The organism is Butyrivibrio sp. NC2002 (assembly GCF_000702265.1).
Classification (GTDB): domain Bacteria; phylum Bacillota; class Clostridia; order Lachnospirales; family Lachnospiraceae; genus Butyrivibrio.
In genome coordinates this window covers 57672-173014 of record NZ_JNKZ01000007.1, presented here as the reverse complement: position 1 = coordinate 173014, position 115343 = coordinate 57672, and the positions used below count along the sequence as shown (strand labels likewise).

Below are 115343 nucleotides of genomic sequence, written 5' to 3'. Positions count from 1 at the left end.
CCATCCTTCAGGAGCCTTGATCTCGCCCATCTGGATACCTGTAAGAGTATCATAGAGCTTCTTGATAACAGGTCCCATCTCTTCCATTCCGGACTCGAAGCAGATTTCGTTGCCGTGGTCATTGATCTTGCCAACAGGAGAAATAACAGCAGCTGTTCCGCAAAGTCCCATTTCCTTAAAGTTTTTAACTTCATCAAGACGTACAGGTCTTTCGTCAACCTTAAGTCCAAGATAGTCTTTTGCAACCTGAACGATAGATCTTCTTGTGATAGAAGGAAGGATTGAATCAGTATATGACTTGGGAACAACAAGGTTGCCGTCAGCATCTACAAAGATTATGTTAGCTCCGCCTGTCTCCTCGATATATGTTCTTGAAGCTGCATCAAGATATACATTCTCTGCAAAACCTTCATCATGAGCTGTAACAATAGCATGAAGGCTCATTGCATAGTTAAGTCCGGCCTTGATGTTACCTGTTCCGTGCGGTGCTGCTCTGTCAAAATCACTTATTTTTACAACGATAGGCTTTGCGCCACCCTTGAAGTAAGGTCCTACAGGTGTAACGAAAATTCTGAACTGATATTCATCAGCAGGCTTAACTCCGATTACATTGCCTGTAGCGAACATAAGAGGTCTGATATATAAAGTTGCACCACTTCCGAAAGGCGGAACCCAGTCCTCGTTTGCCTTAACTACTTCTTCTACAGCCTTGATAAATCTCTCTTCAGGGAATGGAGGCATCTCCAGTCTCTTTGCAGAGTCAACCATACGGCTTGCATTTAGGTCAGGACGGAAGCATACGATATGTCCGTCTTCTGTCTCATAAGCCTTAAGGCCTTCAAATACTTCCTGTGCATAATGAAGGACACCGGCATCTTCACTAAGAACTACTTTTGAATCCGTAGTAAGCTCACCATCATCCCATTTTCCATCCTTATAGTTGGAAACATAGCGAAGATCCGCTACGTGATAGTTAAATCCAATGCTTGACCAGTCCAAATTCTTTTTACTCATTTTAAAATACTCCTTTCTACTCTTCCTTTTTCTCCTCCGGTTCTATTTCATCAGACTCTTTTCCATCAAGTGGTAATTGAGTCTGCATAGCCGCATTTTTAAGATACTTTTTGCTCTTTTTATAGAACTTGAATATTCTTCTCCAGCTGGATGCTTCATTATGAACATAATATTTGGAATTATCAGCATCTTCTATGTTAACGATACCCTCCTCATCATCGATATAAGCTGCATCAATGTAGGTCGAAGTATCTCTGGGAAGCTTTTTCTCACGCAGTTTTTTCTTTGTGATATATCCAAAAAATGTATAAATACATGCAAATACAGGAACACCGATAATCCATCCGATAGGTCCCCATATTCCGCCAAATAGCATGATCGCAAATATAACCCAGAAGCTCGAAAGCCCTGTAGAGTTGCCCAAAATAAGAGGTCCTATTATATTGCCGTCAACATTCTGCAGTATGACAATGAAAACCAAAAATACCAAAGCTTTTATCGGATTGATCATTATAAGCAGGATAATGCCGAATGCAGCACCGATATAAGGTCCAAAAAACGGTATCAGATTGGTAATCCCGACCGCAAAAGATAAAAGCACAGGGTACGGTATTTTAAGAAATGACGTAACAACAAAACATATAAGTCCTATTATCAGTGAATCTACAATTTTGCCGTTAACAAATCCTGTAAAGGTATAATGTGCATATCTGAATGCACCGATAAGCTCATTGGCAACTTCTTTCCTAAAATAGGCATAGCATATCTTTTTGCCCTGCCCCATGAAGGTTTCCTTGGAGTTAAGGACATAGACAGCAACAACAACACCCACAACAAAGTAAAAGAACACCTTGATCGCACTGACCATACTCTTCGAAATGATAGTAATGGCTGACGAAACATTTGGCAAAAACTTTTGTTTTACAAATTCCATTAATGTTGCGGAATAGCTCTGTATCAGATTATCAATTGCTCTTCTTACTGAAGGATTATCATTTAGATATGTATCTGTCCACTTCTGGAGATTAGCTACATATAAAGGAAAATGAAACACAATCTCTCTGATACTCTTAACAAGTTGAGGGACAAGGATCATGATCATTCCATAAAGCAAAAGAAAAAACAAAGCCATTGTAATAAGCACGCCAAGTTTCCTTGCTTTCTTTTTTTCTTTCCAATATCCCTGCTTGCTTAGGTCGATTCCCCTTAATCTGTAAATCGGATATAGAATCCTCTTCTCAATATTATTAAGTATAGGGGACAAAATATATCCAATAACGCACCCATAAATTATCGGCGTCAATATATGAAGAAAGCTCTTGATGCCGTTTGTGATCTTATAGCCTCTGAACAAAACATAGTAGATAAGCATGACCACAAGGCTGCAGATTATAACAGACAGCATAATGCTGAGCTGCTTTTTACCAGGTTTCCATTTCATAAAACGCCCCCAAAAAAGTTTTTTCTTACCCCAAAAAATAATTAAAGCTGTTCAAGCTTGTATACAAGAGAATCCATAAAATCAGGAATATATTCCTCAATCTTACCTTCATCACATTTCTTTGAAAATTCCGGATCAAGCGGGATCTTTGCAAGTACATCTATTCCTCTTGATGCCGCATAGGAGTCAATCTTGCCTTCTCCGAATACATATATGGGCTTCCCACAGTGAGGACATGTCATATAGCTCATATTCTCAACAATTCCGATAACAGGAATATCCATCATCTTAGCCATATTTATTGCTTTTTCAACGATCATTGAAACAAGCTCCTGAGGAGTGGCAACAACTATTATTCCGTCCACGGGAAGTGACTGGAATACTGTAAGCGGAACATCACCTGTTCCCGGAGGCATATCAACAAACATATAATCAACATCGCCCCAGCTTGTCTCTCCCCAAAACTGTTTAACGACACCTGCGATAACAGGACCTCTCCAGATTACCGGGTCTGTATCATTTTCCATAAGAAGGTTGATAGAAACTGCTTTTATACCGTTATCTGTTTCTGCAGGGATCATGTTTCCGTTTTCATCTGCATATCTGATCGGCTTTACACCGAACATCTTGGGAATTGAAGGTCCTGTAATATCGGCATCAAGAACGCCTACCTTGTATCCCTTTCTGTTCATAGCGCAGGCAGAAAGGCCTGTTACAAGACTTTTACCAACACCGCCTTTACCACTTACAACGCCAATAACTTTCTTAACGCTGCTTCCTTCTGCAAGCTTAACCCTGAAGCTCTCCATACTTTCTTTTTTGAAATCTTCGGGGGTCTTTTTCTTCTTCTCTTCTGACATACTAAATTAAATTCTCCTGTTACTTTAAAAATTTTACATCTCTTAGCATCTGCTCATCTTCTTTATCACCAAGATATGTACTGATTATATACCTTGGCCTGTTTTTGGTCTCCAAATATATTTTGCCAATATACTCTCCTATGACTCCAAGGGATATCATAGTAAGACCGCCAATAGCCCATACCGACAAAACAGTAGTTGTCCAGCCGGGAATAGTTGCACCTGTAAAATGCCTGATAAGTGAATATATAAGTACAATAAAACTTGTAAAGAATATAAACACTCCAAGGCCTGAAATAATCTTTATGGGTTTGGTACTAAGCGAAGTAATACCTTCAAATGCAAACTGAAGCATCTTAAATAAGGGATACTTACTTTCACCTGCAAATCTCTCTGCTCTCTCATAATATTCCACATCAGTCTTAAGGCCGATCATTGGAACTATTCCTCTAAGGAACAGATTGACTTCCGAAAAATCAGACAAAAAATCCAGAGCCCTGCTGCTCATCAGTCTGAAATCAGCATGGTTATATACAATGTCTGCACCCATCTTATTCATGAGCTTATAATAGCTCTCAGCTGTATACCTCTTGAAAAAGGTATCTGTTTTTCTCTGGCTTCTTACTCCGTATACGATCTCTGCGCCGTTTTCGTATTTTTCAACCATGCCGTCTATTGCATTAATATCATCCTGAAGATCGGCATCCATCGAAATACTTATGTCACAGATATCCTTTACTGTCATAAGACCTGCAAGAAGCGCATTCTGATGGCCTCTGTTTCTGGATAATTTTACCCCCTGAAAAATCGGATCTTCTTTGTGAAGCTCCTCTATCATATTCCAGGTATTATCGCGCGAGCCGTCATCAACAAACACGATCCTGCTGTCCGGAGAAATCTTTTCGCTCTTTATAAGAGTGTTTAATTTCTCCTTAAGTCTTTTTGAAGTTTCAGGTAAAACCTCCTGTTCGTTGTAACAGGGAATTACCATAAAAAGCTTATCATTCTTTGCCATTTATATAATTAACCAGTCCTTCACTATCGATTATTTTCTGCATAAAGGGCGGGAATGCCTGTCCCTGAAAGGTTTTGCCTGTAGTCTCATCGGTGATAACACCGGTATCAAAATTAATATTTACAACATCACCCTGCTTTATTTCTTTTGCAGCGTCAGGACATTCTACTATCGGAAGACCGATATTTATAGCATTTCTGTAAAAAATCCTTGCAAAAGTTTCGGCAATAACACAGGAAACTCCTGCAGCCTTTATTGCGATCGGAGCGTGCTCTCTTGAAGAGCCGCATCCAAAGTTCTTATTAGCAACAATGATATCACCTTTTTTAACATTTTTGATAAAGTCTTTATCGATATCTTCCATGCAATGTGCTGCAAGCTCCATCGGATCAGCAGTATTTAAATATCTTGCGGGAATAATAACGTCCGTATCAACATTGTCACCAAAGCAAAATACACTTCCTCTAGCTTCTTTCATATCGTAAACCTCTTTTCCTAAAGCCTTTTACTGTAATTCCGAAGGCTGACTTAAATATCCGGTAACAGCACTTGCTGCAGCAACTGCGGGTGACGCAAGATAGATTTCAGAATCAACAGCACCCATTCGTCCCACAAAGTTACGGTTAGTTGTAGAAACACATCTCTCACCTGATGCAAGGATTCCCATATAACCTCCAAGGCAGGGACCGCAGGTAGGCGTTGAAACAACAGCGCCGGCTTCTATGAATATCCTAAGAAGTCCCTCTTCCATAGCCTGCATATATATGCTCTGAGTTGCAGGAATGATGATGCATCTAATACCATCCGCAACCTTTCTGCCCTTAAGTATCCCGGCAGCACATCTTATGTCATCAATTCTGCCGTTTGTGCATGATCCGATAACTACCTGATCGATCTTTATCTTATTTATCTTATCAGTCTCATCAAAAGTATGTGTATTCTCAGGAAGGTGAGGGAATGCAACAGTTGGCTTAAGCTCGCTTAAGTTTATTGTGTACTCCTCATCATATACAGCATCTTCATCAGCTTCATAAACAGTAAATTTCTTTCCGGGTGCGTGCTCTTCCATATAAGCTATTGCCTTGTCATCAACAGGGAATATGCCGTTTTTTGCACCGCCTTCAATTGCCATATTAGCAATAGTGAATCTGTCATCCATTGAAAGAGAAGAAACGCCCTCTCCTGCAAATTCCATTGATTTATACAAAGCGCCGTCAACGCCTATCATACCGATGATATGAAGAATAACATCTTTTCCGCTTACATACTCACTAAGCTTACCTGTGAGATTGAATCTGATTGCTGAAGGAACCTTAAACCATGCTTTTCCTGTTGCCATTCCGCATGCCATATCTGTAGATCCCACGCCGGTACTGAATGCGCCAAGAGCGCCGTATGTACAGGTATGAGAGTCAGCACCTATTATTAGATCTCCTGCAACCGTTAAACCTTTTTCGGGAAGAAGCGCGTGCTCAATTCCCATCTGACCAACTTCAAAATAGTTGGTGATCTCATTCCTTTTAGCAAATTCTCTGACACACTTGCAGTTTTCAGCTGATTTAATATCCTTGTTGGGGACAAAATGATCGGGTACCAGCGCAATTTTGTCCTTGTTGAAAACGCCGTTTGTCTTAAACTTTTCCATTTCCTTAATTGCAACCGGACTGGTAATATCATTGCCAAGAACAAGATCCAGATCTGCTTCAATAAGCTGTCCTGCACTAACACTTGAAAGTCCTGCATGGGCTGCCAGAATCTTCTGGCTCATTGTCATACCGCTCATAATAATCTCCTTTTATAAATTCTATACCAAATTATATATGATATAAGTAAAATAATACCAACAAAACTTAAGAATATGCCCGGATAATAGCCATCCGGAATATATGTAACCTCGATATTATGGACACCGTCTCCGGTTTTTATAGCCATAAGACCATAATCGGCTTTTATTATCTCTGTTTCTTTGCCATCAACATACGCTTTAAAGCCCTTTGAACATGGAACTGAGAAAAACAGCAAACTATCCTTCATAAGATTTGAAGTTTCTGCAGTAAAACCTCTGGTTGATGTTTCAAAGCTGTTGCAGGAGGTTTCCTTTCTATCTGCGCAGTTTCTTTCAAATACTTCATCCGGAAGAACTTCGTTCATATATCCATCAGGAAGCTTTTTTAAAACATCAAGAACTTTCTCTTCATCTTCATCCGGAATGATCAGGCAAACTGATAATAGTCTGTCCTTTAATATGTCATCTTCAAGGTCTTCATAGTCACTTTCTGTCAGATAATAATCATATGAAAAGCCCATCGGAATATAATTAGTATTTTCGTAAATATCAATTCCGTTTTGGGACTCCTTATAATAATATCCCGTTATGCCTTCCTTGGAATTGAAAATGCCATCTTTGTTTATCCGGCCATTTTCCATGTAATACCTTGCTGAAACTATCGCCCTTAGTCCTATTCTGTCCTCGGGAATCCTTGTCTCAACAGTTCTTTCAATACCTTCTGTGCCATTTAAAAAGTCGAATATCTCTCCCGGAATAGTGCTTATAAAGCTGTGAAGTGAACCGATACCCCAGACCATATCATAATTGGTCGCAGTATTGTCAGTCTCTCCCCTGAAGAAATCTTCTGAAAGGCCTTCCGGTTTTGTATTTAGCATCTGCTCCTGCCACTGCTCTTTTCCAAAATCTGAAATAAGTGATGAGCCGTTGGTAAGAACTGTATTAAGCGAAAGGATACCTCCTGTCATTACAGCAAACAAAAAGGCACTTAGCCTCATAAAAGGCTTTTTTAAAACAATTTCTTTATTAAATATTTTTACTTTCCTTATGCATTTGGGGAAAGCAAAAACAAGAATTATCAAAATCACTGAAAGTATGGCAGTTACAACCGTGTCTCTCCAAAATATCTTTTCATTTTCAACAAGAGACATATAGATAACTTCGCCATCTTCGTTATAGGAAGGTAATAATCCTATGTTTATTACAAGTAAAAAGATAAATGATGTAACAAGGCACCCTATTTTCAAGGCTCTTGATGAGCCTCTCTCTATTACCTTTGCAGTAGCAAGAGCCATAAATAAAATTGGCATGTAATACCATCTTGCATAGTAGTATTCATTAAAAAATGAAAATGCTGCGTTAAGAACCGGAATAAATGCCATCACAAGACATACAAGTAAAATCCTCTTTACGGGATCCTTTTTAAGCTTGTGTGTCATGAAATATGCAACTACGCCGCATATCCCAAAAAGAGGCAGATACACTGCAAGTGAAGCGTTCTTAACAGTAGTCGTATAAAAAACAGTTCCTTTTCCTATTATGTCAGGAACCATGACCATGCTCTTTATAATATCCCAGAGCATATTCATGCTCGGATATGAAACCATATCGTATCCAAGCAGATAGTTGTTAATTCTGGAATTACCGCTTACTGCCAAAAGAGCCTGTAAAATAAAGAAGCTACTTATAAGGCACCCTAAAGCTCCACCAAGGAGTGCTCTTAAAAACATCCTTAAAACAACTCTCCATCTGTTTCCCTGAGCATAACAAACTACAAAATAGATTATTAAAAAGACAACCTGCCCAAAGAAAAAGTAATAATTTATAACAGACATCAGGGATGTCATAAGGACAAATGAGATAAATCTTTTACCGCCAGGAACAAAGTAATAATGGTCCTTGTGGTGGTCAACCTCCATAAGCTTCTCAAATGTGTAGAGGTATAGCGGAAAGAATGCAACCGAATCCGTAAAGTGATTAAATACTATATTGCACGCATTAAAACCTGAAAATGCAAATAACAAAGCGCCTATCATTGCTGAGTCATCACGAATGACATGCCTTCTTATAAAGACATATGCTGACATTGCGCAAACCGCATACTTAAGCGCCATCAAAAATGGCATTAAATAAGGAATTGCACTCTCAGAAAAAGGGAGCGTCAAATAAAAGAAAGGGCTTCCCAACAAATAAAATGAAAAGCACCCGATAAGAGAACCTCCCAAATCAACATCCCAGTTCCAGAAAAGATCACCGTTTTTAATTGCCCTGTGAGCAAGTATATAAAAGGGATTTTGCTGAACGTTGTAATCGCCATAATAAAAAAAAGGCAGTCCCCTCTTAATGAATAAAGGTAATACTGCCACAATATACATAAAAAAGGACAGCACTGCTATCTGGAGAAGTCTGTATTTAAGCGGCCTTTTTTTATAGTATTCCATAATCTCTAAAATGAGCTGCCGCTAATGCGGCAGCCCTTCCTTTACTTTAGTTATTGATAAGCTTGTCGCTCTCGTTATTCCAGCTGTAAAGCTTTCTGATTTCCTTACCGATCTGCTCAGCGGGATGCTCAGCTGCAAGCTTTCTCATAGCATTGAAGTGAACCTGTCCGCCTGCTTCAGACATATCAAGAAGGAATTCCTTAGCAAATGTACCATCCTGGATATCCGAAAGGACCTTCTTCATAGCCTTCTTTGTATCCTCTGTAATGATCTTGGGACCTGTTACATAATCGCCGTATTCTGCTGTATTTGAGATTGAATATCTCATTCCTGCAAAACCTGACTGATAGATAAGGTCTACAATAAGCTTCATCTCGTGAACACACTCGAAATATGCATTTCTCGGATCATAGCCAGCCTCAACAAGTGTCTCAAAACCAGCCTGCATAAGTGCGCAAACACCGCCGCAAAGAACTGCCTGCTCACCAAAGAGGTCTGTCTCTGTCTCTGTTCTGAATGTTGTCTCAAGGATACCTGCTCTTGCACCACCTATGCCTGCACCATAAGCAAGTGCCCTATCAAGTGCCTTACCTGTTGCATCCTGATATACAGCAACAAGACAAGGTGTTCCTTTACCAGCCTGGTACTCAGATCTTACTGTGTGACCGGGAGCCTTGGGAGCGATCATTGTTACATCGACATCCTTCGGGGGCTGGATAAGACCAAAGTGAATATTGAAACCATGAGCAAACATAAGCATGTTGCCTGCCTCAAGGTTGGGCTCGATGTCTTCCTTATACATCTTAGCCTGCTTCTCATCGTTGATAAGAATCATAATCACATCAGCCATCTTTGCTGCTTCAGCTGTGGGATAAACCTTAAGTCCCTGTGCCTCAGCTTTTGCTTTACTCTTAGAGCCTTCGTACAGACCAATAATGACGTTGCAACCTGACTCCTTAAGGTTCAATGCGTGTGCATGACCCTGTGAACCATATCCGATAATTGCAATTGTCTTACCCTCTAAAAGTGATAAATTGCAATCCTCCTGATAGAAAATACGTGCTTCCTGTGACATACTTCTTACCTCCGTTAAAATTATAAAAGTTTATATTCAGCGAAAATGCAGATCAAAAGCATTTCGTAACTGACTTATTTAAGATCCTCTAAATGGACTACATTTTCAACGCCTCTTCCAAGACCTGCTATACCTGTTCTTGCAAGCTCAAGGATTTCCTGGCCTTCAAGCATCTTAAGAAGAGCATCTACTTTGGACTGATTACCCGTGATCTCGATGATAAGTGATTCGGGAGTTACATCAATGATGTTTGCCCTGAAGATATTGGCAATTGTCATGATGTTTTCTCTTTGGGCCTCTCCGGCTCTTACTTTTATAAGAGCAAGCTCTCTGTATACACTATCCTCCGGATCAAGCTCTGTGATATCCCTGACATCAATAAGCTTGGAAAGCTGCTTCTCAATCTGATCGAGAATGACATCATCTCCGGATGCTACAATTGTAATTCTGGTAAAATTAGGATCGGTTGTTGTTCCGGCTGTTATACTTTCGATGTTATAACAACGTCTCGCAAACAAACCTGATATTTTGCTTAGAACACCTGCTGTATTATCTACAAGCAACTGAAAAACTTTCTTTTTCATACTCCTCCGACTTACCTTTGCTATACTTGCAAAACAATTTAAAAATTATTGTATGCGCATTTTTATTCAATGTCAATGAAATACTTTTGCAATGTAAAACTTTAACACTTTAAATTATTGATTTATTTTAATATACTTATAATCAAACAAACTTGATCAAAATTAATGTATATACCCAAAAGCCTTTATTTTTCGCTTTCTCTGCACTTTGTAAGAGCAACTGTTCCGGTTCTTGCAATCTCGACAATAGAAATTGTTCTGAGCATTTCAATAAAAACTTCTACCCTTTCCGGAGTGTCGCAGATCTGTATCATCATAAGGTTTTTACTCATATCTACTATCTGAGCCTTCATGATGTCACAGTTTTCCATTATGTCTCTTCTGTTTTCCTTGTTGTAACGAACCTTTATAAGCGTAAGCTCTCTGCATATGCTCATGCTTTCCTTGAAGGTCTTGACCTTTATGACATCAAGCTTTTTATTAAGCTGTTTCTCAATCTGCTCTATTGTTCTCTCGTCACCGCTTGAAACTATAGTCATGCAGGAAACATCTCTTGAATTGGTCTCTCCAACAACAAGTGAATCAATATTAAAATTTCTTCTGGCAAAAAGTCCGGCAACCTTGCTAAGTACACCGGCATGGTTTTCAACGAGAACCGAATATATTCTTTTCATGATCTTTTCCTCAAATACGCTTTTTCAAACAAATCACTTAGACAGATCCATCGGATCTACAACAACTTCGCAAAGCACCGATTCATCGGCTGACATGAGGTCGTTTATCAGTTTCTCTGCTTCATTCTGAGTTGAAGCCCTAAGATATTTCATGTCATAAGCTTCGGCAATCTTGTCAAGATGAGGTGTTTCGTGAAGTTTTACCATATTGTATCTGTCCTGGAGGCTGTAATGCTGATATTCTCTGACCATTCCAAGGTAGTTATTTGAAAATACTATAAGTCCTACCTTTATCCGGTACTGTTTCAATGTTGAAAGTTCCATCATTGACATCTGAAAAGCACCATCACCCATTACAGCGATAACCTTCTTGTCGGGAGCAGCATATTTTGCGCCAAGGGCAGCAGGTATTGAATAACCCATAGTTCCCATGCCGCCTGAGGTGAGGAATCGTCCTTGCTTTACAAGATGCCATCTGCATGACCAGATCTGGTTCTGGCCGACGTCTGCGATATAGATTGCATCCTCCGGAAGCTTTATTGAGAGCTTATTGATAAATTTCATGGGATCTACATACTTGTCGGTATCTATCTTGGGTCTATCTTCCTGCATACTAAGTCTGTAGCTGTTTAAGGTATCTATCCAGTCTTTTCTCTTATGAATAAGGTCTTCCTTATCCTCAAACTCATTTATCTTTTTGAAAATGTGTGAGATATCGCCAACAAGAGGAATTGTAGGACCTACATTTTTTCCGATTTCTGCGGGATCAACATCAATATGGATAAGTATCTTGTTCTCTGTAATAAGGTCAGGCCTGTTTACAGCTCTGTCTGCAACTCTTGCGCCGACCATAAGAAGAAGGTCCGACTCATTAAGAGCTCTGTTTGCGTATGGTCTTCCGTTGTTACCCACCATGCCAAAATATAGAGGATCAAAGGAATTCATAACACCAATTCCCATCATGGTAGAAACAACGGGAATCTGATTATCTTTGGAAAATTTTCTTATCTCTTCTACTGCGCCTGACAGATGTACTCCGCCGCCCACACAGATAATAGGTCTTTTGGCTCTTGCAACTTCTTTAACGACCTTCTTTATCTGGACAGCATTTCCTTCGACAGTAGGTTTATAAGTGCGCATATTGACCTTTTCAGGGTAAACAAACTTACCTATTTCCTGCTGCTGTATATCGATAGGAATGTCTATAAGTACAGGGCCCTTTCGACCTGTATTTGCTATATGAAAAGCTTCTTTAAAAATGCGTGGAATATCTGCAGCATCTCTGATCAGATAGCTGTATTTGACAAATGACTCGGCTGCACCCGTGATGTCCGCCTCCTGGAAAACATCACTGCCTATAAGTTCAGAATTCACCTGGCCTGTAATGCATACAAGCGGAATACTGTCTGCATAAGCAGTTGCTATTCCGGTTATAAGATTAGTTGCACCCGGACCGCTTGTTACAGCACAAACACCGACTTTGCCACTGATCCTGGCATAGCCGCTGGCACAGTGAGCAGCGTTCTGCTCAGTTCTAACAAGTATCTGCTGTATATCAGTTTCTCCCAGGCTATCATAAAAAGGTGCAATGGCAACTCCTGAGTAGCCATATACAACCTCTACCTTCTCTTCCTGCAAGCATTTAACTATTGCCTGTGAACCTTTCATAATATATTTTCCCTCCAACAAACCTAAATTCCAAAAATAGACAAAACAATTTAAATAATTATAAATAAAAATTATTTGTCAGGCAATCTTTGTATAAACAATTGCTTTAACCCTTTGACGCAGTAGAAAAATAAATCATTCTATTGCAAGGATGTTCTTAACTATTCTTACACAGTTTGCAGCATCGGATGAGTAGCCGTCAGCGCCGATCTCCCATGCATAATCTTCAGTAACTACAGCTCCTCCAATGACGATCTTTGCTTTGCAGTTCTTTTCCTTTGCAAGCTTAACTACAGTTTTCATCTCCTGCATCGTGGTTGTCATAAGAGCAGACAGTGCAATAATAGCGGCATTTTCGGAGATTGCGGTATCAACGATCTTTTCACTTGGAACATCTTTTCCCAGATCTATTACGTTAAAGCCGTGATTTTTAAGCATTAATGCTACGAGGTTTTTGCCTATATCATGTATATCTCCGTGAACAGTAGCAATTACTATAGTCTCTTTATTGTCATTTCCGTTTTCGCCTTCATTAAGAAGAGGTTCAAGCTTTGCTATGGACATCTTCATGGTTTCAGCGCTTGCAATAAGCTGGGGGAGGAAATATTTTCCCTTGTCAAATAAATCTCCCACTTCATTTATTGCAAGCATTAAAACATCATTTAAAAGGCTCTTTGGATCACAGCCTTTTTCAATTGCGTCAAGAGTATCCTTTTCTATAGTTCTTTTGGAGCCCTTCATGACATCTGTTTTTATCTTGCTCATCATAAATTCGACAGAAGACTCATCTGCTGCGTTTCCATTACCGGAAGAAGAGCTCTCCTTGCAGCGCTCTGAAGAATTTGATTTTTTATCATTTTCAGCTTCTTTAGTAGTACCTAAAGTACTGCCGCTATAGGCCGCTACAAGTTTTTGTCCTTTGGGAACACAGCTTACCTGAACGTTCATCCCGTCATATCTGCTCATTCTCTCAATGTAGCGAAGATCCGCCTCTTCCTTGTTTCTTAAGAGATCGGATGCAAAAGCACTATTTACAAGCAGTTCCTGAGAAGGATTACATATTGCCATGGTAAGTCCATTTGCTATAGCCATAGTCAAAAAAGCAGTATTTACAAATGCTCTCTGAGGAAGACCAAAGGAAATATTTGATAATCCGCAGATAGTAGCAAAGCCGTTGTCCTTGCAGTACTTTATGGTTTCAAGGGTTTCGAGTGCAGCATTTTTGTTTGCACCGATAGTGGCAACGAGTCCGTCAACAATTATGTCTGTCCTCTTAAGCCCCATCTCATAAGCCTTGTCAGACAACTGCCTAATAAATAAATGTTTCTCTTCCAAGCTGTCCGGAAGTCCTTTGGGTCCGACAGGCAATAGAATAAACATTGCGCCGTATTTTTTTGCTATAGGCAAAAACCTTTCGGCTTTATCCTTTTCAAGAGAAATTGAATTAATAAGCGCTCTTCCGGGATATTTTCTAAGCGCCATCTCCATCGTCTTTTCATCGGAAGTGTCTATGCAAAGAGGAAGTGAAGTAAGAGGCAGAATTTCATCCAGGATATCAGACATCATGCTGCATTCATCGATACCACTCATTCCGACATTAACGTCAAGGATTGAAGCGCCGTCTTCCTCCTGTTTTGATACGAAGTCGCAGACCATATCAAGCTTTCCTTCTCTAAGCTCTGCCTGAAGCTTCTTTTTACCTGTAGGATTGATCCTCTCACCAACGATCATAAAAGGGTCATCAAGTAAAAATGCTACTGTCATCCTCTCACTTGTAAGGAAACGCATATCCTCATTTTTTCTGGTCAGAACCTCTCCGTTTGGATAAACAAGTCCCTTTGACACATCATATTCAAGGTACTTATCATGAAGAGCCTTAATATAATCAGCATCTGTACCACAGCACCCACCAATAATAGTTGCGCCGGATCTAATGAGCTTTTCCATCTCACCAGCAAAGATTTCGCATGGCATATCGTATGATGTTGTACCGTCTTCGTTTACAACGGGCAGTCCTGCATTAGGCTTTGCAATGATCGGTATATTGGTTACAGAAGCCATATCTGCTATGATATCTGCCATTTTATCAGGGCCTGTTGAACAGTTTGCACCAACTGCGCATGCACCAAGTGATTCCATCACAATTGCTGCTGTTTTGGCATCTGTCCCAAACAGCGTCCTTCCATCCTGTTCAAAAGTAAGAGTGACCATAACTGCTATATCAGAAACTTCTTTAGCAGCAATAAGGGCAGCCCTGCACTCCTGAAGACTCATCATGGTCTCTACAACTATAAGGTCACACCCTGCTTCTTCAAGAATCTGAATCTGCTCCTTATAAACAGTTATAAGCTCCTCAAAATCAAGGTCTCCCATAGGCTTAAGCTGTCTGCCCGTCATCGTGACATCACCTGCAACGTAGGCATTTGAACCGGCACTTTCTTTTGCAAGTTTTACAAGCTCAGTATTTATTTCACGTTTCCTGTCTGAAAGGCCAAAATTATCAAGCTTTATCCTGTTTCCTGTGAATGTGGGTGCATATATGATATCAGAACCCGCGTCTACATAACTTTTTTGAAGCTTCTTAATGACATCTGTGTGCTCAAGTATCCACTCTTCGGTACAGGCACCTGCAGGAAGCCCCTCCTTCATTAGGTTTGTGCCTGTTGCTCCATCAAGGAAAAATATTTTATTATTGTCAAATACCTTTAAAAATTCTTCTCTATTCATATGCGTATCCTAACTTAGCTCTAAAAATATTGTATAAGCCTTACTTTACCAAGTCACCTCATTTACTTTTTTCTAATAAGTTTCCTTAGTTTATCAAAAATGCAAGAAAAAGCAAAGGTAAACACAAGGACAAAAACAGGTCTAAGCATCCAAAATACATCCGGTCTTTGAGACGTAACAAAAATATGATCATCACAAATCCTGTCAAATACAGAAATTATAAACACATGGAAATAATAGATAAGTGCAGACAAATCCCGTCCCATAGTTGAAATAAAGCTATCTTTTGCATATTTAAAATAGAGCGAGAGGTTCATAGCTCCAATGACAAGAAATACCGAACCCAAATATATCTCTTTAACTCCCCAAATATAATATTCAACTATTGTGAATAAAGAACCTGCGATCAAAAATAGTATTCCGGCCTTCTTTGAGGATATTAACTTTATTTTTTCTTCGTATTCTCTGAAGACAAATCCGAGCATTGTGAAAGGAACACCTTCAAAGAGCCAGTTGCGAGTTACATACCAGGTCGATATTCCTATTCCAAACGGTCTTATCGGATAATAAATCCTTAGCATTTCTCCAAGAAATAAAAATGAAAGAAGTATCACAATAAGATATCCTGCCCATTTCCTTAAAAACGGAGCAAAAATAAAGACTAAAACATACACGTATAAAAGTGCAAACAAAAACCATAATTGATCGAATGTATAGGAAAAATCATAGATAAATCTTCCTGAGTTAAACAGAATTAGTCTTGAAAATTCAAAAAGGTTGAATTTTTCACTTACCCAATCTGCAAGAGAATCTCCGTCAGATAAATAAACGGATAAAGAATATAACGTATAAAAAAGCCAGATACAGAATATAACAGGTAAAAGCTTTTTTATTTTATTAAGCATCTGCTTTCTGATGTCAGATGCCGTATAAGTATTGTCCTTTAAGAGAAAATACCCTGAAATCACAAAAAACACAGGCACTCCGAATCTTGCAAGTGCCTGTATTATATCGCCGGTCGTACCCGGAAACTTACTATGGATAAAGACAACTAAAATGCATGCTATTAGTCTTATTACATCTATTGAATAATAGTGTTTATTTTCCATACTCTCCCAAAAAACAAAACTAACTTTTAATCAATACCATAATCCGAAGAATTCTTAAGTCTGGACAGAGCTCTAGCCATAGCAGCCTGAGCTGTATAATACTCTCTGATAGACTTATTCTGTCGCATTTCTTCCTCTGCTCTCTCAAGAGCGCGCTGTGCTCTGTGCCTGTCGATATCCTCAGGCTTTTCGCAAGTGTCAACCAGTACTATTACACGGTTATTCGCAACCTGGCAGGAACCTCTTCCGACAATCGCAATAATCTTATCCCCAATAGCATCGCGGATTGTCATCTTGCCATCGTATATAGCAAGCACAAGTTCCTCGTGCTCTGCAAGTATTGCATACTCACCATCAATGCATGGAAGAATTATTTCGCTGGCTCTGTCATTATAAAAAATGCCGTTTGTCGACATTACTTGTAAACCAAATGTCTTTTTTTCCAAGATATATACCTCAGATTAAGCTTTTTCCTCAGCTATTTCGCCGCTAAGCTTCTTAGCTTTTTCAATAACATCATCTATTGTTCCAACATTGAAAAATGCAGCTTCCGGATATTCATCCATCTCGCCTTCAATTATCATCTTAAAGCCTCTTATGGTCTCAGCAATCGGAACATAGACACCCTTAACGCCTGTAAATGTCTCAGCTACATGGAACGGCTGTGACAGGAATCTCTGGATCTTACGAGCTCTATATACTGTAAGTTTATCCTCTTCGCCAAGCTCATCCATACCAAGAATGGCGATAATATCCTGTAATTCCTTATATTTCTGAAGCATTTCCTGTACTCTGGTAGCTACGTAATAATGCTCCTCTCCTACAACGTCCGCCTCAAGGATTCTACTTGTTGATTCAAGCGGATCAACAGCAGGATAGATACCCTGCTCAACTATCTTACGTGACAATACAGTAGTTGCATCAAGATGCGCAAACGTTGTTGCAGGTGCGGGGTCTGTAAGGTCATCTGCAGGCACATATACAGCCTGAACTGAAGTTACTGAACCATTTTTTGTTGATGCGATTCTCTCCTGAAGCTGACCTAAATCTGTAGCAAGTGTCGGCTGATAACCAACGGCTGAAGGCATTCTTCCAAGAAGTGAAGAAACCTCGGAACCTGCCTGAATAAATCTGAATATGTTATCGATGAACAAAAGTACATCCTGTCTTTCCCTGTCTCGGAAGTACTCTGCCATGGTCAGGCCTGTCTCGGCAACTCTCATACGAGCTCCCGGTGGCTCATTCATCTGACCAAACACAAGCGCAGTCTTATCTATAACACCGGACTCTTTCATCTCAGTCCACAGATCATTACCTTCACGGGATCTCTCACCAACACCGGTAAATATGGAATAACCGCCGTGCTCAGTTGCTATATTCTGAATCAGCTCCTGAATAAGGACAGTTTTACCTACACCTGCACCTCCGAAAAGGCCAATCTTACCGCCCTTTGCATAGGGAGCCAAAAGGTCTATTACCTTGATTCCTGTTTCCAGAATCTCTACAACAGGGCTCTGATCCGTAAGCTTTGGTGCATCTCTGTGGATTGACCAGTGCTTTTCTCCCTTAAGGGAAGGCCCGTCGTCAATTGTATCTCCAAGAACGTTAAAAAGACGTCCCAGATTATTTTTTCCGACAGGAACACTGATAGGACCGCCTGTCTGATACACCTTCATATCTTTTGCAAGGCCTTCACTTGCAGTAAGCATGATACATCTGACAATGTTATCGCCTACGTGCTGAGCTACTTCCATCACGCCTTTTTTCTCATTTACCATAACTTCAAGAGCATCGCTTATATATGGTAAATGTCCGTTTTCAAAAATTACATCTACTACAGGTCCCATGACCTGCAGGATTTTTCCTTCATTATTCACTTTCTAAGACCTCGTATTCTCATTAAGTGCTGCTTTTTTCTTCATCTTCGCCGCTTTAGCTCTTCTCATAGCCTTAGCACCCGAAGCAACCTCTGTAATCTCCTGCGTAATTGCCGCCTGCCTCTGACGATTGTACTCCTTAGTAAGCTGTCCTATCATTTCATTGGCATTTTTATTAGCATTATCCATCGCCATCATTCTGCTGTTCTGTTCACTACAGAAGGTTTCAACCAAAGCTCCGTATATAAATCCATTTATAAAGTTCGGAACTATATTATCAATTATTGCCTCTGCGCTTGGTTCAAACAAAAACTCCTCGTTATAGGTATCTATCGGCATAAATCTGTCTCTTGCTTCCTGTATGATATCCAAAGGAAGTATCTTCTTACACTGAACCTCACAGCTGATAGAATTCTTCATTGTTGTGTAAACAACATAAGCTTCATCTATAACATGATTTCTAAAGTCATCAATGATGATAGATGTGATATCTCTTGATCTGTCAAGATTGGGATTCTGAGCTGTATATCTAAAACTCTCATCTATGTCAAATCCCTGTCTTTGCAGATAATGCCTTCCATGCTCACCAACTACGTAGAGTTTGTAGTTCTTAAGTGTGTTGTTTTTTTGTATATGTTCTTCAGCCGCTTTTAATACATTGTGATTGAACGATCCTGCAAGTCCCTTGTCGGAAGTAAGTATAAGATATCCTTTTGCCCTTGATGCATAAGGAATATCATCCCTTGTCTCAAGGAAAACATCCTCAGTACCCTCAGGAAGATGTCTCGTTACTCTCGCTATCATTGCCTGAAGTGCATAGAAATACGGCTCCGTTTCAGCAAGCTGTTTTTTTGCTTTTCTCAGCTTGTTTGAAGAAATCATATACATGGCATTTGTAATTTTCATTGTGTCGCGTACACTGCCTATGCGGTCGCGAATCTCTTTTATATTTGCCACTGAAAATCACCTTTTATCTAAGTTCAAGTTTCTTTCTCTTTTTCTTAAGCTCTTCTTTGAGTTTTTCATTATTTATCTTGTCAAACTCATCAGCTGCTTCAAGAATCTGTTTACGTGTCGACTCGGTAAGGTCGCCTGATTTTACGATATCTGTGATGATATCCTGTTTATTCTCTTCAAAATACTTAAGCAGCTTTTTCTTGTATTCGCTTATATCCTTAACAGGTACAAAATCAAGCTTGTTTCCGTTAGCACATACAAGAAGGATTACCTGCTGATACATGGAATAAGGATTTCCAAGAGGCTGCTTTAAGAGTTCCATCAGAACACTTCCGTGACGAAGCTGCTGCTTGGTCGTTTCATCAAGATCTGATGCAAACTGTGTAAACACAGCCATTTCCCTGTACTGAGCAAGGTCAATTCTTATACTTCCCGCAGCTTTCTTCATAGCCTTGGTCTGAGCCGCACTACCGACACGGGAAACGGATAGTCCTACGTTTACGGCAGGTCTCATACCTTCGAAGAAAAGATCTGATTCAAGGAAAATCTGTCCATCTGTGATTGAAATAACATTGGTCGGAATATAAGCAGATACATCACCTGCCTGAGTTTCAATAATAGGAAGCGCTGTGATCGAGCCTCCACCAAGATCACTTGTAAGCTTACTTGACCTCTCAAGAAGTCTTGAATGAAGATAGAATACATCTCCGGGATAAGCTTCTCTTCCGGGTGATCTCTCAAGTAGAAGTGACAACGCTCTGTAAGCAACGGCATGCTTTGAAAGATCATCATATACAATAAGTACATCCTTACCCATGAGCATGAAATACTCTGCCATAGCTGTACCTGCATAAGGCGCAATATACTGCAGGGGTGCACTGTCTGATGCAGTAGAAGCAACAACAATTGTATACTCCATCGCACCTGTTTCTTTAAGTGTATTTATGAGTTTGGCGATAGTACTGGATTTTTGACCGATAGCTACGTATACACAGATTACATCCTTACCCTTCTGGTTGATAATAGCATCCATGGCAATAGAAGTCTTACCGGTCTGTCTGTCTCCGATAATAAGCTCTCTTTGACCGCGTCCTATAGGGAACATGGTATCGATTGACAAAATACCTGTTTCCATGGGCTCATTTACTGATTTTCTCTGTGTGATTCCGGGAGCCGGCTCTTCTACCGGTCTGTAGACATCGGTCTTAATGTTTTCGCCGCCATCTATAGGATTACCAAGAGCATCGATAACTCTTCCTATAAAAGCTTCACCAACAGGAATACCTGCCTGCTTATAAGTTCTTACGCAACGTGATCCCTGTCTGATTCCCGTATCATTACCAAACAAGATGATACCTATATGGTCATCTCTTATATCCTGGACCATACCCTTGGTTCCATCATCAAACTGAACGATCTCACCGTAAAAGGCATGCTCGATACCAATAACATTAGCAATTCCATCGCCCACAAAAATAACGTGACCGACTTCTTTTCCCTCAACTTTAAGATCAAAGTTTGATACTCTGTCTCTTATTATGGAAACAAGATGCTCAGCGCTTGTGTTGTTTCTGCTTTTGGTAAGAGCGATGAGTTCTTTAAGCTGTCTCGTTCTTCCCTCATCACTCCAGTCATATTCAAAATTGCCGTAATTAACAATGAATCCGCCTTCAACCTTCGAATCATGTATTAATTCAAGTTCAAGATCAGGATTGTTAAATTTAGCTGCAAGAGCTTCCTTTATCTGATTTGCCTGACCTTCTGTAGGTGCAACACTTGAATATCTAAGTGTCGCAATATTTTTATTTATCATAAGTTTTTAACCTCTGATATTTATTTACTCTTTTCGATAGCTTCAAAAATGAACTTGTTATAGAGCTCTTTATCGCTCTCTTCGTCATGCTTTGATACCGCAATCTTATTGGCAGCACGAACTACCAGATCTGTAAGCTCGGATACATAAGCATCCTTTTCCTTTTGAGCTTCAATCTGAGCATTGTGCCTTGCTTCAACAATGATCTGTTCAGCCTTGTCTTTTGCTTCTGTTACGATGCGGTCATATTCATCATAACCTTCCTGCTTGGACTTATTGATGAGTTCTTCACATTCCTTATCTGCATCGCGAAGCTTAGCCGAGTAATCTTCCTTAAGCTTCTCGGCCTCTCTTTCCTTTTCAAGAACACTGTCCTTGGCATGTTCTATTTCATCACGTCTTGCCTGTAATACGGCATCAACTCTTTTGAATAAAAACAGTCTGAAAACCAGATAAAGTACAAGAAGGTTGATAACTGTCCAGACAATATTCATTACACTAACGTTTAGCACTTCTAATCCCCTTTACAAATAGATTCTCCCAAAATCGATTATGATTACGTGAACAGTATCATGATTGATACAACGAAGCCGTAAATAGCTGTTGCTTCTGCAAGCGCACAACCAAGAAGAAGCAGCTTCATGATCTTACCGTCTGCCTCAGGCTGACGTGCTACCGCATCAACGGCCTTTGAAGTTGCAATACCGATACCTACACCTGCACCGATTCCTGTAAATGCAGCAATAGCTGCTCCGATTGCTGTTAAATCCATAGTTAAAACCTCCGTTTTTTCTTTATTATTCAACCGCTTCTTTTATGTAAAGCGAAGTTAAGAATACAAATACATAAGCCTGTATAAGGCCATCAAATATATCAAAATACAAACTAAATGCTGCCGGTACTATAATCGGAACTACCATTTTTAATAGTTCCATGATGACCGTTGCTCCTATGATGTTACCAAAAAGTCGCATGCACAGTGAAAGCGGTCTGATAGCAAGCTCCAGAATGTTCATGGGAGTTATTATTGCCATAGGCTCTGCAAATGATTTGAGCCATTTTCTGGTACCCTTTTTTTTGATGCCGGCAGCCTCAACCAGTACAATACTCATAAGTGAAAGTGCTGCAGTAACATTAAGATCCATCGTGGGCGGTGTCTGTCCAAAAAGCCCCACAAGATTCGATGCGCCGATAAATACAAGAACCACAACCATGTAATCGCGGTATCTTAGCCCTTCATCTCCCAGCATTCCGTAGGTAATGCCCCTTAATTTTTCAACAATAAGTTCAGCGACGGCCTGTTTTGTAGAAATATCATGCACCTTCATATTGCTTGTAAGGAACAGAATAAGCAATGTCAGAACCGCAATGACTCCCCATGACAAAACTATTGACCTATTAATGTCAAAAAAGCCGTTCATAAAATCAAAGTGTATAAGCACCTTGTCTTCCAGTAACAGCTCTTTTAACAGTCCTCCAATATCCATATAAAACCTTCCCCATCTAATTTCTATTAAAAACACCAAATAAAGCATATTATCAAAGCATTTGGCATTTTCACAACTATTTTTTATTATACTTCTTTTATATTGTTAACACAATTACTAATGTCCGACGACCTAGCTATTTTATAAGATAATTTTCGATGATGTAAGTTTTTTTTGAAAAAAATTTTGAACTTGTTTTAGTGTCGTTTAAACCTTAAATGATCACTTATCAATGACTTTGGCAATATCGCGCACATCATCAAATGTATAATCCGGTTTTGGGTTCATATCAAGTACCATATCATAGCTGCTCTCTCCCGAAAGCACACAGACAGAAACAGCGCCTGCATTTTGGGCAACAGCGATATCCGTATACAATCTGTCACCTACGCAGCAAATGCGCTCGTTTGGAACGCCTCTTACTTTTGAAATAATATCTACCATGTTTCTGTTTGGCTTTCCGATATAGAAAGGCTCCTCGCCGGATGAAGCAGTAAGGAGTGCGCAGATACTTCCGCAGTCGGGAAGAACTTCTCCCTTTGGCATAGGGCATACCCAGTCAGGATTAGCGGCAATAAACGCAGATCCTTTTCTTAAAAAATGTACCGCAAGATCAAGGTCTCTATATACAAGCTGCGTATCAAAACCGACGCATACCACGGGAAGTTCTTTTTCATCATCAAGATGATCTCGTACTTCTTCAGCGCTGTTAAATAAAAGTCCTGAAAAAATATCTTTCTTTGCAAAATCATCTTTGTCGTATTCAGATGACGTAAATACTTTTAAGCCTGCACTCTTAAGCTCATTTACAAAGGTATCCGTTCCAAGTACAAGAATCTGTTTATCTTTGTACTTATCCAGAAGGTACTTTGCTGTTGCCATTCCGGATGTATAAACATTTCTTTCTTCGCAGACAAATCCCATATTCTTAAGCCTCGTAACATAGTCGGTGCCTGCTCTTGAAGAATTATTTGTAAGATATATATAATCCTTCTCGTTTTCGGAAAGAGTATTTATAAAATCGATTGCACCGTCAAACACATCATCTCCAAGATAAAGTGTTCCGTCCATATCAAGTAAAAACAGTTCACAGTTTTTTATCTTCTCATAACTTGTTTCATTTGATAATTCTTTATACATTATTTACTCCAAAAAAATGCCCTGAGCTACAAGCCCAGGGCCTCATGATTTCAGTAATTCGATTTTGAAATTACAGATCGATGTCGCCTGTCATTTCGTGATTAACAACATAATAAGCTTTTCCGTCCTCAGGCTTTACATAAAGTTCCAGACTCTTAACGCCCTTGACATTGTACTTTTCCTCAAAAGCTGCCTTAGCTCTTGCTACAAGGTCATCTTGTGATACAGACTTATCGCCATACTGAAGCTCAATCTTTGTCTTAATTGCTGCCATCTGATTTCCTCCTCCATAGAAATAATAACTAAACTTTTTTTAGTATAATACCCTAATGAATATTCGTCAAACACTAAATATCAGCATATATAAGTTATTATCTATGTAAAAAGCAGCTTTATCAGTCTTCAGTCTTCTCAACAATATGGTCCTTGTCCTTAAAGATATGTCTTGCAGGGATGCAGCCTCTTACAGATGACAGTGGATAAATATTTGTCTCTTTGCCGATAACAGTGCCGGGATTAAGAACGCTACCGCAGCCAACTTCTACATTGTCTCCGAGCATTGCACCGAATTTTTTAAGGCCGGTTTCAACAGTATCATCTTTTCCGTTTTTGACTACAACGAGTTTTTTATCTGATTTTACGTTTGAAGTAATAGAGCCTGCACCCATGTGTGACTTAAAGCCAAGGATGGAGTCTCCAACGTAGTTGTAGTGAGGAACCTGAACCTTGTTAAATAAAATAACGTTCTTAAGCTCTGTTGAATTTCCGACAACAGCGCCTTTTCCGACGATCGCATTGCCTCTTATGAATGCGCACTGTCTGATCTCAGCGTCCTCATCTATAATGCAGGGACCAGCTATATAAGCTGAGTCAAATACCTTTGCGCTTTTAGCAATCCAGATATCGTCTCCTCTTTTTTCAAACTTGTCTGCAGGAAGTGTATTTCCAAGCTTTAATATAAAATCCTTAATCTTGGGAAGAACTTCCCAAGGATATGTAACATTCTCAAAAATCTCCGCAGCGATCGTCTCAGATAATGTATATAAGTTTTCAACAGAATATTCTTTCATAAATATGATCCTTTCACTTATAAGATATTTCTTACAAACAGTAACAGATTAGCACTAATTAAAGTCAAATACCACATTAAAGTTTTCGTCAAACTTAAGCCTTGCTTCAAAAGCTGTTCCCTTCTTACTCGTAAATCCGCCTATTTTCTCAGTCTGCTTCTCATTTACAAGTTTTATGAAATCCTCCTCTGAAAGCATAAGTCCGGCTATCTTTCCAATATAGAATTTGCAGCCATCGCCTTCTCTTACAAAGTTCTTACAGTGGTATCCAAAATGCCCTTTTATAATATCTCCTCCGCACTTAGGGCATTTTATGCCCTCCATGAGTTTGTCCTCATTTTCAAATACGAACTTAACTCCGGTAATTACTCCCTGCTCATCCTTGGAAAGCGCAAGCTTTGCATCAAACTTATTTCCGGTTTTTGATCTAAAACCTGAAATAGTGGAGGTTATACCATTGGTAATGAGCTCTTTTATCTGTGCTTCCTTAAGATTCACTTTTGCGATCTGGCCAATACTGAACCTGCAACCTTCTTCGGGATTTTCTCTGTTGTAATTATTGCAGCCGTAGCCAAAGCTTGTTTTTACAATATCTCCGCCGCAAACAGGACACGAAATTCCTTTGATGGTCTTTACTTCAACGTTTTCAAAATCAAATCCTATCTCAGCTTTTCCTTCTTCATTTTTCTTAAGGACAAGACAAGCATCAAACTTCTTGTTACTTTTGCCCTTAAAGCCTCTTATTGTAGAAGTTTTACCGTCCTTTAAAAGCTCAAGGACATTGCCCTCTGTGAGCTGCTTATTGCATATTTTTCCAAGAAAGAATTTACAAGAAGCCGGATCATTTATCTTATTATTTTCGCAGATATAGTTCTTGCCCATTATCATGATCCTGCCACCGCAGTCAGGGCAGGTTACTCCTTCAAGGAATTTGGGACCTACACCTTCAAAGTTGAAATTTATCTGCGGCTTTCCGCTCTCGTCCTTATCTAGAATGAGCCTTGCACTAAATGGCTTCTTGTTTTTACCTGTAAATCCATCAAGAATATCTGTCTTTCCCTCAGTCATAAGCTTGGTGAATTCTTCTGGTGAAAGGTCACGTCCTGCGACTTTTCCTATACTGAAGGGACATTTTATTTTCTCATTAAAATAGTTGCTGCAGCCGTAGCCAAAACTTGTTGTTGAAAGCTCGCCTCCGCACATAGGACACTTTATGCCAAGCTTTTTCCTTACAGCAATTCCTTTTGACTCTTTTCCTGTAAATTCATGGATCCTGTCAACTATCTGAGTTGTCAGGTCATTATGTATCATATTATCTGTTTCTTTACGGATATAGTTTTCAAGCTTTTGCCTGTATTCATCGGCATCAACGCTGCCGTTTACAATGCCTTCAAGCCCCTTTTCCCAGCTGGCTGTCATCTCGGGATTTAGAAGTGTAGGAACTGATAGATTCACAACCTCATAGATCATCTCACCGATATTTTCAGGTGTTATGATCTGAGTCTTATTGTTCTGATTAAGATACTTTATCCTTACCAGTTTCTCTATTATCTCGCCTCTTGTAGCAGAAGTACCGATACCCGATTTCTTTATCTGCTCGCGAAGTTCTTCGTTTTCTATGAGATTTCCGGCATTTTCCATGGCAAGTACCAGGTTTCCTGAAGTATATCTTTTTGGCGGTGATGTCTTGCCCTCTTTAAGCTCATAACCTGATACCGTAAGTACATCGCCTTTTTTTGCGCTGTCTGCAAATTTGATGAAATCTTCTTTTGAAAAATTATCATCAATTTCATCTCCCTCATCATTTTCTTTTTTTTGAGGGATTCCTGCCACCTTAAGGTAACCCGGAGAAACAAGCACTTTTGCTGATGCAAAGAACTTTTCTCCATCTACATCAATCTGCAGCTTTACAGTCTTGTACTCTGCAGGAGGATAAAAAATAGATAAAAATCTCTTACAGATAAGATCATAAACAGCTTTTGAAAGTGATGACAAAGATGATATCGCACCTGTCTGTCCTGTTGGAATTATCGCATAGTGGTCGGTTACTTTGGAATCATCTACATAAGAAGTCTTCTCAAGCCCTACAAACGCATTGTTTGCAAGTACTTCCTTTGCAAATTTCTCCATATCGGCATATCCCGAAAGTCCGCTTATGTTTTTCCTTATTTCCTTAGCCACAGCAGTTGTCAAAACTCTGGCATCTGTTCTTGGATATGTTGTAAGCTTCTTTTCATATAAGTCCTGTATCACGTCAAGAGTCTGCGCAGGACTTATCTTAAATATCTTGGAGCATTCTCCCTGAAGCTCTGCAAGGTTAAAAAGAAGCGGCGCTCTCTTTTTAGACTTACCGGATTCTATGCTATCGATCACAGCCTGTTTTCCTGAAAGGTCCGATATCAGCTTCTCTGCGCTCTCTCTTTCCTTAAAGCCGTTCTCTTTATATAAAAGTGGTGAATTATAGTACTTTGTGCCCTCTACCGCTTTCCATTCTCCATTAAAGGAAACATCAGAAAAAGTGCCGACAATCCTGTAAAAAGGTGTCTCTACAAAGTTTCTTATTTCTCTTTCCCTGTTTACGACCATTCCGAGAACGCAGGTCATAACACGTCCAATTGCAATGGCTGTGTAGCTCTTTGTGGCAGCAGCATCATTGATCATTTTTCCGTATTTAACGGAAAGAGCTCTCGAAAAGTTAATTCCGAGACTGTAATCCTCGATAGTACGCATGATACCGCTCTTACCTAGAAGGGCATAGTCGCTCATAGGCTTTGCTTCATTTATTCCGCGCCTTATCTCATCATCAGTCTGTGAGTCGATCCAGACTCTGAGCTCCTTCATCCCCTCTCGTACACCGCCGAAATTTCTTATGTTTTCTTCGATAGTCTGTCCTTCTTTTCCCGAGTCTCCTGCCCAGTAAACGGTATCTATGTCCTCTCTGAAAAGAAGCGAATGCACAACATTGTATTGCTCTTTTGCACTCTCAACTACACCATATTTATATTCTTTTGGAAGAAAAGGAAGATCGCTTAGATTCCAAGACTTATATTTTATATCGTAAGCTTCCGGGTATTGCATCTCCACAAGATGACCATAGCACCATGATATTACGTATTCATCGTTTTCAATAAAACCGTTTCTGTTCCCGTTTACGCGAAGCACTCTCGCAAAATCTCTGGCAACCGAAGGTTTCTCAGTTATGATTAGTTTTTTTGACACTTATAAAACCCCTAAAAATTAATCACTTGGCAAAATTGCCAAGTGATCTTTTAATTTTTTTCTTATTATAATTTATCAATCAATTCTTAATTCATCAAGTCCTATAAGTTTTACTTCGGGCATTTCCTCGGAAAGTTTCCTCAGACTATCGTCAAATCCTACTGCTGAGAAGAAATAATAATAATCCGGTGTAAGCCTTGCCCTCTTGCAGCAATTTCTTAATTGTTCCATTGCTGTGACGTCAAATTCGTGTTCAAAATCACATATTCCTACAAGAGTATCGCCTGTATCACTCTGAGCAACAATATCTATAGTGCCCATCTTTCCAACCCATTCGCCTTCTTCATCGATAACGAAAGGAAGCTTATTAAATGAGGAACACTTATCTATATATTCCCTGCAGACAAGCTTATATGCATAGGAAACAAATTTATCTATATCTTTTTCGATAAACTTTTCATAGAATTCTTCAGGCTTGTATCTGATGAGATTGCTTGCATGCTGATACAAAAATCTAAAGTAAAAACCTGTAAGACCGTCGCAAATACGGTACACACCTTTTTGAACATTTTCGTGACCTGTAGTAGCAAATGAAAATACCTTCTCAACTACGCCAAGTTCAATAAGGCTCTTTAGATAAACCATGATCTTTGCTCTGGAAAAACCTGTCGCATGATGGATATCATTAAGTTTATTTTGTCCGTTAGCAAGTCCGTAAAGAATGGTATTATAAACAGCTGTTTCTCTTAAGTTTTCTTCAAGCATAAGATCAGTAAGTTTAAGGAGCACGCTGTTTTGATAATCAAGGAACTTGTCACAGACATTTTCCTTGAATGATTTTTTGGAATCAAAGTAATCCCATAAAAGTGCCTTGCCACCAAATATGGAATATGTCCTTATTACGTCATCATAGGGCATATCCATGAATCTCTTATGCATCTCCTGGAAAGTATAGGGCTTTATCTTCAAAAAGCCACTGATATACTGAGCCTGGCTTCCAAGTTTCTCGACCATGCTGTTTTCAATCCAGGCGGAGTTACTGCCAACCAGAACTACCATCATCTGAGGGTGAGAATCTCTGTAAACGACCTTTGATATCTCAGAAAGGAAATCCGGAGAATTTTTCATTATATTCTCAAAATCATTTATAAGAACTATAACGGGATTATCCAGCTCCTTTGCCCTTTTCTCAAATTGCTCAAATATCTGAGTATAGGTGGGATATTCAGGAAGCTCAAATCCCTTTTTTGCAAGTTCTTTACTCCAGATATATTGCTGTAATCTCTCAGCTGCGGAGCAGGTACTATAGAAAAGGCAGGGCTTTCCTTTTACAAATTCTCTTATTACATCTTCACTGCCTGTTCTGATCACTTCATAAACAATAAGGATCTGATTGCTGCCGTTTGAATAATAGCTGTTTAATAAGTCAACTTCCTGTTGTTTTGTTTTTTCCATATAATCCCTCTGTTTCCTGATTTCCCCTCAAAATTATGGTGTATTATTTTTTGGTAATAAAGCCAAGTGCCTTAAGAAGCTCAGCACATTCTACAGCTCCACCTGCGGCGCCTCTTAAAGTATTGTGTGAAAGGCCTACAAATTTCCAGTCAAAGATTGTATCCTCGCGGAGTCTTCCTATACTTACGCCCATACCGCCTTCGTAGTTGACATCAAGAGCAACCTGCGGACGATTATCTTCTTCCATGTACTGGATGAACTGCTTGGGAGCGCTGGGAAGTCCGAGCTCCTGAGGCTTACCGGAGAATTTAACGAGCTTTTCGATAAGCTCTTCTTTTGTAGCCTTCTTATTAAATTTTACAAAAGCTGCAGCAGTATGTCCATATAAAACAGGAACTCTTATGCACTGACATGTAATTATAGGACTGCTTGCCGGAACAATTACTCCGTTCTCAACTTTCCCCCATATTCTAAGAGGCTCTTTCTCACTCTTTTCCTCTTCACCGGAGATGAAAGGAATGATGTTGCCTTCCATTTCGGGCCATTCTTTAAAGTTTTTACCGGCACCTGAAATAGCCTGATATGTAGTTGCAACTACCTGAGTAGGTTCGAACTCTTTCCATGCTGAAAGCGCAGGAGCATAGCTCTGGATAGAACAATTCGGCTTAACTGCAATAAATCCCTTTGTAGTACCAAGTCTCTTTTTCTGGAACTCAATAACGTCAACGTGTTCCGGATTAACCTCGGGAATGATCATAGGAACATCGGGTGTCCAACGATGAGCGCTGTTATTGGAAACAACGGGAGTTTCGGTTTTAGCATACTCCTCTTCTATAGCCTTGATTTCATCCTTAGACATATTTACAGCTGAAAGAACAAAATCAACGCCCTCAGCAACTTCCTTAACATTGGTTACGTCCTTGATCACAAGCTTCTTAACAGATTCAGGCATGGGTACTTCCATCTTCCATCTGTCGCCAACTGATTCTTCATAAGTCTGTCCTGCACTTCTCGGACTTGCAGCAACTGTTGTTACCTCAAACCACGGATGATTGTCGAGAATTGTAATAAATCTCTGACCAACCATACCTGTTGCACCAAGAACCGCCACCTTTAACTTCTCGCTCATTTTTTCATTCTCCTCTTAAAAATATAAATATTTCCGCCGCAGTTATTCTGCTTCGGTTACTGCACATATTAATTTCCGGATAAAAATTAATTAATCATCGCTTTCAAGATCCGGATAGATAGGACTTTGACATCTTGTCCAGAACAGATCAAGGAATTCCTTATTCTTTTCAAGTGCCTTTTTCATTGAAGCCTTACTTGGAGCTCCAATCGTAAGTCTCTTTTCGATAATGTTCTTAAGACTTATTGCCTCGTAGATATCATTTTCAAACTTATCGGAAAAACTCTTTAGTTCATCAAGACTAAGATCTGATATTCCGCAATTTTTTTCTATACAGTTTAATACAATTCTTCCAATAATTCCATGGGCATCTCTAAAAGGTACGCCTTTTTTTACAAGATAGTCGGCTGCGTCTGTAGCATCTGTAAATCCGCGTATTGCACTTTTTTCCATCACGTCCTTGTTGAATTTCATGCTGCGGAGCATATCCGTGAAAAGGATTATGCAATTTTTGGTATTATCTATCGCATCAAAACTGACCTCTTTGTCCTCCTGCATATCCTTATCATAGGCAAGAGGAATCCCCTTCATGGTAACAAGCAGTGAATTAAGACTGCCATAGACTCTTCCGGTCTTACCTCTTACAAGCTCAGCAATATCGGGATTTTTCTTCTGTGGCATAATGCTTGATCCCGTGGAATATGCATCATCTATCGTAACAAAATTGTATTCGTTAGAATTCCAGATGATCACCTCTTCGCTAAATCTGGACAAATGCATCATTATAAGTGAAAGAGCAGATAAAAACTCGATCAGATAATCTCTGTCAGAAACCGAATCCATACTGTTAACAGTAGGTCCATAAAATCCAAGCTGCAAGGCTACAAATTCTCTGTCAAGCGGATATGTTGTTCCTGCAAGCGCTCCCGCACCCAAAGGGCAATAGTTCATTCTCTTATATATATCACAAAGCCTTGTCGCATCTCTCTTAAACATTTCAAAATAAGCTCCGAGATGATGAGCAAGTGTTACAGGCTGTGCCTTTTGAAGATGAGTAAAGCCGGGCATATATGTATCAATATGTTCCCTCATAAGATTATCAAGTACCTTCAAAAGGTTAAACAAAGTTTCTCCGGTATGTCTTACTTCCTCTCTGGTATAAAGTCTCATATCAAGAGCAACCTGATCGTTTCTTGATCTTCCGGTATGCATTTTTTTGCCGGCATCGCCTATTCTCTCGATCAGATTAGCCTCGATGAAACTGTGAATATCTTCGTACTTATCAGTAATTTCAAGCTTTCCGTCTTCTACATCTTTGATTATTGAGTCAAGACCCTTATGAATGCTTAAACATTCTTCATCGCTGATGATCCCCTGCTTTGCAAGCATCTTAACATGTGCCTTACTTCCCAGGACATCCTGATTTATAAGTCTCTTGTCAAAATAAATCGAAGCATTGAATTTCCAGGCAAGTTCGCTTATCTCTCCCTGAAATCTTCCTCCCCAAAGTTGTGCCATTTCATCTCCTCTTTTAAATTAAAATATACATTAATAATTTAACCAAGAACATTATACTTTACAATAGCATAGTGTTAAAGTGTTTACAAGAAAAAAAAGAAGAACTTCAAAAATTAGAAGTTCTTCTTAAAGTTAAGCTGGAAAAGGGACTTGAACCCTCGACCTACTGATTACGAATCAGTTGCGCTACCGACTGCGCTATTCCAGCATATATTTGCGCCAAAGCACAAATATGATTATACCCATAAGGACAAAAATATACAAGTGAAAATACGTGATTTTATGGTTTTTATATTAGATCACATAACATTCTTCATATGAACATCCACCTGAGGAAAAGGTATCTCAACACCTTCCCTGTCGAAAGCTTTCTTTATTTCTTCGTTCATGGACCATTTTGCCTTTACGTAATCTGAGGGCTTGACCCATCCTCTTATTCTAAGGATCACACTGCTGTCTGCAAGCTCATCTACATAAACGCTCTTCTCGTATTTATCGGAAATGAATTCATTACCGTCAAGGACTTTTAGTGAAACTGCTCTTGCCTTGTCAATATCTGCACTATAGGAAATCCCAACCATGGTATCCAATATTCTCATGGTATTTCCGAAGTTATTGGTGATCGTAGCAGATGCAAGTCCTCCGTTCGGTACTATGACTTTCCTGCTGTCAGCAGTAAGAAGTCTTGTATTTATAAGAGAAATCTCGGTAACGGTGCCTTCTATCCCCTGACCGTTAACAACGATGTAATCTCCTGCCCTGAACGGTTTTGCAATAAGGATAAGTATTCCTCCGGCAAAATCGGAAAGGGCTCCCTGTACAGCAAGACCGATTGCAACACCTGCAGAACCAAGAAGTGCAACTATGCTTGCCGTATCCATTCCAAAAGCTGCCGCTATTGTAAATAGCAGCATTATATCAAGTACTACTTTTACAAGTTTTGACAAAAACTGTGCAGTTGCTTTTTCTATTTTGGTCTTTTCAAGGGATTTCTGGATGAGAGCTGCAATAAATCTTATAACCTGCCACATTACAACAAGGAAGATTATAGCGATAACAACCTTTATAAGCAGCGTCATAAGTTTATCAGGCAGTTCCCTAAAGAACTTTTCAAGAACAGAAGGATCAATGTCCTCAGCCCCGGAAGCCTTAGCAATCGTTTCGATAGTCTTATCTGCGACAAGCTGTACATCAGCTTCAAGGCACATAATAGAATTGTTTAAAAACATATTTTTCTCCCAACAATTACACAGGCCGCATATAAGATAAACCTTCTATATGCGGCCATGTATCTTTTTTCAAATATATTTATGCATAGTTCAAAAACTTGTATTATTTATCTGTCTTTTTTCCGGTGTTTTTCTTTGCAGCTGTCTTTTTTGTTGTAGTAGTCTTCTTTGCAGCCGGTTTCTTTGCTACAGATTTTTTTGTCTGAGTCTTTACATTTTGAGTTCTTTTAGCGCTCTTTGACAGATCATCTATTACGCTTTCGGAAACAATACTTGAAATACGTTCCTCTTCTATCTGGTTGTATTTCTGTTCGATTGCTTCTTCCTGAGCAGCAAGTTCCTTCTCATATCTTTCATGAAGCTCTCGCAGCAGCTTAGCTTCTTCTTTTTCCTGACGCTCCTTGAGTTCGCGAAGTGTCTTTTCCTTCTCATTCTGCTTGTTGCTGGCTTCTTCTTCCCTTATTTTTCTTATCTTCTTCTCCTGAGTTGTATAAGGTGTGTAAGAGAATATTGCAAGTGAAGATGCAGCTACCTTAACAGGGATTGAATACGGTCTTCCGTCTGATTCATAGAACTCAGCCTCGATCCTTCCGGGGTTAACAAGTCCCTGTCCGCCATAGCATGTATCATCAGAGTTAAATATCTCATAGTATTTACCATCGCAGGGAACGCCTACCTCAAAGGTTCTGTCTACACCTGCCATATTTACAACAACTACGAGCATCTCCTCATCTTTTTCGCTTCTTCTTATAAAGCTCATCATGCATTCTTCCGCAGCCATGCTGTTTATCCACTCAAAGCCTGAGTCAGAAGTATCAAGCTCATGAAGAGCAGGCTTTGTATAATACAGTTCATTTAATGAATGGATCATGTTTTCAAGGAAAACAGCATTGTCAATTGAAAGTGCATTGGGATCCATGCTGATCATCTTCTTGCCGGGATGTGTCATAAGATATGCAACCGCAAGTCTTACTCCTGCCATCTTCTGCGCAGAATCTCCGGGCATAAGATCGTATAGTCCCTCAAGACCTTTTCCAATATCTTCATGAGTATATGCAAGGACAAATCTCTCTGTGTAGCAGTATACAAGTGAGAATGTCAGCTCATTGTGATATCCGGATCTAAAGAGCGGATCGTTCTGAATATAGTCAAGGAAATCCTTGGTCCATCCGTTATTCCACTTATAGTCGAATCCAAGTCCTCCGTCATCAACGTCTCCGGTAATCCTTGGCCAGCATGAAGTCTCTTTTGTAAGAGTAAGGATTCCGGGGAACATGCTCTTAATGATCGTATTAAAGTTTACAAGGAAATCCTTAGCCTCAAGGTTCTCATTTCCGCCATACATATTGGGAATCCACTGACCGGGCTTTCTGTCATAGTCAAGATAAAGGATCTTGGCTACATCTGCAGCTCTAAGGCCATCAAGGTGGAATTTACCAACCCAGAAAAGTGCTGATGCAAGAAGGAAATTAGTTACCTGTTTTCTTCCAAAATCAAATACCAGGTCTCCTGTTCTTGGATGTATGCCCATTCTGGGATCCGGATACTCATAAAGAGGCTGTCCGTCAAAGCAGTTAAGTCCGCAGGTAAGCTTAGGGAAAAATGTAGGAACAAAGTCCATGATAACCCTGATATTTGCTTCATGCATGATATTTACAAATTCCATGAAGCCCTCAGGAGAACCGTACCTGCCCTGAACTGCATAGAAACCTGTTATATGGTAAGGATGTCCCTGAATATGCTCCATTATCGGCTTAAGCTCTATGGTGTTAAAGCCGTGGTCCTGAACATAAGATAAAATATCAAGCGCAAGCTCCTTAAAATCAGGAATATGATTATTATGTTTAGCCGCGAAGCTATCAAGAGAAATCTCACAGATTGAGATTGCATCCTTGTCTCTGTCAAAAGAAGTTCTGTTTTTGATCCACTCGGAATCAGTCCACTTAAATGAACCTATATCTATGATCTTGGATACTTCGCATTCTTTGTCCTTAAATCCGTATCCATAAGGATCGGGTCTCTTGAATATGACACCGCCCTTAGTCTTTATCTCGTACTGATAGCCATCGCCACACTTTGCTCCGGGAATAAAGATTTCAAATACACCGTCATGATCAACGCGCTTCATCTGGTTGATCCTTCCATCCCACTCATTAAAATCACCGATAACGCTGACTCTTGCAGCATCAGGTGCCCATACTGCAAATGCAGTACCTTCTACTTTATCGATTGTCATGGGATGTGCACCGAATTTATCGTAGATTGAATAATGGATACCGCTGTTAAGCTGGATGAAATCCTCTCTATCCATTCTGGATTCGAAATTGTAAGGATCAATAATTTCTTTTATATCGCCTGTATCAAGCTTGATCCTGTATTTATATCTGAATTTATCCTTGTAAGGAACAAGGACAGCAAAAAATCCTGCCTCGTCAGCAAGCTCCATCTTGTATGTCTTTGTTCCTGTCTCGGGAATAACTGTTATTTCATCTGCTGTTGGGTAAAATGTCTGAATAAGTAGACTTGAACCTACCTTATGTGCTCCTAAAATACGATGAGGATCATCTCCATCCGAATAAATAATCTCCTCGATCTCCGGCCAGTTCATCAGTTTGTATAGCTTGTTATTCATATCTATCCTCCGCATAAAAAATATTTTAGAACACAAATTTCAAGACAATTATACCACTATATAAACAGATTTTGGAAAATTAAAGTTAATTATCGGTTGTATCTTCAGAAGTTTCTGAATTGTCAGTAGTTTCAGTATCTTCTGTTTCTGAAGCTTCTGATTCTGAAGCTTCTGTTTCCGAAGCTTCTTCTGCGGCTTCTTCTGTCTCTTCTGCTTTTTGGATATCATCTGCAGAGAAGATAAATGCAGACTTCAATGTACTGCTTACTGTATAGATTGTGGAGATATCATCAACCTTAAGGTAATAGGTTGATGCAGACTGATTAAAGTCTCCAAAATAAAGTGTATGGCTTTCTCCATTCTTAAGGCTAATGACAACAGTAACATCAGGATCATCAAGACCATAGTCTGCAAGGTTTTCCGCTCCGTCAACAACCTGTTCGGAGGTTATTGTTTTTATCTCCTTAATCTTGGAATCGATCTTATCTCTGTCAACGGTTATTGAATCATTGTCTTTAAGGTAGTAATCTCCGTTTTCATCCTTTTCTATATCAAAAGTTCCGTTTAAGTTTGTAACTTCAATTGATTCAATTTCGTCCTGGTCAGTAAGAGCAAGCGCTGTATATTTGGGCTCGCTCTCTTTTGCCTGTACATTCTCATTATATTTTTTTAGTCCGAAATATCCGCCTACAAAGACGATAAGAAGGACAAGTATTACTATTAGCTGTATCTTTTGTTTTTTCATAATATCTCCTCACATATTACTTCTTGCGTCTTGATATCCATACAGACAGACCTGCCGCAAGAATAAATACAACAATGCCTGCCATAACCGATATCATTGCTATAGCTGTTTTTGCAGGAATTACAAGAGGTGAATCAGCCTGCTTAACAGGTATAGTGACAAGGTCAGTTTCAAAATCAACAAGTGCATTTAAGGTATTGCCAAATAGCTTTAAATTAAGACCTGAAACTATTTCATCTGCACCTTCAGAGAACATATCTCCTGAAGAATAGATAACAGCGCAGCTTGAACCTGAATCCAATTCCTTTTCAGCTTTTAATCCTACGTAATATGTGCTCTTTTGAGCTTCATCGGAGTTTTCAATAAGCTGACCTGATTCTACGTTGATCTTCTGTATGTAAGCATCATCGGATGTGTACAAAATAGGTGTGATCGTAACATCATCACTTGCTTCATAAGTAAGAGGGCTTGCAAGAGGTGCAAATACAAGACCTGATGCCTCATCTGCTATACCCTCTGTTATAGTGTCACTTCCAAGATACGGGAAGAGATAGAAGTTCTGCTGGAAATATCTGTCGGAATCATTTTCCACGACAATTCCGTCTCCCTTGGAAACACCATAAAATGCAAGGATCTTATCAAAATTATCCATCTGAACCTGTGACTGATAATAAGTAATTATAAGTGCATTTCCTCCGCCCTGAAGATAATCTATGACCATCTGTGCTTCACTTTCTGAATAGTCAGTCATGGGCGAGTTAATGATAAGAAGGCTGCAATCATCCGGCACTTTGTCCTGCTGCAAAAGGGAAAGGTCATTTACTGTCACATTATTCTTGCTAAGAACATCACTGAATTTATCAGGGATATCTATCTCGTTGTGGCCCTTTATCTGATATGCATTCATAAGATCATCATCTGTAAGGCATACATACTGAAGTGCGTATGTGATCTCACCCTCAGTATCATAGCCTGTTACGTTTGACTGATATGTGTTGTAATCAACAGTTGTTTCATACATATCATCATAATTTACAACGTAACTTCTGCCTGTAGTCTCATTTACAACTATTACGCTTGAATAGCTTATATTCTTATCTGTATATTTTTTTGCAAACTGAGGATTTATAACGGGGTCAATATAGCTAAGAGTTATATGGTCACTTGCTGAAGCATAGCGCTTTAATACCTTCTCTATACCCTTGTCCTTTGATTTTGAAGATTCATCATCTTCATTTGCAAAGAAGTAAAGTGTTATATCATCGTCTATTCCTGCAATTATATTTTTAGAATCATTTGAAATTGAGTAGATATTCTGAGCTGTTACATCTACTTCTCTAATATTATCCGGAATCTGGAGAGCTGCCATATTAGCTGCAACAACAACGCAGATCATAACGATGACACTTACAATGCTGTAAGCACTTATACTAAAGTTCTTGTTAGAGATACTGTATCTTCTTTTCTGGATTACCTGAACTGACAAGAACAGGAAAAGTGCGGTAACAGATATAAAGTACACAATTGAAGTCATGTCACATGCACCTGTCAGCATGTTTGCAAGTCTTGTTGAAAAATCAATTGTTGATGCAAAAATATCTTTTACAACAGTGTTATTTATATTTCCGTAAAAGTTAGAGCTAAGGTTACCAACAAGGATTATCACAATAGATACAACTGCACACACTATCGGATTATCAGTAAGATTTGATACAAATATGCAGATTGATATCAGCATTACACCGTACAGGAAAAATCCAAGTATATTAATATAGTTCCACAAAACAGGGACAGTGCCAAACATAGCCATAACAGGCACAACAAGGCAAAATACAAGTGTGGGGATTGCAAGGATCGCACATAATGCAAGGAATTTGCCAAGCACTATACCTCCAACAGATACCGGCGCTGTCAAAATCAGCTGATCTGTTCTGTTTCTTCTCTCTTCTGAGAAAGTCCTCATGGAAAGTATCGGGATCATGAACATAAGTCCCCAATATCCAAGGTTATATAAGGTTCCGTTGATATTATTATTTAAACTTACAACATTAAATAAAATAAAAAACAGTGAAAACAGTCCTATAACGACTGCAATAAATAAAGGTCCTATAAATGACTGAAGATAGGACTTGAATTCTCTTTTAAAAATAGCAAACATTATTCCTCATCCTCCTTATCATCCTCTGTCTTTTCAGCTACCGGATCTGCTTCTGATTCTGAACTACCATCAGATTCTGCAGCCTTTTCAGATTCTTCATCACTTTCAGATCCGTCTTTTTCATCGCCTTCAGCCGGAGTTTCTGTAGCTTCTTCCGTATTCTGGGTAACCTCCAAAAATACATCTTCAAGATTTTTCTTTTCAACTTCCATCTGAAGTACAGGGAGTCCGAGGGTCGCAAGTGCACGTGCTATCTCAGCTCTTACATCATCGTTACCATTATTGGTAACCTCAACCATAACGCCGCCCTGAGCATCCTTATCACCACTTATTTCAATATCAGAGAGCGACTCAATTCCAAGGAGTGCTCCTCTTATCTGAGCTTCCTCTCCAAGAATAGACATCTTAATATGTTCTTTTCCCTTGAATTTATCCTCAAGGTCTAAAGGAGCACCCTCTGCCACAAGTTTTCCGTGGGAAATGATCATTACATAATCACATACTTCATTTACCTCAGACAGAATATGTGAACTTAATATAACAACATGATCATCGCGAAGAGATTTGATAAGGTTTCTTATTTCGATGATCTGCTGAGGGTCAAGACCAACAGTAGGTTCATCGAGAATAATAACTTCCGGGAATCCTACAAGAGCCTGTGCAATACCCACTCTCTGCTTATAACCTTTTGATAGATTTCTTATCATCCTGTCTTCATATTCACCAAGCATTGCCATTTTTAATATCTTTGCAAGCTGGTCACGTCTCTCCTTTTTGGGAACTTTCTTAAGTTCCATAACAAAAGAAAGATATTCCTTAACCGTCATATCTGTATAAAGAGGCGGAATCTCAGGAAGATATCCAATACATTTTTTTGCTTCTTCAGCATCTTTTAAAATGTCATGACCGTTTATTGTGACTGTGCCTTTTGTAGCTGCTATATAGCCGGTCATGATGTTCATCGTTGTGGATTTACCTGCACCGTTTGGTCCCAGAAAGCCATAGACTTTGCCTTTTTCAAGAGAAAACGAAAGATCATCTACGGCCTTATGATTTCCGTAGACTTTTACAATATTTTTTACTTCTATCAAAACTTTTTCCTCCGTAAATAATAATTATTCACTCCTCAACATATTGTGTGAAAGACACAAAAAGCTGTACGCATTATTTTCCCCATGCGCACAGCTACTAGTTTACTCCTGTTTATATTAAAGAATGTGAAACATTAATCAAATAAATGTGAAAATTTTGTGTCCTGTCAGCCCTTGCCTGTTGATCCAAATCCTCCTGCTCCTCTTTCGCTTTCTGCAAGAGAATCAGCTTCTTCAAAAGTTACAGACAGATATGGCTGGATTATTATCTGGGCAATCCTCTCACCAGCTGTAACAACTCTCTCAACCTCTGAATCATTGTGGAGAGCTACTATGATCTCTCCTCTGTAATCAGAATCAACAACCCCAACACAGTTAGCAGGTCTTAAGCCTTCTTTGGTTGCAATTCCGCTTCTTGCATAGATTCCTCCAAAATAATCATCGGGAATCTCCATCGCAAGTCCTGTTCCAATTTTCACTGTTGAAAACGGAGCGATCTTTATATCCTCCTTAAGATCAGCATACAGGTCATATCCTGCAGCTGCAAGACTTCCCCTTGTGGGCATGATTGCTGTATCTGTCAGCTTTTTAATCTTAACTTTCATCATATACTCCTCTTTTTTCATACTTATAAAAATTTAAAACGGCCTTAGCATATAGCAGGTGCAAGGAGGAATATCAAGTCCTCCCCCAAAGTCTATGGTTTCACCGCTAATTAGGTCTTTTGCCCTGCCTGCTCTTGCATCAAAATGCGCAGTTACGGGATTATCATCTGCATTTACAGCTACCATTATCCTGTCATCTTCAAATTCTCTCTCGATAACGCAGAATTTATTCTGAAGAACAAGCTGCTTGAAATCGCCGTACCAGAGTGCTTTGCTGGTGTTTTTTGCTTCATACAGACTTGCAATAATATCTGTTAATTCATTCCAGATGGGCTCATCAAAACAAGGTCTGAGCGCAGGGTCACCATCTGATTTATTACCCTCAGCTCCCCACTCGGAGCCGTAATAAACAGTAGGTATTCCGGGCATCCCAAACATCATAGCATAGATAAGCGGCAGATGTCTTTTATTATTTAAATTACTCGCAATCCTTGATACATCATGATTATCGACAAATGAAAGCAAATGCTCTCCTCTGTAGAGGCACCAGTTCTCAGGTCCAAACTGCCTAAGAAGAGAATGCACTATTTCAAACATATTAAGGGAATTAAAGCTTGAGAAAAGTCCCTTATAGCATTCATAATTAGTTGCGCTATGACATAGATCGGGTCCCATAACCTTTCTGTAGTCTCCGCCGATCATCTCTCCGACAAGGAAAAAGTCTTCCTTTTTTGAGAGCACAGCGCCCCTGAGCCTTCTAATGAAGTTCTGCTCAAGGCAATATGCAACGTCCAGTCTTAGCCCGTCAATATCATAGTCATCAATCCAGCTAAGAGCTGAATCTATAAGGTAATTTACAACTTCCTCATTCCAGAGATTAAGCTTTACAAGGTCGTAGTTACCTTCCCAGCCTTCATACCAAAGTCCGTCGTTATAGCCGTCATTTCCGTCAAAGTTAATGTGGAACCAGTCCTTATATCTGCTGTCCCATCTCTTTTCAAGAACATCTGTAAATCCGAAAAATCCTCGTCCCACATGGTTGAACACACCGTCAAGAACGATCTTTATCCCTTCCTTGTGAAGTGCCTTACAAACCTTCTTAAAATCTGCATTTGTACCAAGTCTTACGTCAACTTTCCTAAAATCTCTTGTATTGTAGCCATGTGTATCCGATTCAAAAAGCGGATTAAACAAAACAGCTCCCACACCAAGCTTTTTAAGGTGAGGAATCCAATCTATCACTTTAAGTATCCGGTGCTCGAGTTTTCCGTCATTCTCAAAAGGTGCACCGCAAAATCCTAGCGGATAAATCTGATAGAAACCTGTCTCATAAGCCCACATAATATTCTCCCCCCATTTCATTATGTCATCTTCCGGAATGTATCCAAGAGGCTATTTCTTTGCGTCCTCTATCATAGCAAGCGCTCCGTAGATGTTGGAATCATCTCCAAGCGCAGCTTTCTTAAGTTTAACTGTATTTCTTATTGAAGGCATGCAATATCTGTCAACTTCAGCAAGGATTTTCTCCATGAACTCATCTCCGACAGCCTCCATTACGCCGCCTCCGTAAACGATAATATCAGGGCTTATGGTATTTATCATATTTCCCGATGCTATCGCAAGATAATGGCATGCTCTGTCAACGGCTTCCATGGTAACAGGGTCGCCTGCAGCCATAGCCTTTTTAAGATTTTTACTCTTAAATACGCCATTTTCAATTGTATCTGAGAGCATATTTTTGCGACCTCTTTGTGTCTGCTGCAGTATATATGCGCTCATTCCTTTTTTACTTGAAAAGGCTTCAAGGCAGCCTCTTTGTCCGCATCCGCACAAAGGTCCTTCAGGATCAAGTACCATGTGCCCGTATTCAGCAGCCTTGTGCTTATTTCCGGTAAAGAGCTTGCCATCCAGAATAAGACCTCCGCCCATTCCCGTTCCTACAAAGAAGCCAACTACGTTTTTATAGCCCTTTGCAACTCCGTATTTATATTCACCAAGAACACCCACATTTACATCGTTTCCGATGTAAAAAGGAATGTCGAACTTTTTCTCGATTGAGGATCTGATATCATAATTTTCCCAGGGAAGATTGGGTGAAAACAAGATCACACCGGCATCCTGATCGATGACTCCGGGCGCTCCCGCACCTATAGCCTTTATGTCCTTCTTTTTAATGCCGGACTCATTTATCATATCTTCAACAACGCTGATTATCACTTTTTCAACGTTACTTGTATCATCCCCAAGCTCCTTTGTCTTTTTCTTGAGACGATATACTATTTCCTTCTTTTCATTAAAGATAGCACCAAGGATTTTGGTTCCGCCAATATCAAGACAGACATTATACTTTTCAGACATTATCTAAACCCTCCTTATGTTAATCCTCTTTCTTTCTTATTTTATCACTCTTTAAACTCTCATTGTAAACGCCGAAGCCATTTCGTCCGTTCATCTTTACCTTATAAAGAGCGAGGTCCGCATTCTGATATAGTTCGTTGTAATTACTTCCGTGCTGCGGATACATTGCAAATCCTACCGACATTGTATAGGATACCTCACTGCCTTTGTAATCTATTTTCTTTTTGTACTTCGTAAACTTAGAGAGAATATCGCTTACTTCTTCCTGCGTCTTATTTCTTATGACAACTAAAAACTCGTCGCCGCCTATTCTTGCAGGGATACTGTCTTCTCCCATCATCCCTCGCATATTGTCCGCAGCATTTCTAAGAACCTTATCACCGCAGTCATGCCCATACGTATCATTTACCTGCTTGAAATAGTCAAGGTCAAGTATCACAACAGCAAGTGACCTTGTTTCTAAATCGCCTATTTCATCAAGGAATATGTTTCCGATAGTTGTTCTGTTATAAAGACCTGTAAGAGTATCCCTCTCAGCAAGATTCTTTATCTTTTCATTCGTTCTCTTAAACTCATCTACATCATAGGTCAGAATGTAGATCCTGAGGCTGTCATCTTCCCTTGATCTTCTAATCTGGTAGCAGGCATTTTGATACCTTCCCGTATCATTGGCACCGACTCTTTCAAGGAATACGATATTTCCTGATATTTTACCCTTTTTATAGCCCTCTATCAGCCTGTCTCTATCATAGAACTCGTACATTTTATCCCGGTCTTCTTCGACAACCTGCGAAAATACCATGCTCTTTGTCACTTCATTAAAAGGAAGCTCTATATAACCTGTTTCACCAAAGTCGCTTATAAGTCCGCTCTGTCCAAGATGCATATAGACTGTCTTATTCTCAGACAAATTGGCCTCAAGATAAAATGAATTACGGATAAACTGTTCAAAGCTTCCATAACCAAGCGTGTCAGTGAAGGCATCACTTGCAAGTAGCAGAAATGTCGGATCACTTGGCATATCATAATAAACAGATCCGCTCTGGCTTATTTCCGGAAGCTTTCTCATGCGCTCTGAGTCTATACCTCTGGAACACATGATAAACATATTATGGCCTTCTGAAATAACGGGAATGATAAGGTACATCAGCCAGTCATATTCACCGTTTACATCTTTTGTTCTAAAGTAGTCTGTCAGATGGTCAGCATTAAACTCAGATAACCTCTCATCGAGCGTTGTAACATCATAAAAGTTAAGGAACTTTTCCCTGTCCTCATTATAAATTGCTTCTTCAGAGAACTTTAAAATTGCTTCAGTATAAGTATTTCCTTTTAGCTTTACAGCATAATTCGAGAGGTTCTCAAATACCGTTTCAAAGGTATTTTTTTCAGTCATTACAATGTCCACACGGTTATACATCATGTAAAGGAATCTGAGCGTTGAATTTAGCTTAACAGCCTTCTTTCCGGGATCATTTTCCTTATAGGATTCAATGAGCGAAATTATCGCTGTTTTATTCTTGTAGCTCGAAACCTTTTTAAGCATGATCCTGTGGAATCCGGCACTTGTTACGAATTCCATTGTGTGGATCTCACTGCTTTGGGCGCACTGCTCAGAAAGTTTTCTAAGGTGCCTTGAAAAAACAGCCTTATTATCGTTAAATACTGCTTCCACACTGGTTTTGCCATCCACATACATAGGAGAAATGATCTCATCAAAGCTTTTTGTTGTCATAAACACTCTGATCCTGCCATCTTCTAATTCAAAAATGCTGATTGGCAGAGTGTGGATCACACTAACCCTATCTGTCTCAAAAGCTTCTTCTATTTCGAGTGGTGTCTGAGACAAAATATTGATCCTGCTGATATCGTCAAAGTATTGTCTTTCTTCTTTGTTTTCAGGATAATAATCAACTTTATGCAGCTCTTCACATGGCAAAGCCTCACTATAGAGATGTCCCTGGGTCTTTTCACATCCTATCTGGATGAGATAGTCAAGTATTTCCTCATTTTCAACAGATCCCATCATGGTTCCAAGATGCAATTCCTTAGCCATATTTATGACGTTTTTCATCATGACTCTGGATTTATCGCCATTTGTAAGTCCTGATAAGAAGCTGCTGTTTATCTTGATCGCATCAAAAGGCAGTTCATTTAAAATATGAAGTGATGAATATTCGCTTCCAAAATCATCAAAAGCAATCTTAAAGCCTTCCTCGTGGAATCTTAAGAGCTGACGCTTAATTACATCTTTATCAATTTTTATCTCGGATTCGCTTATTTCTATTTGGATAAGTTCCCTGTCAATGCCGTATTTATCAGTATTCCTAATTACAACATCAAGCATATCAGCAAGAACAAAATCCATTCTCCTGAAATTAATGGATATCGGAACAGGATCCATTCCCTTTGGAAGACCGCATAAATCTTTACATACAAGCTCTATAATGTGTGAATCGAGAATATGGATTTTGCCGGCTCTTTCTAGCGAACTGATAATATTAGATGGCATTATCTTTCCGTACTTTGGATCATTCCATCTCGCAAGAGCCTCAAATCCGCATGTTTTCTGTGAAAGAGAATGAACGATCGGCTGATAATAGACATCTATATAATCGTTCTTAATAGCGTTCTCCAAATTATCTATTACATAATTTGAAATGATCGCATCTTTAACAAGCCTGCCGGACCCTAGCTCAAAATAACCGTCCTCATCATCTTCGCCCATGAAGCTCGCAATTCTGGCATTCTCAATAAGGCTGGTGATAGTATCTTCCCCGGAGTCGCCTTTAAAGCTTACGCCTGCGATGATCTTCATGCCGGAATACTTCCATTTATCATCAAAGCTTTTTCTTACTTTCTTTATCTGTTCTTCCGCATTCCTGCCTGCATAGATCACTGCATATCTGTTATCCCCAAGGTGACCCGTATCTTCCTTATCAAAAACTTTTCTAATTATTTCAGCAGTACTTACAAGCACTTTCAAGCCGTTTTCAAAACCATGAACCATATAAAATGATCTGAAGTTTTTGATATAAAAATAAATGCAGCAAAAAGAATCAGAAAGCTTGCCGCTCTCCAACTTCTTCTGCTGCATTTCAATAAACTCTTCTTTTGATAAAAAACCTTCGAATTGTAAGCCCTTATCATTAATATTCATATGTATTCATGACCCGCTCATAGGATTAATAGTAAATTGCAATAGATTCACTAATTAAATCTTATCAAAAGCATGTTCTGAAAACCATACATAGTTAGAAAAGTAATATATTTTTTAGACAATTTTTATTTAATGGAATTACTCACCAAATACTGCCTTGTAGTCCTTCTGGAACTTCTCGATACCTGCAGTTGTAAGAGGGTGATTAACCATCTGTTCAATTACTTTATAAGGAACAGTAGCGATGTGTGCACCTGCAAGTGCGCAATCTGTAACATGCATAGGATGACGAACTGAAGCAGCAATGATCTCTGTATCAATGCCGTGTATGTCGAAGATCTGTGCAACTTCTGAGATAAGGTCTGTTCCTCTTGTGCTGATATCATCAAGTCTTCCAAGGAAAGGACTAACAAATGCTGCACCTGCTCTAGCTGCAAGAAGTGCCTGGTTAGCTGTGAAAATAAGAGTCATGTTGATCTTGATGCCTTCTTTTGCAAGTGTGTGGCAAGCCTTAAGTCCCTCTTCTGTCATAGGGATCTTAACAACCATGTTAGGATGGATCTTGGCAATCTCACGTCCCTCAGCGATCATACCCTCAGCGTCAACTGTAGTAGCCTTAACCTCACCACTTATAGGACCATCAACGATAGATGCGATCTCAGCAACAACCTGCTTGAAATCTCTTCCTTCCTTTGCGATGAGTGAAGGGTTTGTTGTAACACCACAGATAACACCCATATCATTTGCTTTCTTAATGTCTTCTACATTTGCAGTATCCAAAAAGAATTTCATAATTGTCTCCTCTCCAAATTAAAAATTAGTTTAGTGGAATCTATATTATTTTTAATGCAATTAAAATAATATCACACTTCCGGTACATAATACACCCAAAAGTTTGCCAATTTCTATAAAAATGTTGCTGATTTTTTCGCAAAAATCATTTTAAGTCTCCGCCATCATCATGAAGAAGTGTATCCGGCAAACCATCAGCCGCTGTTGTAGCAAGCTCATCACATCTCTCGTTCTCGGGGTGACCATCATGTCCCTTAACCCATGTCCAGATAATATCGTGTTTTTTGGCTGCTTCGATAAGTCTTTTCCAAAGCTCAACATTTTTAACAGCCTTACCATCAGATTTTTTCCAGCCCTTCTTTATCCAGTTACTTACCCAGTTTTCATTGAAGGCGCTGATAACATATTTTGAATCCGATACCACATTCACCCTGCATGGTCTGTTCAATGCTTCAAGACCTGATATAACCCCCATCAGTTCCATTCTGTTATTGGTTGTTTTATCATAGCCGCAGCTTATCTCTTTTTCGTGTGTCACTCCTTTTGGGTCAACATACCTTATTATTGTTCCGAAACCTCCGGGTCCGTCCGGGTTGCCCCTTGCAGATCCGTCTGAAAAAATTGTTACTTCCATAATTACCTCAACAAAGAATAATTTAGCATGTACTATGCCTGTTTATAAAGACCAAATTCCTGATTCTTCAAATCTTTTTGCCATATTTTCAGCATCGGTTACTATTTTTTCATCATATCCTATAACCTTAAGCAGATTTATGGCATTTCTTGTAGTCGCAGGGCCTTCCTTTAAGAGATAATCAAATTCCACATCATCACCCTTCATAATGCCCTCGAAATGATAGATATCAAAGCATTCCTTTAATAATTGTGAGAGTTCAACATCATGAGTTGCTGCAATGCAGTAAACATCAGATTCTGCAAAATACTCAAGTATCTTGGCAGATGCTGATATTCTCTCAACGGTATTGGTTCCTCTTAAGACTTCATCGATAAAGCAAAGTACAGGAGCCTTGCCGTCTTTTGCATCGAGTATTCTCTTAAGAGATTTAATCTCGACCATATAATAGCTGTCTCCGCCCCTTAGGTCATCTCGAAGAGCCATAGATGAGTAAACCCTATAAAAAGGAGCCGCATATTTTGAAGCAAGTGCCGTATTTATACTCTGAGACAGGATTGCATTTATAGCGCAGGTTTTTAAAAATGTCGACTTGCCGGAAGCATTAGAACCTGTAATAAGAATGCCCCTATCTGATAAAATCGTATTTTTTACGGGCACATCAATAAGCGGATGATAACCATCCTCCATCGCAAATTTCCTGCTTCCGTTTTCGGTAAGATCAGGAATGCTGTATCCGTTTTGTAGTGATGCTCTAAAATATGAAACTGAAAGCTCTGCATCAATTCGTCCCATAATGCTTATCATCTTGTCGACACTTGCAATTTCTTTTTTCAGGCTGTCAAACATTTTATTGAATTTGATTATGTCTACATGTGTAAGCATGCGAACATAATCCATAAGGACATCTATAGGATTACCACTGCCATTCATCTTGGAGGGTGACATCAGAACCCATGAGCCCTTTATAAAGCCCTCCATATTTTTACAGCTGATAAGAAGCTCATCATTTTCTTTTTTAAATCTTTCATCCCCTTCGTCTGATACTTTTTTCGCCATTCTTAAAAGTCTGCAAACGTAGGCAAAAGTAGAAATATAAGGGTCTATCTGTGCTTTTATCCTAAAATACGAAACAATATTATAAGCAAATGTGCAAAGAAGCAGCAAAAATCCAAAAGTAAAATTCCATGCGCACATTATGATAAGGGATACTGCCATAAGTGCAAGTAAAAGAAAGTGCACAAAATTAGACTCTCTGTCATATTTATCAAGAAAGTCCAGATACTCGTATATTGAATATTTGAAGTTTTTGCCGATCGAATGAAAAATCTGCTTATACTTAAGTCTAAGATCTTCATCTGTAATAAAATCAGAAACATGCTCTTCAAATTCGCCTGTTTCGTCAGATAAACCTATCTTTGGATTTCTTATAAGATAATAAAGATATTCCTCTCCGGCATCAGATTCGCAATAGTTGATCCTGTCAAAGACATCACTAAGCGAGAGGTCGCTAAAGGTGATGTCATCGACAAAATAATCATTTCTATGCTTTAGATGGTATCCCCAAAGCCCCTTCCCCGAAGTTTTAAGCCTCTTGGAAGGAGCTTTTCCGAATTCATTTTTTACCTGCTTTATAAATCTTTCTCTCTCGGTCTTCTCATTACTTTTTCCGATGAGAAAGACAAGCAGAAGAACTGTTGCAATTATAGCTATAAAAATAATACCGTTCATTAAGTCCCCAGATTACAGCTCTTTATCAATGCGAGCTTTGATTTCCTCCACCTTTTTATACAGCTCATCCGTTCCAATGCCTATGTTGTAGTTGCCGTCTTCATAACGGATAATACCGCCAATCATAGTCATCTTGACATTCGATGGATCACCGCTGTAAACAATGTTTTTGCAGATATTATTAATAGGTCGCATATTAGGCTTATTGAGGTCGATCATTATGATGTCGGCCGTCTTGCCTTCAGAGAGCATATCGCAGTTATTAAGTCCCATTGCATGAGCGCCGTTAACTGTGGCCATCTTAAGAACTTCCATCGCATCAACGCATGAAGCATCATTTTCACGAAGCTTAGCAAGTCCTGTTGCAAGGAACATTTCTCTGAACATGCTAAGGCAGTTGTTACTTGCAGGTCCGTCTGTTCCAAGTGCAACGGGAATGCCTCTCTTTAAGTATTCGTTAATAGGAGCAATTCCGCTTGCAAGCTTTGTATTGGAGCCGGGATTTGTAACAACATACATACCACGCTTTTTAAGGATTTCCATATCCTTTTCATCAGTATGTACCAGATGGTAACCGCCTCCGCCGTAATCAAACATATGAAGAGAGTCAAGGAACTGAGTAGGTGTTAGTCCGTATCTTTCCTTACATTCAGCTGTTTCCTTGGCTGTCTCGGAAATATGAGTAAATACAGGTGCTTTATATTTATGAGCAAGCTCTGCAATTTTTTCAAGCAGCTCTTTAGAGCATGTATATTCAGCATGGAATCCCAAAATATATGAGTTGTAGCTGTCTCTGCCGTTCAATGTGTTGTAGCACTCTTCAACAAGCTCCACAGACTGAGAAAAATTATTTACAGCTCCAACCTGAACGCATCTCATTCCCGCATCTCTACACGCATCAGCTATAGACATGGGAGTAAGGTACATATCAAAAATAGATGTGATACCGCCCTCTATATATTCAAGTATTGCAAGCTGTGTGAGGTAGTAGATATCTTCTGCTGTAAGCTTTGCTTCAACAGGAAAAATCTGCTCGTTTAACCAGTCCTGAAGCGGCAGATCATCAGCTCTTGAACGAAGAAGAGTCATTGCTGAATGAGTATGCGCATTTTTAAAGCCCGGCATAAGAAGATTTTTCTTACAGTCAATCTCTCTGTCAAATGAAAGCTTACTCTGAGGATTTTCCTTGTAATACTCATCTACCTGTGATTTTTTGCCACAGAAAATGATCTTGTCATCCTGTGTCCAAACCTCGCCTTCAAAGATGTCCTCGCCATCTCTCATTGTAAGTACTCTTGCGTTATAAAATCTGATTCTCATATGCCCTCCGGTTTATTCAAGACTCGCTCGCGAGTCTTGCGCGCCGGATTCGGGTCTGCTTCAGCAGACAAATTCCTGTCCGAATCCGTGCGCATCCTCGCGGAGCGTTTAACTCAGTCGGAGCTTGTACCCCGACTGAGTATAGTTTGTCATAACCCCCACCTACGCTAACGCTTAGAGGTAGGGGATTTCTCCGACTGAGTTAAAACTTTTTGACGCACTCAGTTACCAGTTTTTCAAACAAAGGTCCTGTCTTATCAGCAGCCTTCTGAACATCCTCATGTGAAAGCGGATCTCCCATACCTGCTGCAAGATTGCTTATGCATGATACTGCACAGATTTTCATTCCCATGTGGTTAGCAGCAATAGCCTCAACAACTGTACTCATTCCTACAGCATCTACGCCCATTGTTCTAAGAGCCTTGATCTCAGCAGGAGACTCAAAAGAAGGTCCTGTTAGCTGAGCATAAACGCCCATTTTAAGCGGGATCTTATTCTCAATTGCTGTATCAATGATGATCTGTCTAAGATCCTTGTCATAGACTTCACTCATATCAGGGAATCTTGTTCCAAGCTCGTCTATATTGGCTCCGATAAGCGGATTAGGAGCAAATATGGAAATATGGTCAGTCATAAGCATAAGGTCGCCTGCTTCAAAGTTATAATTGATTCCGCCTGATGCATTTGTAAGGAATAGAATCTTTGCGCCAAGCATCTTCATAACTCTTGTAGGAAGTACAACATCTGTGATGTCATATCCTTCGTAGTAATGTACTCTTCCCTTCATGCAAACAACAGGAACTTCTCCAACATAACCAAATATAAATTTGCCGTCATGTCCCGGAACAGTTGAAACAGGAAATCCCGGAATCTTAGAATAAGGGATTTCACACTTTACATCTATCTGATTTGCATAGTTTCCAAGTCCTGATCCTAAAGTTATGGCAACTCTGGGAACAAAATCAGTCACCTCTCTTATTGCCTTTACACAGTTTTCTACTTTTTCATAAATCTTATTTTCAGCCATTTAATCTTCCTCCGTAATAGCTTCGTTATCTACATTATCATAACCCAAATCAGGATTAATTCCCACTCCAATATCACTTATGTTTTCATCAAAATGTATCGTTCCGTGAAGTCTTGGTCTCATAGTATGCCTTATAGCGACATAGATTGCATCCATTGCGCCGTAGTTATTTAGCTGATTATATACAAATCCGTTTAATCCCTTAACATCAAGGGAGTCGCCATACATATCAACAACGCCGTATATTATGCCATTTCCGGGTATCTCATCAAATCTGACCCCGATATTTGTAGGCGCAAGCATAGATTCAAAGCCAAAAGAATTGCCGTGATCTAAGGGTTCTCTTTTTCCAAAATATATATTCATCACTCTTGTCGATGAATCTTCAAGGAAATACAACTCATTTCTAAGTACAACTCTTCCGTATTCATCAGTTGAAAACTCAGATACTGTTGCGATCTTGTAGGATTCACCATGCTCATCTATATCGGTGATACGCCTTATTTTATCAAAGCCGCACAAAAGCTCTATTTCAGCTTCCCCCTCTTTTATCACAAGGTAAAAGAGATTTTTCTTTTCATCATATCTAAAGCCGATACTCTTAATACCATCAGTATAATTGTTGTGGAGTATCTGGATAAGAATAGGCATTATGCCAACTCCCTGATCATCTAAGTCATAAGTGACATTATCAAGGCACTTCATTATCTTTGTGCGAATATAAGGACTTATTTGCATACTGCATGCGGCATTGCCCGATTTATTAAGCGGGATCCTCATATGAGAGTTTTTGGATCTGCCGTTTGTAACCTTAACCCTTCTGTTATTCCAGCCTCCAAATAGAATCTTATTTTCATATACATTTGTATTTTCTACGTTATTTAAAAAGCGTGTAAGCATCTGCCTGTCTTTTTTAACTTTGTCCGTGACAGGAAGCGCATTTTCACTAACCTTGATGTTTTTCATATGTGAGTAGATGGTGTTTGACAGATTGCCCTTTTGAAAGAGATCCTCGTTTCCGGCATTGGTCACAACAACCATATCTATATCAGGAAAAACATAGGCATTCTGCCCCAGCATACCGTTGAAAGTATATGCGCCTTCTCTGCATACATTAGTCCAAAGCTGATAGCCGTATCCGGGAGCATTCATCTTCCCCGTCTCCACATGAGCCTTGGTTGCATCTTCCACCCATTCAGGAGGAAGGAGCTGCTCGCCGTTATACATTCCCTTATTTATATAGAGTATTGCAAGCTTTGCCATATCTTCCATGCGAAGGAGCATTCCCCATCCACCCTTAGTTATCTTCTCCGGGCTCTCCTCCCAAAATACTCTCTTAATTCCAAGTTTATCAAACAGTCTTGGCTTTAGATATTCAAACATGCTCATACCTGTGATCTTAGTCACAACACTTGATAGCATGTAGGAATTCATGGAATTATAATCAAATGTACTGCCGGGGGAAACTTTTAATTTCGCATCAAGGAAAAGCTTACTCCATTCATCGCCAACAACCATTCCGGTCTCATTAAAAGAAGACCCGCTTGTCATCGTTAGCAGATTCCTTATCGTCATTCCATTTGAAATTAAACTCTTTATTGGAGATGTTACACTTGAAAAAATGTCGGAAATTTTGTCATCAAGTGAAAGCTTTCCTTCATAGATAAGAAAGCCAATGGCCATTCCCGTTACACTTTTGCACATAGAATGAGTAATGTGCCATGTATCCATATCAAAAGGAGCATAGGCACACTCTCCGATAATATGACCTTTTCTCACCACCATGATCTTGTGCATGTGGCAATTGTTCTGGTCATATAGATTAGAAAAAAGTTCATATATAAATGAGGTATCAACGCCCATTTCTTCAGGCGTAGCATGCGGAAGGTGTGTCTCACCCTCCGCATGCTCTGGAAATTTCACCTTCTGAGGTGAATAAGTTGTCTTACATATATCACCGGTCTTATGGCCTATCAGCTTTAAAACAAGCTGAACTACTTCCATTTCGGTTTTTGCCATTTACTGCCTCTTCCCCTCGCTAAGGGTTCTCATGGAGTTAAGAATTGCAAGTACGGCTACGCCTACATCTCCGAAAACAGCAAGCCACATCGTGGCAAGCCCCAGAGCACCCAAAACAAGTATTAGTATTTTTACTGTAAGGGCAAAGGCAATGTTCTCTTTGACTATTCGGACTGTTTTTCTGGCAATGGCAATAACGCTAGAAATGCCTCTTATATCATCATCCATAAGGACTATGTCAGCAGCTTCTATTGCCGCATCGCTGCCAAGACTTCCCATGGCAATTCCGACATCTGCTCTCATAAGGACAGGTGCATCGTTTATTCCATCACCTACAAACACGAGCTTACCTCTGTTTGTATCAGATAAAAGTTCCTCAACTTTTGTTACCTTATCTGCAGGCAAAAGATCCGAATATACTGTGTCAATAGACAGTTCACCTGAGACTTCCTGTGCGGCCTTTTTAGAGTCTCCGGTGAGCATTACAACATTTCTCACACCGGCTTGTTTAATATCTCTTATAGCCTGTGCTGCCCCTTCCTTTATTGTATCAGATATCGTAATCGTTCCAAGTAAAACTTTTTTATCTGCTATATATACTACAGTACCGGATTTTCCTTCGGGAATATCTGTAATTCCGTTTTCCTTAAGGAGTTTTTCATTTCCGGCAAGATATTCTTTTCCTTCAAAAGCAGCAATTATACCGTGACCTGCAACTTCCCTTACATTACTTACCAGTGCTTCGTCAGGCGCATTGCCGGTTTTTTCTTTGTAGGCTTCTATGATAGATCCTGCAATTGGATGATTTGAAAAGCTTTCTATATGTGCGGCAATCTTTAACAGCTCATCACTAGTTAATTTACCTTCAGTATCGATATCCTTAACCTTGAATTCACCCTTTGTAAGAGTGCCTGTCTTGTCCATAACAAGTATGTCCGCATCGGCGATTGCTTCAAGGAAGTTACTTCCCTTAACGAGGATGCCTTTTTTAGAGCTTGCACCGATTCCGCCGAAAAATCCAAGCGGGACTGATATAACAAGCGCGCAGGGACATGAAACAATAAGGAAAATACATGCTCTTTTTATCGAACTTGAAAGAGGAAGAAGTCCAACTATCGGAGGTACAACAGCAAGAAGTACAGCGCCTATCGTTACTATTGGTGTGTAGTATCTTGCAAACCTTGTTATGAAGTTCTCCATTCTTGATTTTCTGTTGCTTGCATTTTCTACAAGTTCGAGAATTTTGGCAACAGTTGAATCTTCGTATTTCTTAGTGGTTTTAAGCTTAAGAACAGAGTCCTTATTGATGCAGCCACTGTATATTTCCGAGCCTGTAGAAGCTCTTCTGGGGACAGATTCACCGGTTATTGCTGACGTATCAAGGAAAGATTCACCTTCAATCACTATTCCGTCCAGTGGAACTTTTTCGCCCGGTTTTATGACTATTACAGAACCTATTTCCACATCTGAAGGATCAACTTCTTCTATATTGCCATCTTCTCCCTGGAGGTTTGCATATTCGGGAGCAATACTCATCATATCAGCAATAGATTGTCTGGACTTGCCAACCGCATAGCTCTGGAAAAGTTCTCCGATCTGGTAAAACAGCATTACAGCAAGCGCCTCTGAGTACTCCTGTATTCCAAAAGCACCGAAAGTAGCGATCATCATAAGAAAATTCTCATCAAAAACCTGTCCGTGAGAAATATTTATGAATGCCTTTTTAAGTACGTCATATCCTATTACGAGATACGGAACCAGATAGATTATAAAAATAAGCAATTTAGGCAGCTTATCAAAAAGTCCTATATGCTCAAGGATCATCAAAACTATAAAAGCTATAAGGACTCCAATTATTCTGTTTCTGGTCTTTTTCATCTTCTTAGTCATATCAGTTTCCTTATGTCATCAGATTTCAATTTCACAATCAGGTTCAACCTTTTTGCAGGCTTTTACAGCAAGCTGAAGGATGTTGTCATAGTTGTCTTCATCAGCTTCAAGTGTAAGTTTCTGAGTCATGAAATTAACTCTTGCATCCTTAACTCCATCAAGCTTCTTGATGGCATCCTCCATCTTTGCAGCACAGTTAGCACAATCAACTTCACATTTGTAGGTCTTTTTCATTGTTATAATCCTCACTTTTCTTTTTTATTATCATTATTTTTCTTCTATGTGTTCTCTTCCCATAGAAATAATGGTTCTTACATGATCATCTGCAAGATAATAATATATCTGCTTACCATCTCGTCTGCTGTTTACCAGCTTATTTACTTTTAAGATCTTAAGCTGATGTGACACTGCAGACTGCGTCATTTGTAGGTTCTCCGCAAGATCGTTCACACAAAATTCCGAAACAAACAGTGCAAACAGGATTCTTATTCTGGTCGAGTCCCCAAAGACTTTAAAAAGTTCTGCAAGATCATACATCTCTTCCTCATCCGGAAGTTCTTCAAGCTTGCATGTCAATTTGTTGTCCATTGGCTAAGCTCCTTATTTTGGTTGCAGGAAAAATTCATAACTCCTGCATTTGTGATATTAGTTACGTTTTTATATTTTAAGTTCCAAACATATGAACATTTATTCATATGTTTGAATATAATATACCTCCAAAAAATGCTTATGTCAATACAATTTAATATAATAAAAAGAGCCATTGAATAAAAAGAACTATCGCTTAGGATCCGATAACACATCCCGCCGATAGCCCTTGCTTTATTTCATTTATTTTATTTTTGTGCTCTTTACATTAGACCAGTCTGAGTAATACCTTGTATTGTTGTGCTCTACATATGTTCGCCAAATTTAGTTAGAAATTTTTGCTTTTTCATACCGTTCCCTCTTTCTATGGTCCTAAGGGGGTACCGCTTGCGGTGGATTCCTTAGGACGGTCTAATGTTTTCATAACTTGCTTTACACTACACCCCAAATGTAATAAATGAATTTCTTTAATATAGTCAGGCTTCTATATCCTTCTTAGGAACAATTTTTCCGTCCTTTACTACAAACTCGCCAATCTCTTTTATTTTGCTGGCATAAGCAAGCTCTTCAGCATCCTGACATCCGATAAAATATACTCTCTCAATCATATCTCTGTTAAAGAATACCATCTTCCCGGGATCTACAATTCCCTCGGGAAAAGTGCATGCTGAGTAGTCATATACTTTATCATCACCGTTCTTCATCTGAATACGGCCGCAGATTACTACTCTCTTTTCTCCGCCTTTTAATAAGACAACCGAACCAACAGGTAAAAGTAATTCATTAAACATTTTTTCATCCTCTTTCTTACATTACTTTTGATAAAACAAATTCGTCTCTGGTAGTTATGTTTGATACACTAACACTCTTAATCATTTGATTAAATGTGTGGTAATGTCCAAGATACCATTGCAGGACCATAAGTGTTGCTTCCATGAGATATCCTTCATCAACATCCATATCAAAATCATAAACATCATTTATTATTTTGGACGGTTGATGGACAGTAGCAATTTTTGTATCATCCTTATAAACAGCACAGGTCATGCCTTCTTTTCCAAAGCCTGCCTTGTACATAACATAACTTCCGGTATCCAGAAACATTCTCTGCAAAACAAATCTATTGTTTGTAACAAGCTTAGTGTCTTTTTCAAACATCCATCCTTCAGAATAATATCCGGTTATCCTAAAAGGCTTAATTGGTCTTAATACTACTTCCCTATATGGATTATTCATTATAGAATCAAGTAAACGAATTGGTTTTATTATCGCCTTTTTCCCATTTATCTGCACCATGGCAGATATAGAATAGTATGTCCTTTTAGCGGTAATAGCAATATTACCCAGGCTTTCACCATTCATATTTATAAGAGAAAAATCTACATTTCCAAACCATTTACTATTTTGCTTAAGTTTTAACTTCATCACATACTCCGTTATTACCAGGGCCAATCTATTTTAGGCATTTCAAAACCTGACCAGTCGATGGAGAATTCATCATCAACACCGACGAGAAGTATTTATTGTTTATTTCTTGCAACTCTGTTGATGATAACAGATAATACAAACGCAAAAACAGAAACTAATAAAAGCGTAGTCATTGATGACTGCATGGTTTTACCCTCTACTTTAAAAACAATTACCGAACTATATATAACTCCTATAAGCATTACTACAGAACTTACAAGTGAAGTATAATATATTGAACTCCACTCATCTCTGCTTATGTTGTGCCTTTTTTTATCCATCTTGTAAAAGAAAAGCCATATAATAAAAAGCAGAATGGAAACTGCAAGTGAGCCAAATGCACTTATTCTTATGTCTTTTGAATTCCCCATTGTCATATCTGTATTTTCAGCATTTATTCTTACAGTAGAAAGATCAAGATCAGGCTTCTCTATTGCGGTTATTCTTTTTGTATATTCTTCGCCATCATATAACCAATGCACCGTGTATTTATATTCTGTAACCTGTCTTAATCTTCTGTATGTCGTAAACGACTCAACATCTGTAAGATATCCGGGGACAGAAATATAATCATTTACTACTTCAGCCGTATGAAAATCATTTATTGCAGAAACTAAAGCAAGTGCTGCAAAAATAAGACACATCCGTCTGAAAAAATGTCTGTGATTATAAAATGCATTGCTAAATAATCTTTTCAAAATATACCTCCGAAATACTTAATACTTATCAATTAGATAATCCTTAGCTTTTCCTCTCGGTACTCCTTTTGCAGCATTTCCCGCTGTATCTTTGGCAGCTTTTTTCGCAGCTTTCTTAGCGGTTTCTTTTGTAACCTGCTTTGCTGCTTCTTTTGCAGCTTTAGCCTTATCTGCAGCCTTTTCTGCTCTCTTTAGTGCCTTTGTTGCTTTTTTTGCAGCTTTTGTTGCAGGAACTGAGCCGCCTGATTTTGCTGCTTTTTTAGCTGCAGTTTTTGCGGCTGCTTCTGCGACATCGTCTGCATGTTTAGCTGCTGTATTTGCTGCTTTAACTGACTTAACTGCCTTAGTAGCTCCCTTAATGATTTCGCCTGCAGAAGCTATATCAAGTCCAAGATTTACAATATCCCAAGCTATTACTCCACCTTCCACCCACGATATTTTGCCATCATCACCAAGTGCCTCAGATACATGATTTATAATATCGATTATATCTGTAAGGCAATTTATAACAGGAATAAAACTAAGGATCAATGCTATCGTTTCGATAACATCCTTTGGCAAACCTGATTCTTCTGCCAGCCAATCATAAACATTAAATGGTTCATCAGGATCTTCTTCATCACCTGAATTATCTCCCTGCTCAGGCTTTGAAGGTTTGCTTCCATCACCGCTGTTATCTGATGGCGTTGTCCCATTACCGTTACCACTTGGAGGAGTCGTAGCCTGACCGCCATTTATATGATTAGTGATATCTGTTTCAGCCTTTACATAAAGAGCAATTATTTTTTCAAGTGCTGTCGCTAAAATCTCGACCTGATTTGCTTCTAATTCAAGATTTGAATTAAGCCTTTCAAGCACTTCCCTTATAGCTTCTGTTTCAACGCCAATCCACAAGTCGCTGTGAACTTCCATAAGTCTGGATTTACGAGCTGTTAAACCTGATTTGTGATTTCTAAGACGAGTGACCTGGGCAGTTGCCTGATCCACATCTAAATAAAACTTCCCCAAAATGATTCCCTCCGACTAAACTTTAGTGTTATTCTTTCTCAGTCCTCTCAGCTTCAACTTCTTTTGCAATTTCTGCTATGATGAACTTCTGATTAACTTCATCAAGATCCTGATATCCAATATGGTAAACCATTACAATCTGCTCAGCATCGAAGAGATAAACATCATCTCCATCCATTCCCTGCGGATAAGGATATCCTGAGTAATCATATACTCTACCGTTTTCTTCATTATTGATCTGCTGTCTTCCGGCAATCATGATCTTTTCTTTCATGCCACCAAGCTGAACAACAGTCCCAATTGGAAATGTTTTAATCATACATACTCTCCTCTATTAACACCGGTCAAAATCCTATTTACTTCATTCAATCACGTATATTGCATACGCAAAAAGACAAAATTATCCGGCTCTTATTTTTCCTCACCAACGAATAATACTACATAAAGTGTGTAAATGATCATTTCCGCGACGAAATGCACAAAATCGAGGACGAATGACCATTTTTAGTCCCCTCTTAACGATTCTCTGATAATAGGCTCTCGCGAGATTATTTAAAACAACTCGCGAATTGCTCTTATCAAATGAAAATCCAAGCGGACACGATATCATGTCCGCTTGAACATATTTTTGCTTAAAGCTCTACTTTCTTATATGACTTCTTACCCTTACGAACCATTACACCTTCAGCGAATGTTTCCTTTGTGTATGTAGTCTTTACATCTGTAACCTTCTCATCCTTAAAGGTTACGCCGCCCTGCTCTACTGCACGTCTTGCTTCACTTCTTGTATTGCAAAGTCCTGCGCTTACAAGTACCTGAAGAATATCGATCACACCATCTCTAAAGTCTTCTTCCTTAAGAGAAACAGCAGGTACATTTGACATATCTCCGCCACCTGCAAAAAGTGCTCTTGCGCCATCCTGAGCTTTTGTAGCCTCTTCTTTTCCATGAACAAGGCTTGTAAGTTCAAATGCAAGGATTTCTTTCTTTTCATTGATCCTTGAATCATCCCATTTTTCCATCTCTTCGATTTCTTCGATAGGAAGGAAAGTAAGCATTTTAAGGCACTTATCAACGTCAGCATCACCGACATTTCTCCAATACTGATAGAAATCAAAAGGACTTGTTTTATTAGGATCAAGCCATACTGCATTTCCGGCTGTTTTACCCATCTTATTTCCGTTTGAATCAGTAAGAAGTGTGATTGTCATTGCATGAGCATCCTTGCCGAGCTTTCTTCTGATAAGTTCTGTACCGCCCAGCATGTTGCTCCACTGATCGTCACCACCAAACTCAAGATTGCAGTTGTACTTCTGGAACATGTAATAGAAGTCGTAGGACTGCATGATCATGTAGTTAAACTCAAGGAAGCTAAGTCCCTTCTCCATACGCTGCTTATAACACTCTGCTCTAAGCATATTGTTAACAGAAAAACATGCACCAACTTCTCTTAAAAGCTCGATGTAATTAAGGTTCATAAGCCAGTCAGCATTATTGACCATCATAGCCTTGCCTTCGCCGAAGTCGATGAATTTCTCCATCTGTCTCTTAAAGCATTCTGCATTGTGGTCGATGTCATCTCTTGTAAGCATCTTTCTCATGTCGGTTCTTCCTGAAGGATCGCCGATCATTGTTGTACCGCCGCCAATAAGAGCGATCGGCTTGTTTCCGGCTTGTTGAAGTCTCTTCATAAGTGTAAGAGCCATGAAGTGACCGGCTGTAAGTGAATCTGCAGTACAGTCAAATCCAATATAGAATGTTGCCTTTCCTGCATTCACCAGTTCTCTTATCTGCTCTTCATCTGTAACCTGAGCGATAAGGCCTCTTCTTTTAAGTTCTTCGTAAATCTGCATAACGCACCTCCTGAAATTTTGCGGAGTATAAAAAAGTCCTCCGCAATCAATTGACTGCGAAGGACGAATTAACTCGTGATACCACCTTCATTCATATGCAAATCACTCTGCATACCTCAGTAAGTACTTTGCCCACTATCCATGATCGCGATATATCGCATATCCTTAACCGGATTCAGACATCATACTCTTTCGACTAACGCTCGAATTCTCGTCACGGCTTACTAAATTTTTTTCAAAAACAAAATCATTCTTCCGTGCAGCTCCCGGATGTATTCATTTAAAGTCCAGTCTCCGCGCCTCTCACCAACCGGCAACTCTCTGTGGCAGGTACAGTAAACTACTTGTTCCGTTCAAAGCCTTTAAATAAAAATTATCAATATTTTAGACAATATGTCAAGGCTGTTTTTTGATCAGCTTAAAGAAAAAGAGCTGTAGGATGATTTCTCATTCTACAGCTCATCATGATCAATAAAAATTACTGAATGCAGCCTGCGATTGCAAAGCCCTTCTTGTTCTTACCAAAGCCAGCCTGATAGTAGTTGATTTCGCCATCTGTATAAGCGTCAGCCTTTGACTTCTTAATCTGACCATTTCTAAGACCGGCAAAGCCAATATAAACACCAGCCTTTTCGTAAGGCACATATACTGTATATGTATATGTTGTTGTTTTTCTCCAGCCCCAAATATAATATGTTGTATAGCCGGATCTAGCCTTCAGTGTTCTAGATGAAGAAGAGTTAGCATAGTCCATGTAACCATCAATAGCAACATCGTTAAGAGCATTACCCTGAGCATCAGTTACTATAAGTACATAATCGGAGATGTTTCCACCCTTTTTTCTTGATTCCTGAACAGTTCTGACAATATCGTTCTTAGAAAGATTAGATCTCTTAAGCTTTACTGAAACTGTGTACTTGTTGTAAATTGCGCCTGTACGATAATCCTTAATTACGCCATTATTAACAGCTGTCATTGAGTATGAAGCCTTCTTAGCCTTTGCTCCCTTGTAGTATACGCAGCTAACTTTACCTGAGTTCTTCTTAGTAAGCTTAACACCGGCAGCCTGTGCTTCAACAGGTGCGAATGTGAATGCGATTGCCAGGGCAAGAGCCATAGCAAGAATCTGTTTTACGATCTTTTTCATTTTTTCTTCTCCCATTTCCTTTATTACTTAGTGATTTACAACACTGTTTTCGAAAAGATTTACTTTTCAACAACGTTCCTCTATAATACCACATTTTGTGAAAATTGTGTTAAAACTTTTTAAAAAAATAATAAATTATAAATCCCACATACTGAGAAAAAAATACTCTGTGTGTGGGATTTATATTGTTTTACTTGATTTTTACTGACTTAAGGCCAACTTTTTTAAATACTCTCTTTATTGACTTCTTAGCTGATTTATTTACCTTTACAACAAATCCATCAGCATTTTTTCCAACAGCTTTTTTGCCAACCTTTGTAAGAACGTTTGAATTAATCTTAAGCTTCTTTAATTTTGTTGCTTTGAAAAATGCCTGTTTGCCAATCTTTGTTACGTTAGCGCCAAGAGTTACTGTCTTAACCTTCTTGTCCTTCATAAGAGCCTTGTCACCGATTTCAGTAACCTTCAGATCATAGCCCATATAATTAACTGTGTCAGGGATCACTACGCTTTTAGCAGATGCTACAACACCTGTAAAACGGAGGTTACCCTCTGCATCAGCGATAACATACTTATTGTTACCGTATGTTATTTCCTGTCCGGGTGTGAAAGAAACCTTGTTGCTTGCAGCATCTACTTTTATTGCAGCATCGGAATATTTAACAACAACTGTATATACAGATGTGCCGTCACCCGCTTTGCCCTCGATCATTTCTTCCATCATCATCATGAATTGCTTTGTAACTTCTTCAATTTCGGAAGGATCATCAGACAATTCTTTTATTTCACTTTTAGCAATTTTTTGCATGGCATTCTTATCCAAAACATATATACCGGTTCCGACACAATCAGAATCTGCATAAAAAGTTGTAGTATCTTTTCCTTTTACACCATAAATGTACTGTTTTGGTGATTCACTTAGTTTAAAAAGCACCTCATTCTTATTTAAATCAGGCTCATTTATTGAATATGCCATGGCACTTACTAGCGTAGCAACACATTTTTTAGATTCTTCAGATAATCCGGACTGTGGAGTATCATAGTCATCGTTAACAACATATTTCTGACCGTTACTTAAGTCAATTTCGAACGTTCTGTTAGCTGCCTTTGCAGTAAACCCAAATGCACAGGTGATAAGTACACCCATAAAAATTGCGCATACAAAATTGATCATACTTTTGCATGCGCTTTGTTTAAAACTGTTTCCCATTAAATTGTTCCTCCTAAAAACTTTTTTCAACAAGAACAATCTAATCATATATACTATATCTCGTCAATAAAGAAATCACATAGTTTATCTGTAATTTGTTTATATTTCCTTTCCTGCAAAAAATTAAAAATTATCTATTCAATTATCTGCAGTACTTTTTTTATGTCCTCTTCTGTCAATTCCATTTTCCTGATAATAACGGGATTTTACTTCGTACATCATCATATCAGCTATCTTTTCAAGCTCGCAGGTATCAGCATCAGGATGATCCTTATGGGTTGCATAACCAATAGACATGCAGAGTTCATCAATAATCTGACCGCTCCACCCCTTTGACATCTGTGTGATCTTGTCAGACAGTTTATCCACATCTTTAGTGTGAACCAATGCCGTAAATTCATCTCCACCGGTTCTATATACTTTTCCGGAGCTTCCGATAGCATTTCTAATAATATCTGCTGCGCCTTTTATAAGTTCATCACCTGCAGCATGACCTTTGGTATCATTTGCATGTTTTAATCTGTTTAGATCGATACTTAAAACCGCAAAATCTTCTTCGATCGCTTTTCCATCTTTTGCCTTGATGTCTTCATCCAGACTTCTTCTGTTAAACAGTCCGGTGAGTTCATCGGTATAAGATATACGAACAAGAGTCTCCTCTCTTCTCTTTGCCTCATCTATATTCTGTATCGTATATATAACAAGGAAAGGAATATCATTTTCGTCACTCTCAACGTTAATATATTGAGCACGAAACCATCCATTGTCTTTATCTATAAACTCGGCTGAGATAATCTTCTTTTTATACAGTCTGTTTTGGATGGTACGCATATTTGTAAAGTCAAGAAATGCATCAAGATGCTCCTCAACAACTTTTCTCTTTATCATATGATTCATTCTGCTGTGAGCATGGATTTCAAGATTGATATCATGCGCACGGTATCCCTTATCAAGAAGGGACATCTCCGTCATTTTATGAAAATCAAGTAGATTAGCATATTCGTAAATGCCTGCCATTGAATCCAGAATATCCATCTGTGCGTTAAGCATATCCGCATGGTTTTTGATTTCATTATGCCTTTTTAACAGATCCCCAAAATATATGTTGGAAATCTTGGTGATCGTATAACCAACAACAAACATAAGAATGTATTCAATGACGTAATCGGAAATGGTATTCATAAAATACTTCGGAACTGTATTATAATCTAAGTTTATACTTGAGTTATATGGCGATATAAGCCATACAGAGATGACCATAAAAATGAAATTAGATACTGAGGCATACAAAAACACACCTATTTCGGTATAAAGTATGCTCAGCATAGGAACAAAAAACCATGTTAAATTTATATGAATATGCTCATACTCCATGATCATAATGAGCACATCCATAAAGAAAAACGCAAACATTCCTGCAGGGATCGAGTCTTTATACTTCTTAAGCAAAAAGTAGTGCACAATTGCCACTATAAGCATTCCGGCAGAAATCAAAGCACAAATAGAATACTTCGCAGCGGAAAAAACCTGCAGCTTTATACCAAGCGCAATTGCAGGTCCTACCAGAATGCAAAGCCATAATATAGTATTCAGGCGTCTGTTGACCTTAAGCCTGTTCGCGGATAAGAATTTGTCATATTCCAGATAATTCATCTTATTTTCGCGATGATAAAAAATATCAGTCATAGAAATCCCTTTTACCAATCAATGACATCATTTTCAGCCTTTGAATCCCTCAGCATGAGGTCTTTTGCAACTTCCCTTGCAGATTTATTCTCATAGATTATAAGATTTATCTGCTCAACTATGGGCATTTCCACATTATATTTTTGAGCAAGAAGGTATGCTGATCTGGCACTGTTTACACCTTCAACCACCATTTTGACCTGTTTGCAGGCTTCTTCACAGCTAAGCCCTTGTCCCATGAGGATACCGGCTTTTCTGTTTCTTGAATGCATTGATGCACATGTTACTACAAGGTCTCCAATACCTGAAAGACCGGCAAATGTCTCAAATCTTCCGCCCATAGCATTACCAAGTCTGGACATTTCTGCGATTCCTCTTGTTATAAGAGCTGCCTTTGCATTATCTCCATAGCCCATACCATCAGCTATTCCGGCGGCAAGCGCTATCACATTTTTAAGCGCCGCTCCTATCTCTATTCCAAGCATATCAGGACTTATATATACTCTGAAGGTATCAGACATAAATACGTCCTGTACCTTTTTAGCGACTTCCTTGGAAAAAGCACCGACTACAATCGTGGTCGGAAGGTTTTTTCCAACCTCCTCTGCATGGGAAGGACCGGAAAGGACGGTTACCTCTGAACCCGGAAGTTCATCAAGTATTACGTCCGACATCAGCATAAGTGAATCCTTCTCTATGCCCTTGGAACAATTGACAATTATCTGTTTCTTCTCAGGCCCTGCAAGATATGGTCTCATCTTTTTACATACATTTCTGATCTCCACAGACGGAACTGTGAGGACTATTATGTCCATATCTTTCAGAGCTTCTTCCATATCTGAAGTAATATTTATCTTTTCATCAAGGTAAACTCCGGGGAGCTTATCCTTATCCTCTCTGTCAGCTTTTAATCTGTCAGCACTTTCTAATCTTCTAGCGTATAATGTCACATTATGTCCGTTACTACTAAGTCTGTATGCAAGAGCTATTCCCCAACTTCCCGCACCTATGACAGCTACGTTTTTACAGTCCAAAATGATCTCCTTTTTTAATCAACTTTATTCTTTTTGAAAATATAAGTTTTTCTCTCGTTACCTTTAAGCAGTCTCTCTATATTTGCTCTGTGCTGATAAAATGCAAGCGCCGTAAGAGCAAATGCAATAATATACATCTCAATAAGGTGTATCTGGCTCATTCCGAATATTCCCATCTGCCCTTCTATCACTACCTGAATAAAAAATGCAGCATAAAGGCAAAGTGATCCAAGTGATACAAAGTGAGTGATATTAAAAGGAATAAGAAATGCAAGTACGCCTACAAGCGGAAACTCCGGTCTTAAGAAGCCGCAGATATAACCTGCTGTACAGGCTATTCCCTTTCCTCCCTTAAACTTGAGGAAAACAGGGAAATCATGTCCCAATATACATCCTGCTGCAGCATAAATCTTCAAAAGATAAACCATGTCAGGATGACTTTTTCCAAACAAAACACCTACGAGTGTTACAGCGATAAAGCACTTTAGCATATCGCCAAAGAGCACGGTAAATCCGGCTTTTGCACCGAGTACTCTAAGAGTATTTGTGGTTCCCGCATTACCACTCCCTACGTTTCTTATATCGACACCTTTTAACTTGCAATAAAGTACTGCAGTCTGAAACATGCCAAAAACATAGCCAATAAGTAAACAATAAACCCTTACCAAAACTTTTTTCCCCCTGAATTACTTTTCGTTCTTTCTTTCTCTTATTATAAATTTAAGTGGCGTTCCTTTAAAGCCAAATGATGCTCTTATCTGATTTTCTATATATCTGGTATATGAAAAATGCATAAGCTTCTTATCATTAACAAAGATTACAAAGGTCGGAGGTTTGACCGCTGCCTGGGTAATATAGAATAGTTTGAGCATCTTACCCTTATCTGACGGGGGCTGCTGCATTACAACTGCCTGCATCATTATCTCATTAAGCACACCTGTTGCAACTCTCATTGCATGGTTCTCACTTACCGCATCAATCATGTCATAGAGTTTAACAAGTCTCTGTCCGGTCTCAGCGGAAATAAAAATTATCTCAGCATAAGGCATAAATGAAAGTGTTGTGCGAACATCCTTGGTAAACTCATTTACGGTCTTATTATCTTTTTCGATAAGATCCCATTTATTAACAGCAATGATTATGCCTTTTCCTCTGTCGTGCGCAATTCCTGCAATCTTGGCATCCTGCTCGGTAACGCCTTCATCGGCATTTATTACGATAACCGCTACGTCTGCTCTTTCAACCGCAGTAACGGTTCTTAGTATCATGTACTCCTCGAGCTTTTCTTTAACCTTGTTCTTTCTTCGAAGTCCGGCTGTATCAATGAAGGTATATTTTTTGCCATTATATTTTACTTCCGTGTCGATTGCATCACGCGTTGTACCTGCAACGTCAGAAACAATAAGTCTGTTCTCGCCGCAGAGCCTGTTGATAATAGAGCTCTTACCTACATTCGGCTTACCGATAACAGCAACTCTTATTGTGTCATCTTCTTCCTCTTCAGCATCTGAAGGATTAAAGTATTTAACAACTTCCTCAAGAAGATCACCTATTCCCTGTTTGTTTGCAGCACTTATAGATATAGGATCACCTATACCGAGGTTGTAAAACTCATACACATCAAGGCTGTCACGCTTAAAGCTGTCAACCTTGTTTACGCACAGAACAATCGGCTTTCTGGATTTTCTGAGCATGTCGGCAACCTGAGAGTCCGCATCGGTAAGTCCCTGCTTGACATCAACCATGAATATTATGACATCAGCAGTTTCAATAGCTATCTCCGCCTGGTCTCTCATCTGTGTCAGGATCGTGTCGTTGGAATCAGGCTCGATACCACCTGTATCAACAAGTGTAAAGTTGTAATTAAGCCACTCCACATCCTGATATATTCTGTCTCTTGTTACGCCGGGAGTATCCTCGACGATTGATATGTTTTTTCCAGCGACTGCGTTAAAGAAAGTACTCTTTCCTACATTTGGTCTGCCCACAACAGCCACTATATTTTTTCTTTTCATAAATTACCATCCTGTCTATGGTCCTAAGGGGTACCGCTTGCGGTGGATTCCTTAGGACGGTCTAATGTTTTCATAACTTGCTTTACACTACCCTGCTTAATATTCCGAATATAAAATCCCTGCCGGAAGGACCTAGGATCTTAACTTCAGTGCCAAGCTTTTCTGCGATCTCATCTATGGTCACATCATCAAGCAGGTAGTTCTCTCCTGCCCTTAGGACATTTCTTGGAAGAAATACCTTACTTCCTATCGGTGTACCTGTAAGCTGTTCTATTATATCGCACCCTGTCAAAAGCCCTGTCACGGTGATCCTCTCACCGAAAAAGTTATTTGTTATCTCATGTACATGAATCTTCAGATTCGGCACAAGTTCCATAAGCTTTTCCGACATCTTGCAGATATATGGATAAATAAGCTTACCGCAAACTGTGGATACTTCATCTGAAAAGGTATTAAAATCTATACCCTCTATGCCATTTTCCTTAATTTCGCTTAAGGCTTCTTCAAATTCATCTATCAAAAGCCTTACCATTCCGACGCCGTTTTCAAGCTGGCCGTACCCGTCATATATATCAGCCTCCGGAATCGGAAGATCTGCGATCATATACCATTCGTCCGATGCATGGACAAAATGATCCTTATATTCATTATAAGACTTTTCCTGCCAAAAGCTAATCTCCTTTATAACTTCCAGAGCATCTTCTTTTTCAAAAGGCTCAAGTGGATAAAGCCCATCTCTGAATTTTGAGAGTCCAACAGGAACAACTGATACGCTTTTGAGGTTAGGTCTGTAATTATACAGGTCCGAAAGGCTTCTGTGAAGCTCTTCTTTATCATTGACACCTTTGCACAAAACGATCTGTCCGTTTATCTCAATGCCTGTTCCTTCGGCGCACAGTCTGTCCACCTTCTTAAGAGCCTCTCCCGCAAATCTGTTGTTTAGCATCTTACAGCGAAGCTCCGGATTAGTCGTCTGAAAAGACACATTAATAGGTGACAAATGATATTTCAGTATTCTGTCAATATCCTTGTCACTCATGTTTGTAAGTGTTACATAATTGCCCTGTAAAAACGAAAGTCTCGCATCATCATCTTTAAAATAAAGCGTCTCCCTCATTCCGGGAGGCATCTGATCTATGAAACAGAAAATACATTTGTTGGAACATGATCTGTAGTCATCCATCAGTCCGTTCTCGAATTCGATGCCCAGATCCTCATCATAATCTTTTTCGATATCAAGCTCCCACTCCTCACCGTTCGGCTTCCTTATAAGGAGCGTAACTTCTTCATCCTGGATCATATACTGATAATCGAAAATATCTTCTACTACTTCACCATTTATTTCAAGGAGCCTGTCCATGGGAGCAATTTCCATCTCCATGGCGATGCTGCCTTCCAAAACTCTGCTTATTAAATGTCCTTTATTCATTAAAACCACCATAAAAAAATAGAGCTTTTGTTTTCCTATATAAGAACAACAAAAAATCTGTACTGTTTAAACATTATACATGAAATTTCTTGACGTGTCAGTATTCATACCCTAAGATAATAGCTGAATAAAATTCATTGTTTTATGTATTTTATAAATAATATTTTTTCAAATATGTTAGGAGATAAAATGCCTGATTTTCAAAAACTTGATTCATCAATTCCCGTAGCTCCTTTGGCCGTAATTGTTATGGATTCAGCAAAGGAACTTGGAACCCTTGTAAACGATCATCTAGTTAATTTCCGTCACAATTTTCACAACCTTGAGACAAATGACCCGGCTTTTCAGGGCTATTCAAGAGACAACTACATGGTGAGATACTCAAATCCCAGATTTGGCAGTGGAGAAAGTAAAGCCCAGATGCTCGAATCTCTTAGAGGTAAAGATGTTTTTATCCTTACTGATGTAATGAACCACAGTATGACTTACAAAATGTACGGATATGACAACTATTACTCTCCCGATGACCACTATCAGGATCTTAAGAGAGTTATCGCCGCTATCAACGGAAAAGCCAGACGAATCAATGTGATCATGCCTTTCTTATATGAAGGAAGACAGCATAATAAAAATAACAGAGAATCCCTTGATGCTGCAGTAATGTTCGCTGAGCTCTACAAAATGGGTATTGATAACTTCATCACTTTCGATGCTCATGACCCCAGGATCTCAAATGCAGCACCTATTTCAGGCTTTGATAATTTCATGGCTTCGCCTCAGTTTATGAAAGCTCTTATTTCAAATATTCCGGACCTTACCGTAGATAAGGAACATCTTACAGTAATAAGCCCGGACGAGGGTGCGTTGGACCGCGCTGTTACATTTGCCAACGTTTTGGGAGTTGATACCGGTATGTTCTACAAACGCCGTGATTTCTCCAAGGTGGTTAACGGTTCCAATCCTATCGTTGCACACGAATACCTCGGCTCTTCCATCGAAGGAAAAGACGTTATCATAATCGATGACATGATCTCATCCGGCGGAAGTATGATCGATACTGCAAGACAGCTCAAGTTAAAGAAGGCAAAGCGCGTATTTATCTGCACAACCTTCGGACTTTTCACAAATGGTATGGAATCATTTGATGAAGCATATAAGAACGGTATATTCGATGCGGTTATCACAACCAACCTGATCTACCAGAATCCGGAATTTATGGAAAGACCTTATTATATAGTAAGTGACATGAGTAAGTTCCTTGCAACCATCATCGATTTCATGAATCATGACAGTACTCTTAGTTCTGTTATCACACCTATAGAAAAGCTTCATAAAATCCTTGAAAAATACAACTCAAGAAGTGCAAAAACAGAGGACCTCTTCGATTAAGAAGAAGTCCTTTTTATATCATATTATAATTATCTCATCGCATTAACATCAGAGGTTTCCGCAGACGGATTGCCTTTACTGAAATGAGAAGTAAAGAATGTGACATTTACCTTAAAGAGGTCACCGTCAAGGATTATCTCGAATTTTCCGCCCATTGCTAATGTAAGGCTCTTTGCTATCGAAAGGCCAAGTCCGCTTCCTTCAGTACTTCTGGAAATATCTCCTCTGATGAATCTCTCTGTAAGCTCGTCTGCCTTTATATTGAGTTCATTTTTAGAGATGTTCTTTACAGAAAATGTTGCGGCGTGTTCTCCATCATCATCCTCCTGAACCTCCAAATCAAGATATACTCTGGTTCCGGGAAGTGCATATTTACATACATTATTGAGCAGGTTTTCTATGACTCTATAGAGCTGTCTCGGATCCGCCATGATCAGAACATCATATTTTTCGCACTTAAGAATAGGTGTAAGCTCATAGTCGGCAAATTTCTCATAGAACTCACCAAGAATCTGATTAATGATCTCCGCATAGTTTATCTGCTCCGGATGAAGTGTTATATTTCCTGATGAAATCTTAGATGCCTCAACCAGGTCATCAGTCAGCTGCCTAAGTCTCTGAGCCTTGTTTTCAAGAATCGCGATGTACTCTCTTGCTCTTGTATCCTGTATATTTTCTCTCTTTAACAGATCAACATAGTTTATTATCGATGTAAGAGGTGTCTTGATATCGTGGGATACGTTCGTTATAAGATCCGCCTTAAGCTTTTCATCTCTCATACTTCGGTTAACAGCTTCTTCAACCGCATCAGCAATTGAATTAAGCTCATTAGCAAGATAGATATTTGATCCATGGACCTTACTGGTATCTATTTTTACGTCTAGCTCACCTTTTCTTATTTTCTCAAGGGCTCTTATCATTATTACTCTGTCATTGCTCAGATTGTATATATAGATACCGATTCCTATATCCAAAACCGCAGCAATTGCAATTCCCACATAGTCCAATTTATAAACAACTATAAAATTGATAAACACAGAGATAATATAGGGTACAAAGGTTCTAAGGAACAGATTCTGCTTGATCGTAAGCTTATCCGAAATCTTTCTGACCACTCCTCCAAATCTGTACAAAAGAGTGTTTTTAATAAACACCTTGTACTTGATTCTTCTTATTGTACTGTAAAAAACAAAAGAAATTGCATTATCATCAAAAAATGCAGCACCTGCAATGATCAGGCAGGTAAAATGTATATTTTTGAAATAATGCGGGTACAGGTCATATAAATAATTAAGCACTACGGCAAGTGATCCAATAAGAATAACGCAAATAGCAAGCGCAAGTCCAAAAGGAATAGAGTCTATCCTTTCAAGACCACCTATTGAGCCATCGCTGTATTCAGTCTTTCCCTCGTAAATAGAAAGGTGAATGATAACGATTACATAGATCACGCTAAACAGTAATATAAGTGCATAAAACTGTTTGAAATAAGGCATATATCTGTCAAAAATTTCCTGACCCAGCGTAAAATCATCAGCTCTTGAGAGGTTTCCCGTATCAACAGCAAAGTAGAACTTCATCTGATCCGGAAAAGCGTAGTCATAACTGCTTAAGATATTTCTGACCTCTTCCTCAGTAATTGATGTATTGGTAGAATAATCAATTTCATAAGGGCAATAATATATATATGTTCCGTAAGTTTTAAATGTATCTCCGATGTTAATACCTGTTGTATTCCTTTTTAAGGATTCCACATTGGTAAAAACTTCTGTCCTTGCATTTATAGTTCTTGTAATATAGAATCTGAGATTTGACTTATAAAAACCATATTTTTTCTTATAATCTGAATAGTTTTCGTAATTTGTAGCCATCGTGGAGGCAGCTTCCGTAATATTTGCGCACAGATCGTTGTAGTCTTCCCAATTGGAAACTATATCCTCGATATCTTCACCGTAAATGGTCTTATATCTGGGAACAAGAATTGTGTGGACGCCGGAACCGTCATATAAACTGTTCTGAGTTGCATTGGTCCTTACAGTATTATTATCAAGCTGGGAACTAAGGAAACTGTTCATTCCGCTCTCAACATTATTTTTCATGAGATGCGTATAAACAGTTGTATTTCCGAAAAAGTTGGAACTCTCACTGGCAGTATATTTTTTCTCATCATACTCAAAACCGTTCTGAGCCCACTTTATAAGATCCGAAACCCGATAAACTGCAGTTATATAATCTCCCTGCAGCATGGAGTTTCGGTTAACAAACGCAGTAACATCAATAGTTTTATCCGCATTATATTCACCATCTGTTTCAAGAAGCGTACTCACAGCGGCATATGCGGCTATATTTGAAAGATTGCTCTTAAGAATATCAGAAAACAGTTTCGACTCCTCATAAGAATGGCCATAATCATTCTGGCTGATCCTGTATTCTTTTCCATCTTCACCTGTAAAAGCTGATCCGGTTACAACATAAAAAACTATTCCTGCCACAATGGCAATACTTATATGTTGAAATATTCTAAGTATATTTCTGCTCGTCCAGGATATGGTTTTCTTTCTGAGAATCTTTTCAATCATTATTAACCCTCGGTGTCAATCTTATATCCCACGCCCCATACAACCTTCAGATATTTGGGATCTTTGGGATCAATTTCTATTTTTTCTCTTATATGTCTTATATGAACTGCTACGGTATTATCAACCGCAACTGCATTCTCATTCCAGATATTCTCATAGATTTCATTAATGGAGAAAACCTTGCCTTTGTTTTTTACAAGGAAGAGAAGAATATTATATTCGATTTTCGTAAGCTTGACTTCCTCGCCGTCAACTGTAACTGTTTTGGCATTGTCGTCAAGAACCAGCTCTCCTGCTCTGAAAACATTGTCGCCGTCCTGAGCCTTATCCACATTTCCAAGCTGAGTATATCTTCTTAAGTTTGACTTTACTCTTGCAACAAGTTCCAATGGATTAAAGGGCTTTGTAACATAATCATCGGCGCCTATATTAAGTCCAAGTATCTTATCTGCATCCTCTGATTTGGCAGAAAGGATGATTATCGGAATGGTACTGTGCTCTCTTATCTTCATAGTACATTGAATTCCATCCATAACCGGCATCATAAGGTCTATAACAGCAACCTGAATATCCTCTTTTTCCAGGATATCAAGAGCCTCCTGCCCATTATATGCTTTGAAAACCTTAAGACCTTCCTGCTGTAAATATATGTCTATAGCGTCTACAATTTCTTTATCATCATCACATACTAAAACATTCTGCATCTACTGTTCCTCCAAACACCCTCCGAGATATACTCGAATGCGTTCTCAATATAGTTGATCGTCGCTGCACCCGATTCACTTATGTTTATGGCTGCAACATCATATCTCCTTGAATGGTTCTCACCAATTGAATATCTCTTACAATAAAAATCAGAAACCCTGCATATAGTCCGCATCTTACGGTGATCAACAGCGTATTCCGCAGAACCATAGCCAGTTCCTGTTCTGAATTTCACTTCTATAAATATCAGATACCTGCCGTCCTTTGCGATGATATCCACTTCTCCGCTTTTACATCTGAAATTCCGCTCTACAATAGAATATCCTTTTTCTTTGATGAACTCACAAACAAGAGACTCATAGTAATTTCCAATTTCTCTTTTGTTCATCCGAATATTATACCACATTTTTCTAAATACTATTTATTAAATTATATGTTAAACCTTTGGTCTTTTGCCTTGATCTTGTCCATGGCATCAACAAAAACAAGAATTTCAGCCACAACTTCATAAAGCTCAGGAGGGATCATCTCACCGATCTCAAGCTTTGAAAGCGTATCAGCAAGCTTACTGTCCTCATGAACCGGTATGTCGTTTTCTTCAGCGGATTCAATAATTCGTTCCGCGATCTGGCCTTTTCCGCTCGCTACAACTCTGGGCGCGCCGTCTTCATTGGGGTCATACGCAAGCGCTATCGCCTGTTTTGGTTTTCCATCTTTGTTTTTTCCACTCTCAGCCATGATCATGCCCTCGCATCAAAAGAAGTAACAGATAGCATGGTTACCTTCTTCACACTAAACATCTCATCAACAGGCATATCCTCACTGTCAGAGTCAATGTCTGTATGAAGCATTGTCCTGACCTGCATGGAATAGCCTCTTTTTTCAAGCCTTTCGTTGAGCATGTCTATATGTTCTTCAATAAGATCAAGCACGCTCTCGTCAGCTACGTAAAAATTGGTCTTTACATTGTTTTCCTTCATCTTTACATAAACATCCAGAGGTCCCAGATTATCCATATCAAGATGAAGAATGGCACTTACTGTTTCGCCCGGTTCAAATTTTCTCTTGCCGTTTGAATATACATACAGATCTCCATGTGCATCCTGATCCTGCATTTTAAGCGGTAATTGAATATAATGGAACATCTGATTTATCTGGTTCATAAAATCAATGTTGTTCTGAAGCGAAGCTGCGCTCTGAGCTACTCTGTTTTCAGCCCCCAGAGCATTTGTAAGTGACTCTGTAAGCTGACGCGCCTGAGTATTAAGGCGCTGGTAGAGATTTTCAACGTTTTCCTTATTGCCAACATCTTCAGGCTTTATAAGCCATTCATCCTTCATTGCGCCTTTTATCAGCTTGTTGTATCCATCATTTTGGAAAAGCCTTGAAAATGCCTCATCATTTTTATAGGCATTCTCGGCATTTTTCTGATAGGCTTCAGAGAGTTCCTTAAGTATCTTTGCAGCATCTATCTGCTCTAGCTCAGGTAAAGTGTTTGCTGCAATAAGTTTTTGAAGTTCATTTCCAAGTGGACCGGCCTCTTTATTTAAGCCTTTTAATACTTCAAGCAGCTCTTTATCTGTAAGCGCTGATAGCATCTGATTATTACTGAAATTGGCATTTTCGTTTTTGACTGCATTTTCTAAAGACTGCGGATTCTGTAATCCATTTACGTTCTGCTCACCCTTAGCTGTATTTTCTATCACTTCTTCATGGATACCTGAGTCTACTTCTTCAAGAGATGCCATAACAGAGTTACTTTGAATCTTGGATGGTTCTACATGCTCTTCTTCAAAAGCAAAATCCGGTATTACTCCATCTGTCTGGGCAGCTTTGATATTAGCCTCTACTCCTTCTGCAATATTGCCACCGCCAACGGTAACAGCAGAAGCTTCCGGATTAGCGCCTGCAGACATTCCCTCTGCACCCTCTGAAAGCATATTTAAAATTTTTCCATACAGATCGTTCGCAGCACGGACATTACCCGATTCTGAGAGCTCATTGTAAGCTCCCGGAAGTTCATCCATTATATAGTCCATTGTTTCAACGACTTTATGCTCGTAGTTCTTATAGCTTTCAAACTGGGTTATTGTATTTTCATTTATAGGAATATTTAGTGATTTCATCTGAACCAGAGTATTTACACTGGTGTCCGGATGAGAACTTACAAGGCTGTGCATGGAAGTAAGCGAATCCTTGTCAATGGAAGCGCCGTTCTCCATCATAGTCTTTATCATATTTAGATTATCCTGATTAGCCTCAAGTCCTGCAGCTGTAAGTGCTTTAAGCATTGTCTGGCTTGCGGTCATATTTTCAAATAAAGGAGTCAGGGTTATCTGTCCGCCGGTTCCTCTTACTTCAAAAGATACAGTCTGTCCTTCTCTAAGTGACATTCCGTCCGATAATCTGGCGGATATCACTTCATCCTGGCCAAGACTTATCGTAGCTGTTCTGCCGGAGGCATCCTCACTCATTGAGAGAATCTTGCCCTGTAATCTGTCTCCGGTGTCAAGTGAGCGCAAATTCCCCTGAGGAGTATTAGAGCTTTTACTGCCAACCTGGCTTTCTATTTGGCTGTTGATCTGGATTACAGGCCGTCCCTGTGATATACGTATATCACTCATATTGCCCCTCTCATTTGCGTGTTTTTATCATAAAAGCTTAAATAAAATTCCCTATAAAACTCTTGCGATGAATTTCAGTAGGTCCAAGCTTCTTTAAAGCCTCAATATGCTCTGCGCTACCGTATCCTTTGTTTGATGCAAATCCGTAACCGGGGTATTTTTCATCAAGCTCCTTCATAAGCCTGTCCCTTGTTACCTTGGCAATTATACTGGCTGCAGCAATCGACATACTCTTTGCATCACCCTTGATAATTGATTCCTGCTCATACATTTCAAGCTGGGGAATATGTACAGCATCCACCAAAAGAAGCTGTGGCTTTACCGAAAGACTGTTAACAGCTTTATACATTGCCTCGTATGTAGCCTGAAGAATATTGATCTCATCTATTCTTTCATGCGTTGAATAGCCGATTCCAACAGCTATTGCCTCTTTCATTATGACATCATATAGTTCTTCTCTTCTTTTTTCGGATAATTTTTTAGAATCATTTATATATAGAATATTAGAATTTTTCGGTAAAATTACCGCTGCGGCATAAACAGGGCCGGCAAGAGGGCCTCTTCCAACTTCATCAATACCGCAAATGTACTCAAGATCGGGATGTGAAAGCTCATACTTTTTCATCCCCTCAAGTCTTATGAGTTCTTTTTGGTAAGCATCGTATTTCTTACCGGCCATCTTAACAAGAGATGCAACCCCTGCCCTTTCATCATTTTCATATTTTAAAGAAAAAGATCTGTAGCCTTCAGGCTCATTGATCGCAGCAAGTTCCTTTTTTATATCCCCAATTTTTTCAAGCATAAAAACTCCCGAATTACTTGTTCTTGTCTATAAATCCAAAGGATGAAAACGGAAATACTCTGAAAACAGTTTTTCCGATGAAGTCGCTCTTCTTTATATTGCCAACAGCCTCTTCTCTTGAATCAAAACTGTAGTTTCTGTTATCTCCCATTACAAAGTATTCATCCTCACCCAAAGTCACAGGTTCGGCTGCTCTTCCGGGATCCTGTATGACTTCTGCGCCGTAGTGCTCCTCAAGGATCTCTCCGTTGATATAGATGTTTCCGTCATAATCGATTTGGACCGTTTCACCGGGAAGACCGATGATTCTCTTGATAAAATAGCTATCAGGGTCCTGAGCATAAGGGAAGATAACGATATCAAATCTCTTAGGATCACTGAATCTGTAGGTCAGCTTATCCGCAATAAGTGCATCGCCGTCGTGAAGAGTGTACATCATTGACTCTCCCTCTACGTCGGTTCTCTGCGCAACAAATTTCATAAACAAAAGAGCAAGCAAAACTACTACAACAACTGTAAGTATAGTACTACCCGATTCCATTAAAAAATTTTTCTTATTATTATCCATTACGGTCTCTCCAATGATATTTTTCCAAGTCGTCCGTTTCTGAAGTCGTCCAGAAGTTGTGCACAAGCTCTGTCGATATCAGGCTTTCCGCCTTGTTTTATTAGTTTTCTGTTTACAGCTATCGCTGTAAGTATAGATGATTCCGGTGTTTCGTACTGGTCTGTCTCAAACAGATTTTTCTGCTCATCGGTTATATCATATTTATCACAAATAACTCCGGGATACCACTTTTCAAGAAGTCTTATAAGACTGACACAAAGTTCTCCCTTATCGAGGTTTTCATCATTCATAGAACCTATCAGCGCAAGATTAAGCCCAACATTTTCATCCTCGAATTTTGGCCAAAGCACACCTGGTGTATCAAGAAGCTGAAGGTTTTTGCCAAGCATTATCCATTGTTTTCCCTTGGTTACACCGGGCTTGTTTCCGGTTTTAGCAGCTGCTTTTCCGGATATTCTGTTTATAAATGTAGATTTGCCGACGTTGGGAATGCCTGCAACCATCGCTCTGATCGGTCTGTTTACAATTCCTTTTTGTCTGTCTTTTTCAATTTTATCTTTACAGCAGATATTAACCTCATCAAGAACCTTCCTGACCTGTCCGCTCTGCTTTGAATTCATCTCCAATACACGGGCACCCTGATCCTGAAAATACTTTATCCATGCTTTATTGACTTCCGGATCAGCAAGATCTGATTTATTTAAAAGCACTAATCTTGCCTTATTTTGCCCAAGCTTATCAATATCAGGATTTCTTCCGGACATGGGTATTCTGGCATCAGTAAGCTCTATTATCATATCAACAAGACGAATATTCTCCTGCATCATACGCATCGCCTTGGTCATATGCCCCGGATACCACTGGTAATTGTTCATATATATTCCTCTATGGTCCTAAGGGGGTACCGCTTGCGGTGGATTCCTTAGGACGGTCTAATGTTTTCATAACTTGCTTTACACTACCTTAGTTTACAAATCCGCTTCCGCCTTCACCTTTTCCGAAAAAAAACCATGCTTTGCCCTCAATTGTAGAGCTTTTAACTACTCCAATATTGGCACTGCGGCTGTCCTCACTGCTGTTTCTGTTATCTCCGAGAACAAAGAATTCTCCGCTCCCCAAAGATATTTCATTTTCAGCTATTCCTGCTTCTTCCATTTTATCATATTCGCCATCATTAGGGGCGGGTTCTCCATCAATATACAGGACTCCGTCCTTAATCTGAACCGTCTCTCCGGGAACTGCCACCACTCGTTTTACATAAAAATGTGACTTCTCATTACCGTTTGGCAAAAATACGATAACATCTCCTCTTGAAGGTGCCATAAACTTATAGATGATCCTGTCAACCAGTACTGTCTTGCCGTTATAGAGCGCCTCTTCCATGGAATCACCTATAACCTTTACCTGCTTACCAAAAGCAATCACAAGTACAAAGGCTACAAAGGCCGCAAGGACGGTATAAAAAAGCCACGAAAAGACTTCACGAAGAAGCTCCGGAGTCACTATTTGCTTTTTTTCATGAAACATTGAATGATATCGTTTCCTTCTGAACATATTTATGGCTCCTCAAAAAATATAGCTAATACATTTAATATATCAAACAAAAATTTCTTTAAGAAAAGATAAAGGGCAATTACCATAAGTAACTGCCCTCAAAAAGTTCTTAGCGAACCTTTTCCTTAACCTTAGCCTTCTTACCTGTGAGACCCTTAAGGTAGTTAAGCTTAGCTCTTCTAACCTTACCCATTCTCACAACTTCAACCTTCTCTACAAGAGGAGAATGAAGAGGCCATGTCTTCTCAACACCTACGCCGTTAGAAATCTTACGAACTGTAAATGTTGTGCGGTTGCTACCACCCTGAATCTTCTTAACAGTTCCTTCGAAAATCTGAACTCTTTCGCGGTTTCCTTCTTTGATCTTGTTGTGAACACGAACTGTGTCACCTGTGTTGAACTCAGGTGCATTCTGGTTCAGCTGTTCCTTCTCGATCTCTGCAATAATTGTGTTCATAGTTTGTCTCCTATATCTAAATGGACGTTCTTAAATACTTCTGTCGTACCAGAGGACCGTCATTTTCGCAACATACAAAATGATAACATGGAGAACCTGCTCAGTCAAGCATTTTATGTAATATTTATGCACGTTTTATGGCATTAATCCATTATTTTCTGGGCTTGATCTTCATATCTTCGGGACCAAAGCTAAGTGGCAGTATCTCACTTAATTTGTAAACATCATAAGTGTTTTTGCCATCTGTCTGGCCGTTAAGAAGGATGATCTTAAAATCATCACTGCAAAACTCTCTTATTACCTGTCTGCAAACGCCGCAAGGAGCACACAGTCCAAGTTCCTTCTGATCTTCGAAGCCGCCTACGATAGCCATAGCCTCAAAGTTATAATCGCCTTCGCTGACAGCCTTGAATATAGCTGTTCTCTCAGCACAGTTAGTAGGTGTATATGAGGAATTCTCTATATTGCATCCTCTATAGACTTTTCCGTCCTTTGTAAGAAGGGCTGCACCTACTTTAAATTTGCTGTAAGGCGTATAAGCCATTTTTCTTGCTTCCAAAGCTTCTTCAATAAGCTCGTCGTATGAAATCATTATTTTTCTCCTCGATTAGAGTATTATTATTTTGCCTTATCTTCGGCTATCAGTTTTCTGATCGCAGATATAGCTACTTTTATAGCAGAATCAGTATCGTGAGCCTGAGGATTATCAAGACCTTCCTTAGCTCTTTCCTGATTGGCTACAGTAAGCATGATAGCTCCTGTTCTTGCTCTAAGCCACTGTCCAACAATAAAAAGTGTTGAGGATTCCATCTCTGATCCGAGGCATCCGCATCTTTTCCATGCTTCCCACTTATTCTGAAGCTCATAGAAAACAGGCTTTGTCTCAGGCTCATGCTGTCCGTAAAATGCATCCTTACACTGAACAACACCTACGTGATGTCTAAATCCAAGTTCCTCTGCGGACTTCTTAAGAGCATCCGTAACTTCGAAAGTTGAAACGGCCGGATATTCAATAGGCGCATATTCCTTGGATGTACCCTCTGCTCTTATTGCACCGTTTACGATAATGAGGTCACCGCCTACAACATCAAGCTGCATTCCACCGCAAGTGCCGACTCTTATAAATGTATCTGCTCCTATCTTGTGAAGCTCTTCTATTGCTATTGAAGCAGAAGCTCCACCTATACCTGTAGATACAACACTTACCTTCTCACCATCAAGGTAGCCTGTATAAGTATTATATTCGCGGTTATAAGCAACCTGCTTTGCATCATCAAAATAAGCTGCTATTTTCTCGCATCTGCCGGGATCGCCGGGAAGAATAACATACCTTCCCACATCCCCTTCCTTAAGGTGAATATGATATTGATAGCCTGCTCCTTCTGTATAATCAACCATAATTAAAACCTCCTGAATATAAAAATATTACACATTTATTATAGTTTTAATTTAACAATCCATCCATAATATGTATAGTCATTATTTTATTATTTATATCGATGTTCTTAACGCATTCCTTAATTCCGGGGATCATAACTGTATCATCTCCGTCAGCTGCATTATTTCTCTTCATCTCATATACATCGTTGGCGCCTGTCTGAATAACCTGCTTTATAACTCCCAGCTCGTTTCCATCCTCGTCAACTACGCTCATTCCTTCAAGATCGGCAAGATAATACTCGCCCTCTTCGAGCTCAATTGCATCTTCGCGTCTAACTATAAGCTCTTTTTGTCTTAATCTCTCAACTTCGTTTATATCATTAAATTCCTTGAACTTGATGATCAAAAACTTCTTGTTAAAGCGGACTTTTTCAATTGTAAGTTCCTTTTTTACACCTCTTCCCTCATCCAAAATCACTGTCCTTAGATCAAGAAATCTCTCCGGATCCTGAGTTGTAGGAAATACGCTTACTTCGCCTTTAAGTCCGTGCGCCTTTACAATTACTCCAACCTGAAAATAATCTGTCATTTTAAGTCCTCATTTATCTTATCCAATACTTTGCTTCGTTTTTTGAGTGCTTTTCCTGTAAACTGTTCAGGGTGCTCCTCGACATATTTGTCGTATAATTCGGGTCTTCTTTCCTTTGTTCTCTCAAGTGATTTCTGGAATCGCCACACATCGACATTTGCATGATTTCCTGACAGGAGTACCGGTGGAACCTTTTTATCCATCCATACTTCCGGTCTGGAATACTGAGGATATTCAAGAAGTCCGTCATCAAAAGATTCCGTTTGCGCAGATTCCTCATTATTAAGGACTCCGGGAACAAGTCTTGATACTGCATCGATCATGACCATTGCCGGAAGTTCGCCGCCTGTAAGGACATAGTCACCAATCGAAATATAGTCTGTTACAATCTCTTCGAGCACTCTCTCATCTATTCCTTCGTAGTGGCCGCACAAAAAGATCAGATCTTCTGCATTTGATAATTCTCTTGCCACCTTCTGCGAAAAAACGCTGCCCTGAGGTGTAACATATATAACCCTAGGTTTTGCCTCGGGATTTCTCTCTTTTATTTCCTCAAGAATTGCTTTGTAACAATCGTATATCGGCTGTGCCTGCATAAGCATACCTGCACCGCCGCCATATGTATAATCATCAACCTTATTATGCTTATTTCCTGCATAATCCCGGATGTTAACAGCCTTTGCAAAGATTACTCCCTTATCAATTGCTCTCTTTAAAATACTTGTATTAAGTGTTTCCATGACCATTTCAGGGAATAACGTCATTATATAAAAATTCATCTATGCTCTTTCCTGCTAAAAAACCCGGAGCTGAATAATCAGTTCCGGGCATAGTCATATCAGTCAACTATTTCAACGTCAACCTTAAGATTTTCTCTGGTAGATGCAGCCTTCACTACAGAACGGATTGCCTTAGCAATTCTTCCCTGTCTGCCTATTACCTTACCCATGTCAGATGGAGCAACATGAAGCTCTAGGATGGTGCCGTGACCTTCATTTTTCTCATTGACTACAACCTCATCCGGGTTGTCTACCAGAGCTTTTGCAATTACTTCAACCAATTCTTTCATGAATTTTCCCCAATCTCATTTGGAATTATTATTTGATTCCTGCCTGCTTGAAGATCTTGTTTACAACGTTAGTAGGCTGAGCACCGTTTGCAAGCCACTTCTTAGCGAGTTCTTCGTTTACTCTGCATGTGCTGGGATCTGTGTTAGGATCGTATGTACCGATCTCCTCGATGAATCTACCAGCTACAGGGAATTTAGAATCTGAAACTACAATACGATAGAAAGGAAGCTTCTTCTTACCAATTCTCTTAAGTCTAATTTTTACTGCCATTTTAATAATCCTCCATTAAAATAAAAAAATAAATTATCACTTATATATGAAATTCGGCGAGGCCGAAGACACATATCAAAATAGTTTCGGGAAGCCGCCCTTGCCGAATCCGCCAAGTCCTCTCATCCCTTTGCCCTTCATCATTCCGGGCATCTGTTTCATCATCTTCTGCATCTGTTCAAACTGCTTGATAAAGCGGTTTACATCGGCAATATCATTACCGGAGCCCTTAGCAATCCTGTATTTTCTCTGAGGATTCATAAGCTTAGGATTTCTTCTTTCCTCAGGTGTCATGGACAATACGATTGCTTCAATCTTGGCAAGTTTTTTCTCATCGGGAAGCTGATCATCACTGATCTTACCCATTCCGGGAAGCATGCCCATGATAACGGACAGACCACCCATATTCCTCATCTGCTTCATTGACTCAAGGTACATCTCAAAATCGATCTTACCTTTTTTCATCTTTGAAGCCATTTCGCGTTCTTTTTGTTCATCACGCTCACGATTAGCTTCAACCGCTTTGTCGATGAGGCTTAAGACATCACCCATTCCAAGGATTCTGCTTGCCATTCTGTCGGGATAAAACTGCTCAAGATCTGAGAGCTTTTCACCCATACCTACGTATAAAATAGGCTTGCCTGTAACCTGTCTGACTGACAGTGCAGCACCGCCTCGGGTGTCGCCATCCATCTTACTAAGTACGATTCCGTCAATTCCAATGCGGTCATTAAACTGTACTGCCACATCAACTGCGGCCTGACCGGTCATCGCGTCAACTACAAGAAGTGACTGATGTACTGTTACAGCTTCTTTTATAGCAACAAGTTCCTGCATCATGTCTTCATCAATCTGAAGACGTCCTGCAGTATCAAGGATAACTACATTATCATTATTTTTCTCAGCATACTCCATAGCAGCTTTTGCTATGTCAACGGGATTAACATCCGTTCCCATTGAGAAGAAATCAACTTCCTGTTTTTTGGCATTGATTTCGAGCTGATCTATAGCAGCAGGTCTGTAAACGTCACAGGCAACAAGAAGAGGTTTCTTTCCTTTAAGTTTAACCTTGCCTGCGATCTTGGCTGCTGTGGTTGTCTTACCTGTACCCTGAAGACCACACATCATGATAACTGTGGTGCTTTTACCGGGTTGAAACTGAATCTCAGTAGTTTCATGCCCCATAAGCTCGGTAAGCTCTTCGTTAACAATCTTGATAACCATCTGTGCAGGATTAAGACCGTTTAAAACATCTTCACCAACAGCTCTCTCCTGTACCTTGTTTACGAAATATTTTACGACCCGGAAGTTAACATCCGCTTCAAGGAGAGCCATCTTGACTTCCTTCATAGCCGCCTTTACATCTTCTTCTGAAAGACGACCCTTTCCTCGAAGATTCTTAAAAACATTCTGTAATTTATCGGATAAGTTTTCAAATGCCATATATTATGACAATTCCTCCGTAATCTCTGAAACTGCTTCTTTTACCATCTTGCGAAGCTTATCATTATCAAAACCCGGATCATCTGCTGCGCTTGATAAACTTCCAAGCACCTTCCTGATCCTGTCTGTTCTCTCAATCATATGAAGCCTTGCTTCATAGCCTTCAAGTGACTTGGTACATCTCCTGAGAAGATCGTGTACACCCTGTTTACTGATGTCATATTCCTCAGCTATCTCTACAAGAGAAAGATCATTATAAACAGCATCTTCATATATTTTTCTCTGATGGTCTGTCAGAAGCTCTCCATAAAAGTCATAAAGCAGACCCTGTTCAACTATCTTCTCCATCATCACTCCGTAAAGTAAACTAAAAAGAAATGCGATATTCCAAGCACGAAGCCTATCATACCGCATTGTCATATAAGTGTCAAGTATTTCTACTTTACTTTTGTATTTTTTTAAATTCCTTTGAATTCAAAGCTAAAATGGAGCTTTCTTTCTCCGCTTATCCTGAATTCCGGATGTGCCAATGCTCCCCAGGTATCATCTCCTCCAACACCTGTCTGTTTAAGACTGAGCCTTACAACTGTCTGGAAAACTCTGGGAAGCTCGTAGAAGTGTTTTGCTTCATCGAGCTGATCCGGTGTATAAGGAAGTGCAGAAAATTCCATCGTTCCGGGAATACTCTCATAATTATCGGATGATTTATTTCCATCATCATGGCCTCTGAATATGAGTCCTCTTCCTTTTCTATCTGTAACCTTTGCCCATCTTACGCCAACCTTGTTTCCCGTTTCCTGTGGAACAAGATAGGGCTGAACATTTTCTTCGACCAGATTTTCATAGACAGAGAGCTTACCGCCATGCATTCTGTCGCAATATGTCTCATCAGGTCCAAGACCATACCACTTTACGTGGTCATAGTCGGCATCAAGAGTAAACATAAAGCCGAATTCAGGCATATCCGGTGTTCCCTGTTTCTTATCATAGTCAAGGCTTATCCTTACCGTTCCGTCAACAAGGACTCTATATGTGATCATGCAGAAGGTTATCGGATAAGTAGCTATATAGCGCTTAAAGGTAACTTCTACATAATCTTTGCCCTCTGAAATGATCGGGTATATTGAGTCTTCTTTTATTCCGCTGTAGCTGCTTACGCCGTTCGGACATATCTTATGCTGGAAACAGCTTGCAGTCTTCCACATTGCCATTCTCATGGGATCTCTTGAGCCGTGATCATTATCAACAGCCGCTCTGTAGAAGTTAGGTCTGGGGATTGATCTTAGCATTTCTTTTCCTGCATAAATGTAAGAAACAATTGCTCCCTGACCCTTTGAGAACAATACCTCAAAGTTTTCGCCTCTTACTCCCAGGTTGTCGTGGCTGTTTATAAATTTAAATCTGCTCTCTGCTCTAAGCTTTAAGTCTTCCTTAGTATTATCGATATAAGCATCATTTTGTGCTGCAACTCTTACTGCCTTTTCTCCAAATGCTATTTCATATCCCGCATCAGCATACAAATGAGTCTCTTTGATGCATGCAACTACAGATACAACAAGCTCAGCATCACAAGATGAATTATCCAAAAATGCTTTATCCGATTCTGAATAAATACCTTCTGCATTTTTCTTTATACTATTAAAGGCATCCGTAAGATCGATGGTTTTCGTATCCTTGGGCTTAATATCAACATCGAGCACGGTTCTTGATAAAACCTCGCCCTCATGAGATACGATCATGTAAAAATCATACTCAGATGCATTTCTGAAAAGATTCTTATTATAGATAGTTGCAGTTATCTTCTCTGGGTGAATAGCGGGCGCCAGGTAGTTACTTTCTTTTTCGCTTGCGTCAGTCTGTATTGTTATCTTAAATGGCTGATAGCATGCCTTTACTTCCTGCATCTTTGCATAGGCTTCTCTTGTTCCGCATGCAATTCCGTTTCCGCTGAAATTATAATCGCAGGGGCGTCTTCCTATATCTCCGCCGTATGCCTGATAATCCTCACCGAATCTGTTCTTCGTTCTAACAGACTGATCGATGTAATCCCAGATAAATCCGCCCTGAAATTTCTCGTTTCTCTCAGTCAGCTCTATGTATTTGAACATTCCTCCGATAGAATTGCCCATGGCATGCATATATTCACACATGATGAAAGGCTTTTCGGGATGTTCTTCAATAAATTTCTCAACATTGGAAACAGATGTATACATCTGGCTTTCCATATCGGAGCTCTCGGGATATCTTCTGTCCCAGAATAGACCCTCGTAATGTATGAGTCTTTCACCGTCGAGTTCTCTGAATCTGTCAGCCATTTCTTTAATAATGCTGCCGCCAAAGGACTCATTTCCAAGGGACCAGATAAGTATAGCCGGATGATTCTTGTCTCTGTTATATGTAGAATCGACCCTGTCGAGCATCATTGCTCGGTAATTTGCATCATCACCCGGAAGTGATTTTTCAATCGGGATTTCTCCTGCTATGATGGAATTCCATCTTCCATGTGTCTCCATATTATTTTCTGCGATAAGATAAAGACCGAGTTCATCACAAAGATGGTAAATATATACATCATCAGGATAATGGCAGGTTCTGATCGCATTTATGTTATTTCTCTTCATCGTGCACAGATCAAGCCAAGCATCTTCTGCTCTTGGACTTCTTCCGTTGTCACATGAAAATTCATGTCTGTTAACGCCGTTAAATACTATCCTTTTACCGTTAAGATGCATGATGCCGTTCGACATCTCGAATTTTCTGACACCAAAACGGATCGAAGTAGTTTCATATAAATTATCGTCACTATCAAAAGCTGCAACTTCAAGCTCATAAAGATACGGTTCCTCTGCGCTCCACAGTCTGGCATTCTTGATAGTTTCGCCAATTCTTGCACACTTGCCTTCTATTTTCACTTCCCCGCTGCAGATAATATTCCTTTCCATATTTTGGAAGTTATCAGCTTTGGAGAAATCTTTTGCTTCAAAAATACTGTATTTAACATATCCTTCGCTGCCGGAAGTTTTTATGTCAGAAGCAAAAATACCGTTTGAGAAATCTGCATCAGGACTTGCTGTGATCTTAATATCTTCAATGTGAACCTTTGGCTTGGTATAAAGAAATACATCTCTGTAGATACCGGATAATCTGAACATATCCTGATCCTCAAGCCAGCTTGAAGATGTCCATTTATATACCTGAACTGCAAGCTTATTGATACCGTCTTTTAGATGATCTGTTATATCAAATTCAGAAGGAGTAAAAGAATCCTCACTATAACCAACATATTCTCCGTTTACCCACAGGGCAAATCCGGATTCAACACCCTGAAATGATATGCATACAGGCTGGTTTTTATCCCATGAAGAGGGAATCGTAAAATATCTGATATAGCTTCCCGTGGGATTAAAGATTTCCGGAATCTGCCCGGGTTCTATATCCTCATGTCCTTCCCATGGATACTGCGTATTAACATAGGTTGGCTCATCATAGCCTTCAAACTGCATATTTGAGGGAATTCGTATTTCATCAAATCCCGCATCATCAAAATCCTCTTTTTCAAATCCTGCAGGCGCAAGCTTAATATTTGTTGAATAACAAAATTTCCAAACACCATTTAAACTCATTCTAAGAGAAGAGTCATAAATCACTCTGTTTTTTGCAGATCCTTTTTTTAAGCGCATTTCTTCAAGTGATGGGTATGCTATAAAATCTGCATGAGCATCCAGAACGTTCTCCTTGAAAATATTGGGATCCTTCAAAATATCACTATTAAATACCTTCATTTTTTACCCCTGTTATTCTGCGAAATCAGTTACGCAGATATTTATATTTGTGCTACCTTCTATTCCGTCAATATTTCCTTCTCCGGAATACTGCCACATATCAAATCTGTAAGGATAATAGATTGGAATATTATGATCAGAAATCCAGATTGCATAATTGTTTATATCAAAATCTTGAAGCAGATCAACGAAGGTTTTGGTGTTACCGTAGATCATCGGTGTATATCCCGATGCCTCAACTGTGCTAAGGAAAGCATTGGCAACTTCCTTATACACATCAGGAGTCTGCCCAAATGTCCTTGCATCAGAGGATTCATTAGCCTCAATGTCGATTGCTACAGGATACGTAATGTCATAAGGCTCAATAAGATCAAGCACAAATCGAGCTTCTTCTCTAGCTTCCGTGGCATCTGTAGCCTGCGAATAGAAATACACCCCTACGTCAAGCCCTGCATCCCTTGCTTTTTCAACATAGGTCTTAAAAAGATCATCCTCAAGAACAGTGCCTTCGGTTGAACCTCTAAGTCCTGCTCTTATCATGCAATAATCAATACCGGATGCCTTTACTTTTGAGAAATCGATATCTCCCTGAGCTCTGGAAATATCTATTCCTCTAGTGAAAACAACACTCTCATCTATGCCTGTGTATTCAAGGAATCCGCTCTCTTTATCCATCTCAAAATCAGTTTCCAGAAAAGAACTTCTGTCTATATCTTCAGATATATCAAAAAACTGATATTCATTACCATAAGACAGAACTATCTGTCCAGGGAAAAGATTCTTTATAGCATCACTTGTCCCGTTTTCAATGAGGTCTTCCTTAAATTTCTCCTTTACGGAATCACCTGCATTTTCGAGAACTTCATTTGTTGCTATCTCGATCATCTGATCCGTTTCAGCCTTGGTATAATAGCCCTCTGATTCAAGAGCTGCCAGCTCACTTTTTGCCGCATCAAGCTGTCTTTTCAGCGATGCGTTGGAAAGAAGTATGGCAATACAGTATGAAAGAGCAAGAACACTTACCAGTCCTAAAAAAATAATCGAGATAAGGTTCTGCGAATTATTAAAGGGCATGCGATTTTGCTTATTACTGTTATTTTTCATATTTTATATACGCTCGTCAAAATAGCTCTTATAGCCTTCACCAAAAATTTCAGATGCACTTGTAACGATCATAAATGCGTCAGGATCCTCTTCTCTTACTATATCTTCTGCAAGCGGAGAAAGTCTCTTCTTTATTGCGCAGAGGATGACCTTCTTTTCCTCCTTGCTGTAAGCTCCCTGACCGAAAATATGTGTTGCACCCACATCCAGTTCCTCAAGAAGTCTGGCTGTTATATCATCTGTCTTATCGGTAATTATGTATATGAGCTTAGCCTCATCTCTACCATATAACACAAAATCAATAACATAAGAAGTTATCATTACACCAAGGAATGAATACAGTACAACCTTAGTGTCTTTTAAAACAAATCCCGCAAAGAGTATTACAAAGATATCAAGCATCATAAACAACACGCCTGTCTTGATATGCGGGTACTTGATTCTAAGAAGTTTGATAATGATATCCGTTCCACCCGTTGTCGCATGGCATTTAAATGTAATTCCTATACCGACAGCAACAAAAACACTACCAAAGATCACACCGAGAATTACGTCATCAACCGCAAATGCCTTGCCATATTTAGCAATAAGATCAGTAAAAATAGAGTTCATCACTGTTGCATAAACAGTTGATATGGTAAATCTGATGCCAAACTTGGTTATAGCCAGGATCAATATCGGAATGTTCATAACCATGAACCATATACCGGTTCCGATAGGGATAATTCTGTTTAACACAATAGCAGCACCGGTAATTCCACCCGGTGCTATATTGTTGGGATCATTAAACAAACTGGTTCCTATAGCATACAAAAATGCTGCAAAAGTAATCAGTAAATAATCTGTACCTTTTTTTGTTATCTTTTCTACGTAAGTCATAAATTAAATATTTGTGCGAACGATCTTCGGTTTATATCCGTGATCTTCAAGGGTTTTTATTATCTGCTCCTTGTGGTCGCTACCAAATGCCTCCAATGTAATTCTGAGTTCTACCGCAGCACTTCTGTTAATTGAAACGAACTGATTATGCTCAAGCTTTATGACATTACCGTTTGTCTCGGAAATAACCTGTGCAACCTGTGCGAGCTGTCCCGGCTTGTCAGGAAGCAGCACTGAAACAGTGAAAATACGGTTTCTTAAAATAAGTCCCTGCTGAACAACAGAAGACATGGTGATAATATCCATGTTTCCGCCGGAAAGTACGCATACGATTCTCTTATCTTTCTCATGCATCTGCTTTAAAGCTGCTACTGATAAAAGGCCTGAGTTCTCAACAACCATCTTGTGGTTCTCAACCATATCAAGGAAAGAAACTACAAGATCTTCATCGGGAACAGAGATAATCTCATCAATATTTTCCTGAATATAAGGGAATATCTTTTCTCCCGGAGTCTTAACTGCTGTACCGTCAGCAATTGTATTAACAGTAGGAAGTGTAGTAACCTTGCCGTTTTTAAGGCTCTCAGCCATGCAGCTTGCACCCTGAGGTTCAACGCCTATTACCCTTATCTTGGGATTTAATAATTTTGCAAGTGTGCTGACACCTGTAGCAAGGCCGCCTCCACCGATGGGAACCAGAATAATATCAACTGTAGGAAGTTCTTTTATTATCTCCATGGCAATTGTGCCCTGACCTGTTGCTACGTCGAGGTCGTCAAAGGGATGAACAAAAGTATAACCGTGCTCATCTGCAAGCTTAAGCGCATACTCGCAAGCTTCGTCATATACATCGCCATGAAGGATAACCTCTGCTCCGAGAGCTTTGGTCCTGTTTACTTTTATAAGAGGAGTAGATGTAGGCATAACGATCGTTGCCTTGACCCCATAACTTTTTGCCGCAAAAGCAACGCCCTGTGCATGGTTGCCTGCAGATGCGGTAATAAGTCCTTTTTCTCTTTCTTCATCGGATAAAGTAGAGATTTTGTAATAAGCTCCCCTAACCTTATATGCGCCTGTTCTCTGAAGATTTTCAGGCTTAAGGTAAACTTTGTTACCTGTAGTATTACTCCAATAATCGCTGTAGATAAGCTTTGTATCGAGTGTAACTTTTTTTACATCTTCATATGCTTCCTCAAAAGCCGGAAGTGTAAGAGACTTTATTTCCCCTAAAGACATATGCTCCTCCTTGCCCTACTGTATTATGAAAACAATGCATCAACAAATTCATCAGACTCGAAACGCTCAAGATCTTCAAGTCCTTCTCCGACACCAATGTATTTAACCGGAATATTGAGCTCTGAAACAATCGCAACTGCAATTCCGCCCTTGGCTGTTCCGTCAAGCTTGGTAAGTACGATACCTGTAAGATCTGCAACTTCTCCAAACTCCCTGGCCTGTGAAATCGCATTCTGACCTGTGGTGCCATCAAGTACGATAAAGTTTTCCCTGCGAATTCCGGGAAGCTCTTTATCTATTATCCTGTTCATCTTGGCAAGCTCTTCCATCAGATTTTTCTTATTATGGAGTCTGCCTGCAGTATCTATCATCAAAATATCGCAGTCTCTGGATCTGAAGGCATTTACAGCATCATATATGACACTTGCCGGATCAGCTCCGTCTTTTCCTGCAATAAGCGGAACTTCCGCCCTGTCTGTCCATTCTCTTAACTGCTCTGTAGCACCTGCTCTGTAAGTATCTGCAGCTGCAACAAGAACCTTCTTTCCTTTTTTCCTGAAATGAGCCGCAAGCTTGCCGACTGAAGTGGTCTTACCTACGCCGTTTACACCTATTACGAAGATAACGGTCTTATCGTTCTCAAAATCATAAGCATTGTCATCTGTTCTCATCTGCTCTCTTATGTTTGAGATCAAAAGCTCTCTGCACTGCTGGGTATCGGTTATATGTCTGTCCCTTACCTGTTCCCTTAGTTTATCCATGATCCTGCTGGTAGCATTGATACCAATGTCTCCCATGATAAGAGTTTCTTCGAGTTCTTCATAGAAATCCTCATCAATGCTGGTAAAAGAACTAAGGACATTATTTATTCCCTTTACTACACCGTCTTTAGTTTTCGAAAGACCTTCTGTAAGTTTGGCAAAAAAACCGTTCGACATTAGTTCGTAAGCTCCTTATCAATCAAATTAACACTAACAAGTGTGGATACACCCTTCTCCTGCATGGTGATACCATAGAGTCTGTCGGCGCTTTCCATTGTACCACGTCTATGTGTAATTACAATAAACTGTGTAGACTTTAACTTGTGCAGATAATGTGCAAATCTTACTACGTTATTTTCATCAAGCGCAGCCTCAATCTCATCAAGAAGACAGAATGGTGAAGGCTTAAGGTTCTGGATCGCAAAAAGCAGTGCGATCGCCGCAAGTGCCTTCTCACCACCGGAAAGCTGCATCATGTTAACAAGCTTCTTTCCCGGAGGCTGAGCATTGATCCTGATTCCTGCTTCAAGTATGTCCTCATCCTCAACAAGTTCAAGAGTACCTTTACCGCCTCCAAACATCTCTTTGAACACCTTGTCAAACTCGTTCTGGATCTTGGTAAACTGCTCCATGAACTGCTTTCTCATTGATTCATCAAGTTCTGTGATAATATCTCTAAGCTGTTTCTCAGCCTCTACCAGATCATCATGCTGAGTCTTCATGAATGTGTATCTCTCCATAAGGACTCTGTAATCCTCAATGGCATTTACATTGACATCACCAAGTTTTCTAATGGTGTCTTTTAATGAGTTAATGCGCTTCTTCATAGCAGACATATCTGTCATTGACTCATCTCTCATGGATGAAGCATCTGTAAGAGTTATCTCATATTCATCCCACATATAATTTATCTGGGTTTCTATGGATTCCTTGATTCTCTCACATCTGGCATTTAATCTTGTAACTTCCTTATCAAGACCGTTCATGGTCTGGTTTAGTTCTTCCGTCTGTTTAAAGAAGTTCTTCTGAGAAAGAGTAAGTTCTTCTTTTCTCGCCTTTTTGTCTTCAAGTTCCTTGCCTGCATCACTCTGAACATCAACCGAAGTCTCAATAGTTAATTTGATCTCCTCGATATCTTTTTTCTTCTGATCAAGAAGCTCTTTGTTCTCATTCATTGCAGTGATGATCTCATCAAGAGCTTTCTTTTCTTCACTTATCTCGCCTTCTATACGATCGACATTTTGCTGCTCGAATGAAGCCTTCTGAAGTATCTTCTCGTATTCGATATCCCAGGATGAAACATTCTCGGACTCTTTTTCTTCTGCCTCGTGGAGCTTTTCCAGTTCTGTCTGGAACTGCGCAACCTTTGCAGATTCCTCTTCCTCGGTCTTTATAGAAAGCTCAAGAGATTTTTCTGCTTCTTCCTTCTCGGTCTTAATATCAAGCATCTGCTTCTCAATGCTTTCACTCTCTGTCTTAAGGTCTGTGTAATCGCCCTTTTGCTTTTCCTGGCGCTCCTTCTCATTCTCAACATTTATTCTTGCAGTATTCTGCTCGATAAATTTTGTCTGGAGAAGACCTCTTAATTCCTCAACAGTTACTCTCAGTTCATTTCTTCTCTTCTTTGTATCTTCTATTTCCTTTTGATAAAGTGCGATGTCTTCTTTGCATTTCCTAATGTTCTTTTCAAGCTCATCCATCTCACGTCTTCTACCAAGAAGATTGGAGTTATTTCTGAAAGTACCACCACTTATGGCACCACCGGGAACAAGAAGTTCACCTTCGAGGGTTACCATTCTGATAGTATATTTATATTTTCTTGCGATCAAAACCGCGTTATCAACCGTATCGACAACTACAATCCTTCCAAGCATGGCTTTGGCAACGCTTCTGTATCTGTCCTCAGTTTCAACAAGTTCATCTGCCATTCCGAGTACACCCTTTTCATTTAAGGCCTCCTGAGCCTTGAACTCCTGAGGGTCTCTGATACTTGTAAGAGGAAGGAAGGTCGCACGTCCTGCCTTGGAGCGCTTTAAGTATTCGATCATTTCCTTGGCTGTATCTTCATCGTCAGTAACGATATTCTGAATATTACCGCCAAGCGCAATCTCGATAGCTGTCTCGTACTTGGGCTGAGTCTTTATGATATCGGCAACTACACCTATGATGCCTGGTGTGTCGTCCTTTCGCTCCATTACTTTCTTTACACTTCCGCCGTAACCTTCATATCTTTCAGTAAGGTTAGAGAGCGCATCAAGTTTGGACTTTTCCTGATGATACTTATTTTGAGCATCACGAAGCTTAGTATCCTTGGCAGATAACTTATCACGAATACCTGCAAGCTCATTCTCCGAATCCTTCTGCTTCTGATTCATTGTACGGATTTCAGCTGTGATATCATCAAATTCTGCCTGGAGCTTTTTAATGATCTCTTCCTGCAAAGACTCATCGGATCTGGCTTTTACAAGCTTTCCTGTGAGTTCTGCTTTTCTTATATTGATCTGCTCCTGCCTTGTATCAAGTGATGATAGCTTTGATTTGATAGTGGATCTGTCAGACAAAGTCTGGATTATCCTGCTCTTACAGTTTTCTATCTCAGTATTTGTTTCATTTATCTTCTCGATTATTCCGTCGAGAGTTTTTCTGGCACCTGCTCTGTCATCGGAAAGGGCTGATAGCTCTTTATCAATTACTTCTTTTTCCTTTAAAACAGCCTCTTTTTCCTTTTCCTTCTCGGCTATTTTAGCTTCTTCGTCCTTTTTCCTCTTCTCAAAATGAGCAGCTTCATTTGTTGCTGATTTTATCTGCTCATTCATGATGCCGATCTGACCTTCGAGTTTTTCTCTCTTAATTGAAGTATCCGTTATCTTAGCTCTGACTTCTTCAATATCATGATCGAGAGTTTCGAGTTCTTCCTGGATCTTCTCATACTCAGCTTTGGTGTCATCATACTTTTCTCTGGCATCTTCAAGCTGTTTGGAAGAAATCTCAAGGTTTTTCTCTGATTCAAGGAGCTGTTCCTTCTGGGTTCCGTTCTCTAAAAGGAACATGTTAACGTCAAGAGTCTTTAACTCTTCCTTGTTCTTAAGGTATATCTTAGCAATCTCAGACTGCTTTTCAAGAGGTTCTACCTGCTTTTCAAGCTCTGAGAGGATATCGCTTACACGAACAAGATTCTGTTTCTCCTGCTCAAGCTTTTTGATAGCGGTATCTTTCCTTGACTTGAACTTAACAATACCTGCAGCTTCATCAAAAAGGTTTCGTCTGTCCTCGGGCTTACTGGAAAGAATCTGATCGATCTGACCCTGTCCGATTATTGAATAACCCTCTTTACCGATACCTGTATCAAAGAAAAGCTCGTTAACATCTTTCAAACGGCAGATATTGCCGTTAATCATATATTCACTCTCTCCTGAACGATATAGTCTTCTGGAGACAGTTACTTCATTATAATCAATAGGAAGTGCATGATCTGAATTATCAAGAGTGATAGCAACATACGCGTAACCAAGAGGTTTTCTCAGTTCTGTTCCCGCGAATATTACATCTGTCATGGTACCGCCACGGAGCTGTTTAATCCTCTGTTCACCAAGAACCCATCTTACAGCGTCCGCAACGTTACTTTTACCTGAACCGTTAGGTCCGACGATACCTGAGATTCCATTGTGGAACTCAAGTTTTATTTTATTTGCAAACGACTTAAAGCCATGAATTTCTATGCTTTTTAAATACATATTACTGTTTCTTTAGTTCCAGGATAGCCTGATAGGCCGCCTTCTGCTCTGCCGCCTTCTTTGTTCTACCTGACCCCTCTCCCAATTTTTTATCTCCGATATAAACCGCAGACTCGAATATTTTATCATGTTCGGGTCCTTTTTCGCCACAAATTTCATACCGTATTTCAACATTGCCGTCGCGCTGCACAATTTCCTGCAGTACTGACTTGCTATCGTAGAAAATCTGTTTCTCTTCAGGATTGTCCAGAATGAATTTCTCGATATGCTTCTTGGCAGCTTCAAGACCGCTGTCAAGGTAAATGGCTCCGATAATGGCTTCCATGACATCGGAAATTATAGATTCTCTGTACCTTCCGCCCGTCTGCTCCTCACCTTTTCCGAGAATAATATACTCCTCAAGATGAATGTTTGATGCGCAGTAAGCCAGTGCAGGTTCGCAGACCATAGATGCTCTCATCTTTGTCATCTCGCCTTCACGTTTATCCGGATATTTATTGTATAAATATGTGCTTGAAACAAGCTCAAGTACGGCATCGCCCAAAAACTCAAGTCTCTCATAATCGCCGCGCTTATTTATCTTTTGTTCATTGGCAAATGATGAGTGAGTAAGTGCCTGTTTGAGCAAAAGTGTATTCTTAAAGGTATATCCAATCTTATGCTGTAATTCTGCAATCTGTTCTTCAGTAACCATACCTTTTATCTCCTCGTATATTATGTATTGGCACGATTGCTCCGCAATCCTGCCCTATCGGTCGGAACCATTCCAAATCATGACTTCGTCATGATGGTTCCTCCCTTCAAAGAAAAATGATATGAGACAGAGCCATCTAAGAAGCCCTGCTTCATATCATTCATGATAACAAATAAATGTTGTTCAGGCTTCTTTTCTTGCCTTCTTAAGAAGCTCTACCGCTTCACCTACTGTAGTAATGCCTTCTGCAAGATCTGCATCGATTTTAACATCGAATTCATCCTCTATTCCCATGATGATCTGGAAAACGTCAAGAGAATCAGCACCAAGATCGTCTGTAAAAGTAGACTCCATTGTGATCTCATTCTCATCAACATTAAGTACGCCGGCGATAACTTCTTTTAACTTCTCGAATTCCATAAGTTCTCCCATTCCTTTTATGTATTTCTTTTAAAAAGTCTAAATCAGTATCTGTTTTTTCAAAAAACAAAAACCTATTTTATATGATAAAGAATATAATACCTTTTATCCTATGATACAAGTATTATTTTCACTAAGAAAAGCCCCTGTCATTTGTAAAATGTTTAGTTCTCAGTGCTGATTGATTCTTTGATCTTCTCAGCGATATTCTGCTCAGTAAATGTCACACACTGAAGTATGCTGTTCTTAATTTCAACGGCCTTCGAACTTCCGTGAGTCTTAACAACAAGACCTGTAAGACCAAGCATCGGAGCGCCTCCGTACCGGTCCATGCTGTAATCCTTAAGGACATTTTTAAGAGTGGGCTTTATCAAAAGACCTCCGATCTTGGCCCTTAAGTTGCTCATAAGTCCCTTTTTAACTACTTTAAGAAGGGTTGTCGCAACGCCTTCATACATCTTAAGGATAACATTTCCCGTAAATGCTTCACATACGATTACATCGCAAACGCCGTTTGGAATATCCCTTGCTTCAACAGATCCGATAAAGTTGATATCAGGGCAGTTTTTAAGAAGCGGGAATGTCTCCTTAACAAGTGCGTTGCCCTTCTCCTCTTCAGCACCGATGTTTACAATGCCGACTGTAGGATTTTGTATACCACAGAAATTCTTCATGTAAACCGATCCCATCTTCGCAAACTGAACAAGATGAGAAGGTCTGGCGTCCACATTTGCGCCGCAGTCTATAAGAAGTGAAACGCCCTTCTCTGTGGGAATAAGCGGTGCAAGAGGTGATCTTTCAACGCCTTTTATCCTGCCGATTATAACCTGTCCGCCAACAAGTGTTGCACCTGTGCTTCCGGCGGAAACGTATGCATCACATTCGCCATGCTTAACAAGGAACATAGCCTTAACTATGGATGAATCCTTCTTGGTTCTTATTGCCATTACAGGCGGTTCTGCCATCTCAATTTCCTCTGTGGCATTAACTATCTCTATTCTGTTTTCATCATATGTATATTTGGAAAGCTCGTCCTTAATGACCTGTTCTTTTCCAACAAGAAAAATCTTTACTTTGTCTGATTCATTAAGTGCGTCGATAGCGCCTTTTATAATTTCCCCGGGTGCATTGTCGCCGCCCATTGCATCGAGTGCAACTCTCACAAGATCTGCCATACCGTCCTCCATAACAATCTTTTTTACTTAGTATGCTCAAGGCACACTATATATTTTACACAATGTTTTATTTATTGCAATTCTGAGAATACTTCTTTGGTGAAATGCCAACTGACTTTGTAAAGGCTTTTAAAAAGTTACTATAGTCTGAAAAGCCGCATTTCTCGCACACTTCACTGACGCCGTATCCTTCTGCCAAAAGCGACTTTGCGATACTGATCCTTCTGGCAGTTATATATTTATTTATTGTTGTTCCCGTTGCATTTTTGAATATCCTGCAGATGTAGCTGTCGCTTAGATAAAAATGTGCTGACAGCATCGAAATACTTACAGGATTTTGAATATTGTTATTAATATAAGATAAGATAGCGTCAACCTGTTCGTTATATGTTGACTGCATACCGGCATTGCCTTCTTCTTTATCCCTTATGATTTTTCCTATCATAACAAACATCTCTGTAAAAATTGCTTTTTCGAGAAGGTCGTGCCCATATCCGTTACTTGTTAATATCTTATTTATGAAATATAAAAATCTCGACTGTTGCTCTTCCTTAAGACTTATCTTATGAGAAAAGCCCTCTCCCCTGTCTGTAAAGCAAAAATCAAGAGAAGTCTCATTACTTGAAAGAGATCTCATAAAATCAGGATCTATCATGATGACGATCCTTTCATGGACTTCCTTATCTATCTGCGTAAGATAATGAGAATCATACTGATTAATAAGGAACAGATCTCCGGGTTTTATGTCATATACTCTGTTGTCTATAAGAAACTGTTTACCTCCGGATATCGAGAAATACACCTCATAACAATCATGTATATGCATTTCCATCGCTTTCTCATCCTTATATAGATGTGCGATCGAAAAGTATTTATTTTCCATACATTCAAGCATTGCCTGCTTACATGAGTTAAGTTCTTTCATATTTCTGCCTGATTTATTATTTTAGATATTTTTTAATATAAGAAGAAAATTCTTATATGATAAAAAACTCATTGACATTAACGATTACAACGCATATAATAGCATGAGTGTGTTAACTAATGCAAATGACCATTTTATGGTTCATGATATGAACGCTGTAAGGAGGTGTTACCGAATGTCTATCTGCCCGAAGAATAAATCTTCCAAGGGACACAGAGACCAGAGAAGAGCTAACTGGAAGATGTCTGCTCCTACACTGGTTAAGTGCAGCCACTGTGGTGCTCTTATGCAGCCTCACAAGGTATGTAAGAAGTGTGGCTACTACAATAAGAAGAGCGTTGTAGTAAACGAAGATTAATTTTAAATCGAATCAAAAATAAAGGGTTGTGAAAAGATGCGAGATCATTTTTTCACAGCCCTTTTTTGATTCAATTAATTATTATTGGCTTCTATTATCCAGTCTTGATTAAATACAACACTTTTATAAAATAAATGTCACTCCGGAAACAGTAGCCAACCTCTCTTTTTTATATAAAACTGAGAGCTTCTCAAGGCATTCGTCATACATTTTGCGCATTGCTTCATTTCTCTGCTCTTTCTTAACTTCTGCTTTACGTGTATCCTGAACATCGTGAAATCTCATAATCTACCCCTTTCATGGTCATGTATCTGACTTATGTTTGCTGTCTTTTGTTTTCTTTATGACCTAAGGATATACCGAATTATGAACCCAAAACACAATATTCATTTGTTTTTATATATATTTATTTGGCAAGCCTCGAAAAATGTTTTTGGAAGTGCTCTCTTCTATATTCTTTGGGTGATTTCTTCTCCATCTTTGAAAAAACAGCCGAAAAATGGCTTTCATTGGCAAATCCCAGATATTCGGCAATATCCGTGCATGAGTATTCATTAAATGTCAGAAGATGCTTTGCCGCATTTATCTTCTTTGCTTTAATGTATTCAGAAACAGATACTCCCACTTCTTTCTTAAAAACAGTTGATAGCCATGAAGCATTCATCTCAAGCTCGGTTGAAAGATCCTGAACAGTGATCCTGTCATGCATATGATTATCTATATAGTTCATACAGGCTATGACTTTGGGAGAAAGCTGAGTGCTTTTGCCCTTAATAGCCTGCATTCTCTTGGTGTAGTCAATCATCATCTCTTCATATACTTCAGTTACTTCCTCTACAGTTTTGCATTTATCCATTTTTAAAATATACAGATCGGATAAACCATAGGATTCGTCTGCCGGCATTCCGGCTTCAATACAAAATCTGCAGCAGGAAGTTATACTTGATACAAATAGATATTTTCTCTGTAATAAGGGTGATTCGGAAAGCTTAGGGAAAACACGGCTTCTATGCTTTATCAGATCACTTTGAACAGTCTTGATATCCCCAGCTACAACCGGTCCGAAATCTGACATCTCTTCGCTAAGAGTAGCATGAACTATGCTGTTTTCACGCTGATCAAAAAGATACTGAGAAAGACTGCTGTCCATCTTTTTTAAAACATTCTCATTAATCTGTATCTTCCCCGAACTTTTATTCATCCCGCATCCTCCCGCAATTTAAGGTGACAAATACTAATGAAAATATTTTATCATAATTTTTTTATTGAAGTAGTGACATAACGCCATTTGTTGTCTGATTTGCCTGAGCAAGCATAGACTGTCCTGCCTGTTTAAGGATATTTTCCATGGAATGCTTGACCATCTCGTCTGCCATATCCGTATCTCTTATCCTTGATTCTGCGGCAGTGGTATTTTCCACAATATTTCCAAGGTTGTTGGATGTATGCTCAAGCCTGTTCTGATAAGCGCCAAATAATGAACGCTGAGCTACAACTTTTCTGGCTGCTTCATCAACAAGGCTCATTGCATCTTCGGAATTATCAATGGTCAATACGTTCATGTCCTCAATACCAAGACCCAGATTAGAAAGGCAGGCATAGTCAATGAAAATCTTAACCTCCATATCAGCTTCAGGTGCTGTATGAATATTTTTGTGAAGGTCCTTATACCCTACAAGTACTGAATGAAGCACATTTTGAGCAGTTTGTTTAGGAACAGAAACATAGAGTCCGGATAAACTAACGGAATCGCTTGTTCCGGTTCCGCTTTCAGGACTATCTGTATTTCCTATATTACTTGCGTATAGATCTGCGCCTGTGATTTTTCTTAGATTATTAAGAAAATCAGCAGAATGCTGAACGCCTTCTTCACCGTAGAGTGTAAGTGAAAAAGATCCGTAATTGTCATTTCCCGACACAAGATTATAATTAAGCCGAAGCGCTACCGTGTCATCTCCATGTGAGTCAAAGCTTTGAAGAAGTCCGCCAAGATCAGGATTTGCGGAGTTTGTTTCAAGTAGCTCTTTTATGCCGGAAGCTGAAAAATTTGTAAAGCTCTGATCAGCATCACTGATCGCATTCATATAATATTTAACACCATTGGGATAGGTATAGCCTTCTTTTCCCCACCATCCATCATTTGAAAAATAGTTTCTACCCCAGTTTTCACCTCTTGTCTCATCATCTGTTTTTACCCTGTCGCCAGGGTCAAAATCTTTTACCCATTTAGTCATGGTAACACTGCTGGGGACGGCATTTACTGTAATCTTAGTATCCGGATCATCTCTTTTTGCGAATTCAAAAGTAAAGGTGAGTTTATTAGCGGAATCAGTATCAGTATCGCCAATTTGTGTCATGGATTTAAAACCGGCAAAAGAAGTGTCGGCATTGCCCTCAAGATTTATATTACTTTTCTGAATACCTGTAGAACTTATACTAAAACTCGCGCTTACAGCATTTGTTCCATATATTTCAGCGGATGTAGGTTTTTGCGGATATGCATAAACTCTGGCCTGAGTTACATATTGCCTGACCTCATCAAATGTAGTGTAAGGCGTCGTGCTATAGCTGATATTGCAGTTTAAGCCTTTAAATTTGGGATCGTTAAGCTGAGTATCTGACAGATGGTCTTTCAGATTCATAGACATGCCGGCTGTATTTGGTGTCGGCCATGGAATTGGCTCAGAATAATATGTATTTCCATCGATGGCATTCCATTTAAAGCGAACGCCGTCGCCCGTCTCTTCTAATTGAAAACCGTCTTTTGGCCATGTTTTCACGTTATCAGCAGTAAGCTCTGTTGCAGGATGGCTGTAATTAATTGTAACTGCATAATAGTCAACATTTTCAACAACATCCTTCATATCCGGAATACGCTCCCAGATAAGGCTGTCGTTAAAAGATGTAGTCTGAAAAACTCTCTCTGCTTCCGCTTTTAACTGCTGGACTTCATTATCGATCGCTTTTCTGTCGGAAGGCGAATTTGTCCCATTTGCAGACTGAATAGCCAGAACCTTGATCCTGTTGAGCATATCACAGACTTCATTAAGTGCGCCATCTGCCACCTGGCAAAATGAGATTCCGTCAGAGACATTATCTACACCCCTGTCCAGACCTCGCATCTGTTTACGCATTTTTTCAGATATCGAAAGCCCTGCTGCATCATCTCCCGCTCTATTGATTTTATACCCTGATGCCAGCTTTTCTGCAGACTTTTGAACATTAAGATTAGTTATGCCAAGCATTCTGTTGCCGTTCATAGACTGCATATTATGTTGTATACGCATTTAATCGAATCCTTCCGATTACTTGATAACCCAATAACTTTGCTATCTAATATATCGGAATATCTACTATAAAATTTATATAAAAATCCCACATACTTTGAGGTCATGTAACTAAACCAAGATCCTTTAAGTAAGTGGGATTTTTATATAATGAAAATTTACCAGATTCTGTAGTTGCCTGACAGAGCAAGGAGCGCAAATATATACAGGCAGTTATCGTAGTATCTTCTGACTCCGCGTCTAAGAGGCTGATTCCAGAACCAGTTAACCCATTTTGAAGCCATAGCAAAATCGCTGTTTTCTTCATCACTATATGGAACAGAAAGCGCACTCTGAGCTATTGTCGAAAGAAGTCCAAGCGGATGAAGAACCGGCTTTTCAAGAGGAGTTCCGTCAACCTTGTAAGCGCATCTTACAGCTTCAAGATCTGTACCGAAAAACTTCATCATACGAATCGGAATCCGGATCTGTCCCTCATCTATTCCAAACCATTCAGCATCAAGGCCTATGTTTGCATAGGTTCTGTAGGCATCACTGAAGAAATCTCCAAATTGTCCCCAGGGAAGTTGCTTGTCCATAGGGCTTCCGTCAAAATTTGCATATTCAGGATTAAGTCCTGTCTCCTTATGGCAGGCTGTTACAAGGAATTTCCTGCTCACAGAAGCTGCCTCTTTGAAGAATTCCTTATCCTCATCATTTGCCCATAATGCAAAGAGCTCATAGAAATGAGGTAAATGATAAGAAGGATCTGTATGCGGACTTCCTGGAACAAAAAGAATCTGCTTGTTGTCTCTGTTCCACATAGGGCATCCTGCTCTTCCATTTTCACCCTTGTGAATACAAGCGCTTAGGATACTTCTCGCCTCTTTGCTATATTCAAATATACCTTCTCCATCACCCCATCTGTGAGATGCAAAGAAAAGAGCCATTGCATAAAACTCCTCACCGTCAGGCGCAGGACCCATGGCATTTTTTGTTCCGTCTGTCTGACAGGACCATGCAAAATAGCCCTCGTTTTCGCCCTCATCCATGAACATGTATGTTTTGGACCACTTCCAGATCCTGTCAAACTCTTCCTTCATGTCAAGCTGAACGCACATCATCATTCCATAAGACATACCCTCTGTTCTGGCATCGTTGTTGCCTGTGTCGGTAAGATATCCCATATCATCACCGGCTTCATGATATATTCTCTCTTGCTCATCATAGAAAAAAACATCTACTGCCTTTTTTATCTTATCTTCAATCTCTTTATCAGTCTTACCAATCTCTTTAAATACATTTCTGTATGTTTTGCTATCAAATGCACTCACTAAATTTCCCTCCTGAATGTGATTAAAAATCCTCTTAAATACTTACATATATAGAATCTTAAGTCTTTCAAATTTTTGCTTTAAGTTCAGTAATTATTACCTTTTTAAAATATGGCACAAAAAGAAGGCTTTCAGATTCAAAAGCCTTCTTTCGTAGTTTATTATTTTTTTGATCAATTGCACGTCCGGCAGTTTATTTGCAAAGTGCAGCTGTATCTCTGGCAATAGCAAGTTCTTCGTTTGTAGGAACAACAAGAACCTTTACCTTAGAAGAAGGAGTTGAAACAACCTTCTCTTTGCCGTGAACTTCGTTTGCTTCCTTGTCTATTTCTACACCAAGGTATGAAAGTCGCTCGCAGATGATATTTCTTACAAGAGGACCGTTTTCGCCAACACCTGCTGTAAAGCAGATGCAGTCAACACCATTCATTGCTGCAGCATAAGCGCCGATATATTTTGAAACTCTATAGCAGAAAGTATTGATAGCTCTTATGCAGCCTTCGTTACCTTTGTTGTAGCCATCCTCGAGATCTCTGAAATCAGATGAAACATCACCTGAAAGTCCAAGGACACCTGACTTTTTGTTGAGGATATTAACAGCTTCAGAAGCATCAATGCCCTCTTTTTTCATAATGAACTCAACTACTGAAGGATCGATATCACCACTTCTTGTACCCATGATAAGGCCTTCAAGGGGAGTAAGACCCATTGAAGTATCGACGCACTTGCCGTTCTTTACAGCTGAAACGGATGCGCCGTTACCAAGGTGGCATACTATAGTTTTAAGATCGCTGTAATCCTTAGAAAGCATCTCAGCGGCACGCTTGCTTACATAAGAATGGCTTGTGCCGTGGAAACCGTATCTGCGGATCTTGTATTTTTCATAGAATGAGTAAGGTATTCCGTAGAGGAATGCTTCACTGGGCATAGTCTGATGGAATGCAGTATCAAAAACTGCAACCATGGGAACACCACTCATAGCCTTCTGACATGCTCTGATACCAATAAGGTTAGCAGGATTGTGGAGAGGTGCCAGATCTGATACCTCTTCAATCGCCTTAATAACTTCATCATCTATAATTACAGACTTTGTAAACTTCTCTCCGCCATGAACAATACGATGTCCAACTGCGTCTATCTCATCAAGTCCCTTGATAACGCCGTTTTCAGGATCTGTAAGTGCTTCGATAACAAGCTCGATTGCCTTGTTATGATCAGGGATAGCAGTATCCTTGGTGATCTTATCCTTTCCTTCAGGTGTAAAGCTTATCCTTCCGTCAATTCCTATTCTCTCGCAAAGTCCCTTTCCGATAACCTCTTCACTTACTGAATCGATAAGCTGGAACTTAAGTGAAGAACTACCGCAGTTAATAACGAGTATTTTCATGTAAAAGACCTCCATATACCTAATTATGTACTTAATGTACCCTTGCTTTAATATTTTGGCACACTATAATTAGTATAAAACAGCAGCCCAAAATAAACAAAGGAATTTCCATAATTTTATGAAAACATTAGGAATAGTTGCAGAGTACAACCCTTTTCACAAGGGGCACAAATACCTTATAGACAAATTAAAAAAAGAAACAGGAGCTGACTATGTCGTTGTAATTATGAGCGGCGACTATGTTCAGCGCGGCTGCCCCGCCATACTAAGAAAAGACGTACGTGCTCACATGGCACTTATGGAAGGAGCAGATCTTGTTCTGGAGCTTCCGATTTATTACAGTTCGCAGAGCGCAGAGTTTTTCGCAAAGGGAGCTGTTTCTATCCTTGATGATTTTGGCTGCATCGACTATCTGGGCTTTGGCTCTGAATCAGGAGACGTTGAAAGTATTTCCATGATCGCAGACGTTTTATTATCTGAGCCCGATGATTTTAAGTTCTCGATAAAAAAGCATTTAAAGGAAGGGCTAAGCTATGCTTCTGCCAGAGCAATAGCTGTTTCAGAGACTTTAAATGCTGATGCTTTGTCTGCAAAAAATATTGATGATAAAAAAGATTACATATCCGATATTCTCTCATCTCCTAACAACGTCCTTGCAATCGAGTATTTAAAGGCTCTTAAATGGAAAAACAGCTCTATTGTACCTGTTACCACAAAAAGAGTTGGCGAAGGATACGACAGCCTTAATATTTCAGATGAGGAAAATGCCTTCTCTTCTGCTACCGCTATAAGAAATATCATAGAAAAAGGATCTGTAAACAGTCATATTCCGGCAAAAGAAGATGCCGATAAATTATTGCAAAAGGTTGTCCCCGGGAGCACGCTCCCACTTTATTACAATGAGAAAATAACTACTTTGGATGACTTTTCATCTCTTCTTCACTACAGGCTCCTTCTGGAAAAAAGCGAAGGATTTAATAAATATGCCGACGTATCAGAAGATCTGTCGGATAAAATAATAAATAACATAAACAGCTTTGAATCGATAAGCGATTTTACAATGAAGTTAAAGACAAAAGACCTTACCTACAGCCGCATATCAAGGGCACTTCTTCACATATTGCTGGGAATCACTAAGGAAAGCTCTGATAGATATACTAAAGATAACTCTTTTACCGGATACGGAAGAATATTAGGCCTTAACAAAAATGCATCCGCTATGCTAAAGAAAATACAGGAAAATTCAACCATTCCCATAATCTCCAAGCTTGCAGATGCATATAAGATTCTTGACGATAACGAGCTATCACTGCTTAAAGAAACAATATCTGCTTCTGAAATTTACAATATGGTTCGCGGCGATACTACAATAAGCGAATACAGATCGCAGATCATTGTTATTTAGTAAAACTCCTTACATCACCCAGCGGTTATCTGGTCAGGAAATACGTCTGAGGGCATGGGCTTTGCAAAGTAGAAGCCCTGTATCATCTCGCAGCGAAGTTTTCTGATGTAATCGTACTGTTTCTGAGTTTCAACGCCTTCGACTACAATTGCTAGCCCGAGGCGTTTTGCCATTTGTACAACAGATTCAAGAACTATCATGCCCTTTTCATTGTTTTCAATGTTTCTAAGAAAATACATATCAATCTTAACAACATCAACCGGCATGTCCTTGAACATATTAAGGTTAGAGTATCCGCTTCCAAAATCGTCCATCATGATGATAAAGCCTTTTTCGTGAAGGTGATTGAGCACTTTGATTATGCTTTCCATGTCGCCATTGAAAGCGCTCTCTGTAAGCTCTATCTTGATAAGGCTATGATCAAGTCCGTATCTGTCGACTATTTCGGTTATCTCATCAACCAGTCCGGGGTGGTTCACATCCACTCTTGAGAAATTAACAGATACAGGCACTATCTTAAAGCCGCGTCCCTTCCATTCGCTGAGCATCATGCAGACTTCTTCAAGAATATACAGGTCAAGCTCTGTTACAAATCCGTTCTTTTCAAGGATCGGGATAAAATCTCCCGGATTTATCATCTGGTTCTTTTTATCGATCCATCTAACAAGAGCTTCCGCACTTACTCTTTCTCTTGTCATTGTGTCGTAAACAGGCTGAAGATAAACTTTAAATTCCTTATCTATTATCGCACTTCTGACCTTCCGCTCTACAGCTTTTCTGTGCTCATCCTCTTGTCTGATATCATCATCATAGAAAGCAACATTGGTCTTGAAGTTGCCGGATACCCACTTTAAAGCATAGCTTGCATGATCAAGCATGCTCTCGATATCCATCTCCTTATCTTCCAATCTGTAAATTCCTGCATAAAAAGAAACCGCATAATCAAGCCCCGTAATGGGATTTTGAATATGATCTCCGGATAAAGCTTCGGACAATGCATTTATCTCTATCTCGTCCCTTGTAAATATACCGAATGTATCTCCGCCTATCCTTCCATATACCGATTTGGATTTAGTCATTGCACAGCTTTTTCTGATAGTATCAGCAAGGAGCATAAGTAGCCTGTCACCGTTTTCCATTCCTGTTCTCTCGTTAAGCTCCTGCATGTGATAGATCTGGATCTTTATCATACTATATCCGGACACGTCGCTGTTATGCATGATCTCATCGCAGGCTCTCGTAAAACCAACCTTATTGTTTATTCCGGTAAGCTCATCGACCGTTACGTCAATAAAGCAAAATACAACAATAGTCATGGCTACGCTAAGTGAAATAATAAGACCCGTTATACTCTGTTGCGGAATCAGGTTCTGATAAATGATCGTAAATACCGTTATGAAAAGTATAGTGATCAAAAGTCGAAGACGTATCTGCCCCAGATATCTTCTGTGTTTCATTGCACATACGCCGACTAATATCGCACACAAAAAATAGTATACAAAAGTAGTAAAGGCGCCTACTCCCGGATAATAACTAAAGGTCTCCCTATCGAGTGAAAAGAAAAAGTTAAAGAAAATGTTGCCAAAGACGGCAAGTGAAAGCATCACAAATAATGTGCCTCTGAGCAAGATCTCGTTGGGCTTTTCACCACACAATTCATAGAAATACATGGTTGCTCTGAAAGGAAACAAAAACAATACCGCAAAGTAAAGTATAAGAAGTCCATATGTAAAATAGTAAAGGCGCGGATCTTTAAGTTGCAAAAGGATACTGGTTGAGCCATCTGTAAGAACATAAGCAATTGACAGCACAATCAGAAGTTTTAAATTGATTGTGAAATTATCAAGTAGTTTGGGGCGCACCCAAGCACATACTAAACTTGTAAGAATAACCAGTATTCCGGCCACATCAAATTGATAAGCAAATTCCATAGTATCCTCAATGATTTAGCATAATAAAAAAGTCTTTTATATACAAAAATAAGTTCCATAGGCATTTCCTATGAAAAAAAGAAAAAAAATGAGAGGTCACCCAATAGATGTCCTCCCAACTTATGAATTTAATATAGTATTTTTATTACCATTTTTCAAGCTATTTTTTAGAAGAATTAAGGCTCTAACAAGATTATGTCAAAAGCTTACAAACAAATCATAGCTAAAAAGGCATAGATTATTGTTTTTCATCAGAAAAACAATAATCGTACTGGACTAGGTCCTCGCGAAGCGAGGGGCGTGTCCTGCAAAGCAGGATTCTTGCGGGCGATTTCCGCTTTTGCCCGCAAGAAGTTATAAAAGAAAGCAGGATACGGGAATCGAACCCGCCTCCTCAGCTTGGGAAGCTGATATACTACCGATGTACTAATCCTGCAAAATTATTAACAATGTATAAATAATAACGAAATTATGATATAATTTCAAGTAGTTTTGGCAACGTTTTTTTTCAAACGGAGGAGTAAGGTTATGGTAGTAGATACAAAAAAAGCAGCAGAAAAAGGCAAAGGTTTTGCAAATGAATTCCGTGAATTTATCATGCGCGGAAATGTAATGGATCTGGCAGTCGGCGTTATCATAGGCGGTGCTTTTCAGTCGATCATCAGCTCTCTTGTTGATGATATCATCATGCCGATCATCAGTCTTATCACAGGTGGAATTGATTTTTCAAACTGGTTCATAACTCTTGACGGATCAAGCTATCCCACACTTGCACAGGCTCAGGAAGCAGGCGCAGCTACTCTTAATTATGGCGTGTTCATCACAGCTATCATCAATTTCCTTCTCATGGCTCTTGTTATCTTCTTCATCGTTAAGTCCCTTAACAAGCTTAGCGACAAGATGAAAAAAGAACAGGAAGAAGCAGCACCCACAACCAAGATCTGCCCTCACTGCAAGAGCGAGATCAATATCGAAGCTACAAAGTGCCCTTGCTGTACATCAGATTTAAAATGAATAAAATTATAAGAAAAACTCCCGGTCAGGATTAAAAGCTTGTTGAAATGCTTTCATCTGCCCGGGAGTATTTTTTTACATCTGATGTTTTACTACTTCATATTCATTGTCATTTCTGTAATATGGACACTCTTTTGAGTTTCTCTGCATGAGTCTCGCGTAATCGTCTTCGTCCATGTTTACGCTGCAATAGTATGCCTCATCATCTTCATCATACTCATAGTAAACACAATCATCACAATGCATCTGCATATTTCTTCACTTCCTTAATTTAACTTATTTCTGGTAGTACTCATATTGAGTCTTCAAAACTTCAGGTACGGGAATGTCTTCCTTCTGAAGCTTTTTAATGATATTCGTAAGCGGCCTTGCAAGTCCAGCGGTATGTGCAGCATGCTTTTTAATGAGTTCTCCATACTGAGGATTATCAGCCAGCTTGTCCCTTACCTCTTTAGAGAAAGTACAGAAGGTAAAGAGTATCTCTCTCGATATCTTGTTTAATCTCGGAGAAGCATTAGCCTCAAACTTGATATAGTACATATAGTCACTTACAAATACATTTTTGTAGTTGTTATTATTTTTCTGCAGCTGCATCTTGAGCTTTTCTTTCATATCTGAAGAAAGAGTATGGTTCTTTTTGTAGAACTGCAGATAATCGCAGAACATAGATGTAAGGGATGGATCGGTGACATCGTTCCAATGAACGCCCTGCTCCGTCTTGCACATCTCCCATCTGAATTCCGCACATAACTTTATCATTATATCTTCATAGTTTTCAACATTAAATATTGAAATGATCATTCTGGCGGGTGTATTTCTCTTTTTGCCTTCAATTTCCTGCCAAAGTCCTGCCCTGCTACCTACATTGGGCATAAGGATCATGTATGGTGTCACGTCTTCATTTAGGAACACCTGAGTGATGCCGATCTCGGGATTGGAATATAAGCCCTGTCTGCAAAAAACTGAATAATCAACAGAACGTATATATCTGTAAAAGTCATGTATCTTCTGAGCATCAATGTAGCATGCATCAAGAGGCCTTATTACATTTTCCGCATCAAAAACAGGCGTATAGGTAGAAGGTCTTCCATAGCTCATCCTGTTTCCAAGAGCAAGGAGGTTTTTGATTTCAAAATGAAGCCTTTCATTTCGGTCATTTTTCATAAGCTCCATCTGGCCTTCGGTTATATCTCCGCTTGTTTTAAGCGTTCTTAATGCTGTGAAATAATCCTCGTCAAATTCATTTCTGGATGGTTCAATCTCCATGTTGTAAATTTTTTTAAGCCATTCGTAAGCAGTTAAGACCTTGCCCTCCGGGTCCGGCTTATATGTTTTCATAAGAGCATAGAGCTGCCTTGTATTTTCAAGGCCGGCCAGTTCCTCATCAACAAATCCGAACATCAAAAACATTTTCACTTCGGAAGGTACCGCCGGATCAGATAAGCTTCTTAAAAAAGCACAGGTATAAATTGTGTAGAAATGCGTTCCCACAGATCTTCTTAAAGCTCTGCTCTCATCAGATGAATCATATCTGGTTCTGGTATTCTTAAACTCATGGATAATATTTTTAAACTCTTCAGTTGCCTTAGGATCAGCATCAGCATATTGAAGAATTGTATTAAGCGCATCCTTAATGTCAATGTCGGTAGGCTCTCCGTTTTGTCCATTCCGCATCATATCGGAGTGTTTTGCTCTGCATAGCTGCATTTTGGATCTGAACGGATTTGTCTTTTGATTATACTCTGCCTTGTACTCATCAAGCTGCATTCTGCATGCAGAAATGAATGCTATAGCCTGAATACAGTACATGATAATGCCGTTTGCCGCATCCGGTGATAACGAATACACATATTTTTTGAGCGCATCCTCATTATCGGCAAGGCTTTTAAAAAATGCTTCCTGCCAATCAGTTAAAGCCTTCACTTTTTCAGGTTCTGTAAGCTGATTGATCTCAGGAAAAGATTCAGCTTCCATTCCGACGGAAACTGCCATCATCGGATATTCCTTAACTTCTTCCTTGATCTTGTTATAATCCTCAATGAGCTTGTCCTGATCAACGGATAATCTGTCGCAGGCATAAACAACCGTCTTTACAGCAGCAGCTGCAAGGATCGGAGATATTTTCGGATTACCGTTTATTATTTTGTAGATATCATCTATGCTGGTATAGGGATAAGAAAAAACAGATGATTCCTCAACAGCTGTATAGGTGAAAAGATACTTCTCTCCGGGATGTTCGCTGCATCCAAGGATTCCGCCCACGTCAAGCTCAATAGATTCGCCATCTATGGTTACAGCCACTTTACCCTTAACAAGAATTTCAAGTGTCTGTACTGTATCGCCCTTCCTGTGTATTACTTCGTTTTTCTTTAACTGAATAAGTCCCATAATATCTCTCTTGCAGAATTTACAATTGGTTAAAGGTACTTCCTAACACTACATCTATTATTATAAACGATTTTTTGATACCTATATATTAAAGTTTAGTAAACACAAAACGGGGTGCGTCTGTTAATCGATGTAAATCAGCTGTTTTTTAGTAAACTGTCCATTATTTCATCTAAATTAAATTCCTTGCCGGTTCTGTCTTCATATATTTCTTCCAGAGACTTATTCTGATCCTTAGGATCAAAGTCAACATCTCCTGCATGGCTTTTAAAGTCGCTCGTATCAGGCAGCATCTCGTATGCAACATTGTGGATTATCCATTCCTCTGCCATGTCCTGTGCCTGCCTGAAGGATACCATATCGCTTCCGTGAACCGGGTGTTCATCAATAAGTGCCTGACATATCAGAATAATGTCGTTTTCATCTTCTATCTTGTAGGAATCAAATATCTTCCAGTTATCCGTTGTATAGAGCGCTTTAAAATCTTCTTCATTATAGGTAAAAAGATAATTTGTGCCTTTTCCGTCGGTATCCCTTAAATTAATATCATCCTTGGAAGTTAAAAGTGACGTTGTCTCCTCCTGATATTTGGATAAATCTATACTGTCAGTTTGATCATCCTGCCCTTCAAAAGTGTTCTCATCAGTAACACTAACAGTATCGCTACTATCATCAGAAAGCTCTGTATCACTTGCTTCACTTACGGCATTATCACTTTCACTACCGGTGCTTTCGCCGATAGGTACCGTTAGTTCTTCATGTTTTTCTGTCAGTATATCTGCGGCTTCCTTAATTGCCTCGTCTGTCTTTTCCATCACTTCGTCCGCTCTATTAGAACAGCCCGAAAGAATACAAATAGCACTGATAAAAGATAGCGCACCTATCAAAGCTCTGTTTTTTTCCATACTAATCCCCTTACTATCATCGTTTCTAAAACAATTCAATTTTACAATCCTTTGTACTTTTTTTGAAGATACAAAGAAAAAAGAACAAGACCCAAGGTCTCTGTAAAATGATAGACAAGCGAAGACCAGACTATTCCTATCTCTCTGCCAAGAAAGCTAAAGGTCTTCATCTCAAGAAGTCCGAAAGAAAACAAAAACAAAACTGCAATAAGTGTAGCGATTACCTTTAGGAAATTGTCATTTAAAAAGATTCCTGTAATTATAACGCCAAGCAATATCGCTGTAAGGATCTCCAGATATTTAAAGCCGTGAGTCATGTTATAGAGCATAACAAAAGTGCCCTCCCCTGCATCAGGAGACAATACTCCGATGAGAGCAGATATAAATTTCCTGTACATTATGGATGAAAAATCATAGACAAGCTCCGCACCTATAAAAATCATAGCCCAGAGCTGTAAAAGTATTCCGACTGAGTCTGCATTTAGAGTAGACAGAGAATTTCCAAGATAATTTCTCTGAAGATCTGCCATTTCCTGCTTGTCTTCTTCGGGAATAAGCCCCATGTAATGCTTCATTTCTTTTGCTGAATAAAAAAATATCACAGCTATTACCAGTATCTGAAAAATAGAGGAATAGACCGTGAGAGAAAATTTCATGTCATCGAGCATATCGGGTGACTTGACATTATTATTAAAGATAATCCTTACTATACCTTCGAATATAGCAGAGATTATCTTTACAAGCGCAACATATAGAATAGATTTGGACAATAGGTGTTTCTTCATGCTCAAATACATAGTTATATACCCCTATAATTATTCTATACTTATTTATTCTCTTTTTATTTTATTCTTTTTAAGCTCTTTTGCCAATTCTTCCCGCAAGAAGTGTTGTCATAAAAACAGCAAATGATGTGAGCATTACAGTAAAAGTAATAAGGATCCTGTCATCATCACCGGTTTTTGGCAGGTCATTGGTTGTTGATGCAGTAGTTGCAGCATCTGCTACTGTACTGGCAGTAGTCGCCGCTGCAGGTGCCTGTGACGAAGCCGTATTTGATGCGGCTGTTGCAGCGGGAGTACTTGCAGCTGCATTTGAAGCCTGAGCTCCGGTCTGATTATTCTGAGTACTTGCAGATGAAGCACTGTCTGAACTTTCAGAGCCTGATCCCTGAGAATCCTGCTCCTGCTCAAGAAGCCCAGCATCATAATTGTCCTTAATATCTACTGTTACAGCTTCAGTTCTTATAGATGAAACAGGACTTGTTAAAAGCATCATACAAACAGGAATAACATATAATAGTTTTCTTCTTTTCATAATAATGACACCCCTTAACCTACTCTCTTAGCTACAACGAGTAATCTTCCGTCTTTCATAGTATAGTCACATGTTGAAAGTGTTAAAAGCTGATCTCCATAGTTCGCAGATGCAGCTATTTTGTACATAGATCTTGCCTTTACGCTATCTACGTATCTTGAAAAAGCATCTCTGTCGCCTATATTCAGATAGTCGGAATAGTTAAATCCGTTTTCTCCGTTTGCGGATGTGGAAGCCACCGCAATTATTTCATAAAATCTCTGCTCATCGGGAGTATCCACTTCTATTGCCGGGTGCTTTTTTAAATATGTCT

At 39.4% G+C, this 115343-nt stretch carries 102 protein-coding genes, 2 tRNA genes, 1 pseudogene and 1 other annotated feature (2 of these 106 cut by a window edge); of the genes and pseudogenes, 4 read left to right on the top strand and 101 right to left on the bottom strand.

Going from position 1 to position 115343, the window contains the following annotated elements; translation table 11 throughout:
- From T543_RS04090 to T543_RS03800, 59 genes are all read right to left on the bottom strand, one after another.
- Window positions 1-1014 carry the 5' portion of a branched-chain amino acid aminotransferase gene (locus T543_RS04090; RefSeq protein WP_035766018.1) on the bottom strand. 18 nt of this gene lie to the left of the window's left edge, so only the first 1014 of its 1032 coding nucleotides appear in the window; the start codon lies at window positions 1012-1014; its stop codon lies beyond the left edge, outside the window.
- A gap of 16 nt (window positions 1015-1030) precedes the next feature.
- Window positions 1031-2455 (bottom strand): AI-2E family transporter, encoded by a 1425-nt coding sequence (locus tag T543_RS04085; RefSeq protein ID WP_051638523.1) that lies wholly within the window; start codon window positions 2453-2455, stop codon window positions 1031-1033.
- A gap of 41 nt (window positions 2456-2496) precedes the next feature.
- Entirely contained in the window at window positions 2497-3264 is a 768-nt protein-coding gene (locus T543_RS04080; RefSeq protein ID WP_242839477.1) for a P-loop NTPase, read from the bottom strand.
- Window positions 3265-3334: 70 nt separating this feature from the next.
- A complete protein-coding gene (locus T543_RS04075; RefSeq protein WP_035766016.1) occupies window positions 3335-4330 on the bottom strand; it encodes a glycosyltransferase family 2 protein in 996 nt (331 codons plus the stop codon).
- A complete protein-coding gene (gene leuD, locus T543_RS04070) occupies window positions 4317-4808 on the bottom strand; it encodes a 3-isopropylmalate dehydratase small subunit (RefSeq protein WP_035766015.1) in 492 nt (163 codons plus the stop codon). Before leuD ends, T543_RS04075 begins: the two co-directional genes overlap by 14 nt.
- A 27-nt stretch (window positions 4809-4835) precedes the next feature.
- The gene (leuC, locus tag T543_RS04065) at window positions 4836-6113 is read right to left on the bottom strand and encodes a 3-isopropylmalate dehydratase large subunit (RefSeq protein WP_035766014.1); all 1278 of its coding nucleotides are present in this window, start codon (window positions 6111-6113) and stop codon (window positions 4836-4838) included.
- Complete coding sequence (locus tag T543_RS04060; protein ID WP_035766013.1) at window positions 6110-8557, bottom strand: YfhO family protein; 2448 nt, start codon at window positions 8555-8557, stop codon at window positions 6110-6112. Before T543_RS04060 ends, leuC begins: the two co-directional genes overlap by 4 nt.
- A gap of 46 nt (window positions 8558-8603) precedes the next feature.
- Window positions 8604-9632, bottom strand: a complete 1029-nt coding sequence (gene ilvC, locus T543_RS04055; RefSeq protein WP_035766012.1) for a ketol-acid reductoisomerase — start codon at window positions 9630-9632, stop codon at window positions 8604-8606.
- Window positions 9633-9706: 74 nt separating this feature from the next.
- A complete protein-coding gene (gene ilvN / locus T543_RS04050) occupies window positions 9707-10216 on the bottom strand; it encodes an acetolactate synthase small subunit (protein ID WP_035766011.1) in 510 nt (169 codons plus the stop codon).
- Window positions 10217-10401: 185 nt separating this feature from the next.
- A complete protein-coding gene (gene ilvN / locus T543_RS04045) occupies window positions 10402-10890 on the bottom strand; it encodes an acetolactate synthase small subunit (RefSeq protein WP_035766010.1) in 489 nt (162 codons plus the stop codon).
- Window positions 10891-10923: 33 nt separating this feature from the next.
- The gene (gene ilvB / locus T543_RS04040; RefSeq protein ID WP_035766009.1) at window positions 10924-12558 is read right to left on the bottom strand and encodes a biosynthetic-type acetolactate synthase large subunit; all 1635 of its coding nucleotides are present in this window, start codon (window positions 12556-12558) and stop codon (window positions 10924-10926) included.
- Window positions 12559-12693: 135 nt separating this feature from the next.
- On the bottom strand, window positions 12694-15285 hold the full coding sequence (locus tag T543_RS04035; protein ID WP_035766008.1) for a homocysteine S-methyltransferase family protein: 2592 nt from the start codon (window positions 15283-15285) through the stop codon (window positions 12694-12696).
- Window positions 15286-15347: 62 nt separating this feature from the next.
- A complete protein-coding gene (locus T543_RS04030) occupies window positions 15348-16394 on the bottom strand; it encodes an acyltransferase (RefSeq protein WP_035766007.1) in 1047 nt (348 codons plus the stop codon).
- Window positions 16395-16420: 26 nt separating this feature from the next.
- Window positions 16421-16840: an ATP synthase F1 subunit epsilon gene (gene atpC / locus T543_RS04025; RefSeq protein WP_242839464.1), complete on the bottom strand. Its 420-nt coding sequence runs from the start codon at window positions 16838-16840 to the stop codon at window positions 16421-16423.
- A gap of 15 nt (window positions 16841-16855) precedes the next feature.
- Window positions 16856-18271 carry a F0F1 ATP synthase subunit beta gene (atpD, locus tag T543_RS04020; protein ID WP_255347212.1) on the bottom strand — a complete coding sequence of 472 codons (1416 nt, stop codon included), beginning with the start codon at window positions 18269-18271 and terminating at the stop codon, window positions 16856-16858.
- 3 nt (window positions 18272-18274) lie between these two features.
- Window positions 18275-19228: an ATP synthase F1 subunit gamma gene (atpG, locus tag T543_RS04015; protein ID WP_035766006.1), complete on the bottom strand. Its 954-nt coding sequence runs from the start codon at window positions 19226-19228 to the stop codon at window positions 18275-18277.
- Between the two features lie 13 nt (window positions 19229-19241).
- Window positions 19242-21041, bottom strand: coding sequence for a F0F1 ATP synthase subunit alpha (gene atpA, locus T543_RS04010; RefSeq protein ID WP_155843153.1), 1800 nt, complete (start codon window positions 21039-21041; stop codon window positions 19242-19244).
- A gap of 20 nt (window positions 21042-21061) precedes the next feature.
- Window positions 21062-21553: an ATP synthase F0 subunit B gene (locus T543_RS04005; RefSeq protein WP_155843152.1), complete on the bottom strand. Its 492-nt coding sequence runs from the start codon at window positions 21551-21553 to the stop codon at window positions 21062-21064.
- Between the two features lie 44 nt (window positions 21554-21597).
- Window positions 21598-21813, bottom strand: a complete 216-nt coding sequence (atpE, locus tag T543_RS04000; RefSeq protein ID WP_035766004.1) for an ATP synthase F0 subunit C — start codon at window positions 21811-21813, stop codon at window positions 21598-21600.
- A gap of 25 nt (window positions 21814-21838) precedes the next feature.
- Complete coding sequence (locus T543_RS03995; protein ID WP_442856085.1) at window positions 21839-22522, bottom strand: F0F1 ATP synthase subunit A; 684 nt, start codon at window positions 22520-22522, stop codon at window positions 21839-21841.
- Between the two features lie 228 nt (window positions 22523-22750).
- Window positions 22751-23668, bottom strand: a complete 918-nt coding sequence (locus T543_RS03990; RefSeq protein WP_035766002.1) for an HAD-IIA family hydrolase — start codon at window positions 23666-23668, stop codon at window positions 22751-22753.
- 70 nt (window positions 23669-23738) lie between these two features.
- Complete coding sequence (locus T543_RS03985) at window positions 23739-23942, bottom strand: DUF6465 family protein (RefSeq protein WP_035766001.1); 204 nt, start codon at window positions 23940-23942, stop codon at window positions 23739-23741.
- A 121-nt stretch (window positions 23943-24063) separates the two neighbouring features.
- Complete coding sequence (locus T543_RS03980) at window positions 24064-24738, bottom strand: LbetaH domain-containing protein (protein ID WP_035766000.1); 675 nt, start codon at window positions 24736-24738, stop codon at window positions 24064-24066.
- Window positions 24739-24792: 54 nt separating this feature from the next.
- Window positions 24793-27957: a type IA DNA topoisomerase gene (gene topB / locus T543_RS03975; RefSeq protein WP_035765999.1), complete on the bottom strand. Its 3165-nt coding sequence runs from the start codon at window positions 27955-27957 to the stop codon at window positions 24793-24795.
- 75 nt (window positions 27958-28032) lie between these two features.
- Window positions 28033-29412, bottom strand: a complete 1380-nt coding sequence (locus tag T543_RS03970; protein WP_035765998.1) for an ATP-binding protein — start codon at window positions 29410-29412, stop codon at window positions 28033-28035.
- A gap of 43 nt (window positions 29413-29455) precedes the next feature.
- The gene (gene asd / locus T543_RS03965; protein WP_035765997.1) at window positions 29456-30541 is read right to left on the bottom strand and encodes an aspartate-semialdehyde dehydrogenase; all 1086 of its coding nucleotides are present in this window, start codon (window positions 30539-30541) and stop codon (window positions 29456-29458) included.
- A gap of 90 nt (window positions 30542-30631) precedes the next feature.
- Window positions 30632-32059 (bottom strand): argininosuccinate lyase, encoded by a 1428-nt coding sequence (gene argH, locus T543_RS03960; RefSeq protein ID WP_035765996.1) that lies wholly within the window; start codon window positions 32057-32059, stop codon window positions 30632-30634.
- A 135-nt stretch (window positions 32060-32194) separates the two neighbouring features.
- Window positions 32195-32267: transfer RNA gene (locus T543_RS03955), tRNA-Thr, on the bottom strand.
- Window positions 32268-32358: 91 nt separating this feature from the next.
- Window positions 32359-33288: a mechanosensitive ion channel family protein gene (locus tag T543_RS03950; protein ID WP_081829930.1), complete on the bottom strand. Its 930-nt coding sequence runs from the start codon at window positions 33286-33288 to the stop codon at window positions 32359-32361.
- Window positions 33289-33391: 103 nt separating this feature from the next.
- Window positions 33392-35920 carry a 1,4-alpha-glucan branching protein GlgB gene (gene glgB / locus T543_RS03945; RefSeq protein WP_051638522.1) on the bottom strand — a complete coding sequence of 843 codons (2529 nt, stop codon included), beginning with the start codon at window positions 35918-35920 and terminating at the stop codon, window positions 33392-33394.
- Between the two features lie 85 nt (window positions 35921-36005).
- On the bottom strand, window positions 36006-36665 hold the full coding sequence (locus T543_RS03940) for a DUF4340 domain-containing protein (protein WP_035765995.1): 660 nt from the start codon (window positions 36663-36665) through the stop codon (window positions 36006-36008).
- Window positions 36666-36681: 16 nt separating this feature from the next.
- Entirely contained in the window at window positions 36682-38823 is a 2142-nt protein-coding gene (locus T543_RS03935; protein ID WP_035765994.1) for a DUF7088 domain-containing protein, read from the bottom strand.
- Entirely contained in the window at window positions 38823-39914 is a 1092-nt protein-coding gene (locus T543_RS03930) for an ABC transporter ATP-binding protein (protein ID WP_035765993.1), read from the bottom strand. The genes T543_RS03935 and T543_RS03930 overlap by 1 nt, the downstream gene beginning before the upstream one ends.
- Window positions 39915-40081: 167 nt before the next feature.
- Complete coding sequence (gene dut, locus T543_RS03925; RefSeq protein WP_035766500.1) at window positions 40082-40519, bottom strand: dUTP diphosphatase; 438 nt, start codon at window positions 40517-40519, stop codon at window positions 40082-40084.
- Window positions 40520-40552: 33 nt separating this feature from the next.
- Window positions 40553-41860 (bottom strand): alpha-amylase family glycosyl hydrolase, encoded by a 1308-nt coding sequence (locus T543_RS03920; RefSeq protein ID WP_035765992.1) that lies wholly within the window; start codon window positions 41858-41860, stop codon window positions 40553-40555.
- Between the two features lie 51 nt (window positions 41861-41911).
- The gene (locus T543_RS03915) at window positions 41912-42877 is read right to left on the bottom strand and encodes an ROK family protein (protein WP_035765991.1); all 966 of its coding nucleotides are present in this window, start codon (window positions 42875-42877) and stop codon (window positions 41912-41914) included.
- Window positions 42878-42896: 19 nt separating this feature from the next.
- Window positions 42897-45974 carry a GGDEF domain-containing protein gene (locus T543_RS03910; RefSeq protein ID WP_197023926.1) on the bottom strand — a complete coding sequence of 1026 codons (3078 nt, stop codon included), beginning with the start codon at window positions 45972-45974 and terminating at the stop codon, window positions 42897-42899.
- A 201-nt stretch (window positions 45975-46175) separates the two neighbouring features.
- Window positions 46176-46829 (bottom strand): fructose-6-phosphate aldolase, encoded by a 654-nt coding sequence (gene fsa, locus T543_RS03905; protein WP_035765989.1) that lies wholly within the window; start codon window positions 46827-46829, stop codon window positions 46176-46178.
- Between the two features lie 145 nt (window positions 46830-46974).
- Window positions 46975-47463 carry a ribonuclease HI gene (gene rnhA, locus T543_RS03900; RefSeq protein WP_035765988.1) on the bottom strand — a complete coding sequence of 163 codons (489 nt, stop codon included), beginning with the start codon at window positions 47461-47463 and terminating at the stop codon, window positions 46975-46977.
- Between the two features lie 42 nt (window positions 47464-47505).
- Window positions 47506-49194 (bottom strand): MutS-related protein, encoded by a 1689-nt coding sequence (locus T543_RS03895; RefSeq protein WP_035765987.1) that lies wholly within the window; start codon window positions 49192-49194, stop codon window positions 47506-47508.
- A 12-nt stretch (window positions 49195-49206) separates the two neighbouring features.
- Window positions 49207-50514, bottom strand: coding sequence for an amidohydrolase family protein (locus tag T543_RS03890; protein WP_035765986.1), 1308 nt, complete (start codon window positions 50512-50514; stop codon window positions 49207-49209).
- 202 nt (window positions 50515-50716) lie between these two features.
- Window positions 50717-51541: a purine-nucleoside phosphorylase gene (locus T543_RS03885; RefSeq protein WP_035765985.1), complete on the bottom strand. Its 825-nt coding sequence runs from the start codon at window positions 51539-51541 to the stop codon at window positions 50717-50719.
- The gene (locus T543_RS03880) at window positions 51542-53560 is read right to left on the bottom strand and encodes a serine hydrolase domain-containing protein (RefSeq protein WP_051638521.1); all 2019 of its coding nucleotides are present in this window, start codon (window positions 53558-53560) and stop codon (window positions 51542-51544) included.
- Window positions 53561-55450, bottom strand: coding sequence for a heavy metal translocating P-type ATPase (locus tag T543_RS03875; protein WP_035765984.1), 1890 nt, complete (start codon window positions 55448-55450; stop codon window positions 53561-53563).
- An 18-nt stretch (window positions 55451-55468) separates the two neighbouring features.
- On the bottom strand, window positions 55469-55684 hold the full coding sequence (locus T543_RS03870) for a cation transporter (RefSeq protein WP_035765983.1): 216 nt from the start codon (window positions 55682-55684) through the stop codon (window positions 55469-55471).
- A gap of 33 nt (window positions 55685-55717) precedes the next feature.
- Window positions 55718-56038, bottom strand: a complete 321-nt coding sequence (locus T543_RS03865) for an ArsR/SmtB family transcription factor (protein ID WP_051638520.1) — start codon at window positions 56036-56038, stop codon at window positions 55718-55720.
- A gap of 476 nt (window positions 56039-56514) precedes the next feature.
- The gene (locus T543_RS03860; protein WP_035765982.1) at window positions 56515-56829 is read right to left on the bottom strand and encodes a DUF4176 domain-containing protein; all 315 of its coding nucleotides are present in this window, start codon (window positions 56827-56829) and stop codon (window positions 56515-56517) included.
- Window positions 56830-56845: 16 nt separating this feature from the next.
- On the bottom strand, window positions 56846-57463 hold the full coding sequence (locus T543_RS03855) for a hypothetical protein (RefSeq protein WP_035765981.1): 618 nt from the start codon (window positions 57461-57463) through the stop codon (window positions 56846-56848).
- A gap of 95 nt (window positions 57464-57558) precedes the next feature.
- Complete coding sequence (locus tag T543_RS03850; protein ID WP_035765980.1) at window positions 57559-58203, bottom strand: hypothetical protein; 645 nt, start codon at window positions 58201-58203, stop codon at window positions 57559-57561.
- Between the two features lie 18 nt (window positions 58204-58221).
- Complete coding sequence (locus tag T543_RS16025) at window positions 58222-59211, bottom strand: hypothetical protein (RefSeq protein ID WP_051638519.1); 990 nt, start codon at window positions 59209-59211, stop codon at window positions 58222-58224.
- 28 nt (window positions 59212-59239) lie between these two features.
- Entirely contained in the window at window positions 59240-59530 is a 291-nt protein-coding gene (locus tag T543_RS03840) for a DUF4176 domain-containing protein (RefSeq protein WP_035765979.1), read from the bottom strand.
- 313 nt (window positions 59531-59843) lie between these two features.
- Window positions 59844-61064: a tyrosine--tRNA ligase gene (tyrS, locus tag T543_RS03835; protein ID WP_035765978.1), complete on the bottom strand. Its 1221-nt coding sequence runs from the start codon at window positions 61062-61064 to the stop codon at window positions 59844-59846.
- A 56-nt stretch (window positions 61065-61120) separates the two neighbouring features.
- Window positions 61121-61430 (bottom strand) — a binding site (T-box leader).
- A 112-nt stretch (window positions 61431-61542) separates the two neighbouring features.
- A complete protein-coding gene (locus tag T543_RS03830) occupies window positions 61543-62211 on the bottom strand; it encodes a hypothetical protein (protein WP_035765977.1) in 669 nt (222 codons plus the stop codon).
- A gap of 190 nt (window positions 62212-62401) precedes the next feature.
- The gene (locus T543_RS03825) at window positions 62402-63421 is read right to left on the bottom strand and encodes a leucine-rich repeat protein (protein ID WP_035765976.1); all 1020 of its coding nucleotides are present in this window, start codon (window positions 63419-63421) and stop codon (window positions 62402-62404) included.
- 138 nt (window positions 63422-63559) lie between these two features.
- Entirely contained in the window at window positions 63560-65107 is a 1548-nt protein-coding gene (locus tag T543_RS15040; RefSeq protein ID WP_051638518.1) for a GGDEF domain-containing protein, read from the bottom strand.
- Window positions 65108-65118: 11 nt separating this feature from the next.
- Window positions 65119-66141: an NAD(P)H-dependent glycerol-3-phosphate dehydrogenase gene (locus T543_RS03815; RefSeq protein ID WP_035765975.1), complete on the bottom strand. Its 1023-nt coding sequence runs from the start codon at window positions 66139-66141 to the stop codon at window positions 65119-65121.
- Window positions 66142-66155: 14 nt separating this feature from the next.
- Window positions 66156-66809 (bottom strand): glycerol-3-phosphate 1-O-acyltransferase PlsY, encoded by a 654-nt coding sequence (plsY, locus tag T543_RS03810; protein WP_035765974.1) that lies wholly within the window; start codon window positions 66807-66809, stop codon window positions 66156-66158.
- An 18-nt stretch (window positions 66810-66827) separates the two neighbouring features.
- Window positions 66828-68156 carry a ribosome biogenesis GTPase Der gene (gene der / locus T543_RS03805; RefSeq protein ID WP_035765973.1) on the bottom strand — a complete coding sequence of 443 codons (1329 nt, stop codon included), beginning with the start codon at window positions 68154-68156 and terminating at the stop codon, window positions 66828-66830.
- 82 nt (window positions 68157-68238) lie between these two features.
- Window positions 68239-69585, bottom strand: a complete 1347-nt coding sequence (locus T543_RS03800) for a DUF512 domain-containing protein (protein WP_155843151.1) — start codon at window positions 69583-69585, stop codon at window positions 68239-68241.
- A gap of 189 nt (window positions 69586-69774) precedes the next feature.
- On the opposite strand from T543_RS03800, the gene T543_RS03795 reads away from it, so the two are divergent.
- Window positions 69775-70974, top strand: a complete 1200-nt coding sequence (locus tag T543_RS03795) for a ribose-phosphate pyrophosphokinase (RefSeq protein WP_035765971.1) — start codon at window positions 69775-69777, stop codon at window positions 70972-70974.
- A 29-nt stretch (window positions 70975-71003) separates the two neighbouring features.
- Here the strand turns inward: T543_RS03795 and T543_RS15035 are convergent, their stop codons facing one another.
- From T543_RS15035 to T543_RS03655, 28 genes are all read right to left on the bottom strand, one after another.
- Window positions 71004-73553, bottom strand: coding sequence for a sensor histidine kinase (locus tag T543_RS15035; protein WP_051638517.1), 2550 nt, complete (start codon window positions 73551-73553; stop codon window positions 71004-71006).
- A gap of 2 nt (window positions 73554-73555) precedes the next feature.
- Window positions 73556-74257 (bottom strand): response regulator transcription factor, encoded by a 702-nt coding sequence (locus T543_RS03785; RefSeq protein WP_035765970.1) that lies wholly within the window; start codon window positions 74255-74257, stop codon window positions 73556-73558.
- A complete protein-coding gene (locus tag T543_RS03780) occupies window positions 74242-74646 on the bottom strand; it encodes a YraN family protein (protein WP_051638516.1) in 405 nt (134 codons plus the stop codon). The genes T543_RS03785 and T543_RS03780 overlap by 16 nt, the downstream gene beginning before the upstream one ends.
- A 41-nt stretch (window positions 74647-74687) precedes the next feature.
- Complete coding sequence (locus T543_RS03775; protein ID WP_035765969.1) at window positions 74688-74996, bottom strand: EscU/YscU/HrcU family type III secretion system export apparatus switch protein; 309 nt, start codon at window positions 74994-74996, stop codon at window positions 74688-74690.
- A 2-nt stretch (window positions 74997-74998) separates the two neighbouring features.
- A complete protein-coding gene (fliK, locus tag T543_RS03770) occupies window positions 74999-76882 on the bottom strand; it encodes a flagellar hook-length control protein FliK (protein WP_035765968.1) in 1884 nt (627 codons plus the stop codon).
- A gap of 37 nt (window positions 76883-76919) precedes the next feature.
- Window positions 76920-77684: a ribonuclease HII gene (locus T543_RS03765; protein WP_035765967.1), complete on the bottom strand. Its 765-nt coding sequence runs from the start codon at window positions 77682-77684 to the stop codon at window positions 76920-76922.
- A 13-nt stretch (window positions 77685-77697) separates the two neighbouring features.
- Window positions 77698-78252 (bottom strand): signal peptidase I, encoded by a 555-nt coding sequence (lepB, locus tag T543_RS03760; RefSeq protein ID WP_035765966.1) that lies wholly within the window; start codon window positions 78250-78252, stop codon window positions 77698-77700.
- A complete protein-coding gene (ylqF, locus tag T543_RS03755; protein ID WP_035765965.1) occupies window positions 78252-79127 on the bottom strand; it encodes a ribosome biogenesis GTPase YlqF in 876 nt (291 codons plus the stop codon). Before ylqF ends, lepB (T543_RS03760) begins: the two co-directional genes overlap by 1 nt.
- Before the next feature lie 88 nt (window positions 79128-79215).
- Window positions 79216-79806 carry a signal peptidase I gene (gene lepB, locus T543_RS03750; RefSeq protein WP_035765964.1) on the bottom strand — a complete coding sequence of 197 codons (591 nt, stop codon included), beginning with the start codon at window positions 79804-79806 and terminating at the stop codon, window positions 79216-79218.
- Window positions 79807-79915: 109 nt separating this feature from the next.
- Window positions 79916-80263 carry a 50S ribosomal protein L19 gene (gene rplS, locus T543_RS03745; RefSeq protein ID WP_035765963.1) on the bottom strand — a complete coding sequence of 116 codons (348 nt, stop codon included), beginning with the start codon at window positions 80261-80263 and terminating at the stop codon, window positions 79916-79918.
- Between the two features lie 151 nt (window positions 80264-80414).
- Window positions 80415-80852, bottom strand: a complete 438-nt coding sequence (locus tag T543_RS03740) for a cytidine deaminase (protein ID WP_035766488.1) — start codon at window positions 80850-80852, stop codon at window positions 80415-80417.
- 29 nt (window positions 80853-80881) lie between these two features.
- A complete protein-coding gene (udp, locus tag T543_RS03735) occupies window positions 80882-81661 on the bottom strand; it encodes a uridine phosphorylase (RefSeq protein ID WP_035765962.1) in 780 nt (259 codons plus the stop codon).
- 46 nt (window positions 81662-81707) lie between these two features.
- Window positions 81708-82232 (bottom strand): ribosome maturation factor RimM, encoded by a 525-nt coding sequence (gene rimM, locus T543_RS03730; protein WP_035765961.1) that lies wholly within the window; start codon window positions 82230-82232, stop codon window positions 81708-81710.
- Window positions 82229-83011 (bottom strand): tRNA (guanosine(37)-N1)-methyltransferase TrmD, encoded by a 783-nt coding sequence (gene trmD, locus T543_RS03725; RefSeq protein ID WP_035765960.1) that lies wholly within the window; start codon window positions 83009-83011, stop codon window positions 82229-82231. Before trmD ends, rimM begins: the two co-directional genes overlap by 4 nt.
- A 59-nt stretch (window positions 83012-83070) precedes the next feature.
- Window positions 83071-83301 (bottom strand): KH domain-containing protein, encoded by a 231-nt coding sequence (locus T543_RS03720; RefSeq protein WP_035765959.1) that lies wholly within the window; start codon window positions 83299-83301, stop codon window positions 83071-83073.
- 28 nt (window positions 83302-83329) lie between these two features.
- Entirely contained in the window at window positions 83330-83572 is a 243-nt protein-coding gene (gene rpsP / locus T543_RS03715; RefSeq protein ID WP_035765958.1) for a 30S ribosomal protein S16, read from the bottom strand.
- A gap of 75 nt (window positions 83573-83647) precedes the next feature.
- The gene (ffh, locus tag T543_RS03710; protein ID WP_035765957.1) at window positions 83648-85015 is read right to left on the bottom strand and encodes a signal recognition particle protein; all 1368 of its coding nucleotides are present in this window, start codon (window positions 85013-85015) and stop codon (window positions 83648-83650) included.
- Between the two features lie 3 nt (window positions 85016-85018).
- Window positions 85019-85363 (bottom strand): YlxM family DNA-binding protein, encoded by a 345-nt coding sequence (gene ylxM / locus T543_RS03705; RefSeq protein ID WP_035765956.1) that lies wholly within the window; start codon window positions 85361-85363, stop codon window positions 85019-85021.
- Window positions 85364-85473: 110 nt separating this feature from the next.
- A complete protein-coding gene (locus T543_RS03700) occupies window positions 85474-88797 on the bottom strand; it encodes a beta-galactosidase, LacZ type (RefSeq protein ID WP_035765955.1) in 3324 nt (1107 codons plus the stop codon).
- A gap of 12 nt (window positions 88798-88809) precedes the next feature.
- Entirely contained in the window at window positions 88810-89901 is a 1092-nt protein-coding gene (locus T543_RS15030) for a glycoside hydrolase family 25 protein (RefSeq protein ID WP_051638515.1), read from the bottom strand.
- Between the two features lie 3 nt (window positions 89902-89904).
- Entirely contained in the window at window positions 89905-90780 is an 876-nt protein-coding gene (locus T543_RS03690; protein WP_035765954.1) for a YitT family protein, read from the bottom strand.
- Window positions 90781-90783: 3 nt separating this feature from the next.
- A complete protein-coding gene (ilvA, locus tag T543_RS03685; RefSeq protein ID WP_035765953.1) occupies window positions 90784-92016 on the bottom strand; it encodes a threonine ammonia-lyase in 1233 nt (410 codons plus the stop codon).
- 23 nt (window positions 92017-92039) lie between these two features.
- Window positions 92040-92954 (bottom strand): signal recognition particle-docking protein FtsY, encoded by a 915-nt coding sequence (gene ftsY, locus T543_RS03680; protein ID WP_035765952.1) that lies wholly within the window; start codon window positions 92952-92954, stop codon window positions 92040-92042.
- Entirely contained in the window at window positions 92954-96511 is a 3558-nt protein-coding gene (smc, locus tag T543_RS03675) for a chromosome segregation protein SMC (protein WP_035765951.1), read from the bottom strand. Before smc ends, ftsY begins: the two co-directional genes overlap by 1 nt.
- 1 nt (window position 96512) lies before the next feature.
- The gene (gene rnc / locus T543_RS03670; protein WP_035765950.1) at window positions 96513-97205 is read right to left on the bottom strand and encodes a ribonuclease III; all 693 of its coding nucleotides are present in this window, start codon (window positions 97203-97205) and stop codon (window positions 96513-96515) included.
- Between the two features lie 183 nt (window positions 97206-97388).
- On the bottom strand, window positions 97389-97625 hold the full coding sequence (gene acpP, locus T543_RS03665) for an acyl carrier protein (RefSeq protein ID WP_035765949.1): 237 nt from the start codon (window positions 97623-97625) through the stop codon (window positions 97389-97391).
- Between the two features lie 164 nt (window positions 97626-97789).
- The gene (gene plsX / locus T543_RS03660; RefSeq protein WP_035765948.1) at window positions 97790-98800 is read right to left on the bottom strand and encodes a phosphate acyltransferase PlsX; all 1011 of its coding nucleotides are present in this window, start codon (window positions 98798-98800) and stop codon (window positions 97790-97792) included.
- Window positions 98801-98867: 67 nt separating this feature from the next.
- Complete coding sequence (locus T543_RS03655; RefSeq protein ID WP_035765947.1) at window positions 98868-99725, bottom strand: AraC family transcriptional regulator; 858 nt, start codon at window positions 99723-99725, stop codon at window positions 98868-98870.
- Between the two features lie 175 nt (window positions 99726-99900).
- Between T543_RS03655 and rpmF the strand changes: the two genes are divergently transcribed.
- A complete protein-coding gene (gene rpmF / locus T543_RS03650) occupies window positions 99901-100083 on the top strand; it encodes a 50S ribosomal protein L32 (protein WP_035765946.1) in 183 nt (60 codons plus the stop codon).
- A gap of 123 nt (window positions 100084-100206) precedes the next feature.
- On the opposite strand, the gene T543_RS15825 is transcribed toward rpmF, so the two are convergent.
- The 6 genes and pseudogenes from T543_RS15825 to T543_RS03625 all read right to left on the bottom strand — a co-directional run bounded on the left by T543_RS15825 (window position 100207) and on the right by T543_RS03625 (window position 106070).
- Window positions 100207-100368, bottom strand: a complete 162-nt coding sequence (locus T543_RS15825; RefSeq protein ID WP_155843149.1) for a hypothetical protein — start codon at window positions 100366-100368, stop codon at window positions 100207-100209.
- A 121-nt stretch (window positions 100369-100489) separates the two neighbouring features.
- Window positions 100490-101284 (bottom strand): helix-turn-helix domain-containing protein, encoded by a 795-nt coding sequence (locus T543_RS03645; RefSeq protein WP_035765945.1) that lies wholly within the window; start codon window positions 101282-101284, stop codon window positions 100490-100492.
- Between the two features lie 61 nt (window positions 101285-101345).
- Window positions 101346-101708, bottom strand: a complete 363-nt coding sequence (locus T543_RS16650; RefSeq protein WP_442856084.1) for a flagellin — start codon at window positions 101706-101708, stop codon at window positions 101346-101348.
- Between the two features lie 1275 nt (window positions 101709-102983).
- Window positions 102984-103352: pseudogene (locus tag T543_RS16645) on the bottom strand (flagellin N-terminal helical domain-containing protein); the annotation flags it as partial.
- 176 nt (window positions 103353-103528) lie between these two features.
- Entirely contained in the window at window positions 103529-104683 is a 1155-nt protein-coding gene (locus T543_RS03630) for a family 8 glycosyl hydrolase (protein WP_081829926.1), read from the bottom strand.
- A 193-nt stretch (window positions 104684-104876) separates the two neighbouring features.
- Window positions 104877-106070 carry an acetate/propionate family kinase gene (locus T543_RS03625; RefSeq protein ID WP_035765943.1) on the bottom strand — a complete coding sequence of 398 codons (1194 nt, stop codon included), beginning with the start codon at window positions 106068-106070 and terminating at the stop codon, window positions 104877-104879.
- Between the two features lie 118 nt (window positions 106071-106188).
- Here T543_RS03625 and T543_RS03620 point away from each other — a divergent pair, with 118 nt between their 5' ends.
- On the top strand, window positions 106189-107475 hold the full coding sequence (locus tag T543_RS03620) for a nucleotidyltransferase (RefSeq protein ID WP_035765942.1): 1287 nt from the start codon (window positions 106189-106191) through the stop codon (window positions 107473-107475).
- Between the two features lie 14 nt (window positions 107476-107489).
- Here the strand turns inward: T543_RS03620 and T543_RS15020 are convergent, their stop codons facing one another.
- Complete coding sequence (locus tag T543_RS15020) at window positions 107490-109406, bottom strand: putative bifunctional diguanylate cyclase/phosphodiesterase (protein WP_051638513.1); 1917 nt, start codon at window positions 109404-109406, stop codon at window positions 107490-107492.
- Between the two features lie 365 nt (window positions 109407-109771).
- A tRNA-Gly gene (locus tag T543_RS03610) sits at window positions 109772-109842 on the bottom strand.
- Window positions 109843-109934: 92 nt separating this feature from the next.
- Here T543_RS03610 and mscL point away from each other — a divergent pair.
- The gene (mscL, locus tag T543_RS03605) at window positions 109935-110420 is read left to right on the top strand and encodes a large conductance mechanosensitive channel protein MscL (protein ID WP_051638512.1); all 486 of its coding nucleotides are present in this window, start codon (window positions 109935-109937) and stop codon (window positions 110418-110420) included.
- Between the two features lie 75 nt (window positions 110421-110495).
- On the opposite strand, the gene T543_RS16020 is transcribed toward mscL, so the two are convergent.
- The 6 genes from T543_RS16020 to T543_RS03580 form a co-directional block, all read right to left on the bottom strand.
- Entirely contained in the window at window positions 110496-110672 is a 177-nt protein-coding gene (locus T543_RS16020; protein ID WP_197023925.1) for a DUF6472 family protein, read from the bottom strand.
- 24 nt (window positions 110673-110696) lie between these two features.
- Entirely contained in the window at window positions 110697-112808 is a 2112-nt protein-coding gene (locus tag T543_RS15015) for a cyclic nucleotide-binding domain-containing protein (protein ID WP_051638511.1), read from the bottom strand.
- 137 nt (window positions 112809-112945) lie between these two features.
- Window positions 112946-113713: a hypothetical protein gene (locus tag T543_RS03595; protein WP_035765941.1), complete on the bottom strand. Its 768-nt coding sequence runs from the start codon at window positions 113711-113713 to the stop codon at window positions 112946-112948.
- Between the two features lie 41 nt (window positions 113714-113754).
- Entirely contained in the window at window positions 113755-114510 is a 756-nt protein-coding gene (locus T543_RS03590; RefSeq protein WP_035765940.1) for a hypothetical protein, read from the bottom strand.
- A 58-nt stretch (window positions 114511-114568) separates the two neighbouring features.
- Entirely contained in the window at window positions 114569-115030 is a 462-nt protein-coding gene (locus T543_RS03585; protein ID WP_035765939.1) for a hypothetical protein, read from the bottom strand.
- A gap of 14 nt (window positions 115031-115044) precedes the next feature.
- Window positions 115045-115343, bottom strand: partial view of a class B sortase gene (locus T543_RS03580; RefSeq protein ID WP_051638510.1) — the 3' end only. Its footprint extends 493 nt past the window's final position; the window shows 299 of its 792 coding nt (coding positions 494-792); its start codon lies off the right edge, out of view — the gene reads right to left on this strand; the stop codon is at window positions 115045-115047.

What these genes read in the sequence shown, in the direction of transcription:
- T543_RS04085 (WP_051638523.1), bottom strand. Translation starts at nt 2,455, where the DNA reads ATGAAATGGAAACCTGGTAAAAAGCAGCTCAGCATTATGCTGTCTGTT.
- T543_RS04080 (WP_242839477.1), bottom strand. Translation starts at nt 3,264, where the DNA reads ATGGAGAGCTTCAGGGTTAAGCTTGCAGAAGGAAGCAGCGTTAAGAAA.
- T543_RS04075 (WP_035766016.1), bottom strand. Translation starts at nt 4,330, where the DNA reads ATGGCAAAGAATGATAAGCTTTTTATGGTAATTCCCTGTTACAACGAA.
- leuD (WP_035766015.1), bottom strand. Translation starts at nt 4,808, where the DNA reads ATGAAAGAAGCTAGAGGAAGTGTATTTTGCTTTGGTGACAATGTTGAT.
- leuC (WP_035766014.1), bottom strand. Translation starts at nt 6,113, where the DNA reads ATGAGCGGTATGACAATGAGCCAGAAGATTCTGGCAGCCCATGCAGGA.
- T543_RS04060 (WP_035766013.1), bottom strand. Translation starts at nt 8,557, where the DNA reads ATGGAATACTATAAAAAAAGGCCGCTTAAATACAGACTTCTCCAGATA.
- ilvC (WP_035766012.1), bottom strand. Translation starts at nt 9,632, where the DNA reads ATGTCACAGGAAGCACGTATTTTCTATCAGGAGGATTGCAATTTATCA.
- ilvN (WP_035766011.1), bottom strand. Translation starts at nt 10,216, where the DNA reads ATGAAAAAGAAAGTTTTTCAGTTGCTTGTAGATAATACAGCAGGTGTT.
- ilvN (WP_035766010.1), bottom strand. Translation starts at nt 10,890, where the DNA reads ATGAAAAGAATATATTCGGTTCTCGTTGAAAACCATGCCGGTGTACTT.
- ilvB (WP_035766009.1), bottom strand. Translation starts at nt 12,558, where the DNA reads ATGAAAGGTTCACAGGCAATAGTTAAATGCTTGCAGGAAGAGAAGGTA.
- T543_RS04035 (WP_035766008.1), bottom strand. Translation starts at nt 15,285, where the DNA reads ATGAATAGAGAAGAATTTTTAAAGGTATTTGACAATAATAAAATATTT.
- T543_RS04030 (WP_035766007.1), bottom strand. Translation starts at nt 16,394, where the DNA reads ATGGAAAATAAACACTATTATTCAATAGATGTAATAAGACTAATAGCA.
- atpA (WP_155843153.1), bottom strand. Translation starts at nt 21,041, where the DNA reads ATGATAAATAAAAATATTGCGACACTTAGATATTCAAGTGTTGCACCT.
- atpE (WP_035766004.1), bottom strand. Translation starts at nt 21,813, where the DNA reads ATGGATTTAACAGCAATCGGAGCAGCTATTGCTGCATTTACAGGAATC.
- T543_RS03990 (WP_035766002.1), bottom strand. Translation starts at nt 23,668, where the DNA reads ATGTATAAAGAATTATCAAATGAAACAAGTTATGAGAAGATAAAAAAC.
- T543_RS03985 (WP_035766001.1), bottom strand. Translation starts at nt 23,942, where the DNA reads ATGGCAGCAATTAAGACAAAGATTGAGCTTCAGTATGGCGATAAGTCT.
- T543_RS03980 (WP_035766000.1), bottom strand. Translation starts at nt 24,738, where the DNA reads ATGAAAGAATATTCTGTTGAAAACTTATATACATTATCTGAGACGATC.
- T543_RS03970 (WP_035765998.1), bottom strand. Translation starts at nt 29,412, where the DNA reads ATGGAAAAAACAAAACAACAGGAAGTTGACTTATTAAACAGCTATTAT.
- asd (WP_035765997.1), bottom strand. Translation starts at nt 30,541, where the DNA reads ATGAGCGAGAAGTTAAAGGTGGCGGTTCTTGGTGCAACAGGTATGGTT.
- argH (WP_035765996.1), bottom strand. Translation starts at nt 32,059, where the DNA reads ATGGCACAACTTTGGGGAGGAAGATTTCAGGGAGAGATAAGCGAACTT.
- T543_RS03950 (WP_081829930.1), bottom strand. Translation starts at nt 33,288, where the DNA reads ATGTTTTTAAACAATTCTATTATGTGCCTTGAAGCTGATGTACAGCTT.
- glgB (WP_051638522.1), bottom strand. Translation starts at nt 35,920, where the DNA reads ATGAATAACAAGCTATACAAACTGATGAACTGGCCGGAGATCGAGGAG.
- T543_RS03940 (WP_035765995.1), bottom strand. Translation starts at nt 36,665, where the DNA reads ATGAAAAAACAAAAGATACAGCTAATAGTAATACTTGTCCTTCTTATC.
- T543_RS03935 (WP_035765994.1), bottom strand. Translation starts at nt 38,823, where the DNA reads ATGTTTGCTATTTTTAAAAGAGAATTCAAGTCCTATCTTCAGTCATTT.
- dut (WP_035766500.1), bottom strand. Translation starts at nt 40,519, where the DNA reads ATGAAAGTTAAGATTAAAAAGCTGACAGATACAGCAATCATGCCCACA.
- T543_RS03920 (WP_035765992.1), bottom strand. Translation starts at nt 41,860, where the DNA reads ATGTGGGCTTATGAGACAGGTTTCTATCAGATTTATCCGCTAGGATTT.
- T543_RS03915 (WP_035765991.1), bottom strand. Translation starts at nt 42,877, where the DNA reads ATGTCTGAAAAGTATAATGTCTGTCTTGATATTGGCGGAACCAAAATC.
- T543_RS03910 (WP_197023926.1), bottom strand. Translation starts at nt 45,974, where the DNA reads ATGCAGCAGAAGAAGTTGGAGAGCGGCAAGCTTTCTGATTCTTTTTGC.
- fsa (WP_035765989.1), bottom strand. Translation starts at nt 46,829, where the DNA reads ATGAAATTCTTTTTGGATACTGCAAATGTAGAAGACATTAAGAAAGCA.
- rnhA (WP_035765988.1), bottom strand. Translation starts at nt 47,463, where the DNA reads ATGGAAGTAACAATTTTTTCAGACGGATCTGCAAGGGGCAACCCGGAC.
- T543_RS03895 (WP_035765987.1), bottom strand. Translation starts at nt 49,194, where the DNA reads ATGAACGGTATTATTTTTATAGCTATAATTGCAACAGTTCTTCTGCTT.
- T543_RS03890 (WP_035765986.1), bottom strand. Translation starts at nt 50,514, where the DNA reads ATGAGAATCAGATTTTATAACGCAAGAGTACTTACAATGAGAGATGGC.
- T543_RS03885 (WP_035765985.1), bottom strand. Translation starts at nt 51,541, where the DNA reads ATGGCTGAAAATAAGATTTATGAAAAAGTAGAAAACTGTGTAAAGGCA.
- T543_RS03880 (WP_051638521.1), bottom strand. Translation starts at nt 53,560, where the DNA reads ATGGCAAAAACCGAAATGGAAGTAGTTCAGCTTGTTTTAAAGCTGATA.
- T543_RS03875 (WP_035765984.1), bottom strand. Translation starts at nt 55,450, where the DNA reads ATGACTAAGAAGATGAAAAAGACCAGAAACAGAATAATTGGAGTCCTT.
- T543_RS03870 (WP_035765983.1), bottom strand. Translation starts at nt 55,684, where the DNA reads ATGAAAAAGACCTACAAATGTGAAGTTGATTGTGCTAACTGTGCTGCA.
- T543_RS03865 (WP_051638520.1), bottom strand. Translation starts at nt 56,038, where the DNA reads ATGGACAACAAATTGACATGCAAGCTTGAAGAACTTCCGGATGAGGAA.
- T543_RS03860 (WP_035765982.1), bottom strand. Translation starts at nt 56,829, where the DNA reads ATGTTTAATGAATTACTTTTACCTGTTGGTTCGGTTGTCTTATTAAAA.
- T543_RS03855 (WP_035765981.1), bottom strand. Translation starts at nt 57,463, where the DNA reads ATGAAGTTAAAACTTAAGCAAAATAGTAAATGGTTTGGAAATGTAGAT.
- T543_RS03840 (WP_035765979.1), bottom strand. Translation starts at nt 59,530, where the DNA reads ATGATTAAAACATTTCCAATTGGGACTGTTGTTCAGCTTGGTGGCATG.
- tyrS (WP_035765978.1), bottom strand. Translation starts at nt 61,064, where the DNA reads ATGCAGATTTACGAAGAACTTAAAAGAAGAGGCCTTATCGCTCAGGTT.
- T543_RS03830 (WP_035765977.1), bottom strand. Translation starts at nt 62,211, where the DNA reads ATGAAAAAGATCGTAAAACAGATTCTTGCTATGGCTCTTGCCCTGGCA.
- T543_RS03825 (WP_035765976.1), bottom strand. Translation starts at nt 63,421, where the DNA reads ATGGGAAACAGTTTTAAACAAAGCGCATGCAAAAGTATGATCAATTTT.
- T543_RS15040 (WP_051638518.1), bottom strand. Translation starts at nt 65,107, where the DNA reads ATGACTGATATTTTTTATCATCGCGAAAATAAGATGAATTATCTGGAA.
- der (WP_035765973.1), bottom strand. Translation starts at nt 68,156, where the DNA reads ATGAAAAGAAAAAATATAGTGGCTGTTGTGGGCAGACCAAATGTAGGA.
- T543_RS03800 (WP_155843151.1), bottom strand. Translation starts at nt 69,585, where the DNA reads ATGAATAAAGGACATTTAATAAGCAGAGTTTTGGAAGGCAGCATCGCC.
- T543_RS03795 (WP_035765971.1), top strand. Translation starts at nt 69,775, where the DNA reads ATGCCTGATTTTCAAAAACTTGATTCATCAATTCCCGTAGCTCCTTTG.
- T543_RS15035 (WP_051638517.1), bottom strand. Translation starts at nt 73,553, where the DNA reads ATGATTGAAAAGATTCTCAGAAAGAAAACCATATCCTGGACGAGCAGA.
- T543_RS03785 (WP_035765970.1), bottom strand. Translation starts at nt 74,257, where the DNA reads ATGCAGAATGTTTTAGTATGTGATGATGATAAAGAAATTGTAGACGCT.
- T543_RS03780 (WP_051638516.1), bottom strand. Translation starts at nt 74,646, where the DNA reads ATGAACAAAAGAGAAATTGGAAATTACTATGAGTCTCTTGTTTGTGAG.
- T543_RS03775 (WP_035765969.1), bottom strand. Translation starts at nt 74,996, where the DNA reads ATGGCTGAGAGTGGAAAAAACAAAGATGGAAAACCAAAACAGGCGATA.
- fliK (WP_035765968.1), bottom strand. Translation starts at nt 76,882, where the DNA reads ATGAGTGATATACGTATATCACAGGGACGGCCTGTAATCCAGATCAAC.
- T543_RS03765 (WP_035765967.1), bottom strand. Translation starts at nt 77,684, where the DNA reads ATGCTTGAAAAAATTGGGGATATAAAAAAGGAACTTGCTGCGATCAAT.
- lepB (WP_035765966.1), bottom strand. Translation starts at nt 78,252, where the DNA reads ATGGATAATAATAAGAAAAATTTTTTAATGGAATCGGGTAGTACTATA.
- ylqF (WP_035765965.1), bottom strand. Translation starts at nt 79,127, where the DNA reads ATGAACAATTACCAGTGGTATCCGGGGCATATGACCAAGGCGATGCGT.
- lepB (WP_035765964.1), bottom strand. Translation starts at nt 79,806, where the DNA reads ATGTTCAGAAGGAAACGATATCATTCAATGTTTCATGAAAAAAAGCAA.
- rplS (WP_035765963.1), bottom strand. Translation starts at nt 80,263, where the DNA reads ATGAACACAATTATTGCAGAGATCGAGAAGGAACAGCTGAACCAGAAT.
- udp (WP_035765962.1), bottom strand. Translation starts at nt 81,661, where the DNA reads ATGGTTGATTATACAGAAGGAGCAGGCTATCAATATCATATTCACCTT.
- rimM (WP_035765961.1), bottom strand. Translation starts at nt 82,232, where the DNA reads ATGACAGATTATTTTCAGGTTGGAGTAATTGTAAAGGCGCACGGACTT.
- trmD (WP_035765960.1), bottom strand. Translation starts at nt 83,011, where the DNA reads ATGAATTTTTATATAATGACGTTATTCCCTGAAATGGTCATGGAAACA.
- T543_RS03720 (WP_035765959.1), bottom strand. Translation starts at nt 83,301, where the DNA reads ATGAAAGAATTGGTTGAAGTAATTGCAAAAGCTCTGGTAGACAACCCG.
- rpsP (WP_035765958.1), bottom strand. Translation starts at nt 83,572, where the DNA reads ATGGCAGTAAAAATTAGACTTAAGAGAATTGGTAAGAAGAAGCTTCCT.
- ffh (WP_035765957.1), bottom strand. Translation starts at nt 85,015, where the DNA reads ATGGCATTTGAAAACTTATCCGATAAATTACAGAATGTTTTTAAGAAT.
- ylxM (WP_035765956.1), bottom strand. Translation starts at nt 85,363, where the DNA reads ATGGAGAAGATAGTTGAACAGGGTCTGCTTTATGACTTTTATGGAGAG.
- T543_RS03700 (WP_035765955.1), bottom strand. Translation starts at nt 88,797, where the DNA reads ATGAAGGTATTTAATAGTGATATTTTGAAGGATCCCAATATTTTCAAG.
- T543_RS15030 (WP_051638515.1), bottom strand. Translation starts at nt 89,901, where the DNA reads ATGAAAAATAACAGTAATAAGCAAAATCGCATGCCCTTTAATAATTCG.
- T543_RS03690 (WP_035765954.1), bottom strand. Translation starts at nt 90,780, where the DNA reads ATGACTTACGTAGAAAAGATAACAAAAAAAGGTACAGATTATTTACTG.
- ilvA (WP_035765953.1), bottom strand. Translation starts at nt 92,016, where the DNA reads ATGTCTTTAGGGGAAATAAAGTCTCTTACACTTCCGGCTTTTGAGGAA.
- ftsY (WP_035765952.1), bottom strand. Translation starts at nt 92,954, where the DNA reads ATGTCGAACGGTTTTTTTGCCAAACTTACAGAAGGTCTTTCGAAAACT.
- smc (WP_035765951.1), bottom strand. Translation starts at nt 96,511, where the DNA reads ATGTATTTAAAAAGCATAGAAATTCATGGCTTTAAGTCGTTTGCAAAT.
- rnc (WP_035765950.1), bottom strand. Translation starts at nt 97,205, where the DNA reads ATGGTTACTGAAGAACAGATTGCAGAATTACAGCATAAGATTGGATAT.
- acpP (WP_035765949.1), bottom strand. Translation starts at nt 97,625, where the DNA reads ATGGAATTCGAGAAGTTAAAAGAAGTTATCGCCGGCGTACTTAATGTT.
- plsX (WP_035765948.1), bottom strand. Translation starts at nt 98,800, where the DNA reads ATGGCAGATCTTGTGAGAGTTGCACTCGATGCAATGGGCGGCGACAAT.
- T543_RS03655 (WP_035765947.1), bottom strand. Translation starts at nt 99,725, where the DNA reads ATGAAAGAACTTAACTCATGTAAGCAGGCAATGCTTGAATGTATGGAA.
- rpmF (WP_035765946.1), top strand. Translation starts at nt 99,901, where the DNA reads ATGTCTATCTGCCCGAAGAATAAATCTTCCAAGGGACACAGAGACCAG.
- T543_RS15825 (WP_155843149.1), bottom strand. Translation starts at nt 100,368, where the DNA reads ATGAGATTTCACGATGTTCAGGATACACGTAAAGCAGAAGTTAAGAAA.
- T543_RS03645 (WP_035765945.1), bottom strand. Translation starts at nt 101,284, where the DNA reads ATGAATAAAAGTTCGGGGAAGATACAGATTAATGAGAATGTTTTAAAA.
- T543_RS16650 (WP_442856084.1), bottom strand. Translation starts at nt 101,708, where the DNA reads ATGGAGGTTAAGATTTTCATTGACTATGCCTGCCTTTCTAATCTGGGT.
- T543_RS03625 (WP_035765943.1), bottom strand. Translation starts at nt 106,070, where the DNA reads ATGAAAATACTCGTTATTAACTGCGGTAGTTCTTCACTTAAGTTCCAG.
- T543_RS03620 (WP_035765942.1), top strand. Translation starts at nt 106,189, where the DNA reads ATGAAAACATTAGGAATAGTTGCAGAGTACAACCCTTTTCACAAGGGG.
- T543_RS15020 (WP_051638513.1), bottom strand. Translation starts at nt 109,406, where the DNA reads ATGGAATTTGCTTATCAATTTGATGTGGCCGGAATACTGGTTATTCTT.
- mscL (WP_051638512.1), top strand. Translation starts at nt 109,935, where the DNA reads ATGGTAGTAGATACAAAAAAAGCAGCAGAAAAAGGCAAAGGTTTTGCA.
- T543_RS16020 (WP_197023925.1), bottom strand. Translation starts at nt 110,672, where the DNA reads ATGCAGATGCATTGTGATGATTGTGTTTACTATGAGTATGATGAAGAT.
- T543_RS15015 (WP_051638511.1), bottom strand. Translation starts at nt 112,808, where the DNA reads ATGGGACTTATTCAGTTAAAGAAAAACGAAGTAATACACAGGAAGGGC.
- T543_RS03595 (WP_035765941.1), bottom strand. Translation starts at nt 113,713, where the DNA reads ATGGAAAAAAACAGAGCTTTGATAGGTGCGCTATCTTTTATCAGTGCT.
- T543_RS03590 (WP_035765940.1), bottom strand. Translation starts at nt 114,510, where the DNA reads ATGTATTTGAGCATGAAGAAACACCTATTGTCCAAATCTATTCTATAT.
- T543_RS03585 (WP_035765939.1), bottom strand. Translation starts at nt 115,030, where the DNA reads ATGAAAAGAAGAAAACTATTATATGTTATTCCTGTTTGTATGATGCTT.